The 115,343-nt window shown below is 64.4% G+C and carries 88 protein-coding genes, 5 tRNA genes, 3 rRNA genes, 1 pseudogene and 1 riboswitch (2 of these 98 cut by a window edge); of the genes and pseudogenes, 57 read left to right on the top strand and 40 right to left on the bottom strand.

Annotation, left to right across the window (positions count from 1 at the left end; all coding sequences use genetic code 11):
- Positions 1–961 carry the 3' portion of a glycosyltransferase family 4 protein gene (locus tag QFZ30_RS17095; RefSeq protein ID WP_307078231.1) on the top strand. It extends 158 nt beyond the left edge of the window, so 961 of the gene's 1,119 nt are visible here — the last part of the coding sequence; its start codon lies beyond the left edge, outside the window; the stop codon is at positions 959–961.
- The gene (locus QFZ30_RS17090; protein WP_307078229.1) at positions 958–2,181 is read left to right on the top strand and encodes a DNA glycosylase AlkZ-like family protein; all 1,224 of its coding nucleotides are present in this window, start codon (positions 958–960) and stop codon (positions 2,179–2,181) included. Before QFZ30_RS17095 ends, QFZ30_RS17090 begins: the two co-directional genes overlap by 4 nt.
- 6 nt (positions 2,182–2,187) lie before the next feature.
- Here the strand turns inward: QFZ30_RS17090 and tadA are convergent, their stop codons facing one another.
- Entirely contained in the window at positions 2,188–2,694 is a 507-nt protein-coding gene (gene tadA / locus QFZ30_RS17085) for a tRNA adenosine(34) deaminase TadA (protein ID WP_307078227.1), read from the bottom strand.
- Positions 2,695–2,754: 60 nt separating this feature from the next.
- Between tadA and QFZ30_RS17080 the strand changes: the two genes are divergently transcribed.
- The 3 genes from QFZ30_RS17080 (at position 2,755) to QFZ30_RS17070 (ending at position 4,984) form a co-directional block, all read left to right on the top strand.
- Positions 2,755–3,585, top strand: coding sequence for a phosphatase PAP2 family protein (locus QFZ30_RS17080; RefSeq protein ID WP_307078226.1), 831 nt, complete (start codon positions 2,755–2,757; stop codon positions 3,583–3,585).
- A 13-nt stretch (positions 3,586–3,598) separates the two neighbouring features.
- Complete coding sequence (gene upp, locus QFZ30_RS17075) at positions 3,599–4,234, top strand: uracil phosphoribosyltransferase (protein WP_307078224.1); 636 nt, start codon at positions 3,599–3,601, stop codon at positions 4,232–4,234.
- 63 nt (positions 4,235–4,297) lie between these two features.
- A complete protein-coding gene (locus tag QFZ30_RS17070; RefSeq protein WP_307078222.1) occupies positions 4,298–4,984 on the top strand; it encodes an HAD-IA family hydrolase in 687 nt (228 codons plus the stop codon).
- Here QFZ30_RS17070 and QFZ30_RS17065 read toward each other — a convergent pair.
- From QFZ30_RS17065 to QFZ30_RS17050, 4 genes are all read right to left on the bottom strand, one after another.
- Positions 4,965–5,408 (bottom strand): YdeI/OmpD-associated family protein, encoded by a 444-nt coding sequence (locus QFZ30_RS17065; protein WP_307078220.1) that lies wholly within the window; start codon positions 5,406–5,408, stop codon positions 4,965–4,967. The genes QFZ30_RS17070 and QFZ30_RS17065 overlap by 20 nt on opposite strands.
- Positions 5,409–5,588: 180 nt before the next feature.
- Complete coding sequence (locus tag QFZ30_RS17060; RefSeq protein WP_307078218.1) at positions 5,589–6,344, bottom strand: hypothetical protein; 756 nt, start codon at positions 6,342–6,344, stop codon at positions 5,589–5,591.
- A 5-nt stretch (positions 6,345–6,349) separates the two neighbouring features.
- A riboswitch (cyclic di-AMP (ydaO/yuaA leader) is annotated at positions 6,350–6,508 on the bottom strand.
- Positions 6,509–6,602: 94 nt separating this feature from the next.
- Entirely contained in the window at positions 6,603–8,138 is a 1,536-nt protein-coding gene (locus tag QFZ30_RS17055) for a sensor histidine kinase (protein ID WP_307078216.1), read from the bottom strand.
- Between the two features lie 3 nt (positions 8,139–8,141).
- Positions 8,142–8,882 carry a response regulator transcription factor gene (locus QFZ30_RS17050; RefSeq protein WP_307078214.1) on the bottom strand — a complete coding sequence of 247 codons (741 nt, stop codon included), beginning with the start codon at positions 8,880–8,882 and terminating at the stop codon, positions 8,142–8,144.
- A 695-nt stretch (positions 8,883–9,577) separates the two neighbouring features.
- On the opposite strand from QFZ30_RS17050, the gene QFZ30_RS17045 reads away from it, so the two are divergent.
- Positions 9,578–10,441 carry a winged helix-turn-helix domain-containing protein gene (locus QFZ30_RS17045; RefSeq protein ID WP_307078212.1) on the top strand — a complete coding sequence of 288 codons (864 nt, stop codon included), beginning with the start codon at positions 9,578–9,580 and terminating at the stop codon, positions 10,439–10,441.
- A 301-nt stretch (positions 10,442–10,742) separates the two neighbouring features.
- Positions 10,743–11,270: a SixA phosphatase family protein gene (locus tag QFZ30_RS17040; protein WP_307078210.1), complete on the top strand. Its 528-nt coding sequence runs from the start codon at positions 10,743–10,745 to the stop codon at positions 11,268–11,270.
- Here QFZ30_RS17040 and QFZ30_RS17035 read toward each other — a convergent pair.
- Positions 11,248–12,177, bottom strand: coding sequence for a LysR family transcriptional regulator (locus QFZ30_RS17035; protein WP_307078208.1), 930 nt, complete (start codon positions 12,175–12,177; stop codon positions 11,248–11,250). The two genes, QFZ30_RS17040 and QFZ30_RS17035, sit on opposite strands and share 23 nt — an antisense overlap.
- Before the next feature lie 73 nt (positions 12,178–12,250).
- Here QFZ30_RS17035 and QFZ30_RS17030 point away from each other — a divergent pair, with 73 nt between their 5' ends.
- The gene (locus tag QFZ30_RS17030) at positions 12,251–13,294 is read left to right on the top strand and encodes an EamA family transporter (RefSeq protein ID WP_307078206.1); all 1,044 of its coding nucleotides are present in this window, start codon (positions 12,251–12,253) and stop codon (positions 13,292–13,294) included.
- 562 nt (positions 13,295–13,856) lie between these two features.
- Here the strand turns inward: QFZ30_RS17030 and QFZ30_RS17025 are convergent.
- From QFZ30_RS17025 to QFZ30_RS17015, 3 genes are read right to left on the bottom strand one after another with little or no spacing between them, the layout of a single operon-like run.
- Complete coding sequence (locus QFZ30_RS17025) at positions 13,857–14,576, bottom strand: TetR/AcrR family transcriptional regulator (RefSeq protein WP_307078204.1); 720 nt, start codon at positions 14,574–14,576, stop codon at positions 13,857–13,859.
- Positions 14,573–16,609, bottom strand: a complete 2,037-nt coding sequence (locus QFZ30_RS17020; protein WP_307078202.1) for a YhgE/Pip domain-containing protein — start codon at positions 16,607–16,609, stop codon at positions 14,573–14,575. The genes QFZ30_RS17025 and QFZ30_RS17020 overlap by 4 nt, the downstream gene beginning before the upstream one ends.
- Positions 16,606–17,298, bottom strand: coding sequence for an ABC transporter ATP-binding protein (locus QFZ30_RS17015; RefSeq protein WP_307078200.1), 693 nt, complete (start codon positions 17,296–17,298; stop codon positions 16,606–16,608). The genes QFZ30_RS17020 and QFZ30_RS17015 overlap by 4 nt, the downstream gene beginning before the upstream one ends.
- Positions 17,299–17,411: 113 nt before the next feature.
- Between QFZ30_RS17015 and QFZ30_RS22080 the strand changes: the two genes are divergently transcribed.
- Complete coding sequence (locus QFZ30_RS22080) at positions 17,412–18,077, top strand: alpha/beta hydrolase (RefSeq protein WP_373462856.1); 666 nt, start codon at positions 17,412–17,414, stop codon at positions 18,075–18,077.
- A 230-nt stretch (positions 18,078–18,307) separates the two neighbouring features.
- Here the strand turns inward: QFZ30_RS22080 and QFZ30_RS17010 are convergent, their stop codons facing one another.
- Positions 18,308–19,171: a helix-turn-helix transcriptional regulator gene (locus QFZ30_RS17010; RefSeq protein WP_307080330.1), complete on the bottom strand. Its 864-nt coding sequence runs from the start codon at positions 19,169–19,171 to the stop codon at positions 18,308–18,310.
- A 147-nt stretch (positions 19,172–19,318) separates the two neighbouring features.
- Here QFZ30_RS17010 and QFZ30_RS17005 point away from each other — a divergent pair, with 147 nt between their 5' ends.
- Positions 19,319–20,473: an epoxide hydrolase family protein gene (locus QFZ30_RS17005; RefSeq protein ID WP_307078198.1), complete on the top strand. Its 1,155-nt coding sequence runs from the start codon at positions 19,319–19,321 to the stop codon at positions 20,471–20,473.
- A 145-nt stretch (positions 20,474–20,618) separates the two neighbouring features.
- Here QFZ30_RS17005 and QFZ30_RS17000 read toward each other — a convergent pair.
- Positions 20,619–20,692 (bottom strand) — tRNA-Arg (locus QFZ30_RS17000).
- Positions 20,693–20,966: 274 nt separating this feature from the next.
- On the opposite strand from QFZ30_RS17000, the gene QFZ30_RS16995 reads away from it, so the two are divergent.
- Positions 20,967–22,793, top strand: coding sequence for a phosphoenolpyruvate carboxykinase (GTP) (locus QFZ30_RS16995; RefSeq protein WP_307080328.1), 1,827 nt, complete (start codon positions 20,967–20,969; stop codon positions 22,791–22,793).
- 249 nt (positions 22,794–23,042) lie between these two features.
- On the opposite strand, the gene QFZ30_RS16990 is transcribed toward QFZ30_RS16995, so the two are convergent.
- From QFZ30_RS16990 to QFZ30_RS16975, 4 genes are all read right to left on the bottom strand, one after another.
- Entirely contained in the window at positions 23,043–24,203 is a 1,161-nt protein-coding gene (locus QFZ30_RS16990) for a globin domain-containing protein (protein WP_307078196.1), read from the bottom strand.
- A gap of 123 nt (positions 24,204–24,326) precedes the next feature.
- Positions 24,327–24,776 (bottom strand): RrF2 family transcriptional regulator, encoded by a 450-nt coding sequence (locus QFZ30_RS16985; protein WP_307078194.1) that lies wholly within the window; start codon positions 24,774–24,776, stop codon positions 24,327–24,329.
- Positions 24,777–24,789: 13 nt separating this feature from the next.
- Positions 24,790–25,284, bottom strand: coding sequence for a hypothetical protein (locus tag QFZ30_RS16980; protein ID WP_307078192.1), 495 nt, complete (start codon positions 25,282–25,284; stop codon positions 24,790–24,792).
- Positions 25,285–25,291: 7 nt separating this feature from the next.
- Positions 25,292–26,710: a phosphomannomutase/phosphoglucomutase gene (locus tag QFZ30_RS16975; protein WP_307078191.1), complete on the bottom strand. Its 1,419-nt coding sequence runs from the start codon at positions 26,708–26,710 to the stop codon at positions 25,292–25,294.
- Positions 26,711–26,869: 159 nt separating this feature from the next.
- Between QFZ30_RS16975 and QFZ30_RS16970 the strand changes: the two genes are divergently transcribed.
- Positions 26,870–29,068: a RecQ family ATP-dependent DNA helicase gene (locus tag QFZ30_RS16970; protein ID WP_307078189.1), complete on the top strand. Its 2,199-nt coding sequence runs from the start codon at positions 26,870–26,872 to the stop codon at positions 29,066–29,068.
- On the opposite strand, the gene QFZ30_RS16965 is transcribed toward QFZ30_RS16970, so the two are convergent.
- The 3 genes from QFZ30_RS16965 to QFZ30_RS16955 form a co-directional block, all read right to left on the bottom strand.
- The gene (locus QFZ30_RS16965) at positions 28,992–30,473 is read right to left on the bottom strand and encodes an MFS transporter (RefSeq protein ID WP_307078187.1); all 1,482 of its coding nucleotides are present in this window, start codon (positions 30,471–30,473) and stop codon (positions 28,992–28,994) included. The two genes, QFZ30_RS16970 and QFZ30_RS16965, sit on opposite strands and share 77 nt — an antisense overlap.
- A gap of 177 nt (positions 30,474–30,650) precedes the next feature.
- A tRNA-Ser gene (locus tag QFZ30_RS16960) sits at positions 30,651–30,738 on the bottom strand.
- A 102-nt stretch (positions 30,739–30,840) separates the two neighbouring features.
- Positions 30,841–31,953 carry a LacI family DNA-binding transcriptional regulator gene (locus tag QFZ30_RS16955; RefSeq protein WP_307078185.1) on the bottom strand — a complete coding sequence of 371 codons (1,113 nt, stop codon included), beginning with the start codon at positions 31,951–31,953 and terminating at the stop codon, positions 30,841–30,843.
- Positions 31,954–32,125: 172 nt separating this feature from the next.
- Here QFZ30_RS16955 and QFZ30_RS16950 point away from each other — a divergent pair, with 172 nt between their 5' ends.
- The 5 genes from QFZ30_RS16950 to QFZ30_RS16930 all read left to right on the top strand — a co-directional run bounded on the left by QFZ30_RS16950 (position 32,126) and on the right by QFZ30_RS16930 (position 36,877).
- Positions 32,126–32,992 (top strand): ABC transporter substrate-binding protein, encoded by an 867-nt coding sequence (locus tag QFZ30_RS16950; protein ID WP_307078183.1) that lies wholly within the window; start codon positions 32,126–32,128, stop codon positions 32,990–32,992.
- 91 nt (positions 32,993–33,083) lie between these two features.
- Positions 33,084–33,872, top strand: coding sequence for an amino acid ABC transporter permease (locus QFZ30_RS16945; protein WP_307078181.1), 789 nt, complete (start codon positions 33,084–33,086; stop codon positions 33,870–33,872).
- Positions 33,869–34,636, top strand: coding sequence for an amino acid ABC transporter ATP-binding protein (locus QFZ30_RS16940; protein WP_307078179.1), 768 nt, complete (start codon positions 33,869–33,871; stop codon positions 34,634–34,636). The genes QFZ30_RS16945 and QFZ30_RS16940 overlap by 4 nt, the downstream gene beginning before the upstream one ends.
- Positions 34,636–35,679, top strand: a complete 1,044-nt coding sequence (locus QFZ30_RS16935; RefSeq protein ID WP_307078177.1) for a Gfo/Idh/MocA family protein — start codon at positions 34,636–34,638, stop codon at positions 35,677–35,679. The genes QFZ30_RS16940 and QFZ30_RS16935 overlap by 1 nt, the downstream gene beginning before the upstream one ends.
- A gap of 76 nt (positions 35,680–35,755) precedes the next feature.
- On the top strand, positions 35,756–36,877 hold the full coding sequence (locus tag QFZ30_RS16930; protein ID WP_307078175.1) for an NAD(P)/FAD-dependent oxidoreductase: 1,122 nt from the start codon (positions 35,756–35,758) through the stop codon (positions 36,875–36,877).
- Between the two features lie 13 nt (positions 36,878–36,890).
- Here QFZ30_RS16930 and QFZ30_RS16925 read toward each other — a convergent pair whose 3' ends face one another.
- A complete protein-coding gene (locus tag QFZ30_RS16925) occupies positions 36,891–39,143 on the bottom strand; it encodes a prolyl oligopeptidase family serine peptidase (RefSeq protein ID WP_307078173.1) in 2,253 nt (750 codons plus the stop codon).
- A 75-nt stretch (positions 39,144–39,218) separates the two neighbouring features.
- On the opposite strand from QFZ30_RS16925, the gene QFZ30_RS16920 reads away from it, so the two are divergent.
- The 6 genes from QFZ30_RS16920 (at position 39,219) to QFZ30_RS16895 (ending at position 46,758) form a co-directional block, all read left to right on the top strand.
- Positions 39,219–41,144 (top strand): FAD/NAD(P)-binding protein, encoded by a 1,926-nt coding sequence (locus tag QFZ30_RS16920; RefSeq protein WP_307078171.1) that lies wholly within the window; start codon positions 39,219–39,221, stop codon positions 41,142–41,144.
- Positions 41,145–41,539: 395 nt separating this feature from the next.
- Positions 41,540–42,643, top strand: a complete 1,104-nt coding sequence (locus QFZ30_RS16915; RefSeq protein ID WP_307078169.1) for an ABC transporter substrate-binding protein — start codon at positions 41,540–41,542, stop codon at positions 42,641–42,643.
- Positions 42,640–43,518: an ABC transporter ATP-binding protein gene (locus QFZ30_RS16910; protein WP_307078168.1), complete on the top strand. Its 879-nt coding sequence runs from the start codon at positions 42,640–42,642 to the stop codon at positions 43,516–43,518. The genes QFZ30_RS16915 and QFZ30_RS16910 overlap by 4 nt, the downstream gene beginning before the upstream one ends.
- Complete coding sequence (locus QFZ30_RS16905) at positions 43,518–44,438, top strand: ABC transporter permease (protein WP_307078166.1); 921 nt, start codon at positions 43,518–43,520, stop codon at positions 44,436–44,438. Before QFZ30_RS16910 ends, QFZ30_RS16905 begins: the two co-directional genes overlap by 1 nt.
- 32 nt (positions 44,439–44,470) lie before the next feature.
- Positions 44,471–45,421 carry a TauD/TfdA dioxygenase family protein gene (locus tag QFZ30_RS16900; RefSeq protein WP_307078164.1) on the top strand — a complete coding sequence of 317 codons (951 nt, stop codon included), beginning with the start codon at positions 44,471–44,473 and terminating at the stop codon, positions 45,419–45,421.
- Positions 45,418–46,758 carry an LLM class flavin-dependent oxidoreductase gene (locus QFZ30_RS16895; RefSeq protein ID WP_307078162.1) on the top strand — a complete coding sequence of 447 codons (1,341 nt, stop codon included), beginning with the start codon at positions 45,418–45,420 and terminating at the stop codon, positions 46,756–46,758. Before QFZ30_RS16900 ends, QFZ30_RS16895 begins: the two co-directional genes overlap by 4 nt.
- Before the next feature lie 157 nt (positions 46,759–46,915).
- Here QFZ30_RS16895 and QFZ30_RS16890 read toward each other — a convergent pair whose 3' ends face one another.
- The 3 genes from QFZ30_RS16890 to QFZ30_RS16880 all read right to left on the bottom strand — a co-directional run bounded on the left by QFZ30_RS16890 (position 46,916) and on the right by QFZ30_RS16880 (position 52,921).
- Positions 46,916–51,475 (bottom strand): ExeM/NucH family extracellular endonuclease, encoded by a 4,560-nt coding sequence (locus tag QFZ30_RS16890; protein ID WP_307078160.1) that lies wholly within the window; start codon positions 51,473–51,475, stop codon positions 46,916–46,918.
- 370 nt (positions 51,476–51,845) lie between these two features.
- Positions 51,846–52,655, bottom strand: coding sequence for a VOC family protein (locus tag QFZ30_RS16885; protein ID WP_307078158.1), 810 nt, complete (start codon positions 52,653–52,655; stop codon positions 51,846–51,848).
- Positions 52,656–52,833: 178 nt separating this feature from the next.
- Positions 52,834–52,921 (bottom strand) — tRNA-Ser (locus QFZ30_RS16880).
- A gap of 105 nt (positions 52,922–53,026) precedes the next feature.
- On the opposite strand from QFZ30_RS16880, the gene QFZ30_RS16875 reads away from it, so the two are divergent.
- The 9 genes and pseudogenes from QFZ30_RS16875 (at position 53,027) to QFZ30_RS16835 (ending at position 63,254) form a co-directional block, all read left to right on the top strand.
- A complete protein-coding gene (locus QFZ30_RS16875) occupies positions 53,027–54,010 on the top strand; it encodes an NAD(P)H-quinone oxidoreductase (protein WP_307078155.1) in 984 nt (327 codons plus the stop codon).
- Between the two features lie 125 nt (positions 54,011–54,135).
- Positions 54,136–54,747, top strand: a complete 612-nt coding sequence (locus QFZ30_RS16870) for a PadR family transcriptional regulator (protein ID WP_307078153.1) — start codon at positions 54,136–54,138, stop codon at positions 54,745–54,747.
- Complete coding sequence (locus QFZ30_RS16865) at positions 54,744–55,481, top strand: ABC transporter ATP-binding protein (protein WP_307078151.1); 738 nt, start codon at positions 54,744–54,746, stop codon at positions 55,479–55,481. Before QFZ30_RS16870 ends, QFZ30_RS16865 begins: the two co-directional genes overlap by 4 nt.
- 1 nt (position 55,482) lies before the next feature.
- Positions 55,483–58,362, top strand: a complete 2,880-nt coding sequence (locus QFZ30_RS16860; protein ID WP_307078149.1) for a hypothetical protein — start codon at positions 55,483–55,485, stop codon at positions 58,360–58,362.
- 259 nt (positions 58,363–58,621) lie between these two features.
- Positions 58,622–60,922 (top strand): carbon starvation CstA family protein, encoded by a 2,301-nt coding sequence (locus tag QFZ30_RS16855; RefSeq protein WP_307078148.1) that lies wholly within the window; start codon positions 58,622–58,624, stop codon positions 60,920–60,922.
- Positions 60,922–61,126: pseudogene (locus QFZ30_RS16850) on the top strand (YbdD/YjiX family protein). Before QFZ30_RS16855 ends, QFZ30_RS16850 begins: the two are co-directional and overlap by 1 nt.
- A gap of 98 nt (positions 61,127–61,224) precedes the next feature.
- Positions 61,225–61,860 (top strand): bacterial proteasome activator family protein, encoded by a 636-nt coding sequence (locus QFZ30_RS16845; RefSeq protein ID WP_307078146.1) that lies wholly within the window; start codon positions 61,225–61,227, stop codon positions 61,858–61,860.
- 7 nt (positions 61,861–61,867) lie between these two features.
- A complete protein-coding gene (locus QFZ30_RS16840) occupies positions 61,868–62,323 on the top strand; it encodes a hypothetical protein (RefSeq protein WP_307078144.1) in 456 nt (151 codons plus the stop codon).
- 85 nt (positions 62,324–62,408) lie between these two features.
- Positions 62,409–63,254, top strand: a complete 846-nt coding sequence (locus tag QFZ30_RS16835) for an aldo/keto reductase (RefSeq protein ID WP_307078143.1) — start codon at positions 62,409–62,411, stop codon at positions 63,252–63,254.
- Between the two features lie 88 nt (positions 63,255–63,342).
- On the opposite strand, the gene QFZ30_RS16830 is transcribed toward QFZ30_RS16835, so the two are convergent.
- The 3 genes from QFZ30_RS16830 to QFZ30_RS22075 all read right to left on the bottom strand — a co-directional run bounded on the left by QFZ30_RS16830 (position 63,343) and on the right by QFZ30_RS22075 (position 64,760).
- On the bottom strand, positions 63,343–63,522 hold the full coding sequence (locus tag QFZ30_RS16830) for a hypothetical protein (protein WP_307078141.1): 180 nt from the start codon (positions 63,520–63,522) through the stop codon (positions 63,343–63,345).
- A 39-nt stretch (positions 63,523–63,561) separates the two neighbouring features.
- Positions 63,562–64,533, bottom strand: a complete 972-nt coding sequence (locus tag QFZ30_RS16825; RefSeq protein WP_307078139.1) for a hypothetical protein — start codon at positions 64,531–64,533, stop codon at positions 63,562–63,564.
- A gap of 77 nt (positions 64,534–64,610) precedes the next feature.
- A complete protein-coding gene (locus QFZ30_RS22075) occupies positions 64,611–64,760 on the bottom strand; it encodes a MepB family protein (RefSeq protein ID WP_373462855.1) in 150 nt (49 codons plus the stop codon).
- Between the two features lie 228 nt (positions 64,761–64,988).
- Here QFZ30_RS22075 and QFZ30_RS16820 point away from each other — a divergent pair, with 228 nt between their 5' ends.
- Complete coding sequence (locus QFZ30_RS16820; protein WP_307078137.1) at positions 64,989–65,489, top strand: DUF805 domain-containing protein; 501 nt, start codon at positions 64,989–64,991, stop codon at positions 65,487–65,489.
- Between the two features lie 293 nt (positions 65,490–65,782).
- On the opposite strand, the gene QFZ30_RS16815 is transcribed toward QFZ30_RS16820, so the two are convergent.
- The 4 genes from QFZ30_RS16815 to tmk all read right to left on the bottom strand — a co-directional run bounded on the left by QFZ30_RS16815 (position 65,783) and on the right by tmk (position 69,347).
- Positions 65,783–65,855, bottom strand: a tRNA-Thr gene (locus tag QFZ30_RS16815).
- Between the two features lie 108 nt (positions 65,856–65,963).
- Positions 65,964–67,529 carry an alpha/beta hydrolase gene (locus tag QFZ30_RS16810; RefSeq protein WP_307078135.1) on the bottom strand — a complete coding sequence of 522 codons (1,566 nt, stop codon included), beginning with the start codon at positions 67,527–67,529 and terminating at the stop codon, positions 65,964–65,966.
- A 22-nt stretch (positions 67,530–67,551) separates the two neighbouring features.
- Entirely contained in the window at positions 67,552–68,694 is a 1,143-nt protein-coding gene (locus QFZ30_RS16805; protein WP_307078134.1) for a DNA polymerase III subunit delta', read from the bottom strand.
- A complete protein-coding gene (gene tmk, locus QFZ30_RS16800; protein WP_307078132.1) occupies positions 68,691–69,347 on the bottom strand; it encodes a dTMP kinase in 657 nt (218 codons plus the stop codon). The genes QFZ30_RS16805 and tmk overlap by 4 nt, the downstream gene beginning before the upstream one ends.
- Before the next feature lie 152 nt (positions 69,348–69,499).
- On the opposite strand from tmk, the gene QFZ30_RS16795 reads away from it, so the two are divergent.
- Together QFZ30_RS16795 and QFZ30_RS16790 are read left to right on the top strand one after the other, a co-directional pair.
- Positions 69,500–70,690: a trans-sulfuration enzyme family protein gene (locus QFZ30_RS16795; protein WP_307078130.1), complete on the top strand. Its 1,191-nt coding sequence runs from the start codon at positions 69,500–69,502 to the stop codon at positions 70,688–70,690.
- Positions 70,691–70,714: 24 nt separating this feature from the next.
- The gene (locus QFZ30_RS16790) at positions 70,715–71,053 is read left to right on the top strand and encodes a DUF2516 family protein (protein WP_373462854.1); all 339 of its coding nucleotides are present in this window, start codon (positions 70,715–70,717) and stop codon (positions 71,051–71,053) included.
- 7 nt (positions 71,054–71,060) lie between these two features.
- Here QFZ30_RS16790 and QFZ30_RS16785 read toward each other — a convergent pair whose 3' ends face one another.
- The gene (locus tag QFZ30_RS16785) at positions 71,061–71,903 is read right to left on the bottom strand and encodes a class I SAM-dependent methyltransferase (protein ID WP_307078128.1); all 843 of its coding nucleotides are present in this window, start codon (positions 71,901–71,903) and stop codon (positions 71,061–71,063) included.
- A 71-nt stretch (positions 71,904–71,974) separates the two neighbouring features.
- Between QFZ30_RS16785 and QFZ30_RS16780 the strand changes: the two genes are divergently transcribed.
- Positions 71,975–72,721: a phosphoglyceromutase gene (locus QFZ30_RS16780; protein ID WP_307078125.1), complete on the top strand. Its 747-nt coding sequence runs from the start codon at positions 71,975–71,977 to the stop codon at positions 72,719–72,721.
- A gap of 156 nt (positions 72,722–72,877) precedes the next feature.
- On the opposite strand, the gene phoU is transcribed toward QFZ30_RS16780, so the two are convergent.
- Positions 72,878–73,540, bottom strand: a complete 663-nt coding sequence (phoU, locus tag QFZ30_RS16775; protein ID WP_307078123.1) for a phosphate signaling complex protein PhoU — start codon at positions 73,538–73,540, stop codon at positions 72,878–72,880.
- 207 nt (positions 73,541–73,747) lie between these two features.
- Between phoU and QFZ30_RS16770 the strand changes: the two genes are divergently transcribed.
- Together QFZ30_RS16770 and QFZ30_RS16765 are read left to right on the top strand one after the other, a co-directional pair.
- Entirely contained in the window at positions 73,748–74,923 is a 1,176-nt protein-coding gene (locus tag QFZ30_RS16770) for a sensor histidine kinase (RefSeq protein ID WP_307080324.1), read from the top strand.
- The gene (locus QFZ30_RS16765) at positions 74,920–75,600 is read left to right on the top strand and encodes a response regulator transcription factor (RefSeq protein ID WP_307078121.1); all 681 of its coding nucleotides are present in this window, start codon (positions 74,920–74,922) and stop codon (positions 75,598–75,600) included. Before QFZ30_RS16770 ends, QFZ30_RS16765 begins: the two co-directional genes overlap by 4 nt.
- 105 nt (positions 75,601–75,705) lie before the next feature.
- Here QFZ30_RS16765 and QFZ30_RS16760 read toward each other — a convergent pair whose 3' ends face one another.
- Positions 75,706–76,251 (bottom strand): hypothetical protein, encoded by a 546-nt coding sequence (locus QFZ30_RS16760; RefSeq protein WP_307080322.1) that lies wholly within the window; start codon positions 76,249–76,251, stop codon positions 75,706–75,708.
- A 270-nt stretch (positions 76,252–76,521) separates the two neighbouring features.
- Here QFZ30_RS16760 and QFZ30_RS16755 point away from each other — a divergent pair, with 270 nt between their 5' ends.
- From QFZ30_RS16755 to rlmB, 5 genes are all read left to right on the top strand, one after another.
- Positions 76,522–77,004, top strand: a complete 483-nt coding sequence (locus QFZ30_RS16755) for a CarD family transcriptional regulator (RefSeq protein ID WP_026266570.1) — start codon at positions 76,522–76,524, stop codon at positions 77,002–77,004.
- A gap of 124 nt (positions 77,005–77,128) precedes the next feature.
- Positions 77,129–77,911 (top strand): 2-C-methyl-D-erythritol 4-phosphate cytidylyltransferase, encoded by a 783-nt coding sequence (gene ispD / locus QFZ30_RS16750; protein ID WP_307078119.1) that lies wholly within the window; start codon positions 77,129–77,131, stop codon positions 77,909–77,911.
- A gap of 2 nt (positions 77,912–77,913) precedes the next feature.
- A complete protein-coding gene (gene ispF, locus QFZ30_RS16745; RefSeq protein ID WP_307078116.1) occupies positions 77,914–78,411 on the top strand; it encodes a 2-C-methyl-D-erythritol 2,4-cyclodiphosphate synthase in 498 nt (165 codons plus the stop codon).
- A 75-nt stretch (positions 78,412–78,486) separates the two neighbouring features.
- Positions 78,487–79,953, top strand: a complete 1,467-nt coding sequence (gene cysS / locus QFZ30_RS16740; protein WP_307078114.1) for a cysteine--tRNA ligase — start codon at positions 78,487–78,489, stop codon at positions 79,951–79,953.
- A 67-nt stretch (positions 79,954–80,020) separates the two neighbouring features.
- The gene (gene rlmB, locus QFZ30_RS16735) at positions 80,021–81,010 is read left to right on the top strand and encodes a 23S rRNA (guanosine(2251)-2'-O)-methyltransferase RlmB (protein ID WP_307078112.1); all 990 of its coding nucleotides are present in this window, start codon (positions 80,021–80,023) and stop codon (positions 81,008–81,010) included.
- Positions 81,011–81,113: 103 nt separating this feature from the next.
- Here rlmB and QFZ30_RS16730 read toward each other — a convergent pair whose 3' ends face one another.
- Entirely contained in the window at positions 81,114–81,923 is an 810-nt protein-coding gene (locus QFZ30_RS16730) for a carbon-nitrogen hydrolase family protein (RefSeq protein WP_307080320.1), read from the bottom strand.
- A gap of 116 nt (positions 81,924–82,039) precedes the next feature.
- On the opposite strand from QFZ30_RS16730, the gene glgX reads away from it, so the two are divergent.
- Positions 82,040–84,154, top strand: a complete 2,115-nt coding sequence (gene glgX / locus QFZ30_RS16725) for a glycogen debranching protein GlgX (protein WP_307078110.1) — start codon at positions 82,040–82,042, stop codon at positions 84,152–84,154.
- A 158-nt stretch (positions 84,155–84,312) separates the two neighbouring features.
- On the opposite strand, the gene glgP is transcribed toward glgX, so the two are convergent.
- Complete coding sequence (glgP, locus tag QFZ30_RS16720) at positions 84,313–86,931, bottom strand: alpha-glucan family phosphorylase (RefSeq protein WP_307080318.1); 2,619 nt, start codon at positions 86,929–86,931, stop codon at positions 84,313–84,315.
- Positions 86,932–87,082: 151 nt separating this feature from the next.
- Here glgP and QFZ30_RS16715 point away from each other — a divergent pair, with 151 nt between their 5' ends.
- From QFZ30_RS16715 to QFZ30_RS16685, 7 genes are all read left to right on the top strand, one after another.
- Positions 87,083–89,164: an alpha-1,4-glucan--maltose-1-phosphate maltosyltransferase gene (locus tag QFZ30_RS16715; RefSeq protein ID WP_307078108.1), complete on the top strand. Its 2,082-nt coding sequence runs from the start codon at positions 87,083–87,085 to the stop codon at positions 89,162–89,164.
- Complete coding sequence (gene treS, locus QFZ30_RS16710) at positions 89,161–90,957, top strand: maltose alpha-D-glucosyltransferase (protein ID WP_307078106.1); 1,797 nt, start codon at positions 89,161–89,163, stop codon at positions 90,955–90,957. Before QFZ30_RS16715 ends, treS begins: the two co-directional genes overlap by 4 nt.
- A gap of 1 nt (position 90,958) precedes the next feature.
- Positions 90,959–94,660 (top strand): 1,4-alpha-glucan branching enzyme, encoded by a 3,702-nt coding sequence (locus QFZ30_RS16705; protein ID WP_307078104.1) that lies wholly within the window; start codon positions 90,959–90,961, stop codon positions 94,658–94,660.
- Positions 94,661–95,153: 493 nt separating this feature from the next.
- Positions 95,154–96,677 (top strand): 16S ribosomal RNA (locus QFZ30_RS16700).
- Between the two features lie 558 nt (positions 96,678–97,235).
- Positions 97,236–100,361 (top strand): 23S ribosomal RNA (locus tag QFZ30_RS16695).
- Positions 100,362–100,585: 224 nt separating this feature from the next.
- Positions 100,586–100,702 (top strand): 5S ribosomal RNA (rrf, locus tag QFZ30_RS16690).
- The 16S, 23S and 5S rRNA genes sit together here, the layout of an rRNA operon.
- 356 nt (positions 100,703–101,058) lie before the next feature.
- Entirely contained in the window at positions 101,059–101,559 is a 501-nt protein-coding gene (locus tag QFZ30_RS16685) for a hypothetical protein (RefSeq protein WP_307080317.1), read from the top strand.
- Between the two features lie 28 nt (positions 101,560–101,587).
- Here QFZ30_RS16685 and QFZ30_RS16680 read toward each other — a convergent pair whose 3' ends face one another.
- Complete coding sequence (locus QFZ30_RS16680) at positions 101,588–102,634, bottom strand: LacI family DNA-binding transcriptional regulator (protein WP_307078102.1); 1,047 nt, start codon at positions 102,632–102,634, stop codon at positions 101,588–101,590.
- Complete coding sequence (locus QFZ30_RS16675; RefSeq protein WP_307078101.1) at positions 102,634–104,364, bottom strand: glycoside hydrolase family 13 protein; 1,731 nt, start codon at positions 104,362–104,364, stop codon at positions 102,634–102,636. The genes QFZ30_RS16680 and QFZ30_RS16675 overlap by 1 nt, the downstream gene beginning before the upstream one ends.
- Before the next feature lie 201 nt (positions 104,365–104,565).
- On the opposite strand from QFZ30_RS16675, the gene QFZ30_RS16670 reads away from it, so the two are divergent.
- A complete protein-coding gene (locus tag QFZ30_RS16670; RefSeq protein ID WP_307078099.1) occupies positions 104,566–105,936 on the top strand; it encodes an FAD-binding oxidoreductase in 1,371 nt (456 codons plus the stop codon).
- 63 nt (positions 105,937–105,999) lie between these two features.
- Here the strand turns inward: QFZ30_RS16670 and QFZ30_RS16665 are convergent, their stop codons facing one another.
- From QFZ30_RS16665 to otsA, 4 genes are all read right to left on the bottom strand, one after another.
- Positions 106,000–107,418, bottom strand: coding sequence for a DUF4032 domain-containing protein (locus QFZ30_RS16665; protein WP_307078097.1), 1,419 nt, complete (start codon positions 107,416–107,418; stop codon positions 106,000–106,002).
- Positions 107,419–107,533: 115 nt separating this feature from the next.
- Complete coding sequence (locus QFZ30_RS16660) at positions 107,534–108,616, bottom strand: ABC transporter ATP-binding protein (protein WP_307078095.1); 1,083 nt, start codon at positions 108,614–108,616, stop codon at positions 107,534–107,536.
- A gap of 218 nt (positions 108,617–108,834) precedes the next feature.
- A complete protein-coding gene (gene otsB / locus QFZ30_RS16655; RefSeq protein ID WP_307078093.1) occupies positions 108,835–109,671 on the bottom strand; it encodes a trehalose-phosphatase in 837 nt (278 codons plus the stop codon).
- Positions 109,661–111,163 (bottom strand): alpha,alpha-trehalose-phosphate synthase (UDP-forming), encoded by a 1,503-nt coding sequence (gene otsA, locus QFZ30_RS16650; RefSeq protein WP_307078091.1) that lies wholly within the window; start codon positions 111,161–111,163, stop codon positions 109,661–109,663. The genes otsB and otsA overlap by 11 nt, the downstream gene beginning before the upstream one ends.
- Before the next feature lie 179 nt (positions 111,164–111,342).
- On the opposite strand from otsA, the gene QFZ30_RS16645 reads away from it, so the two are divergent.
- The 5 genes from QFZ30_RS16645 to QFZ30_RS16625 form a co-directional block, all read left to right on the top strand.
- Positions 111,343–112,233, top strand: coding sequence for a DsbA family protein (locus tag QFZ30_RS16645; RefSeq protein ID WP_307078089.1), 891 nt, complete (start codon positions 111,343–111,345; stop codon positions 112,231–112,233).
- A gap of 152 nt (positions 112,234–112,385) precedes the next feature.
- Positions 112,386–112,462 (top strand) — tRNA-Thr (locus tag QFZ30_RS16640).
- A gap of 134 nt (positions 112,463–112,596) precedes the next feature.
- Positions 112,597–113,622, top strand: a complete 1,026-nt coding sequence (locus QFZ30_RS16635) for an AraC family transcriptional regulator (protein ID WP_307078088.1) — start codon at positions 112,597–112,599, stop codon at positions 113,620–113,622.
- 129 nt (positions 113,623–113,751) lie between these two features.
- Complete coding sequence (locus QFZ30_RS16630) at positions 113,752–115,239, top strand: aldehyde dehydrogenase family protein (RefSeq protein WP_307078086.1); 1,488 nt, start codon at positions 113,752–113,754, stop codon at positions 115,237–115,239.
- 9 nt (positions 115,240–115,248) lie between these two features.
- Positions 115,249–115,343, top strand: partial view of an NAD(P)-dependent alcohol dehydrogenase gene (locus QFZ30_RS16625; protein ID WP_307078084.1) — the beginning only. The gene runs 1,012 nt beyond the window's last position; the window shows 95 of its 1,107 coding nt (coding positions 1–95); it begins with the start codon at positions 115,249–115,251; its stop codon lies beyond the right edge, outside the window.

Here is a 115,343-nt window from a genome sequence, read left to right as displayed (position 1 = left end):
ACGGCGGCTGGGCGGCCTGCTCGGCGCGTGGGGACCTCAGGCGGAAATCACCGCGGGCACAGTCACCCTCGTGGACGGTCTGATCGCCTGCGGCGCCCCTGACGAGCTGGAGTACGCAGCGGCCGCGCGGCGGCAGACCTGGGTGCTGCTGCACATGCCGTCCGCCAGCCACCCCGGGAACGAGGCCCGGTCGCTGAGTGCGGCCACCGGCGTCATCTGTACCAGTACCTCCGCCGCGGCAGGCATCACGTCGCTGCACGGCCTGACCGACAGCCACGTTGCACTGCCCGGAACGGACCCCGCCCCCGTGGCCGAAGGCTCGGACCCGCCGCACATCATTGCCGTAGCGGCGCTCCTGCCCAACAAGGACCAACTGCTGACCGTGGAGGCGCTGGCCCGCCTCCAGGACCATGCCTGGACGGCGTCCTTGGTGGGATCCGACCACGCCGACCCGGAGTACGCGGAACTCGTCCGTGCCGCGGTTGCCGGCCACGGACTGGAAGACCGGATACGGCTGATGGGCCAGCTGACGGGGGCGCCGCTCGATGCCGAATGGAACCGCGCCGACCTGAGCCTTCTGGTATCCAAGGCAGAAGCGTTCGGGCTGGTGGTCACGGAATCGCTCGCCCGCGGGATCCCGGTGATCATCCGGGACGGCACGGGAGCCGTGGAGGCGCTGGCGTTCGGAAGCCTGGCTGCCGGGGAGACGGATGTTCGGGACGGCATGCTGCCCGGTGCCGCCGTCGACCTGTCCAGCAATCCTGCGGAGGGGCTGGCGGGGGCGATCCGGCAATGGCTGGAGGAAGCCGGCCTCCACACCGGCTGGCGGGCGGCGGCGCTCGCTGCGCGGGAAAACCTGCCCGGATGGGAAACCACGGCACGGACTGTCATGGACATCGTGGGGGCCCCGCCAAAGGAACGGCTACCGCAGCCGGGACCGCCGGTGGACAATGAGGCATGACCACGCACGCACCTCCCGCCACAAGTCTGGATCCTCAGCTCCTCACCCCCGAACTGCTGCGGGCCTGGGCCTGGCATAAGCAGGGCCTGGACGGCGCCCTGCAGGGTGCCAGCGCTGCCGAAGTCTTCACACAGGCCGGCTGGGCCCGCTCGGTTGGCGGCGCCAATCCATACCTGACCCTTTTTGCCCGCGCTGGCATCAGCCGCCCACAGGCGGACGCCGATGTCCTCTCGCTGAAGATCCACGAACTCCCCACCGCGCGCGGCTGCACCTACGTCGTGGGCCAGGCCGACTTCGCCTGGGGACTCCAGGTAGGCCGCGGCGCAGCGGTGGCGCCGTTCCGGGTACTGGCCAGGATGGGAGTGGAACGCGGTGAAATAACTCTCCTGGAAGAGCAGATCCTCCACGCCCTGGCCGAGGCCGGTGGCCCCCTGGACCCCAGGCAGCTCAAGGACGAGCTGGGCGATTCGGTCCGCAGCCTCGGTGAGGAAGGAAAGAAAAAGGGTGCCGCCACCACGTTGCCCACAGCCTTGGGCCTCCTGCAGGCGGACGGCAGGATACGGCGAGTGCCCGTCAATGGCAGGCTGGACCAGCAGCGTTACGCCTACACACTGTGGGGACTGCCGCCCACCACCATGGAGGAATCTGACGTCCGCTGCCTCCTCCTGGAGCGCTATCTCGGCTGGACCGGCGGCGCCACCTTCAAACAGTCGCAATGGTTCACCGGGTTCACGGTGGCGGACACCAAGGCGGCTTTCGCCGCCGTTGGGGCCGTGGAAGTGCCCACCGCAGGGGGTGACGTGCTGTGGATGCTGCCCGACGACGTCGACCGGCTCGCCCTGTTTGAGGCACCGGCGGAGCAGCAGATCCAGCTGCTGGCCGGGACCGACTCCCTTGTCCTGCTCCGCCGGAACTCGGGGGACATGTTCGCCGAGCAGGACAGGGGCAAGAAAGTGTTGGATTCAACGCTGGCGCTGCAGGCCGACCTCCCGGACCATCCCATTCTGGACCGCGGCCGGATTATCGGGCTCTGGCAATACGATCCTGGGAAAGAGCGGATCGCGCACTGGCTCTTCGACGGGCCCGACCCGGCAGCCATGCAGCGGATCGCCGAGGTGGAAGCCTGGATCCGGGATGAGCTGGGGGACTTCCGCTCCTTCAGCCTGGACTCCCCGGCGTCGCGGAAGAACCGGATCGATGCGCTGGACGCGGCAGGCTGAGCCGGGCTACAGCTGGCTGCGGTGTCCGGCGAAGAATTCCCTGAGCAACGCGCTGCATTCCTCTTCCCGGACGCCGGCATAGACTTCCACCCAATGGTTGAGGCGGCGCTCGCGGAGCACGTCAAACACGGAGCCTGCGGCGCCTGCCTTCTCGTCCCACGCACCGAAAACAACGCGGGGAATCCGTGCCAGCACCACTGCGCCGGCGCACATGGCGCAGGGCTCCAGGGTGACGACGAGCGTGCAGTCCGCCAGCCTCCAGCCGTCACCGGTGCCGCCGCCCTGCACGGACAGTCCCCGCAAGCGGTCCGCCGCCTGGCGGATGGCCACCACCTCCGCATGGGCGGTGGGGTCTCCAAGCGCCTCCCGCTGGTTCCGTCCGGAACCCAGCACGGCGCCGTCGGGCCCTATCACCACGGCGCCGATCGGCACGTCGTCCGTATCAAGAGCGCGCTTGGCCTCGGCCAGGGCAAGGCCCATCCACTCGCGGTGTTTCTTTTCTGCGGGGACCATGGCTCAATGATAGTTTCGAAGGATATCCAGCCGTGCATGCACTGACGCCGGGAGGCCGCCATGGACACCCTCAGAGACCGCCTAGTCCAATGGTTCAAGCCGTACGCCGCCCTGTGGATCACGCTCATGGTCGGTGGCGCCCTGGTGGTCACGATGGCCCTGTTGGGTGCTGAAGTCTACGCAAACGTGGTGGACGACGAGGGGCTGGCGTCCCTGGACATTCCGGCTCTGCAGCTGTCCCAGGACTTGCGGACTCCTGAGCTGGATGTCGGAGTGACGGCCTTCACCAACGTCGGCGGGGGCATCGGCATGCCCATCCTGGCCAGTATCCTGACGGCCTGGCTGACGTTCCTGAGCCGGACCTGGCGGCCCATCATCCTGGTGGGTGGCGCTGCAACGGTTTCCATACTGGCCACGACCGTGGGCAAACGGCTGGTGGGCAGGACCCGCCCGGACCACTCAGAGGCCGTGCCGCCCTATGAGTCGTCGCCTTCCTTTCCCAGCGGGCACACGCTCAACACCACCGTAGTGATCAGCGTCCTGGTGTACATCATGTGCCTCCAGTTCGATCTGCTGTGGGTGCGTATCACTGCCATCACCGCCGGGACCATCTTTATCATTGCCATGGGCCTGAGCCGGGTGTTCCTTGGCCACCATTGGATGACCGATGTGCTGGCCGCCTGGTTCCTTGGGCTTGCCTGGACGGGGCTGGTCATCCTCGCGCACCGGCTGTTCCATCTGACACGGAAGCGCGAGCATGCCGGGCCGGCGCCAACCTTCGACCACCCTGTGCTCCGCGAGGACCACACGGGCGCCGGACCAGCCAGGGACGGCTCAGCGGAGAGCGGCGCAGGCGGCAGTTCCACGGGCAAGGGCTCCACCCCCGGGTGATATGTTTTGACCCATGCGCACTCTCGTTGTGGACCACCCGCTGGTCGCCCATAAGCTCACTGTCCTGCGGGACAAAAACACCCCGTCCCCGGTCTTCCGGCAGCTGACGGAAGAGTTGGTTACGCTCCTCGCCTACGAGGCCACCCGCGAAGTCCGCACCCAGCCCGTGACCATCCAGACGCCGATCAGCACCACTGTTGGCACGGCGTTCACCAAGCCCACGCCCTTGGTGGTCCCCATCCTGCGCGCGGGCCTGGGCATGCTGGAGGGCATGACCAAGCTGGTCCCCACCGCAGAGGTGGGCTTCCTGGGCATGGCCCGGGACGAGGAAACCCTGGACATCATCACCTACGCGGAGCGGCTCCCGGAGAACCTCACGGACCGGCAGATCTTTGTGCTGGATCCCATGCTGGCCACCGGAGGCACCCTGCGCGAGGCCATCAAGTTCCTGTTCAAGCGCGGCGCGTCGGATGTGACCTGCATCTGCCTCCTCGCCGCGCCGGAGGGCCTTGCCAGGCTGGAGGAGGAACTCTCCGGCGCCAACGTGACAATCGTGCTGGCCTCCATTGACGAGAAGCTCAACGAGAAGTCCTACATCGTCCCCGGACTTGGCGACGCCGGCGACCGCCTCTACGGCATCGCAGGCTAGCTTCTGTACCGCTCGCCTGCGTCACCAAACGTGCCGCAGGAGAGGGTAGGGCAAGATTGAACGATGAACATCCCCACGTCTGCCTCCGCCGATACCCGCACTATCACCTGCCGCGCTGTCCTCTTTGACATGGACGGCACACTGGTGGACTCCACCGCAGTAGTGGAACAGGTGTGGAGCGAGTTCGCGGTCCGCTACGGCCTGGACTTCGCCGAGATCCTGCGCACCTCCCACGGCGTCCAGGCAGGGGACACGGTGCGGCGTTTCGCTCCGGCGGGTGCCGACGTTGTGGCGCTCACCGCTGAGCTTGGTGCAATGGAGCGTGTCCGGACAGAAGGCATCGTCCCGTTGCCCGGGGCTGCGGAGCTGCTGCGCAACCTCCCCGGGGATGCCGTGGCCCTGGTGACCTCGGCAGACCGGATCCTGGCCGAAATCCGCATGGGCGCCGCGGGCCTGGCCATGCCGGCTGCTGCCATTACGGCCGAGCTGGTGTCCCGCGGCAAGCCGCATCCTGAAGGCTACCTGAGGGCGGCCGAACTGCTGGGGGTGGAACCTGCAGACGCCGTGGTGTTCGAGGACGCACCCGCCGGAATCGCAGCCGGTTTGGCCGCGGGCATCCGCACGGTAGCTGTGGGCCCAAATACGGGTCCACTCCCGGACAGCGTGCTGCACATCCCGGACTACAGTTCAGTTTCCGCCGCGGTGGAAACGGACGCCGCCGGCTCCAGGGTCATTTCTTTCCGGCTTTGAGATCAGCCACCACTTTGGCGATCCGGCGGGCCCTGGTTTCGTCCGTTTTGGCCTCACCGAGGGGCTCCACATACCGCCGCTGAGCACTGTAGTTCAGCGTGGCGTAGAACGACTGGGCCTGCGGCTCGGCAGCCAAGGCGGCGGCAAGATCGTCAGGCACCTCGACAATGCGGGGCTGGGTGTCCACCTCCACGTCCACCTCCACCGTGTCACCGGCGGACACTCCGGTGAATTCCCGGTTTGCTGTGCTTACCCCGATGAGGTTCTGGCCGCCCATCACGGCGATGCTGCTCCGGTAGCTCTTGCCGTTGATGGTCACCACCACCGGCGGGCGCTTGCCTGCCCCTAGCGCCGCGACGACGTCCTCCGGAACCTCAATGCCGGCCTTGTTGCCGTTGCCCAGAATGGCGGTGGTGAATTTCATGGTCCCAGTATGCCGCTGACGCTTGCCCTCCAACAGGTGCAGCTATAGGTGCAAGGCGACGCCGGAACAGTAGGGCAGCGGGCACAGTAAAGCAGCAGGTCCTGAACCAGGGGGGATTCAGGACCTGCTGCTTGGCTATGGAACCTTGGCTAGGGGAACGCTGTCCTCAGGGCCTTTGGCTTAGTACCAGTTGTGCGACAGGTGGAAGTTCAGCGCACCGCACGGTGACTGGTAGCGCTCCTGGATGTAGTTCAGGCCCCAGTTGATCTGCGTGCGGTAGTTGGTGAGGTAGTCCGCACCGGAGCTCGCCATTTTCTCGGCAGGCAGCGACTGGACAATTCCGTAGGCGCCGCTGCTCGCGTTGGTGGCTGTGGTGCTCCACTCCGATTCTTTGGTCCAAAGCGTCTTCAGGCATTGCATCTGGTCCGCGCTCCAGCCGTAGTTTGCCAGCTGGCCGGCGGCGTATGCCTGGGCTCCGGCGGGATCGTTGACGGCTACAACCGGAGCAGGCTCAGGAACGGCCACGGGCTCAGGAGCGGGCGCGGGAGCTGGCTCGGGCTCCGGTGCGGGCGCCGGCTCAGCTGCCTGCGGTGCAACCGTGACCTCGGCCGGTGCGGGCGCTGGCGCCGACGGGGCCTGGATCTCGGTCTTCTCGAGGCTCAGGTTGGACTCGATGCCGGCCGAGGTGTTCACCTGCTGTGATTCGTTGGCCGCCACCGGGGTCATGGCTTCGGACGCATGGCTTGCGGCAGCCACCCCCGCCAGCAAGGCACAGGCTGTGGTGAACACGGCGGCGCGCTGGCCAAAGGAGGGAATCTTTGCCACCCTGGACAAGGCGGCGGCCGGTGCAGCTGCCCCGGTGCGGGAGAGCTTGCGGCGGCCGTGGGACTTTTCTGGCCCGTCCTGCGGGCGTGGTTCTACCTGGAATTCAGACATGATGGATCGCCTCTCAACACCTGCGGAGTTAGCTGTCGGGTTCGGATGAGGGCATCCGGCCACACGGAAAATCACATGCTGGCTTAACCCCAAGGGCAATCAATGCCCGGGACTCTGGGTCCCCCGCCTCTGCCTGGTCAAGAAGAATCCGGGAAGCGGCAGAGCTTGGCGTCCATCCGGATATGCGGTCCCAACGGGAACCGCACCTTATCGACGGTACAGGAGCCTGCCGCTAAAGTCACATTTTGGTAACAGAGATCACGACGCCGGTGCGTTGCCTTGCGTTGTGTCCGTCTTGATGGGCAGCCGCAGCGCGAACTCGGTTCGGCCGGGCCGCGACGTCACCTCCACGCTGCCGCCGTGGGCTTCCACGATGGACTGGACAATGGACAGGCCAAGGCCGCTGGTGCCCTCAGAGGCGGCAGGACCGGACGCGGGAGCCGTGCCCGTACGGGCCGCGTCTGCGCGGGCAAACCGCGAGAAAACGTGGTCCACGAATTCCGGCGGAATGCCCCCGCCGTCGTCGGTTACGGTTATCACTGCGCTGCTGTCGGCGGACTTCAGGACTCCGGTGACCACAGTGGTCCCCGGCGCCGTATGTTTGCGTGCGTTGGAGAGCAGGTTCACCAGCACCTGGCGGAGCTGCGATGCATCACCGTTCACCACCAGTGGCTCGTCCGGGAGCTCGAGATGCCAATGGTGATCCGGGGCAATGACCTTCTCGTCGCTGACAGTCTCGATCACAAGCTGCGTGAGGTCCACCTCGCTGAGCTTCAGCGGCTGGCCCTCATCAAGCCTGGCGAGCAGGAGCAGGTCCTCCACCAGGGTGGTCATGCGCTCGGACTGACTCTGGACCCTTGCCAAGGACTTCCGGCCGTCCGGAGTGAAGTTCTCGGTCATCCGCATCAGCTCGGTGTAGCCGCGGATGGCGGTCAGCGGAGTGCGCAGTTCATGGGACGCATCGGCAACGAACTGCCGGACTTTGGTCTCGCTCTGCTGCCTCGCCTCCAGCGCGCGCGCAACGTTGTCCAGCATGAGGTTGAGGGCGTGGCCCACGCTGCCCACTTCGGTCCCTGGGTTGGCGTTCGACGGCGGAACGCGCACCGCGAGTGCCACCTCACCCGCATCCAGCGGGAGCCGCGAAACGCGGGTGGCGACCTCGGAGAGCTGCTCCAAAGGCTTCATGGTGCGCCGGATCAGTACGGTCCCTGCCAGACCGATCAGAACAAGCCCGCCCAGCGAAACAGACACAAAGGTCCACACCAGCGATGTCAGGGTGCTCTCCTTGGCCGCGAGCGGGAGCCCGGTCACCAGAACGTCTCCATATGTGGTTGCGACGGCCACCAGCCTGTAGTCGCCGTTGGACAGAGTGCGCTCCACCGGGGTGGTGTTGCGCTGCAGGGACAGCAGGATTTCCTTGTCCCCGCTCGAGAGCGGAGAGCGGGTGGTGTCCGAGGCCAGGAAGCCCGCACTGTTCACCTGTCCGTTCAGGATCCGCGCATTAAGCGTGCCCACGCTCTGACCCCGGGCATCAAGCGGGTCCCGCCCGCTGTTGAAGCCGCCCAACGGAGGCCGGCCGGGATCATTCGAGCGGGACGCTGCCTGTTTCAGCTGGTCGTCAAGCTGTCTTGTGAGAAAGGAATCCATGGACGCATAGCTGAACAGCCCCACGGCACCGCAGATGGCCACCAGCAGGGCCATGGCCACCAGGACCAGGCGGGTACGCAGGTGCCAGGTGGCAGGCTTCAGCCAGCTTCGGCCAGGCATGCGCGCCACGCCGGACAGCGATGGCATGGCCTAGTCCGCCGGCTTGATGACATATCCGGCCCCGCGCACGGTGTGGATCATTGGCGGATGCACGGCGTCCACTTTCTTGCGCAGGTAGGAGATGTAGAGCTCCACAATGTTGGCCTGCCCGCCGAAGTCATAGTCCCAGACGCGGTCCAGGATCTGGGCCTTGCTGATCACACGCTTGGGATTCTCCATGAGGTACCGGAGCAGTTCAAACTGCGTGGCCGTGAGCTGGAGTTCATCGCCGGCACGGGTCACCTCGCGGGTGTCGATGTTGAGGACAAGATCGCCCACAACCAGCTCCGAGGTGTCCATCGCGGCCACGCCGGACCGCTGCACCAGCCGGTGCAGCCGGAGCAGGACCTCCTCCATGCTGAAGGGCTTGGTCACGTAGTCGTCCCCGCCTGCCGCCAGTCCCAGGATCCTGTCCTGGACTGCATCCTTGGCGGTCAGGAAGAGCGCGGGAACCTCCGGCGCAAAGGTGCGGATCCTGCTCAGCAGCTCAACGCCGTCGAACCCTGGCAGCATCACGTCAAGCACCAGGACGTCTGGACGGAACTCCTTGGCGAGCTTCACGGCTTCGGGGCCATCCGCGGCCACGGCCACAGACCAGCCGGCCATGCGCAGCCCCATGCTCATGAGTTCCGAGAGACTTGGTTCATCGTCAACCACCAAGGCACGGATGGGGGAGCCGTCAGGGTGGATGAGCTGGGGGAGGTTGCTTGTCATGGAGTGCGAAGTGGCCATGGGACAACTCTCCGATCTCTTGGTTAGCCCGCGCTTTGGGGTTCCTGTGCGCAGGCTGTGAATCCCAGCCTAGCGAGCTGGGAGGGCCGCGGAGGCGCTTCTCCAACAGCAAACATCGGAGCCGCAGCCTTGATGGACTGCGCTCAGCCCAGCACTTCTGGCTGCTCTGGAGCGTTGCTCCGGACATTTTTCTGTCCAGATTCCGGCACGGCTGGACACAGCAGCCAAACGCGGCGCCCAATTCCAGCAAATCCATGTGCAATGAATTGAATCGGCAACTAGGGACTAATGATCGAAGAAAATTCGCCATAACGAGGTTTTCGACCATTCGTTCGGGATAGCATCTGTTATTTTATCGACGCGCCAGAATCGTGATCTAAGACACATTCGCGGATTTCGTCTCACTATGCGGAACGATCCGTGCTTTGTTACTTGCAAGTTCGCATTGTTACGTTGCACACTTTCAAATGTGAACAAGTACTCAACAGCACCTGCAGCCGCAGAATATTGGCCCAGCACACCCGCTGCTGTCGACATGCGCTGTTGTCGAATGCACGCCTGACCTTCATACCCAAGGAAGTTCTTCTTAGGCATTCGCCCCCAAGCCCAGCGTCGGGCGCCCCTCCCCAAGGTCCATTGCGGGGATCCAGCATTCGAGCCGCGATGACGGCCATTCACATTGAGGTAAGCATTCCATGTCAGTTGCATCCGGATACGTCCACATCTCTGTCCGTAACGCCAGCAAGCCCGGCCAGCAGTCCGGTCTCCGCCAAGGATTCGGCGCCCGTCCGGCGTTCGCCCCGGCAGCCCCCGGCACCAGCTTCCCGGCTCCTGGCTACGCACCCCAGGGCTACAACCCCAACTCCTACGGACAGCTCCGCGCCGTACAGCCAGCGGAGGCGGCACCCATGACCGCGCCAACTCCTGTGGTGGCAGGGCCAAACACCGTCAGGCCGGTGGCCAACGACAACGTGGCCAGGGGCTTTGTCCTGTACATGGGCATCGACGAGGAAACCGCAGCCGCCGCCGGAACCTCCATTGCAAAGCTTGCCCAGGAAATCCGTGCCTACGCACAGTCCCTGGTATCCGGTGCCGAGAGCTATGCCGCTGTTGCCGTGGCGCCGGCCAGCACCCCTGGTTCCGCACTCGACGTCGTCCGTTCCACATTCGGTGACCCCACCGTGAACGCACGCCAGCGCACCGAAACCACCCGGCTGCAGCCGCAGGACCCGCGTCCGTCCGGCGTCCTGATCGACCTCGCCCGCCGCGAGGTACACCTGGACGGTGAATCCCTGAACCTGACGTTCAAGGAGTTCGAACTGCTGAACTACCTCGTGGAGAACGGCACCCGCACCGTGGGCCGCGACGAACTCCTCGAAGGCCTGTGGCGCAACGCCGAAGAGGTCCCCAACGAGCGGACCATCGACGTCCACATCCGCCGCCTCCGCTCCAAGCTGGGCCGCCTCGCGAACACCGTGCGCACCGTCCGCGGCCAGGGCTACCGATTCTACGAGCACCCCGAAGTTGTGGTCTGGGCCGCTCCGGAATACTCGATCTAGCCTTAACGGCGCACGAAAGCGGCCTTCCTCGAATGGGGACGGCCGCTTTCGCTTTCGCGGCACGATCCCTCTGCGCCTGCGCTCGTACCTCCCCACCGTCCCCCTAGCCTCGCAAGCTCGGCCAGGGAACCCTGACGGCGTGGCCCCGCGCAACAACGGCGCTATCGGGATGTCCCGCTTCGCTGCAGCGTCCTCACTACGCGAAATGCCGCTTTCGCGCGTCCGGGCTCGTGAGTGTTTGGCCTCCGCGGCTTTGGTTCGACGGCTCCGCGGCTAATTGACTGGCGATAGGCTTGGGAGCATGAGCGACCACCACATCAAACGCCTGGTGATCATGCGGCACGCCAAGGCCGACTGGCCGGGCGGTGTGGCGGATCACGAACGGCCGTTGGAGGAGCGCGGGCACCGCGAAGCGCCGCTGGCCGGGAGGTGGCTGGTCAAGCACGGCATCGTCCCCGACTTCATCCTGTGTTCCAGTGCCCTGCGGACCCGCCAGACCTGCACCTGGGTGTGCTCCGAGCTGGGGGACAAGGCCCCGACGCCGAAACTTGAGGAGGGCCTATACGCCGCCTCTGCGCTGCGCATGCTCACGGTGGTCAACCATGTGCCGGACACCGTCACCACCTTGATGCTCATCTCGCACATGCCTGGAGTCCAGGACCTCGCCATGCACCTGGCATCGCGGGACTCCAACCACGACGCCTACATGGACGCCGCCACCAGGTATCCCACCAGCGCGCTCACCGTCCTGGAAACACAAAAATCCTGGGCGGAGCTGGACGGTCAGGACGCCCGGCTGACCAGGTTCAAGGTTCCGCGCGCCCACTAGCTGCACCTCCGCGGGCGGCGATCTCCCGCAGCAGCCCTGCGACGTGCCGGATCCCCGGGCTTGCCGTCATGGTCCTGCGGTGCACCATGCCCACCTGGCGCGCCTGCACCGGGTTGACCACGGGTACGGAGACCACGTCCACTGGAAGGGCTGGCCTGCCGAGCCGGGGGACCAGCGCCACCACCGCCGCCTGTTCCACCAGGGCGAGGTGGGTGGCGAAGTCCGGATCGTAGACCCTGATGTCCGGCACGCGGCCCAGGTCGGCAAAGATCCGGAGCAGCGCCTCGTTGCAGATGGCCCCGTGCGGGGTGCTGATCCAGCGCTCGTCAACCAGGTCGGCCGGTTCCACCGCGTCCCGCCCGGCCAGTGGGTGGCTGCTGTGCACCAGCAGGTCCGCGATGTCCTCACAGAGCCATTCCAGGCTCAGGTGTTCAGGGATCACCAATGGGACGGAGTTCCAGTTGTGCACCACGCCCAGATCGGCCTCGCCGTTGGCCACCCGGGCCACCGCTTCGCGCGGGTCCTCAGCCAGCACACTGACATCCAGCTCGGTTCCGGAGGAGGCCAGCCTCCCCAGCACCGGCCCCACCAAGCCGCGGCAGGCGGTGGAGAAGGACACAATCTTCAGGTGGCCACTTGGCTTGGCAGGATCGGCCAGCAGTGTTGACTGCAGCTCTTCCAGCTCGGCGAGAATCCTCCGGCCGTAGGCAGCCAGGGCCTGCCCGCGCTCGGTCAGCAGGACTCCGCGGCCACGCCGCTCCAGGACCGCGAAGCCTGTCTGCTTCTCCAGCTTCTTCACCTGCTGGGAGACGGCGGACGGGCTGAAGCCCATGACGTCCGATGCTGCGATGACGGAACCGTGCTGCTCAATCGCCGCCAGCGCGCGGAGAGATCCGATGTCAATCATGAAGCAAAGGTACATGGTAGACGGAAGAATTCAATGCTGGTGCTTCATTTTCTCCTCTGCGAAAGTTGGGAGCGTGAACCTTCGCCATTCCTGCCTCGCTGCTTTGGTCGCCGTCCTGTGGGGCCTGAATTTCGTCGCTATCGACGTCGGCCTGCACGCCAACGGCCGCGACGTTCCTCCGTTGCTGTTCGTCGCCATGCGTTTCGTCCTGGTTGTCTTCCCGTGGATCCTTTTTGTGCGGAAGCCGGACGTGAGCTGGAAGGCGATTATCGGCGTCGGCCTCTTTATGAGTGCAGGTCAGTTCGGCCTCCTCTACCTGGCCATGGCGCTTGGCATGCCGGCGGGCCTCGCCTCGCTGGTACTCCAGGCGCAAGTGCTGCTCACAGTCCTGCTTGCGGCCGGTTTCCTCGGCGAGCGCCCCAGCGGGCGCCAGTTGGCCGGCGTCGTACTTGGTGTGGCTGGACTGGCTGTCGTGGCCGCGGGCCGCAGCGCCGTGGCGCCAGTGCTTCCGCTGATCATCGTGCTGGGCGCTGCGCTGTCCTGGGCTGCCGGGAACGTCATCGCCCGCAAGGCCAGAGCCGCCTCAGGGCTGGGACTGGTGGTCTGGTCCGGTGCTGTGGTGCCGCTGCCCCTCGCCGGACTTTCGCTGATCATCGACGGCCCGGCCGCCGTCATAGGAACGCTGGCTGACCTGCAGCCGGCCACCATCGGGAGCGCCCTGTATACAGCAGTCTTCGCGTCGCTGGTGGGTTACGGAATCTGGAACCGGCTGCTGGCCAGCTATCCGTCGTCGGCCGTGGTGCCTTTCACCCTCCTGGTGCCGGTGGTGGGGATGAGCGCCGCGTGGCTGGCTCTGGGGGAGGTGCCGACGCCTGCAGAACTGGCTGGCGGTTTGCTCCTCCTGGGCGGGGTGGCGACGGCGGTGCTCACCGGAGCGGGCACAAGGCCTCAGCGCCGGGAAGCTGCCTTGGCGCCCGGTTTGGACGCCGCCTTGGGTGTGGGCTTGGACGTGGTGGCCGGCGCCGGTTTGCGGACCGGGGACGCCGACGACGACGGCCGCTTGGCTTCCACAGGCGGCACCCGTGCCGCCGGCGTGCGTGAACCTGAGGTGCGTTGAGCGGAAGCCCGCTGGGCCGACGTGCGCTGGCCTGTACTGCGCTGGGCGCCGCTGGCGGCCTTGGTGCCGGTGCGCGCCGGGCGCCGGGACGGAGAGCTGGGCCGCCGCCTCGCGGGCACCTTCCGCCGGGACGCGGACGGGCGGCGTTTCCCTGCGGGCCAGACCACTCCTGCGAACAGGACCAACAGGGTGGCCGCCGCGGAGGTGGCAGCCAGATAGAAGTAGATATCGGAGTCCTTGGTGGTTACCGCCGTGCCCACAGCGGCCGGGTCCTGGTTGAAGGCCAGCCCCCACATCCGCAGGAAGGCTATGGAGAATCCGATGGTCAGGCTGGTGCCCACGCCGCCGGCCAGCACGGCAACGTGGCGGCCCAGCGCAAAAACCTCCGAAACCGCCGCAACATAAGCGACCGCCACCAGACCCAGGAAAGTGAACATCACGGATTCTTCCAGCGTGAGGGCTGTCAGCACCAGCATGCCAAGGGCGGCAAGGGCCGCTGCGATGGCAATTTTTCCGCTGTTCCCCATGTGGCGCATGTGGCTAATCATCCCGGAGGGGAAAGCTACTTCAGCACGTAGCCGCGCATGATTGCCATGATTGCTGCAACACTTTGGTCACGGGTGCGCTCCGGGTTGTAGGTCTGACGGTCGAGCCCCACCACAAAGCAGGCACCGAAGATCGCTGTTTCCAGGCTTCCGCGCGAAATGGACTCATCCACCGGATAGACAGCAGCCACGCTCCCGACGGCAGCGCCGATGACCTCCAGCAGCTCGCCCCTGAGTGTGGCAAAGGTGTCTTGCCATTCACTGGGCGTGCGCCAGTTTTCACTCACCCACAACCGGGCGAACGACGGGTACTCGGCCATAAAATCCATGGCCTGGCCGATCATGGCCTCCATGGCCTGCAGAGGATCCGGCAGGGGTTCTGCTCCCGGATCAGCGTCCGTCGCGTCGGCCGGCACGCCCGCGCTGGGCCCCACGCCGGGGCCTACGCCGGGGTCCACACTCGGGTGCGCGCCGGGGCCCACGCTCAGCAGGCGCGCTTTAAGGATGTCCACGCCATGCCGTAGCAGCTGCGCGATGAGATCGGATTTGCTGCCGAAATTGTAGTAGACCGTGCCCTTGGATACTCCGGCGGCGGCCGCGATCTCGTCCACCGTCACTCCGGCGGCACCGCGCTGACCGATCAGTTCCATCGACGCCTCAAAGAGCCTCTGCCGAGTGGCGTTGGTCCGCGCGGGACGGAGCTTCTTCCCCGCCGGACCGTGCGCCGGTTGGTTCATACCGCGATCTCGGGCTTTAGCGTCTTCAGTGTCCAGAACTTACGTTTCCGTACCGCCAGCGTTGACATGGCGGCGCCCAGCACGGTGTAGCCCAGCAGGCCCAGGACCGTGGGCGCGATCATGGACAGGTCGGCACCATAGATGAGGTGCCGCATGCCCGTGACCACGTAGCCCATGGGCAGGACCTCATGAACCACGTGCAGGGGCGCAGGAGTGGTCTGCCAGGGGAACGTGCCGCCGGAGGAGACCAGCTGCAGCACCAGCAGGATGAGCACCACGAGTTTTCCGGGGGACCCCAGCAGGGCGACGATCCCCTGGATGATGGCACTGAAGGCCATCGCCGCGGCCAGCATAAAGAGCCACATCAGCACAGGATGGGCGGGATTGAGCCCCAGCCCCAGGTTCACCACCAGCGTGAGCAGGCTGGCCTGCACCACTGACACCGCAAAGAATGGAAGCCAACCCCCGACGGCGATTTTCCACGCCGGTGCGTTCGACGCCAGCGCCCGCTGGGTGATGGGGCGCATGGCCTGGATCAGCATGAAAATACCGATCCACAGCGCGAGGGTCAGGAAGAACGGCGCCAGCCCTGCGCCGTAGGAGTCTGCCTTGGCCTGCGAAACATTGCTGACGGCCACCGGATCGGCGATCACCTCGGAGAGGCTGCTTTTCTGCGAGTCGTCCGGGTTGGGCACCTGGCCGGCACCCTTGGCGATTTCGTTGGCGAGGGTACGCGAGCCGTCCGCAGCGGTGCCGGCGCCGGCCTCCAGCCGCCCCGCACCGGCGTCGAGCTTCTGAGCCCCTTCCGCCAGCTGCCCGGCACCGTCCAGGGCAGCCTGCTGCCCCGTGGCGAGGGTGGCCGACCCCGTGTGGAGCTGGTCAGCGCCACTGGAAGCCTGGGCGATGGCGTCCTTCAGAGCCGGTGTGGACGCGGCGAGCTGGGCCGCGCCCACACTCACGGCCTCGGAACCGTCCGCGAGCTGCTGGATCTGCGCGGCATCGGTCTGGATTCTGGTCTTAGCAGCCGTCACCGGGCTGGAGGCGGCAACTGAGTCAAAATCAGCCAGGACTTTCTCAGCCTGCTCCTGGGTGAGGACGCCCGAGGCGATCAGCCGGGTGTTCGATTCGATCACGCGGGTCCGGAGCCCCTGGTCGGCGGCGTCGAGCTGTGCCACGACGTCCTGGACCTTGGTGTTCAGCTGCGCGTTCCCTGTAGCCACCTGGGCCGCCCCGTGGGCGAGCGTCTGCGAATCGGTGGGCAGGGTGGCGGTCTTGTCCTTCAGTACCGAGAGCCCGCTGCTCAACTGGTTGGCCCCGCCGGTAAGCTCACTGGCGCCGTCGCGCAGTTTCAGCTGCCCTGCGTACAGCCCGCCCGCGCCGCTGCTGAGTTCGGTGGTGCCTTGATGCAGGGTGACGGTTCCGTCCCGGACCGTGGCCACGCCGTCGGCGAGTTGTCCGGCGCCGTCGGCGGCCTTGAGCATCTGCGCATGGATCGTTCCGAAGCCTGTGAGCAGCCGGTTGGCCGTCTCTTCGCCCACGTCCTTGGCCACGGTGGTGTGCACCGCGGTTGTCAGTTTGTCCACGATGGTGCTCAGCAGGTAGTTGTTGGCATCGTTGGTGGTGACGTTCAGCATGGCCTGGGTGGCTGAATCGAAGCTGCCGGGCGAGACCAGGTTGGTGGAAAAGTCCTGCGGGATCTTCAGGGCGAAGGCGTACTTGCCGCTGCTGACCCCCTGGTCGGCTTCTTCCGCACTGGGGACCGATTTCCAGTTGAAGACGTTGCCCTCCACCAGGCTGTCCGCCACCTTCGTGCCCGCCTGAAGTTCGGTGCCGTCGCTGGACGTGGCTCCCGTGTCCTCGACCACCAGGGCGGCGTCGACCCGGTCCAGGTTGTCGTACGGATCCCAGTTGGCGTAGAGGTATACGGCACCGTAGAGCAGCGGCACCATGACCAGGGCCAGGATGGTCAGCTTGGGCAGCAGCCCGCCGGTCATGCGCTTGAGTTCGGAGCGGGCCAGCCGCAGAACAGTCACTTGGCGTCCTCGGTTTCGAGTCGGAGTTCATTATCTGAGGCAAGCGCCGGCGCGCCGTTGGGGCTGTGGACGGAGTTGCCAATGACCGCCGCCGGTCCCCTCCACGACGGCGGGAGGGCAGCGACGGTGGCCACGACGGCGAGCGGCCGGCCGCCGTCGTCCGCCAACTGCTCAAGGCGGGGGAGCCAGTCCGAAGGCTGGGCGCTGTGCCGGTCCGGGGAGTCCACCACCAGGAGGTCGGTGTGCGGGTTGGCCAGGGCCAGGGCTGTGAGGAGTTTCATGCGACGGTCCGGCGGAAGCTGTTCAGTCCAGAGATCCGCGATATCCTCGAAGCTGTTGACTTTGAGCCACGGCTCGCTGAGCAGTGCTCCCCGGTAGCGGCGGGGTATCAGGGCGAGGTCCTCTGTGACAAGGTCGCGAACGCTCAGATGCTGTTCGGGTTCATTCACGCCTGGGGAATCAACCAGGGCGCTTGCAAGGCGGAGGAATTTCGTCCGTGGGCTGGTGTCCCAGCCCACGTGGCCGCCGGCAGGTTTCATGCGGCCGCTGAGCGTGAGGGCAAGTGCTGTCCGATGGTCCTGCCGGTTGCCGGCAACCAGGAGCAGTTCCCCTCTTTTGGCTTGCAGTGAGGTGGGCGGAAGAAGATCGTCCCGCCGTCCTTTCACGTGGAGCTGCTGTACGGAGAGCAAAGATAGCCTTTCGCCGGGAATGTCTCTTTCCAGCGTAACTGAACTGACTGGTCAGTTCAAATAGAAGTCAAACCAACAAGAATGTCACACTGCCGCGCCTCGCGGTTGACGATATGGTCGATTGCATGGCGGCGTCCTTCATTGGTGTGAATGAACTAACGGTTCTCGATACAACAGCGGCCGGGCCGCACGGTCTGGTCCCGATCCGTTGGTATCAACCGGTATTCGAGAGCGAAGCGACAGCACCAGCCCCGACGATGGTCTGGGCGCATGGCGGAGGCTTCTTTGCCGGCGGCCTTGACCAGCCTGAAGCTCACGACGTCGCCCGCGCACTTGGTCAACGAGGGATCCCTGTTGTCACGGTGGACTACCGCCTCGCGCCACTTCCCGGGCTACGTTGGGCTGGCAGGCGAGGAAGGCGGCCCCGGGTGCTGTTTCCTCTTCCGGTAGAAGACTTGCTGACCGCCCTTCGAAGTGTGAGCAGTCAGTCCCCTGGAGGGGTGATCCTCGGTGGGGCAAGCGCCGGGGCGTGCCTGGCCTCCGCAGCGACGCTCCGTGCCCTGGACGCGGAGCCAAACCCGCGGGGCATTGTTCTTGCGTACGGCTTCTTCCACTCGTCGCACCCCCGGTCGCGCGAGATCCAACGGCGAGTGCGTGGCCACCGCCGGCTGACACATTCCCGATGGCTTCTGGACGCTGTGAACCTCAACTATGCGGGCTCACGGCCCGCGCTTGCTGACCGTTTCGCCTTCCCCGGAGGTCAGGCGGGCATCTGGTGACCAGTTCGCGACCGAGCTCCTGGTTACAGGAGTCGACGTCGATCATCATGTTCTGCCTGAGTCCCGTCACTCGTTCCTGAACCGTCCGCGCCTCGACGCCTTCGCAACCGCGATTGACCTAATAGCTTCGTGGGTCTCGGAACTGGCCCGCACCTGGACAAACCCCAAGGCCCGCACCCGTGGTTCGCCCACACGGAGCATCGGCGTATCTCTCGCCGACCACGGTCCTATTAATCCGTCGCGCTCGTGAGCCGGGCTGCCAGCGTCCTGATGTGCTCGACAAGTTCCGGGGGTTCGTGCACCTGGAAGTCGAACCCTTTGGTTGTCACGTAGATGGCCAACTCGTCCAGCGAGTTGGACCCGGCCCGCAGGGTGCAGCGGTGCTCGTCGATCGGCTCCAGCACTCCGGTGGTGGGCGCGATCCGCTCCGCCGCGGTCTCGGCGCTGACGTGCAGTGTGAACCGGGCCTGGTAGCGGTAGGCCGACGTGGAGATCGCCCGCGAGGTGTAGCCGCCGATATCGGGGGCTGGCGGGGTGCACGGCGTGAACCGGGGGCCCGTGGGTGTGCGCGGGTCGAGACGATCCACGCGGTAGGTACGCCAGTCCGCGCGGTCGACGTCCCAGCCGATGAGGTACCAGCGCCGGCCGGCGTGCACCAGCCGGTGCGGCTCGGTGGTGCGGATGCTGCTGGTTCCGTCATGGGTGCGGTAGTCGAAGCGAAGGCGCAGCGAGTCGCGGCACGCTCCGGCGATGGCGGTGAGGGTGCTCGGGTCGACCGTGGGGCCGGTGTTGGCCATCGGCACAACCACTGACTGCAGGGCGTTGATCCGGTGGCGCAGCCGGGACGGCAGTACTTGTTCGAGCTTGGCCAGGGCCCGCACTGAGGTCTCCTCGATGCCGGTGATCGAACCGCCGGCGGCCGTGCGCAGCCCAACGGCGACGGCCACGGCTTCGTCGTCGTCGAGCAGCAGCGGCGGCAGGTCCGCGCCTGCGCCAAGCCGGTAGCCGGCGGTGCCCGCCGTGGCCAGCACGGGATAACCGAGGCCGCGCAGGCGGTCGATATCGCGCCGCACGGTGCGAGGCGTGATGTCCAGTCGCTCGGCCAGTTCGGAGCCGGTCCATTCGCGTCGCGACTGCAGGAGAGAGTAGTCGCAGCAGCCGTGTAGAGGTTTCCCACATGGTTTGATTCTGCCATTGGCCTAGGACCGAAGGTGACCTAACCGGCTCCTAGAGTTGACGGTATGGAGAACAACAGTGAAATCCGGCCCTTCACCATCGACATTCCCCAGGGTGAGCTGGATGACCTTCGGAACCGGCTCGCCAGGACCCGGTGGGGCGCGGACCTGCCCGATGTCGGCTGGAGCCGCGGGGTGCCGGTGAGCTACCTCAAGGGGCTGGCCGAGTACTGGCGCGATGGCTACGACTGGCGCGTCTATGAGCGGGAGCTGAACAAGTACCCGCAGTTCACCACCGAGATCGATGGACAGAACCTCCACTTCCTGCACGTACGCTCGCCGGAGCAGGACGCGCTGCCGCTGATCATGACCCACGGCTGGCCCGGCTCGATTGTGGAGTTCCTGAACGTCATCGGCCCGCTGACAGACCCCAGGGCACACGGCGGAGACCCGGCGGACGCCTTCCACCTGGTGATCCCGTCGATCCCCGGCAGCGGCTTCTCCGGACCAACCGTCGACGCCGGCTGGGACACCAACCGGGTGACCAGGGCGTTCGCTGAGCTGATGAAACGGCTTGGCTACGACCGCTACGGCGCGCAGGGCGGGGACACCGGCGCGGTCATCTCCCCGGGGCTCGGCCGGCTCAACCCCGACAAGGTCGTCGGCGTCCACGCGAACGGGCTCTCCGCGTTCACGGAGGTCAACCCCGGCGAGGTGGGGGAGCTGACCGAGGCCGAGCGGGCGCGGCTGGAGCACCTGCAGTACCTACACACCGAGCAGTCCGGCTACGCGATGATCCAGATCACCCGGCCACAGACCCTGGCGCACGGGCTGCACGACTCCCCGATCGGGCAGTTGGCCTGGATCGTGGAGAAGTTCAAGGAGTGGACCGATCCGGCCGCCGAACTGCCCGAGGACGCGGTGGACCTGGACCTGTTGCTCTCCAACGTGATGCTGTATTGGCTGACCGGCACCGCCGGGTCCTCGGCCAACAGCTACTACGAGACCGCACATGCCGGAGCTTGGGGCGCGAGTGAGCGTTCCGCGGTGCCGACCGGGGTTGCGGTGTTTCCCATGGATGTGTCGATCCGGCGGACTGTCGAGCTCGAACACACGGTGGTGCACTGGTCCGAATTCGGCCGCGGCGGCCACTTCGCCGCCATGGAGGCCCCAGACCTGCTCGTCGGTGACGTCCGGGAGTTTTTCAGCAAGTTACGCTGAACCACCGCGGGCGGCCTCGATTAGGTCGGCGCCGCGCTGGTGTTCGGTGCTCGGGCTCAGCGGCCGGCGCCGCCGGGGTAAACACCAGGCGCTGCGGGGTAAAGCAAAAGGCCCGCAGCGGGGAACCGTTGCGGGCCTTTCTCTGTGCGCCCAAAGGGATTCGAACCCCTGACCTTCTGTTCCGTAGACAGACGCTCTATCCAGCTGAGCTATGGGCGCATCGTGTGTTTCTTGGAGAATCGCTCTCCCTGAACCTCGAATTACTTTACGCGAGGGTGGCCCGGAGTGCCAAATCGAACCGTATGTAATCTAGCCGACTAGACCGGTCTAGGTGAGCTTCGTCACTTATTTGGCTAAGTTTTCCCTCCGATTTGTTGAATCTACGCGGATTCCGCAGCAAACGCTCATCAAAGTGCAGCGCGGGCCCAGAAATTGGGCCCTCCCGCCAAATAACATTTAGGACACACCGATGAACCCGAGGAAGGGAACCGCAATGGGCGATCTGGCGCAGAAGCCGCTGCTTGAGAAAGCACCCACCACACATGCTGCCTTGCTGGCATGGGTCGAAGAGGTTGCTGAGCTTACGCAGCCGGACCGTATCCACTGGGTCGACGGATCCGAAGAAGAAGATACACGCCTCACCAGCGAACTCGTTGAAGCGGGAACGCTGACCCGGCTGAACCAGGAGCTCTTCCCCAACTCCTTCGCCGCATTCTCCGATCCCGCTGACGTTGCGCGTGTTGAGGAACAAACCTTCATCTGCTCCGAGAAGGAGCACGACGCCGGCTTCACCAACAACTGGATGGCCCCGGCGGCAATGAAGGAGAAGCTGCGCGGACTGTTCGCAGGCTCCATGCGCGGCCGCACCATGTATGTCATCCCGTTCGTCATGGGCCACCTCGACGCCGAGGATCCCAAGTTCGGCGTGGAGATCACGGACAGTGCCTACGTTGTTGCCTCCATGCGCATCATGGCCCGCATCGGCACCGATGTCCTGAACCGCATCACCGAAACCAACGCCTTCTTTGTCCCCGCCCTGCACTCTCTGGGCGCACCGCTCGAAGCGGGCCAGCCGGACGTGCCGTGGCCGTGCAACCCGGACAAGTGGATTGTCCACTTCCCCGAAGAGCGCTCCATCTGGTCCTACGGCTCCGGCTACGGCGGAAACGCGCTGCTGGGCAAGAAATGCTACGCCCTGCGTATCGCCTCTGTCATGGCCCGCGACGAAGGCTGGCTGGCCGAGCACATGCTCATCCTGAAGCTCACGTCCCCTGAGCAGAAGACGTACTACGTCTCGGCTGCTTTCCCATCGGCCTGCGGCAAGACCAACCTCGCGCTGCTCGATCCCACCATCGAGGGCTGGAAGGTGGAGACCCTGGGTGACGACATCACCTGGATGCGCTTCGGCAAGGAAGGCGAACTCCGCGCCGTCAACCCCGAAGCCGGCCTCTTTGGCGTGGCACCGGGCACCGGCTGGGGCACCAACCCCAACGCGATGCGCGCCATCGCCAAGGGCCACAGCATCTTCACCAACGTGGCGCTGACCGACGACGGCGGTGTCTGGTGGGAGGGCATGACAGAGGAAGTGCCCGCGCACCTCACTGACTGGCAGGGCAACTCCTGGACCCCTGATTCGGACCAGCCGGCCGCGCACCCCAACTCCCGCTTCTGCACGCCGATCGACCAGATCGACATGCTGGCTGAGGAGTACAACAACCCCGACGGCGTGGAACTCTCGGCGATCCTGTTCGGCGGCCGCCGCAAGACCACCATCCCGCTGGTCACCGAAGCACGCAGCTGGTCCAACGGCATCTTCATGGGTTCCACGCTGTCTTCCGAAACCACTGCCGCCGCAGCCGGCGCCGTGGGCGTGGTCCGCCGCGACCCGATGGCCATGCTGCCCTTCATCGGCTACGACGCAGGCGATTACCTGAACCACTGGGTCAACCTGTCCGCCAAAGCCAACCCGGAGCGCCTGCCCAAGATCTTCCTGGTCAACTGGTTCCGCCGGAATTCCGAGGGCGGCTTCGCATGGCCCGGATTCGGCGACAACGCCCGCGTCCTGAAGTGGGCCATCGAACGGCTCGAGGGCAAGGCTGACGCCGTGGAGACACCCATCGGGTTCGTCCCAACCGGTGATTCCATCGACCTCAAGGGCCTGGACATGACCCCCGCCCAGGTTGAGGAAGCTGTCCGGGTTGACCCGGCCGAGTGGGCCACCGAACTCGCGTCCATCGAGGAGTGGTTCGGTAACTTCGGCGGCTCCCTGCCTGACGCCCTGCAGTCCGAGCTTGCCAGCCTGAAGTCACGCCTGGGCTAGTCCCCACGGCCCTGTTTACGACGACGGCGGCCCCGCACCTTTTGCAAGAAAGGTGCGGGGCCGCCGTCGTACTTTCATCGATTGTCCCCATCGGCTCCCTAGCCTCACAAGTTCGGCCAGGGAACCCTCCCCGCTACCTCCCCAATCTCGCAAGCTCGATTGGGGCCCCTCGGTAGCGTGGGCCCAGGCGTGGGCCCCCGGCCCTTTTCACTTGTCAGGAGGGCTCGTACGGAGCAATCGATTGCTAATTCAGCTGGCCAGCCAGATGTCCGGGCCGAAGACCTCGTAATGGATCCGCGTGGCCGGGATGCCGGCATTGATGGCTTCGTTGCGGATGCTCTTCATGAACGGCAGCGGCCCGCACAGGTAGAGCGACGCATCGGCCGGCAGGTCCACCTCGCGCAGGGACATGAATCCTTCGAGGGAACCGACACGCGGCTCTTCGAGCCAGAGCTTGAGTTCGGCACCGCCGAGGCGCTCGACGTCGTCCGTCATCTGGCCTCGCAACGCCCAGCTGTCCAGCGTCCTTTCCGCGTGAAGCACCAGCACCTGGCGCCCGGAACCTGACTCGGCGAGCGACCGGAGGATGGACGCCGTGGGTGTGCAGCCGATTCCGGCGGATGCCAGAACCACCGGGCCGTCGCCGTCCTTGAGGGTGATCTCGCCGTAGGGGTTGGAGAGTTCCAGGATGTCACCGACTCCGACGCCGCGGTGCAGCACTGGGGAGACCTCGCCGTCGTCGTCCAGCTTGGTGGTGAAGGTGCGGCCGGTGCCTGCGTCATCGGACAGTGAGTACTGGCGGACCTGGCGCAGCCCGTCCGCGAGTTGCACCTTGACGCTGACGTACTGGCCGGGCAGCGCGGTGGTGATGGGGGTGTCGTCCGCGGGTTCAAGGGTGAAGGTCATGGCGCCGGTGCCCGCAAAAGTCTTGGAAGCGACCCGCCACGGGGTCCACATTTTGTCGTTCGCCTGAATGGCGTAGAGGCCCTTTTCGATCTTGATGAGGGCATCAGCCATAAGCCAGTAGACCTCGGTCCAGGCTTCGGCGATTTCCGGTGTGATGACGTCGGCGAGGTCCTCGGCGATGGCCGCGAAGAGGTGCTCATAGACCACCTGGTACTGGGGCTCCGTAATGCCCAGCGAAGCATGCTTGTGGGCGATCCGGGACAGGACCAGCTCCGGAAGAGTACCGGGATTGTTCACCAGATGCGTGGCGAAGGCGGCGATGCTTCCGGCCAGTGCCTGCTGCTGGTTGCCGGACCGCTGGTTGGAACGGCTGAACAGTCCGTCCAACAGCTCCGGGTGCGCGGCGAACAGCCGGGAGTAGAACTTGGGGGTGATGGCGCCGATCCGTGAACCGACGAGCGGCAGGGTTGCCTCAATAACAGGGCGGGATTTGTCCGAGAGCATAAGTACTCCTGAGATAAGGGGCCAGGGCTTTCGTCCGGACCAGTGAGAATACCGGTATTTGGAATACAAGTATTCATACATCAAGTTCTACACCGTGTAGAACTTATAACCTAATCCGCGACCCTAAAGCCCCGCGCGCAGCCCGATCATTTGGAAAACGGGAGTCATTTGCCGGGAGCCCGGCAGGTCGGCCACCACCACTGTATCGAGTTCCCGGTAAAACGCCTCGCGGGCGCGGGCCAGGGCAACCCGGAGCCTGCATTCGTTGATCAGCGGACAGTTGCCGCTGGGCGCTACACAATCGGCCGCGTCGGTGCGGGTGTCCAGCTGCCTGAGGACCTGGCCCACCGTCACCCGTCGCCCGCTTGGGCTCAGGCGGGAGCCACCCGTCCGGCCGCGTTCCACTTCGATCAGGCCCAGGCCACGCAGCTTGGCCATCGCCTTGCTGACGTGGTTATACGGGGTGCCCACGGCATCGGCGATGCTCTGGGTGGTGAGGAGGCTGCCTTCAGAGGCTGCCGCCAGCACCATGAGGGCCCGGAGGCTCACGTCTGCAAACGCATTGATTTTCATGCAGCCAGCCGGTCTAGTCCACCCAGATGGAGGGTTCATTGCTGTCAGCGGCGAGCTGGCCGAATTCCCACTCGTGGGTCGCAGTGTTGGCCGCGTAGGGGAGTACGGCAGCAAAGACGGACCCATCACGGTGCTCGGCAGCGACGTGGATGGCATCTGAGCCTTCCTCCACCAGAAGGATGTCGCAGACGACTGCCGTAGCCCTGAAATCGCCCCTGTTCTGCCGGAGCAGTTCGGTAAGGTCCCCGATCATGGAGTCGGCATCGAAGTCGCCGTCCGAACCCTCTGCGGCATCGGCCGGTGAGACGGCTACCAGGCGGACCTCGCCGTCGTTCTCCACCACCAGGGCGAAGGGCAGGAAACCGCCGTTCCGCTGGAGTTGTTCCTGCGCTGCCCCGACGCCGGTCCCTAGCAGGTTCTCCAGGTCCGTGGCCGTGGCCTCGGGGACGGACTCCCGCCAGTTGGCCCCTGTCCCTGCCGCAGGGCCGCTTGAGGCTTGATCAGTCACGGCGGACCTAGCCCCGGACAAGCGACAGGACCCGGTCCCGCACGCGTTCCATCGTTGCCCGGTTGGTGGCCTCGGCATTCAGGCGCAGGAACGGTTCGGTGTTGGACGGGCGAAGGTTGAACCAGAAGCTGCCGTCATTTGCCGTGAAAGTGCTGCCGTCCATGGTGTCAACGGTGATGTCTTCACCGGCGAAGTCTGCGCGGACGCGCTCAACTGCTCCGGCCTTGTCATCGATTTCGGAGTTGATTTCACCCGAGGAAACGTAGGGCTCGTACTCACGGCCGAGCTCGGAGAGCGGGCCATCCTGCTCACCGAGGGCAGCGAGCACGTGCATGGCCGCGAGCATTCCCGTGTCTGCGTTCCAGAAGTCGCGGAAGTAGAAGTGTGCCGAGTGCTCGCCGCCGAACACCGCGCCTTCCTCGGCCATGACTGCTTTGATGAACGAGTGGCCAACGCGGGTGCGGACGGCTCGTCCGCCGTCGTGTTCTACAAGCTCCGGTACCGCGCGGGAGGTGAGGAGGTTATGGATGATGGTGGGGTTCGACTCGCCTTGCGCCTGGGCGCGGGCGATTTCGCGGCGTGCCACCATGCCGGTGATGGCCGACGGCGACACGGGCTCACCCTTTTCGTCGATGACAAAGCAGCGGTCGGCGTCGCCGTCGAACGCCAGGCCGATGTCCGCACCGTGCTCGATGACGGCGGCCTGCAGATCGCGGAGGTTCGCGGGTTCCAGCGGGTTGGCGGGGTGGTTGGGGAACGAGCCGTCCAACTCGAAGTACAGGGGGATGATCTCGAACGGCAGCTTTGGCAGCAGTGCGTCGCCCAGGACCGCGGGTGTGGTGAGGCCGGCCATGCCGTTGCCGGCGTCCACCACTACCTTGAGCGGCCGAGATCCGGAGAGGTCCACCAGCTGGCGCAGGTACTCGGCGTAGTCCTTGAGGACATCGCGGACGCCGATCAGGCCGCGGGTTGCGGCGGCAGGAATATTTCCGGCGTTCAGGTACTGCTCGGCGAGGGCCTGGATTTCCTTGAGGCCGGATTCGGACGAGATGGGCTGGGCGCCGGCCTTGGACATTTTGATGCCGTTGTACTCGGCCGGGTTGTGGCTCGCGGTGAAGGTGGCACCGGCCGCATTGAGTGAACCGCAGGCGAAGTAGAGCTCGTCGGTGGAGATCAGGTCAAGGAGCTGGACGTTGGCTCCGCGGGTGGCTGCACCGTCTGCGAAGGCCTTGCTGAATTCCGGCGACGAAGGGCGCATGTCGCCGCCAACCAGGACCGTCTGGCCTTCCAGCTGCAGGATGTCAACGAACGCGGCGCCCACGGCTTCGACGATTTCGGCCGTGATGGAATCACCCACGATGCCCCGGACGTCGTAGGCCTTGAAGGATGCCGAGAGGTCAAAAGTCTTTGTCTGTTCGCTAGTCACGGGTCCTATCTTACGTGGAACCGCGGGGATGCCTGTTGAGGGAAACTGGCGCCGGGATTGCGAGCCATGGCCCATCCTTCCGGCCGCCCGTGCGGCTGCATATCCACATAGCGGGCCGGCCGGCTTCTGGGTGTCAGTGGTGGCTGGGATACTGAATCAATGGTCGATAACCAGAACGCCGCCCTTCTTTCCGCCGCACTTCCTTCGCTGAGCCCAGCTGACTCCGCTTCCCCCACCCGCCTCCAGGCCCTTGAGGTTCTCCGTGAGCTGGTGGGGCATCCTGCAGCGGAATTCCATGATGGACAGTTTGAGGCGATTGAGGCGCTGGTCGACGGCGGCCGGCGGGCTTTGGTGGTACAGCGCACCGGCTGGGGCAAGTCGGCCGTCTACTTCGTCGCGTCCCTGCTGCTCAGACGCCGGGGCGCGGGCCCCACGCTGATCGTCTCGCCGTTGCTCGCACTGATGCGGGACCAGGTGGCTGCGGCCGCCCGCGCAGGGGTGCGGGCAGTGGCTATCAACTCGGCCAATCAGCTGGAGTGGGACACCGTCCGTGCACAGCTGGCGGCCGATGAAGTTGACGTGCTGCTGGTATCTCCGGAGCGACTCACCAACCCCTCGTTCCGGGAGAACCAGTTGCCGGAGCTCATCCGGCGAACAGGTCTGCTGGTTATTGACGAGGCCCACTGCATCTCCGACTGGGGCCATGATTTCCGGCCGGACTACCGCAGGATTGCAGACCTGATCACCCAGCTGCCGGAGACCGTTCCGGTCCTGGCCACCACGGCCACGGCGAACTCCCGCGTAGTCCACGACATCGAGGAACAGCTGGGCGTCGGAGTCCTGACCATCCGCGGTGCACTGGGCCGCGACTCGCTGCGCCTCGGCGTGCTTGCGCTGCCTGATTCACGCGAACGGCTGGGTTGGCTCCTGACGCACCTCGCCGATCTCCCCGGCAGCGGCATCATCTACACGCTCACGGTGTCCGCTGCTGAGGACACTGCCCGGCTTCTCGCGGAAGCCGGGCACAAGGTTCTGGCGTATACCGGCAGGACCGATCCCGCGGACCGGGAACGGGCGGAGCAGCTGCTGAAGGACAATGAAGTCAAGGCGCTGGTGGCCACGTCGGCGCTGGGGATGGGCTTCGACAAGCCCGACCTGGGCTTTGTGGTCCACCTTGGTGCACCTTCCTCCCCGGTGGCTTACTACCAACAGGTGGGCCGTGCGGGGCGTGGTGCGGCCAATGCGGATGTCCTGCTGCTGCCGGGCTCGGAGGACCGCGATATCTGGCAGTATTTTGCCACCGCCTCGATGCCGTCCGAAGAAAAAGCCAATGCAGTGCTGGCGGCGCTGGCCGACGCCGGCGCGGCGGTTTCAACTGTTGCCCTGGAGGCGCGGGTTGACCTCCGCCGCACTCCTCTGGAGCTGCTGCTGAAGGTCCTGGCAGTGGACGGTGCCGTGGAGCGCGTGGGCGGGGGATGGCGGTCCACCGGCCAGCCTTGGATCTACGACGCCGAGCGTTACCGCCGGATTGCCGAGGCCCGGGTGGACGAGCAGGATTCAATGGTGATCTACCAGGACACCGCCGGATGCCGGATGGAGTACATCACCTCGGTCCTGGACGACGAGACAGCACATGCTTGTGGCCGTTGTGATAACTGCGCGGGCCAGTGGTTCCCGGCGGACATCGCGGCGAATGCCACGGAAGCGGCCGGCCAGACGCTCAGCCGGGCCGGCGGAGTACTGGAGGCACGCCTGCAGTGGCCCAGCGGCATGGACCGTCTGGGTGTCCCGGTCAAAGGCAAGATCAAGCCGGCTGAAGGTCTTGCGGACGGCCGTATCCTGGCCCGGCTCACTGATCTCGGCTGGGGCGGTGCCCTGCGCGAACTGTTCGCGGCCGGCGCCACGGACCGGCAGGTTGACCCGGGCATGCTCCAGGCGTGCGTGCAGGTGCTGCGTGAATGGGGGACAGGTGACCCGCGCAATCCGGGCTGGAGCGGTGCGGGCCGGCCTGCAGCCATCGTCAGCATCCCGTCGCGGGGGAGGCCTGAACTGGTCCGGTCCCTGGCGCAAGGGATTTCGGAGATTGGCCGGATGCCCTATCTCGGCGAGCTTCAGCTGGGCCATGGCGGACCCACGGGAGGCCGTGGTGGCAACAGCGCGTACCGGCTGGCTGGAGTGTGGGACAGACTGGTGGTGGGCCCGGAGCTGGAGGCCTCCCTCGCGTCCATCCACGGCCAGAGCGTGATGCTGATTGATGATCTGGTGGACAGCCGCTGGACTGTCACCGTCGCGGGACGCGCCTTGCGGCAGGCGGGGGCGGGGGCTGTCCTTCCCCTGGTGCTTGGCCAGGCCGGCTGACCTCCGCGCCGGCATGCCGGTGCAGCGTCATGCTGTCTGCGGTGCTGAACAGCATAAGAACGGCCATGGCCATGAAAGCCCCTCGGAACGGACCGGCGGGGTCCTGGGGGAGCAAGGCCAGGCCGTCGAAAACACGGATCAGCAGCGCAGCCACCGCGATGCCCGTACCTGTGGCGAGCTGGACCAGCGTTGCGGAGACGGTGTTGGCCGACGTGAGCTGGGCTGGGACGATGTCCGCGTACTGCACGGAGGCGTAGGAAGAAAAGCCGATGGACCGGAAGGCTCCGCTGCACACCAGCAGGGCAAATGTGACGGGCTGTGGAGTATCGGCGGTCAGCAGGGCGCACAGCACGAAGGTCGCCGCTGAGGCCAGGGAAGCGAACACGAGCATCGCCTTGAATCCGAAGCGCCTGATCAGCGGTGTGGTGGCCGGCTTGATGCCGATGTTCCCGATGAAGACCGCCGCCACCATGATTCCCGCGTGCAGCGGAGTCCAGCCGAAACCGGCCTGGAACATCAGGGGCAGGAGGAAGGGCACCGAGCTGATGGTCAGCCGATAGACGAAGCCGCCGGTGGCCATGGCCCGGAAAGTCCGGGTGGAAAAGACACTCAGATCAAAGAGCGGGTTCCTGGCTCGCGTCATCCACACCGCTGCCCCTGCGAGGGAGGCTACGCCTGCGGCTGCACACAGTGCCGCCCACGGACCGTCGTGGTGGCCGGTAGCCAATTCCAGGCCCACCACCAGGGCGCCCACTCCGGTGGTGGTCAGGACCAGGCCCAGCCAGTCCAGCCTGCGCTGACGGTCACCTGCAGCGGTGGGCACCAGCCGCAACGCCGCGATGAACGCTGCGAGGCCCAGCGGCAGGTTGATGAGGAAGATCCAATGCCACGACAGATACGTGGTCAGCGCGCCCCCCACCAGGGGAGCCAGAACGGGAGCCAGCAGCCCCGGCCAGACAAGGAATGCGGTGGCGCGCAAAAGCTCCGATTTTGGAGTTCCGCGCAGCACTACCAGCGTGCCGACCGGAACCATCATTGCCCCGCCCGCTCCCTGCAGGATCCGGCTGAGCGTCAGCGTGGTGAGGTCCTGGCTCAGGGCGCAGCCCAGCGAAGCGGCGGTAAAGATCGCTATGGCAAGGCAGAACACACGCCGGGCCCCCAGCCGCTCGGCGAGCCAGCCGCTGAGGGGAATGCCCATGGCCACGGTCATGAGGTACGCCGTCATGGTGATGTTGACGTCGGCGGCAGGCACGCCGAAGTCGCCGGCGATGCTTGGGATGGCGGTGGTGAGGACGGTGCCGTCGAGGAATTCCATAAAGAACGTGGCGGCCACCAGCAGCGCCAGTCGGGGGTTCCACACCTGGCTGTCGCTGGGGTTCGTGTCCACCGGGTTGCCTGCTGCCATCCGTTTATCCTGCCATCGTGGCCGTGCGGGGGTCGTGCCGTGTCCGCACCGCGGATATGTCCCGCCCCAACTAGGTCGCATTTAACGTCGTTATGAGCGCTCATGACGACGTTAAATGCGACCTACTTGGGCTTGCCGCAAACGCAAAAGGCCCCGGTCCAGGACCGGGGCCAAACGCGGAGACGGGGGGATTTGAACCCCCGGTGGAGTTGTGCCCCACACTTCATTAGCAGTGAAGCCCATTCGGCCGCTCTGGCACGTCTCCAATTGCTATTCCTAGCCCACCAAGGATACGCAGAACGGGGCATGCAGCGCAAAACGGCTCGATACCAGGGGGCTGAGGGGGCTTGCGGGGGCGGCAGGGACATCAGGAAGCCGTGAACTGATGTGATGAGGGCGGGTTGTAGGTTTCTGCGGCCCGTGGCACGCCGACGGATCCTCTACGGACCAGCCTGGCCTTGAGGGTCTCCGCTGCGGTGGGTGCCTTCCGGCCTTCGATCTGCCGAATCAGGGCGTTTGCGGCTGCCATCCCCATCTCGTAGACGGGTTGTGCGATGACGGTGAGGGGCGGCGTGGTGAGGCGCGTCCATGCGAAGTCGTCGTACATCAGGAAGGAGACATCGCCTGGGATGGACAGGCCCAGTTCCTGGATACCTTCCACAACGCTTAAGGCGATGAGGCCGTCAGAGGCGATGATGGCTGTGGCCGCATCGGGGCCCTGCAGCAGCTCCCGGGTGATCTTCCGAATGGATTCCGCATCGCCCGCGTTGAGCCGGACCAGGCCCGCGGGGTGACGGAGGCCGTGATCCTCGAAGGCTTTAAGCATTCCGTCAACGCGCTCGGAGATCTGGGACGAGGCGAGCTCCATGCCATCGTTGTAGGGCTGGGCTGCTTTGAGGGTTGAGACGAAGGCGATCCGCCGGTGTCCGGCCTCCAGGAGATAACGTGTGGACTCGTAGGAGATATCGCCCGTGTCCACGGCGAAAGTCTCGACGTCCAGTCCTCCGGCCTTGCGATCCAGCAGGACAAGCGGGCGTCCGGACTCGCGAACCTGTTGCAGGTGTCGGATCTCCACTGACGACGCCGGTGCAACGATGAGGCCGTCCACCCGCTTGTCCAGAAGCACACGGACCGCCTCGACTTCCGCAGCCGTTTCTTCGTCCGTATTGATCAGGATGACGTGGAACCCGCTCTTCTTCGCGACGTCCGTGATGCCCCTGGTGGCAAGGCCGAAGTGCGGGTTTTCGATGTCACCCACGACCACCCCTATGGTGTGGGATTTGCCGGTGTTCATGCTGCGGGCGAGTTCGTTCGGGCGGTAGTCGAGTTCTTCCGCTGCCGCCAGTACACGCTCCCGGACATCCTGGCTGACGGCGCCGTAGTTACCCAAGGCCCGTGCGGCTTGGGCTTTTGACACCTGGGCGGCCTTTGCGACGTCCGCGACCGTGATGTCGCGGCGCCTTGAACCATTACTGCTCATGTCGGCCTTCCGAGAGGGGCCTTGACGGCCGATGTGGCTTGGGTTACATTTTTAGCAACCCCATGTGAGTCCGGTCTCAATCGTACGGGCTGAGACCGGACTCAGCAAGGGATTCTGAAAATCCGTTCGACCGGCCCAAGGCCGCCCTGCTTCCCATGATTGGAAAAACGCTGTGACTAATCGATTGAAATTCCGCCCCGGGGCAATTGTTGCGGCCGCGGTTGCAACCGTCCTGGCACTTTCGGCCTGCGGGGGATCCAGCCCCGCCTCGTCCTCCTCGACCGCCGATAACCCCTACGGACTGATCCAGCCGGGCACCATCAGGGTGGCCAGCCTCGGTGATTCGAAGCCTTACACCTTCGCCGATGCCCAGGGTAACTTCACCGGTTTCGACGTTGAGCTCTTCAAGGACGTCGCCCACCGCGCCGGAGTGGACAACGTCGTCTTCACCGGTCAGGACTTCTCCGGCTTGCTCGCAGCAGTGGCCAACGGCCAATTCGACGCAGGAGTCGCCGCCATCGGCATCACCGACAAGCGCAAGCAGACCGTCGACTTCTCCGACGGCTACCTGGCCGGCTACCTGACCGTCATCACCACGGAGACCTCAGGGATCAACAACGCGGACGGTCTCGCTGGAAAGCGCCTCGGCGTGGTGCAGGGGACCCTGCAGGAATCCTACGCCGTCAAGAACTTCACATCGGCGAACCTGGTGCGCTTCCCGGACAACAACACCGCGATTTCCGCTGTCAACAGCGGTGCCGTGGATGCGCACTTCCTGGATTATGAGGCTGCTAAGGCCTACCAGGAGCAGTTCGGCCTGGTGAGCGCCGCCGATATCCCGTCCTTCGATGCTCCCGCCGGCTTCGCGGTGGCGAAGGACAAGACCGCCTTCAAGGAAGCCTTGAACAAGGGCCTGGCCGCGGCGATGGAGGACGGCACCTGGAAGAAGCTGTACCAAAAGTGGTTCCCAGGCTCCCCGATGCCCGAGCAGTACCTGCCCAAGGCCGAGCAGACAGCCACTCCCACCCCCAGCAAATAGGCCGCCGGCTCTGCCTGCTGGCAACTGAACGGGCGGGCCGCCCCAAGCGGTCCGCCCGGCACTCAAAAGCTAACTACGTCTGAGAGTAACCATGGACTGGTTCAATACCATCATCCGCACCTTCTTCGACTTCGGCGCAATGGCCGAAGTCCTGCCCCAACTCCTCGGAGTAGGGCTCCTGAACACGCTGATCATCTCTGTCGCTGCCACGGTCATCGGTCTCGCCCTGGGCATGATTGTGGCCATCATGGGCATCTCGCCGTCCAGATGGCTGCGTGTTCCGGCCCGGATCTATACAGACCTCTTCCGCGGCCTTCCGGCCATTCTCACCATCCTGCTGATCGGCCAAGGCTTTGCCCGGCTGAGCCAGTCCATTTTCGGCCCGTCCCCCTATCCCCTGGGAATCATCGCGCTGAGCCTGATCGCGAGCGCGTACATCGGCGAAATCTTCCGCGCCGGGATCCAGAGCGTGGACAAGGGTCAAGGGGAGGCTTGCCGTGCATTGGGCATGAGCTACGCCAAGTCCATGGCCCTGGTGGTGGTGCCGCAGGGCATCCGACGGGTCCTGCCCGCCCTCGTCAACCAGTTCATCGCCATCGTCAAGGACTCCTCCCTCGTCTACTTCCTGGGCCTGCTGGTCAGCGAGCGCGAGCTCTTCCGGGTCGGCCAGGATGCCGCCGTGCTCTCCGGAAACCTCTCGCCACTGGTGATGGCAGGGATCTTCTACCTGGTGATCACGGTCCCACTGACCCACCTGGTCAATTATTTCGACAACCGCTTCCGCGCCGGAAAGCGGCGTCCCTCGGCACCAACCAGCGGCCTGAACGAAGTCAAAGAACTCGACGCGGCCTCGCCGCTGATCACCGGGAGCAACACATGAGCCTCGCAAGCAGCACCGCCCCAGACATCGAAACCTTCCACGGCTCCAGCCTGGAGCTGAAGAACCTGACCATGGCCTACGGCGACATCGAAGTGCTCCGCAACGTCAGCCTCACCGTCGCCCCGGGGACCACCACCTGCATCATCGGCCCTTCCGGTTCGGGGAAATCCACCCTCCTCCGCGGCGTCAACCGGCTGCACGAACCCAAGAGCGGGGACGTGCTGCTCGCCGGCGAAAGCGCACTGGAGGTCAAGCCGGACATCCTCCGGAGCCGAATCGGCATGGTGTTTCAGCACTTCAATCTCTTCCCGGACCACACAGCACTCGAGAACGTGGCGCTGGCTCTCTGGAGCGTCAAGGGAATGCCCAAGGCTGAGGCACGCGAACGTGCCCGCCGCCGGCTCGCCGAGGTCGGACTCGCGGAACGGGCCGACCACCGGCCGCGGGACCTCTCCGGGGGCCAGCAGCAGCGGGTCGCCATCGCACGCGCCCTGGCCATGGAGCCCGAGGTCATGCTCTTCGACGAAGCCACCAGTGCCCTGGATCCAGAGCTGGTCAAGGGAGTACTGAGCCTCATGGCAGGCCTCGGCAAGCGCGGCATGACCATGCTCGTCGTCACGCATGAGATGGGCTTCGCCCGCAAGGTCGCCGATCAGGTGGTCTTCATGGACGAGGGCGAAGTCATCGAGTCCGGCACCCCCGCCGAACTGTTCGACAACCCGAAAAGCGAACGGCTCCAGCGGTTCCTGTCGGAGGTGCTGTGATGAACCGGACGACCCGCCGTCCTATCCGCACCGGCGTCGTCGGGTTCGGGATCTCTGGCAGCGTGTTCCACGCCCCGCTCGTCGAAGCTGATCCGGACTACTCGCTGGATGTCATCGTGACGTCGGATCCGGAACGTGCGGCCGAAGCTGCCCGGCGATACCCGAAGGCCCGGGTCGTCCCGACTGCCGAAGCGCTGTTCACCCTTGTAGGGGATCTTGATCTCGTCATCCTCGGTACGCCTCCGCTCACCCACTTCGATCTCGCCGCCACGGCCATCTCCCATGGGTTGCACGTCGTGGTCGACAAGCCGTTTGTCACGACGTCGGCCGACGGCGAAGAGCTAGTCACCCGAGCAGCCGACGCCGGTGTGCACCTGAGCGTATTCCAGAACCGCCGGTGGGACGCCGACTTCCTGACCCTCCACAGGCTGGTGCGGGAGGGTGCACTCGGCGAAATCCGCACCTTCGAATCACGGTTCGAATGGTGGCGTCCCGAGGGATTCGGCAACTGGCGGGACACGGCAACCCTGGCCGAAGGCGGTGGGATCCTTCACGACCTCGGCGCACACCTGATCGACCAGGCCATCCGGCTGTTCGGAGCAGTGGAGGAAAGCTACGGCGAAACGGCGAACCACGGGCCCGCTCCGGACGGCGCCGAAACCGAGGCCTTCGTCTCCCTGCTCCATGAATCCGGGGTGCGGTCCAGACTGTGGATGAACAGCATGGCAGCCCAGGTTGGCCCGCGGTTTCACGTCCTCGGTTCCAAGGCGGGGTATACAAAGTGGGGCCTCGACAGCCAGGAGCCGGCCCTCGCAGCTGGCCTGCCGCCGTCGGACCCCGCCTACGGAGTCGATCCCCAGGACTCTTGGGGGGTCTTGGGAATCGACGGAGCCACAGAACCGGTTCCGGCCGAAAAGGGGGCGTACCCAAGGTTCTACACGGACCTTGCCACGGCCCTGCGGGGGACTGGGCCGCTGCCGGTTGCACCGGCCGAGTCCCTCGAAGTCCTCAAGGTCATCGAAAAAATCCACGCCTTCGCTTAGCCGTACCAGCCGTAGCCGTCAATGGCATCCCATATCCCGCGCCCAAAGCGCCCAAGTATCAATGAAGGGGAGAACCATGTCCTCCATCGCTCCAAGCAAACGCGTCGCCATCATCGGAGGCGGCATCCTGGGGGTTTCCACCGCCGTCCATCTGCTCCGGGGGGGCGCATCCGTGACCCTGCTGACCGAAAGGGGCCTCGCAAGTGAGGCGTCCGGGCGCTCCTTGTCCTGGCTCAATTCTGCAGGAGAGAGGTCCACTCCTTATCACCAGCTTCGCCTCGCCGGTGTGGATCGCTACCGCACGCTCTTCGCAAAAGACCCTACCCGGGACTGGCTGCAGTTCGGCGGTGGGCTCATGTGGAACGCCGCCGGTCAGCAGGACGTCACTGCGGCCCGGCACGCCTACGAGGAGTCTGTCGGCTATGATTCCCAGCTGCTGGGCCCGGCCGAAATCGCAGCTGTCACCCCGGGGATCGATGCAACGGCAGTCCCGGAAAACGCCATCTTCAACCCTGGCGAAGGCTGGGTCAGCCTGCCGGACCTGGTGGATTTCCTGATGGAGGAATTCCACCTGCTCGGCGGCCAGCTCGTGCTGAATGCCGGCAAGGCCTCCGTCGTGGTCGACGGCGGCCGCGCCGCCGGTGTCGAGACGGCTGCGGGCGACACGTACGAAGCCGACGCGGTGGTGGTCGCCTGCGGGGCCGCAACCCCTGCCGTCGTGGCGCCGCTCGGCGTCGAGATCCCCAACGGATCCCCACTCTCCATGCTGGTGGTCACGAAACCGGTCGAGCACGAGGTCAAGGCTGTGCTGAACACGCCGCGCGCAGCCGTCCGGCCCAATCCGGGAAAAACCCTTGCCCTGGACCATGACTGGTATGAAGAGCACATCACCGAGCATGCCGACGGCTCCTTCGATATCCCGGACGCCGTCATCCAGGAACTGGCCGACGAAGCGTCCAAGCTCATCGCCGGCAATCCTGACCTCAAGCCGGCGTCCTGGAAGATCGGCTACAAGCCCATCCCCGGCGACGGCGAACCGGTCTTCGGGGAAACAGGCCAGGTGCCCGGCTGCTTCGTGGCCTTCACCCACTCCGGGGCCACACTCGGACTTATCGCCGGCGAACTGCTCAGTGATGAGATCCTGACCGGAAGGAAGCACCCGATGTTGGCCACGTTCCGGCCAGGGCGTTTCTCCTAGGAGCCGGCCAGCGCTAAGCAGCCCCGCCGGCCAGCGTCCGCCACAGGAAGTGCTGGCTGCGGGCCTGCAGCGCGGCCGCCTGCCGGTTGTCCGAGGCACCCGCGTGACCGCCCTCAAGGGCTTCGTGGTACCAGACGTTCGGAATGCCCATGGCCTGCATCCGGGCTGCCATCTTTCGGGCCTGGACCGGACCCACCCTGTCGTCGGAGGTGGCGGTCCAGATGAACGTTTCCGGGTATTCCACGCCGTCCTTGAGCAAGTGGTAGGGCGAGAACGTCCTGATGAAGTCCCACTGTTCAGGCACATCCGGATCACCGTATTCGGCTATCCAGGAGTGACCGGCGGACAGCTTGGTGTACCGCCGCATGTCCAGCAGCGGGACGCCGCAGGAGACGGCGCCGAAGAGTTCGGGGTACTGCGTGAGCATGTTTCCTACCAGCAGCCCGCCGTTGGACCCTCCCACGCAGCCGAGGCGCTCACGCGACGTGACCCCGCGGGAGATGAGGTGCCGGGCCACGGCCGCGAAATCCTCGTACGCGCGGTGCCGGTTTTCCTTCAGGGCCGCGCGGTGCCAGGCCGGCCCGTATTCGCCGCCGCCGCGGATGTTGGCCACCACATAGACGCCACCGCGGGAGTGCGGGCCCTCGCCAGGGGTGCCGGCTGCGTCCGCTGTGCGCCGTTCCAGCCATGCCCGGCCCACTGTCCCGCTGTAGGCCGGGGTCCGCGAGACCTCGAAGCCGCCGTAGCCCGAGAGCTGGGTGGGGTTTTGGCCGTCCAGGACAAGGTCGCGGGAGGCCACCTGGAAGTAGGGTATCCGGGTGCCGTCGGCGGAAACGGCGAAGTGCTGCTGCACCTCGTACTGCCCGTCATTAAAGAACGACGGCGACGCCTTGACTTCCGCATGGCTGCTCACCACGCCCGCGGTCCCGGCACTGCCCTCGTGGGCGGGCACGCGCCCGAGGCTTCCCCGCATCAGGGTGCTGGGAGTGGTGAACCCGGTGGCGACGAGCCAGAAATCATCCCCGGCGCCGCCGTCGGCCGAGGTTTCATCTTCATCGTCCACCGCGTAGGCGGTCACGTCATGCAGCGGCGGGCAGGCGTCCAGGAGCGAGGACGCCCAGGCGCCGGACGCATCGCCCGGCCTGGACGGGTCGAGCACGCGGATCTCAGAGGAGACATCCCGCAGGAGGTTGAGCAGCAGGAAATTCCGGGTCCAGCTCCAGGACTGCAGCGATGTGTTGGTGTGCGGCGTAAACAGTACGGAGAAGTCCCGTGCTCCGGTGAGGTACTCCTCAAACCCGGCCGCCAGCAGGGATCCTGCCGGGTACGTGGTTCCGTTGACTGCCCAATCGCGCTGGGGCCGGAACAGGAGCCATTCGCGGTGGGCGCTCAGGTTCACGTCTGTCGGGGCGTCGATTTCAACCCAGGAGCCGTCCTGCAGAAAGAAGGTGCTGCGGTTGAAGAAGTCGATGTAGTCCACGGCGAACGTCCGCTCGAAACCAGGAGTGGAGTCGTGAGCCACCACGGCCATCATGTGGTCCTCGGCCACGTCAAACAGCCGCGGCGCGTGGCTCAGGGACTCACCGCGCCGCAGGGTCACGGCCGTGCGGGCATAGGAAGACGCAGTCCGCGGCAGGCCCGCGGCTGTGGAAGCGACCAGCAGCGTGTCCGCGTCCAGCCACGAAACGTTGCCCTTCGCCGTCGGAAGGTCAAAGCCGCCGTCAGAGGCGTCAACGAAGGTCCGGGTCTCGACGTCGAACTCGCGGTACCGGTTGGCGTCGCCGCCGTCGGGGGAGAGGGCCAGGAGCGCCAACCGGTGCGGCTCGCCGGCCGGCGGGCGGAGGAAATCGGCACCGTGGAACACCCACTCCACACCCTCGGCGGCCGCGAGCGCATCCACGTCCAGCAGGACATCCCATTCGGGCGCGTCTGAGCGGTAGCTTTCCCAGGTGGTGCGGCGCCACAGGCCCTTGGGATTCTGCTGGTCCTTCCAGAAGTTGTAGTACCAGTCGCCGCGCTTGGCCACCATGGCAATCCTGTCAGTGGAGTCCAGCACCTCCAGGATGCTTCCCTCCAGGCCTGCATAGTCGGCGTCCTCCAGCAGGTCTTCAGTACGGGCGTTCTGTTCCCGGACCCAGGCCAGCTGCTGCTCACCGTGGATTTCCTCAAGCCAGACGTTCTCATCGGTCGGTTCGGGGGCGGTTGCCGGGGAGGCGGGGGAACCGGAACCGGGTGCGGGCGTTGGATCAGCTGCAGTGGTGGTCATGCGCCCCATCCAAACAACATCCGCGCGCAGCTAGCAAGTCAAGCGCCCAAGTCACATGCCGATACTCTGGATGCCGTGGGTAAATCGCAGAGAATCCGGACAGCCATCATCGGCGCCGGCCCCCGGGGTACCAGCGTTCTGGAGCGCCTGCTCGCCCACTGCGCCGTCCGCACCGGATCCATTCTCCACATCGACGTGATTGATCCCTACCCGGCCGGCCCGGGGCATGTGTGGCAGCCGGACCAGTCACGGCTGTACCTGATGAACACGCAGTCCTTCTATCCCACGGTCATTCCGGAGGATCCACTGCTGGCACCTCCGGTGGCCGGCACCACGTTTGACCTGTGGCGGGCCCGGCAGCAGCGCGATCCGCTGCCGACGCTCACCGCCGACGAACGGTCCGAGCTCGCCGCACTGGGTTCCGGGGACTTTCCCAGCCGTGCCATCTACGGCCGGTACCTCCGCTGCACCCTTGAGGAGCTGACGGGTCAGGTGCCCGACGGCGTCACGATCGTGTTCCACGAAACGTCCGCCCTGTCGGTGCGCCCGTCCGCCAACGGAACGTTCGACGTCGGACTCGCTAACGGCGCCTCCCTCACGGTGGACTCCGTGGTCCTTGCCCTCGGCCACGTTCCCTCCCGGCTCAACCCCGAGCAGCGGGAGCTGCAATCCTCCGCCGGGCAGCTGGGCCTGCGGTACCTGCCGCCTTCCATCCCGGCGGACGTGGACTGGTCCGAGGTCCCGGCAGGCGAACCGGTGCTCGTCAGGGGCATGGGGTTGAATTTTTTCGACGCCATGGGCCAGCTCACCGAGGGCCGGGGCGGCAAGTTCATCGACTCCGGGCCCCTTCTTGAGTATGTTCCGTCCGGCCAGGAGCCGCTGCTCATCGCTGCGTCCCGCCGAGGCACCCCATACCGCACCAAGGCGGCCTTGAACGGGTACTACCCGGCGTCGGTGAACCTGCGCTACCTCACCGGCGCGGCGCTGAAGCGGTTTGCTGCCGCCGGTGTCCGCCCCGGGTTCGACCATGACCTCTGGCCTTTGCTCCACCGCGACACACTGTGGGCCTACTATTCAACGCTGGTGCGCTCGCAGCCCGGGGCGGTTCCTGATCCGTCCGCGTTCCTGGCGGACCTTGAGGAAGCGCTCCGCCCGCATGCCCACAGCGCGGCCAACTGGGAGAAAGCTGTGGAGAGCGTCCTTGCCGTCCATGTGGGGCCGCGGCACCGGCTGGACCTGCTGGGGCTCGCATCGCCCCTGGCGGGCCGGACGTTCGCCTCCCACGCCGAACTCGATGCCGCCGTCGTGGATTACCTCCTCGATGACGCGCGCCGGTCCGCCCTGGGGGAGCAGGACCCGCTCAAGATGGCCATCGGCGCCCTCCATCACGGCCGCGCAGTCCTGAAAACAGCAGTGGCCGACGGCGGCATCACCGATGAGTCGTGGGTCGCCGGGCTCCGGGGCTGGTTTGAGTCGTATGTGGAAGGCCTGGCAAGCGGGCCGCCCGCCCTGCGCGCAGAGCAGCTGGCCGCCCTGGCCCGCGCCGGTGTGGTCAGCTTTGTGGGGCCAGACCCCAAGTTCGGAATCGACCGTCGGATGGGAGTGTTCACAGCGGCTTCCCCGTGGGTGAAGAGTCCGCCCAGGATGGCGAAGACCATGGTTGAGGCCCTCGCGCCGACCAACCGCGTATCCGCCAGTGCCTCGCCGCTCCTGGGACAGCTCCTGGCGGACGGGCTGGTGCGGTCGCGGCTGATGATGACGGCGGAGGGTGCTCCTGTCCAGGCCACGGGCCTGGACGTCAGGCCTCATCCTTACCGCCCGGTTGCTTCCAATGGCTCCGTCGTAGCGGGCTTGTATGTGCTGGGCCTGCAGCTCTCGGCGGCCCAGTGGGGCACAGCCATCGCCGCGGAGGCAGTCCAGCCGGGCGGCCCTGCCTACCGAAGCGGCCAGCGCACCCTCCGCGACGCGGACGAAATCGCCCGCGCCATCCTGGGGCGCTGACCGGATCAGGTAATACTGCGGGTGGCGGCGAGAAATATTTGCCGCCCGGCCACGGCTGCGGCCAGTTCCGGCTGCGTCACAGGCAGTAGCCGGACGCAGTCTTAGCTTCATAACCCTCCCGGCGGCGGGCCGGAATGTTTCCTTGGACTGAGCGGCGGGTCCTGGTTGGCGGAAAATCATGGCGGCGCATTGCGCTGCGTTTCTTTGTATTCCGCGTCGTTTCCTTATGCGTCCGGAATACTCCGTGCGACGCCCCGCGGAGCCCGATTACTCCCGGTTTCTTGCGGTTTCCCCCCGTTAACGTGGCTCTTCTGGCTGAGATTCATCTCTGCTCTGATGGTGGACACGAGCCAGACCGGCCCGGTCCACCGCACGAAATTCAGAGAGAATCCGCCATGAAGAACCGACTCTTACCCGCAGGAATCATCTCCGCCGCAGGCAGGGCAGCTGCCGTGGCAACCGCCGTGGCTGCTGCCACCGCGGTCTCGCTGGTGGTGTCCGGTTGTGGCGGCCCGGCAACAGCCCAGTCTGGCGTGGCGGGTGCCGCGGGAGAGGAAGTGAAAACCGTCCGCTACCAGGGCTCACCCAACAACGTGTCCCTCCTGGAACTCGCGGAGGATCTTGGTTACCTGGGCGACGTCAAGCTCGAGTGGGTCAGCAACACCACCAGCGGACCGCAGAGCATCCAGTCCGTCGCCACCAACCAGACAGACATCGGCGGAGCGTTCACCGGGGCCGTGATCAAGCTGATCGAAGCAGGCGCACCCGTCCAGGCCGTCATTAACTACTACGGCGAGGACGCACAGACCTTCACCGGCTATTACGTGGAGGAGGGCAGCCCCGTCAGGACCGCCAGGGACCTGATCGGCAAGAAGGTAGCCGTGAACACCCTCGGTGCCCACCATGAGGCTGTGATCACCACGCACCTGAAGAACAGCGGCTTGACTCCCGACGAGATCAAGCAGGTGCAACTGGTGGTGGTTCCGCCCAACGAAACCGAGGTGGCCCTCCGCAAGAAACAGGTGGACGTGGGGACTCTTGGCGGTGTTCTCCAGGACCGGGCGCTCGCCGAAGGCGGCGTACGGGCCTTGTTCACCGACATTGGTGTCCTGGGCGGTCCCTTCGACGCCGGACAATACGTCCTCCGCAAAGACTTCATTGCACAGAACCCGGAAACCAGCCGGACGGTGGTGACAGGAGTCGCCAAGGCCATCGAATGGGAGCGCACCACCGACCGGGAGGAGGTCATCGCAAAGTTCGAGGAAATCCTTGCCAAGCGCGGCCGCAATGAGAGTCCTGAAGCACTCAAGTACTGGAAGAGCGTTGGCGTGGCTTCCACCGGCGGCCGGATCCAGGACAACGACTTCACCCGCTGGGCCGACTACCTGAAATCAGCCGGCATCATCACCGGCGATCTCGACACCAACAAGCTCTACACCAACAAGTTCAACGACTTGGCTGACGCGGCCCCGGCCACAACATCGAAAGGACAGCCATGACCCCCAAAATCAGCCTCCGGAATGTCACCAAGGAGTTCGTCGTCCGCCAGGGCAAGGGCCCTCGCCGGAACAGCGAACCGTCTGTCCTCACGGCGCTCGATGACCTCAGCCTGGACGTGGCCGACGGCGAGTTCCTCACCCTTGTAGGTCCCAGCGGCTCCGGCAAGACCACCCTCCTGGACCTGCTGGCCGGGTTGTCCCGCCCCACCGCAGGGAAGGTCCTGGTGGACGGGAAGGAAGTGACGGGACCCGGACAGGACCGGGCGGTGGTGTTTCAGCAGTACGCCCTGTTCCCATGGCGCACCGCATCCGCCAATGTCTCCATTGGCCTGGAGAACAAAGGCCTGTCCCGGAAACAGCGTGCCCAGACGGCCAGCCGGTTCCTTGACCTTGTGGGCTTGGCCGGCTTTGAGGACCGCTACCCGCATGAATTGTCCGGCGGCATGAAGCAGCGCGTGGCCATCGCTCGAAGCCTGGCCTATGAGCCGGACGTTTTGCTGATGGATGAGCCGTTCGCCGCGCTGGACGCGCAGACCCGCGAACAGCTCCAGGACGAGCTTCTGCGGATCTGGAAAGCAACGGGCAAGACGATTGTTTTCATCACCCACGGGATCGATGAGGCCGTCTACCTGGGCCAGCGGGTGGCCGTGCTCAGCGCCCGCCCCGGCAGGCTCAAGGAAATCGTGGACATTAACATCCCGGACCGCGACGGCGACGCGGACATCCGCTCGCATCCCGCCTTTGTGGAGCACCGTCACCAGGTCTGGTCCCTGCTCCACGACGAGGTCCGCCTGGCCCAGGACTCCGGCCACAGGAAGATCCTCCCGGACGGCACCGCCCCCGACGAACAGCCACATGAAAGGAGCGCCGCCTGATGACCGCAGTGCTGACCAAATCAACTGCATTGAAATCACCGGACACCGCATCTGCCCAGGCGGGTGCCGCCGTCGGACACTCCGCTCCGGAGCGGCCTCCCGAGGGGGACCGGCAGAAGGTCGCGGGAGGGCTTTCCGCCCTCGCCGGCCGCGCAGGCCGCGCAGGATGGAAATCGCTCGCCGTCCTGCTGTTCCTCGCGCTCTGGGAGGTGGGTCCGCTGTACCTGGCAGGTCCGTCCACCCGCGTATTCCTGCCTCCGCTGCACGAGGTACTGTCCGCCGGAGCCAAACTCGTCGAATCCGGCCAGTTGCAGAACCACCTTCAGGCAAGCCTCTCCCGCTCGGTGTCCGGCTTCAGTATCGCCGTCGTCTCGGCTGTGGTGCTGGGGCTCCTGATCGCCTGGTACGGCTGGCTGAATTCGTTCCTGAACCCGTTGCTGGAGCTCTTCCGGAACACGGCCACCCTGGCGCTCCTCCCGGTGTTCACCCTGCTGCTGGGAATCGGCGAGGAATCCAAAATCACCATCGTCGCCTATGCCGCGTTCTTCCCGGTCCTGCTGAACACCATTGCCGGCGTCCGAACCGTGGACCCCCTGCTGATCAGGGCTGCCAAGTCCCTGGGCCTGAACAGCTTCCGGCTCTTCCAGAAAGTGATCCTGCCGTCCGCGGTGCCCACCATCTTCACCGGAATCAGGATGGCCGGCACGTCGTCCATCCTGGTGCTGATTGCGGCCGAGATGGTGGGCGCGAAGGCCGGGCTGGGCTACCTGATCGTCAATTCACAGATGAGCTTCCTCATCCCGGACATGTACGCCGGCATCCTGACAGTCTCCGTGCTGGGCCTGCTGGTGAACCTGCTCCTCGTGTCACTGGAACGTCACTTCTCCCGCTGGCGCACCGCCGTCGGCTCCACCTCCTGAATCCGTCCCTTCTGAACTGCAAAGGAAACACCATGACCGTCATCACTGAAACCAAGCTCCAATTCACCAAACTGGGATCCCGCATCGGCGCAGAAATCCGCGGACTGGACCTGAGCGCTGATCTCAGCGACGCCACCATCGCCCAGATCCGGGAAGCCCTGAACGTCCACAAGGCCCTTGTCTTCCGGGAAGCAAACGTGCTCGACGACGACGCCCAGGTCCGCTTCGCCAGCCGCTTCGGCCCACTCACCAACGCCCACCCCACAGTGGCTTCCGTGGACGGCAAGCCCGCGGTGCTTCCGGTGGACAGCGAAAACGGCAGTGCCAACAACTGGCACACGGACGTGACGTTTGTGGTGAACCCGCCCCAGGCGTCCACCCTCCGCAGCATCACCCTTCCCAGTTACGGCGGTGAAACCCTGATCGCCTCCTCGGCCGGTGCCTACCAGGACCTGCCGGACGAGCTGCGCAACTTCGCGGACACCCTGTGGGCCATCCACACCAACGACTATGACTACTCGGTGCCCAAAAACCTGGAACACGCCAACGCCGAGGAACGCCGCAAAGAGTTCACCCGCATCCACTTCGAAACGGCCCATCCCGTGGTCCGCGTGCATCCCCTCACAGGTGAAAAGGGACTGTTCATCGGCGGATTCGCCCAGCGGCTGAGGATCGTCGGCCTGTCCAACACGGAGTCCAAGGACATTCTCCGGCTCCTGCAGGCCTACATCACCCGTCCGGAGAATGTGGTCCGGGTGAACTGGGAACCGAACCAGCTGGTCCTCTTCGACAACCGCATTACCCAGCACTACGCGCCGGACAACTACGACAGCCAGGCCCGCCAGCTCAACCGGGTGACGGTCGCCGGCGATATCCCCCGGGGAGTGGACGGCCGCAGCAGCACCTCCCTCAAGGGTGATTCGTCCGCCTACTCTGAGACGGTCGTCCTTGACGATGCTGTGTCCGCCGGGGTTCAGCGATGACCCCGCCGAGGCAGCTTCACCTCAATGCCTTCCTGATGAGCACCGGCCATCACGAGGCATCGTGGCGGCTGCCGGAGAGCAACAGTCACGCCGGTACGGATGTGGCGCATTTCCAGCGGCTGGCGCAGACAGCCGAGCGCGGGAAGCTGGACTCCATCTTCTTCGCCGACTCGCCGGTCCTGCACGGAAACGTGGCCCAGCGGCCATACGGGGGCCTGGAACCCACGGTGCTGCTTGCGGCGATAGCGGCCGTCACAGAGCGGATAGGGCTCATTGCCACAGCATCAACCACGTACAACGAACCGTATAACCTGGCGCGGCGCTTCGCTTCCGTGGACCAGATCAGCGGCGGCAGGGCCGGTTGGAATGTCGTGACTACTGCGGGGGATGCGGCGGCAAAGAACTTCTCCTTGGCCGGTCAGCCTGCGCACTCCCAGCGGTATGAGCGTGCCGCGGAGTTCCTGGACGTGGCCAAGAAGCTCTGGAACAGTTGGGAGGACGACGCTATTGTGGCCGACAAGGCGGCGGGCGTCTGGGCGGACAGTTCCCGCGTGCATCCGGCCAATCACAGGGGCACGCACTTCCAGGTGGAGGGCGCCTTGGACGTCCCGAGATCCGCTCAAGGACACCCCGTGATTGTGCAGGCAGGCTCTTCGGAAAACGGGAAGGATTTTGCCGCCCGGTATGCTGAGGCCGTCTTCACAGCGCACCAGACCTTGGCGGATGCCCAGGCTTTTTATTCAGACCTGTTGCAGCGGACAGCAGCGGCCGGCCGGGATCCGGATTCGATCAAGATCCTGCCCGGCATCGTTCCAGTCATAGGCAGCACGGAGGAGGAGTCGCTGCGGCTCGAGCGGGAGCTCGATGAGCTCATCCTGCCGGAGCACGCACGGAACCAACTCGCCGGGTTATTGCGGGTTTCACCGGAGTCCCTGCAGCTGGACGCCCAACTCCCGGACGGCCTCCTGTCCGAGGATGAAATCGAAGGTGCCAAAAGCAGGTACACGCTGATTGTGAACCTGGCTCGGCGGGAACGCCTCACCGTGCGGCAGCTCATCGGCCGGCTCGGCGGCGGCCGCGGGCACCGGACGTTCTCCGGCACGCCGGAGCAGGTGGCAGACGCCATCCAGGGCTGGTTCCAGGCCGGGGCGGCGGATGGCTTCAACATCATGCCGCCCGTGCTGCCCTCCGGACTGGAAACCTTCGTGGACCAGGTGGTTCCCATCCTGCAGGACCGCGGACTCTTCCGTCGGGAGTACACGGGGCAGACCCTGCGGGAGCACTTTGGACTGGCCAAGCCGGCCAACTCCTTTGAGCGGGTGCCGCAGCCGGCCTGACCGGGCCCCGGTCCCAAAAGCCCGGGTTTTGTCCAGGTACTGGCAGGTAAAGGCCTCAAAAGGGCGATTATGTGGACAGAAACTCGGATGAAAGAGGTGCCCCTCCCCACTGATTCAGTCGGGAGGGGCACCTCTTGTTGCCTAAAACGGGCGGGAGCTACCCGCGAAGGCACTGCTGGTACTGGATCCAGGCAATGGCGTAGCGGATCCAGCCCAGGGCGTCGTACCACTTTGCAGGCGGAACGGGAGCCTTGCAGACAGGCGGAACGGGTCCGCTGGCTGCCACCTTCACGTCGGCCTTGACCACCGTCCCGGACTCGGCCGCTGTGAGGGTCAGCGTGCCTGTCCCTTCGGCTGCGCCTGAGGGAACGGCGAGGCTCACCGTCGCCGCACCGGCCGAAACCGGCACCGTCCCGAGAGCTGTGGCAGCACCGGCAGCGTCGGTGAACACCGCGGCAAGCGAGGTGTTGACGGGGCTGCCCAGGGACGTGAGGTCCAGCTTGGAGATGCCCAGCGTGATGGCTTCTCCGGACTTCACCTCGGCGGCCGTCGTGTTGGTGACGGCAACGGTCCGGCGGGCGAAGTCCGGCGAAACCGGCTTGTGCTCCTGGAGGAACCGGATCCAGGCGTCGCGGTCCACCAGGCCGGAGTCCTTGGTGCCGGCTCCTTCCTTGAAGACCCGGAAGTTGTCACCGCCGGTAGCCAGGAAGCTGAACGTGCCCACCCGGTAGGACTTCGCCGGATCGATGAGGGCACCGCCCACCCGGATCGAGGTGATCCGGTCACCCGCGGCGCGGCCGGCGTCGTAGGTGTAGTTGATGTTCTTGGACAGGCCCAGCTGCTGGTAGGCGCGGCTGGGAACCGTGCCGTCCGGGTTGGTCTGCCACTGCTGCTCCAGGAGCGTTTTGAACTGCGCCCCGGTCAGGGACGTGGTCCAGAGGTTGTTCACGAACGGCAAAACCGAGTTGGCCTCCGCGTACGTGATGGTGCCGTCGGGCGCGTAGTAGAGCTCGTTGCGGAGGCCGCCAGGGTTGACCACGCCGATCTCGGCGCCGCCAAGCTCAGCGGACTGAAGCGAATCCAGCAGGGAGTCCGCCACCAGGTTTCCCAGCGTGGACTCGCTGGCACGGTCATCGCGCTTGGCCGGTCCGCCTGCGGGGTCCGGGGTGAACGCGGTGGTGATGTCGGCAGTCACCGCGCCCACCGGCTGGTTGCCGATCACGGCTGCGTCCGCCAGGGCTTTCTTCACAATGGCGTCAACGGTTGCGACGCGCGGGTAGGCGGCCACCAGGCCGGCGGCGGCATCCGTGGTCCGCTTGACGTTCCCGGCCTGGTAGCCAGTCACTTCCTTGGTGCCGGTGTCCACCGCGAGCCGGATCTGGCCGATGTTTTCGCCATAGTTGCCGGTCTGGACAATCGGACGGGTCTTGCCCTCCACGCCCGGAACAGGTGCGTCCCAGGCATATTCCTTGTGCGTATGGCCGTTGAAGATGGCGTCCACGTCTGCTGAGGTCTCGGTGACCAGCTTGGCGAAGGGGCCGCCTGCTGCGAGTTCCTCGTCAAGGGTGGCGCCGTCCGGCGTCCCGGACCCGGCGCCGTCGTGGTTCTCGACGATGATCACGTCAGCGAGGTTCTCCGCCGTGATCCGGGCCGCCACGCGGTTGATCGCGTCCACCGGATCGCCAAACTCAAGGTCCGCGATTCCCGCAGGCGTGACCAGGGAGGGTACTTCCTGGGTGACCGTGCCGATGACCGCCACCTTGACGCCGTCCATGTCCAGCACGGTGTACTCGGGCAGGACCGGTTCCGTGGTGCCCTTCCTGTAGACGTTGGCACCGAGCATCGGGAATTTGGCGTTGCTTCCGCCCGCGATGACACGGTCGCGCAGGTCTGCCCAGCCGCCGTCGAACTCGTGGTTGCCCACCGCGGAAGCCTTCAACTCCAAGGCATTCAGGACATCGATCGTTGACTGGTCCTTGGCCACGGCGGAGGCGAACAGCGAGGCTCCGATGTTGTCGCCGGCCGACAGGAACGCGGTGGGCCCGGATGCGGCTGCGCGCAGCTTTTCGATGGTCCCGGCGAACAGGACGGTGTTGGTGTCGATGCGGCCGTGGAAATCGTTGATGCCCAGGAAGTTCAGCTCCACGCTTGCCGGCGACGTGGGCAGGTCCAGGCCCACCACCACGGGATCGTGGTCACTGGCGCGGTACTGGTCCGGGGCGTAATAGTCGGTCGCATTGTTGTTATACCTGCTGTACTCCAGAGCCACGGACTCCACGGAGTTGATGTTCCAGATGTCGGCACCGGTAACAACAGCGTCCGCACCGGGTGAAGCCAGGATGTGGTCCAGGGAGCCCACCAGGCCGCCGAAGAGGTAGGAGTGCTTGGCCGATCCGTCGCTGTTTTTGGCCTTCCCGTCCTGGTTGACGTAGCCAGCGTCGGTCAGGACATTGAGCGGGTCCTCCTCGGCGTAGGAGTTGAAGTCGCCGATCAGGAACACCTTGTCCGTGCCCTTGTCTGCCTGCAGATGCGTTGCGAAGTCCAGGAGGGACTTCGCCTGCGCTGTGCGTGCGAGGTTGGACGCGCCCTGGCCCTTGTCCGTGTCCGTAGGGTCAGTCGGCGGCGGGGAACCCTTGGACTTGAAGTGGTTGGCGATGGCGATGAACTTCTTGTCGTCCGGCGCGCCCACCGGCTTGAACACCTGGGCCAGCGGTTTGCGGGCACTGGCAAAGGCCACTGTGTCGTTGAGGATGATGGACTCGCCCACGGGCTCAGCGGCGGCTTTCTTGAAGATGAACGCGGTGCGGATCATGTCCTCGTTTGCCAGCGGGGGAGCGTTCGCTGGCGTGCGGACGTAGTCCCAGATGCCGGGGGTGGCGATATTGAGTGCCTCCACGAGCCTGGCCAGGGCGTCGTCCCGGTCCTTGCCGAACTGGGCTGAGTTCTCGATCTCCATCAGGGAGACGACGTCGGCACCGGTCTTAGTGATGGCGCTGACGAGCTTGTCCTGCTGGCGTTTGAAGTTCTCTGCGTTGGCGGCGCCGCGGGCGTCACAGCCGCCCCGGACGGTGATGGGGTTGCCATCCCGGTCCTCGTAGTACGTGCAGCCGGTGAGCTGGTCACCCGTGGTGGGGAAGTAGTTCAGCACGTTGAAGGAGGCGATCTTCAGGTTTCCGCCCACTGCTGCCGGAGCGTCAGAGCGGGTGGCGCCGAAGTAGGCCGGCTGGACGGTGCCCTTATTAGCGTCCGTGAGGTGGGTCAGCGGCTGGAACTTCCAGGCGTTGTTGGCGTAGCTGAGCACCACGTTGGTCTTGAACGTCACCGGAGAGCCCACCCGGACAGGATCGCTGGTTGTCAAGTACGGAAGCACCTGGGCTTTTGTGGCGGCATCCTTGAGGAAGTTGGTGGTGGAGCCGTCGTCCAGCTTGATGCCGCGGGCGGCGTTGTCCGCCACGGCTGCGCTGTATTCAGCGGAACCGTAGCGGGCGACGGCGGTGGGCTGGACCAGCGGGCCCGTGCCGCCGGCCAGTCCGATTTCGCCGTACTGGTTCAGCGAGTAGTTGTCCGTGACAGTGACCGGCCCCTGCGGGGCGAGCAGCATGCCTTCGAGGGCCTCGCGGAAGCCTTCAACGGCGGGGAGCGAGAAGTTGGTGGCCTTGACCTCAGGGGCAGCTTCAGTGAGCTTTGCCAGGCCGGCGGCGTCCGCCACGCTGACCTGGGTCATCCCGTAGTGTTCCGAGACGGCGCCGGTGACTTCCACGAAGTCGCCGATCTGCACTGAACCTGCCGTAGCGGGGGAGTAGACAAAAACAGCGTCCGACGCCGCGTGGTTGGCGGGCGTGAGGTCGCCGCCGGTTCCGGGGGTCTGGACATAGTAGCCAGCGAAACCGCCAGTGGGGAACGCCGCGGTAACCTTGCCACGTGTGGCCACTGTAGCGCCTACGAGGGGGCTGGCAGCGCCGGTGCCCTGGATTTCAGCGATGGTCCGGGCCGTGGGGGCGGGAACCGGGTCAGGCGTGGGGTCGGGATCCGGGTCGGGGTTGACCGTGCCGCCGGACGCCGTCGGGGTGATGCTGGCGTTCATTGCGAAGTCTGCGAGGTTGCTGTTGCTGTCCGCCCCGGCGGCGCGGTTCAGGCTCCTGACGTCGGTGTTGACGGTGGGAGCCTTCGCGGCCTGGGTTTCGAACGTGTTGGAGGTGCCGTAGCCCAGCAGGTCGGCCACGTTGGCCGGCTCAATGACGGAGCCGGTTGCGAGCGGGACAGCAGTGGCCTGCCTGGCCAGCACAATCGTTCCGCTTGAGCCTTGGAAGTTCAGGTTCGTGGCAACAACGTCCGCAGTCGGGAGGTCGACTCCGTTGGTTCCGTTGCTGCTGCCCTGCACCAGGTAGTGCCCCTTGGCCGGAATGGATCCGGTCAGGGCGGCCACGCTGCCTGGCGCTCCGGTTCCGGTGGCCGAACGGTACTGGAGGGACCAGCCGTCCAGGGAAACCGGCGCATCGGAGGCATTGTAGAGCTCGACGAATTTGCTCTTGTAGGCCGCCCCGGCGCTTCCGCCGCTCAGGTAGGCCTCGTTGATGACAACGGGCGAGGTTCCTGCCGCGGCTGAGACCTCCGCTGCTGAGACCTCCGCTGCCGCCGGTATGGCTGCCAGCGGAGCCGCGATGAGCCCCGCGGACAACGCTGTGCCCAGCGCTACTTTCCAAGATGTATGGTGCATCCGCTCCGACTTTCGTGAGGGTGTCCCGGCTAGGGGACGCGATGGAATGTGTCCGGCGTGTACCAACGGACAGGGGCCCGGACCCTGCTCCTGGTCAAGCGGTGTCCGGCACATCAAAACAGCGCTGAATGAACGCAGGATTGATTGCGCGTGCATTCGGCGGAACATCCCAGCGAAACGTGCCGCCACCTGGCCGGAGCCCCAGCGGCGCCGGTCCCGATGATGCTGTCAGCAGTGCGTTGTGATGGCCCGCACACCCCACGCGCCGGCCATCACAAAGAATACCCGCCGGTAGCTTTTTTGAAAGCTGCCGGCCGGGATTTCCTCGAAAGTTTTTACTTATGTGTAACAGACCGTGGTTGCGCCAGTCTCAGGCTCCGGCGGACTGTGATTCCGTGCTGCCGGGGGCGTTGTCCGCCACAATCTTGAACATTGCCCCCGTGGGGTCCGCCAGTGTGGCCAGGCGTCCGAAGGACGAGTCGTCTGGCCCGTCGATGACCGAGGCCCCCAGGCCAACGGCCTTATCGATCGAAGCATCGGCATCATCCACCGCAAAGTAGATCTGCCACGTGGAGGGCACCTCCTCAGGCAGGTACGCGGAGGCGTCCATGATGCCGGCCTTGGCGGAGTCGCCGGCGCCCAGGGTGGTGTACCTGAACTCCGGGGTATCGCTCATGACGTCCGTGTCCCAGCCGAACACGTCCTGGTAGAACTTCACGGCGGCGTCGTAGTCCTTGGCGTGGAGTTCGTGCCAGGCGGCCGCGCCGGTCTCGGCAACCAGCTCGTAGCCCTTCATTTCGCGGGGTTGCCAGACGCCGATTGCTGCTCCTGTGGCGTCGCCGAAGAAGGCCATGTGGCCCTGTTCCGGAACATCCATGGGCTCCACGTACACTTGCCCGCCGTGGGTGCTGACTGCGGATGCCGTAGCGGCAGCGTCGTCGGAGCGGAGGTAGGTGGCCCAGACGTCCGGCATGCCCGCCTGGTCCGCTTCCTTCTGCATGATTCCGGCAACGGTCTTGCCGTTCTTGCGGGCCGTGATGTAGCCGCCGTACTTTTCCTGGTCACCGGCTTCGAATTCCCAGCCGAACAGCTCTCCGTAGAAATGCCGGGCTTTTTCAGTGTCAGATGTCATGAGGTCGATCCAGCAGGGTGCGCCGGGCGTAATCTCTGGTGAAGGCATGGTGGACTCCTGGTTCTCTGGGCGGACCGATGTCCGCTGTACTTGAGTGGGTGGTGGAGACAGGAATGACCCTATGCCGGGGCACTGACAGTTTCAACGGAACAGCAGGTTAACCGGGGAAAACTAAAACGAAGAACCCCGGTATGCCAGCCATGCTGGCGTACCGGGGTTCCATTCGCGGAAGGTAAGAGATTCGAACTCTTGGTACGGGGTTACCGCACACTAGTTTTCAAGACTAGCTCCTTCGGCCGCTCGGACAACCTTCCCTAACGAGTAGTGTTTCATAGGCAGTTGGCTGCAACAAAACAGAGTCTGGGCGCGTCCGGTGCACACTGGTTCTGGAACACGAGTCAGCAAGAAACGGGAGTTCGATGAAAGCCGTCTACATTTCAGAACCTGGCGGGCCGGAGGTGCTGGAGGTCCGCGACGTGGACGCCCCGGTTCCGGGGCAGGGCGAGGTGCTGATCGACGTCGTCGCCGCGGGCCTGAACCGGGCGGACGTTCAGCAGCGCAGGGGTTTCTACCCGCCGCCGCCGGGCGTCTCTGAGGTCCCGGGACTGGAGGTGTCCGGCAGGATCGCCGGCTTCGGCCCCGGCGTCACCAAGCCCTTCTCGGTGGGGGACAAGGTGGTGGCGCTGCTTGCCGGCGGGGGCTATTCCCAGCAGGTTGCCGTTCCGGCGGAGCAGGTCCTGAGGATTCCCGACGGCGTTGACGTGGTCACTGCCGCGTCCCTGCCTGAAGTGGCGGCCACGGTGTACTCGAACCTGATCATGACGGCACAGCTGCAGGCCGGGGAAACCGTGCTGATCCACGGAGCCACGGGCGGTATTGGCACCATGGCCATCCAGCTCGCCAAGGCCTTTGGCGCCAGAGTGGCCACCACTGCAGGAACGGATGAGAAGGTCGGTACCGCCAAGGCCTTCCTTGGCGCGGACATCGCCATCAACTACTCCGAGGAGGACTTTCCGGAGAGCCTGCGGCGGCAGAACGGCGGTAAAGGCGCCGACGTGATCCTGGATGTGGTGGGCGCCAAATACCTCCAGCAGAATGTCGACGCGCTGGCTGACTATGGACGGCTTATCGTGATCGGACTGCAGGGCGGCGCGAAGGGGGAGCTGGACCTGGGCCAGCTGCTCAGGAAGCGGGCAGCGGTGGTGGCCACGGCGCTGCGTCCCCGGCCTGTGGCGGAAAAGGGTGCCATCCTGAACGCGGTGCGGGAGTCGGTGTGGCCCCTCATCAGCGACGGACGGATCCGCCCGCTGGTAGCCAAGACCTTTCCGCTCGACCAGGTCAGGGCTGCGCACAAGTACTTTGACGGCGGGGACCACGTCGGCAAGGTCCTGCTGGTCATGTAGTCCGCCTGGTAAATACTCAGTATTGCTTCATCGGCAGAAGTCGGCTAGTCTCACTCTATACGCGGTATGCATGGGTCTTGGGGGTCCTTGCATACCGCGCAGCAGACGCTACCGCTAGGAGCACCATGTCCATACGTCACAGCCTCCTCGCCTTGCTGCAGGACCAGCCGCGCTACGGCTACCAGCTCAGGGTTGAGTTCGAGAACCGCACCGGGGCCACCTGGCCGTTGAACATCGGTCAGGTCTACACCACCCTGGACCGGCTGGAACGTGACGGCCTGGTCAGCAATGACGGCGGTGACGGCGAGGGCCACGTGGTCTACAGCATCACCGATGCAGGCAAGGCAGAAGTCCAGGGCTGGTTCGCCGCCCCCGTGGAGCGGATCAATCCGCCGCGGAACGAGCTCGCCATCAAACTGGCGCTCGCCGTGACGTTGCCGGGGGTGGATGTGCAGGCCATCATCCAGGCCCAGCGGGTGGCTTCCATCCGGGCGCTCCAGGATTACACCAAGTCCCGCCGGGACACCGCCGCCAACCAGCGTTCGGCAGATACCGCGTGGCTGCTGGTACTGGACTCGCTGATTTTCCAGACGGAAGCGGAGGTCCGCTGGCTGGACCTCTGCGAGGCCCGGATGGTGCAGCAGGCGCAGTCCGCCGGCCAGGGTGCAACACGTAAAACGTCCAACGGGGTCACTGTGGAAGAGGCTGCCCCGCTCATCGCTGACAGCCGCCGGTGAGCGTCCAGGGGCCGCAGCAGGTCCTGGAACTGGCCAAGGTCTGCAGGACTTTCGGTGACGGCGCGACGGCGGTTGCGGCACTCCGCGATGTTGACCTCACCATCAGCGCGGGCGAGTTTGTGGCGGTCATGGGGCCGTCCGGGTCCGGGAAATCCTCCCTGCTGGCGCTTGCCGGCGGACTGGACCGGCCGACGTCGGGCGCTGTCTTTGTGGAATCGACGCCCTTGGCGGGGCTGGGACTGAACGAGCTGGCGCGGCTGCGCCGCCGAGCCGTCGGCTACGTTTTTCAGGACTTCAACCTGGTTCCTACACTGACTGCCGCCGAAAATGTGGCCTTGCCACTGGAACTGGACGGTACGGGGGCGAAGAAGGCCCACCGGCAGTCGCTGGATGCCCTGAGGCAAGTGGGGATACCGGAACTCGCTTACCGTTTTATGGACCAGATGTCCGGCGGCCAGCAGCAGCGGGTAGCCATTGCCAGGGCCATTGTGGGGGAGCGCCGGCTGATCCTGGCCGATGAACCCACGGGGGCATTGGACTCCACCACCGGACAGGGTGTTATGGAAGTGCTGCGGGGGCGGGCAGACGCCGGCGCCGCCGTCATGCTGGTGACCCACGAGGCCAGGCATGCCGCCTGGGCGGACCGGGTGGTGTTCTTGCGGGACGGCCGCATCGTGGACCAGGCAGCCGCCATGCATGATCCCGCCATGCTCCTGGCCCAGGCCGGACTCTGAGGTGGCCCTCGATCTCACCCCGGTGCCCGGCGGGCGCCGGCACTCCTTCCGCGTCGCCATGCGGATGGCGCGGCGCGATATCCGCCGCCACAAGGGCCGATCGCTGCTCATCATCCTGCTGATCATGCTGCCCGTGGCCGCGATGACCGGTGCGGCCACGCTCGTCCAGAGCATGGAGGAGACTCCTGCGGAACGGGTCCAATACCAGCTGGGCAACACCCAGGCGCGGTTCCAGTCGCTCAACGCCGTGAACAGCGTGATGATCCAGGACCCCGTCAGGGAGACGATTGTGGCGTCGAATTCCCAGGACATTGATCCCGACTTTGTAGCGGCGGATCCCAAGGATGTCCTGCCTGCCGGATACACCGTGCTGACCGAATTACCGATTGCGCTCACTGCCAAGGTGGGGAACGCGGACGTGTCGCTGGAGGGTAAGGCGGTGGATGCGCTTAACCCCGCCTTCGAGGGAAAATTCAAGCTTCTGGACGGTAGGGCGCCGCAATCTGCCGCAGAGGCTCTCGTTTCACCCGGCATTCTGGACCGTTTCGGTATGGAACTGGGGGAGAACCTGACGACGTCGGCCGGCACGTTTACCGCCGTCGGCACCTTGCGCGACTTCGGTTTCTCGGACCGGAACGAAGTTCTCTTCCTCAAACCTGGCCAGGCGCAGGAGGTGGTCGCTCCCATTCCGTCATACCGGGAAGGTGACCAGGCCCAGTACTACCTTGTGGGTCCTGAGCCTGTTACCTGGGCCCAGGTGAGGGAAGCCAACACCGTTGGTGTGGCTGTGCTCTCGCGGTCTGTAGCCCTTAATCCGCCGCCCATGGATCAGCGAACCATTGACGGTTCACCTCCGGCCTACCAGCCCGCGCCGCCCTATGCCGCCTATCTCACAGGCGGCTTCATCGGTGCCCTGGCGTTGCTGGAGGTCGGACTGCTGGCCGGCGCAGCCTTCTCCGTGGGAGCAAAACGACAGATACGCGAGTTGGCGCTGTTGGCTGCCTCCGGCGCGGAGGCTCCCACCGTCCGGGCGGTAGTCACGGCGGCCGGCGTGTGGCTGGGGACCATAGCCATCGCTGCGGGTGCGGCGCTGGGCCTCGCCGGCGCCGCCGGCGCAGTGCTCTGGGTGCGTCATCTGGGCTCCGTGCGGTTGGCAGGTTTCCATCCCGACATCCTCCTGACCGCCATCGCGATGCTCATGGGACTGGGTGCGTGTGTTCTCGCTGCCTTGGCACCGGCCCGGCAGGTATCGAAACAGGCGGTCCTGGGTGCCTTGAAGTCGGGGCGGGCGCCGGTAGCTACAGGCAAATGGCCGCAGCGTATCGGTGCCGGGATGCTGCTGCTGTCCGCCGTGCTGTTGTTCTCCGGCAACGCCCTCTCCGACGTCCCTGACGACCCTGACCTGCTCAACGACAGAATGCCCTTGATCTCATCGCTGGTAATCGCCGGGGCCGTGCTGGCCGTGACCGGGCTCGTGCTTGTCACGGGATCCGTCGTGGCGCTCATGACGCGCCGGACCGGAAGCCTGCCGCTCCCGCTGCGAATGGCCGCCCGGGATTCCGCCAGAAACCGCAGCCGTACTGTTCCCGCCGTCGCGGCAGTGCTGGCGGCGGCCACCCTGGCCAGTGCCGCCATGGTCCTGGCGGCCAGCCAAGAGGCAGGTATGCGGGAAAACCACTACTGGCAGGCGTTGCCAAACCAGGCATCGGTGCCCTTGACCATGCAAGGACCGCTCCTGGCAGACGGCACCAGTCCGGAACCCCTGGCCGTCGACCCCCTCAAACTCACGAATGCCCTGAAGAACGCCGTTGACACCGTGTCATGGACGCACGTGCTGGAGTCGCCAGGGGTTGCAAACTGCAACATGGGACCCACCGCCGACCTCTCAGCTCCGCCCGTTACTCCCACCTCAAACTGCCTCCTCTACTCCCTCAATGTGCCGGCAGGCAACGAGTGCGCCGTCACAGAGGGCCAAAGGGTCAAGGATCCCCAGGATTGGCGCTGCCAGGGCTCGATGCGTCCCAACAACAGTGGTTCGCCGAGGTCCCTCGTTGTGGGCGGGGAAGCCGAGATCCGGGCCATGCTGGGGACGGCGCCTTCCGAGGAGGCAGTGGAGGTACTCAACAACGGCGGACTGGTGGTGACCAACCCGGTATTTGTGCAGGATGGAATGGCAGTCCTGGAAGGTGCCGACTTGCGCAGGAGCAAGGTGTCCACTTCCCAGGCCCACGCTGGCTATGAGGTGGTCACGTCAACAGAGCTGCCCGCCATCGTGGTGGTCCCTGAGGTCCCGGTTCCCTACTTCGGTGTCATCTCGCCCGCCGCAGCGGAATCCGCTGGCATACAGGTGACGGAGTCTTCGCTGTTGGTGCAGTTCAGCTCCTATCCCAGTGCTGCGGAGCGGGATCTGATGGCGGCAACCGTGGCAGGCTTCTTCGGAAGTTTCCCCGTCGGCATTTACGCCGAGCCAGGCGTGGATCGGGATTCTTCGTGGGTCATCTGGTCCATTGTGGGAATCAGCGCGCTGATCACCCTGAGCGCGGCGGGCATCACCACCGGGTTGTCACTTGCGGACTCACGCAGCGACCATATGACCCTGGCAGGAGTAGGCGCGGCGCCCAGGCTGCGCAAGGCCCTGGCGGGAGCCCAGGCGCTCATGACGGGCGGACTGGGATCCATCCTGGGCTGTCTCGCAGGAGTGGCCCCTGCGATCATCATCGTCCATGCCTCGGGACGGGCCACGGGAGTGGCGTCAGACGCCGTCGTACCGTGGGTGCAACTGCTGGCGCTCCTGGTAGTGGTGCCGCTCACCGGCGCCGCGCTGGCCTGGATGTTCACCCGGGCACGCCTCCCGATGTCCCGCCGCGCCGCGGGAACGTGAGAAGGCCTCCGTCGGGGAAATCCTGGACGGAGGCATTCTTGGTACACCGGCCTGCCGTTCGCGTCACCGCATGGTTGCTCGCGGTGCCGCTTACCGCCGTCGGCCTGCCGCTCATCGCGAGGTGTGGCGCTCACCGCCGTCGGCCTGCCGCTCACCGCGAGGTATGGCGCCGCGGCATGAAGGCATTACCCGCGGTGGCTCCTGATTGGTAGGGTGCCTTTGAGCAGATCGCTGGAGCATGAAATCTCAAGGAGGAGACATGGCTGGAATGCCTGATGAACTGGCAGGTTCAAAGCGTCGGGGTGGGCAACTTACCACGGACCCGGAGCTTCCCCCGACCGCCGTGGACGAGGCCGTCCGCGAGGCTGAAGAGAAGAAATGGACCCCCGCCAAGATCGCGATCTGGGCGGCCATCGCGTTGCTGGGCGGCGTGGCCTGGTTCATGCTGGCAATCGTCCGCGGAGAAACAGTCAACGCCATCTGGTTTGTCTTCGCCTCTGTCTGCACGTACCTCATCGGCTACCGGTTCTACTCCAAGGTCATCGAAAGGCTCCTCCTCAAGCCGAACGACCGCCGCGCCACTCCCGCAGAGTACAAGGCGGACGGCAAGGACTATGTCCGTACGGACCGTAACGTCCTGTTCGGCCACCACTTCGCCGCCATTGCCGGCGCGGGACCCCTGGTTGGGCCGGTCATCGCAGCCCAGATGGGCTATCTCCCCGGCACTATCTGGATCATCATCGGCGTCGTTCTGGCCGGCGCGGTCCAGGACTACCTGGTGATGTTTTTCTCCATGCGCCGCGGCGGACGCTCCCTGGGCCAGATGGCCCGCGAGGAACTGGGCGTGATCGGCGGCACCGCAGCCCTCATCGCCACGCTGCTCATCATGGTGATCATCGTTGCGATCCTGGCCCTGGTCGTCGTGAACGCCCTGGGCGAAAGCCCGTGGGGTGTCTTCTCCGTTGGCATGACCATCCCCATCGCCCTGTTCATGGGGATCTACCTCCGGTTCCTCCGTCCCGGCAAGGTCCTGGAAGTCTCCCTCATCGGTTTTGTGCTGCTCATGGCGGCCATCATCGGCGGCGGTGCTGTTGCCGGTACCGAGTGGGGAGCGGCGTTCTTCCATCTGGACAAGGTCACCATCGCATGGGGCCTCATCGTCTACGGCTTCATCGCCGCCATCCTTCCCGTCTGGCTGCTGCTGGCTCCCCGCGACTACCTTTCCACCTTCATGAAGATCGGCGTGATCGTGATGCTGGCCCTGGCCATTGTGGTGGTCCGTCCCGAAATCACCGTCCCCGCTTTCAGCGAGTTCGCCAGCCGCGACAACGGACCTGTATTCTCGGGGGCGCTGTTCCCGTTCCTGTTCGTCACCATTGCGTGCGGCGCATTGTCCGGCTTCCATGCCCTGATTTCCTCAGGTACCACGCCGAAACTCATTGAGAAGGAACGCCAGACCCGTTTCATCGGCTACGGCGGCATGCTGATGGAATCCTTCGTGGCCATCATGGCCCTGGTGGCGGCCATCTCCATCGACCGCGGCATCTACTTCGCCATGAACGCGCCACTCGCGCTCACCGGCGGCACCGTGGAATCCGCCGCCACCTGGGTCAACAGCCTGGGACTTGCCGGCGTCAACATCACCCCGGACGTGCTGGCCCAGACAGCCTCAAACGTGGGGGAGGAGAGCATCATCTCCCGGTCCGGCGGCGCACCCACCCTGGCCGTGGGACTGGCCCACATCATGCAGCAGTTCATCGGCGGCACGGCCATGATGGCTTTCTGGTACCACTTCGCCATCATGTTCGAGGCCTTGTTCATCCTCACAGCTGTGGACGCCGGTACCCGCGTTGCACGGTTCATGCTGCAGGACTCCATCGGCAACTTCGTCCCCAAGTTCAAAGAGCACTCGTGGCGGCCGGGAGCGTGGCTCTGCACCGCGGTGATGGTGGGTGCCTGGGGTGCCGTGCTGCTGATGGGTGTCACTGATCCCCTGGGCGGAATCAACACACTGTTCCCGCTGTTTGGCATCGCCAACCAGTTGCTGGCCGCCATCGCCCTGGCTGTCTGCATGGCCATTGCAGCGAAACGCGGCGCCTTCAAGTACCTGTGGATCGTTGCCCTCCCGCTGGCCTTCGCCGCAGTGGTCACCATCACGGCCAGCTTCCACAAGATCTTTTCGCCGGTTCCGGCCGTCGGCTACTTCGCCAACAACGCTGCCTTCTCAAAGGCCCTGGCGGACGGCAAGACAGAATTCGGGACGGCCAAGACAGTACTCGCCATGGAGGCAGTGGTCCGCAACACCATGATCCAGGGCTGGCTGTCCATCATCTTTGTGGTGCTGAGCATCATCGTTATTGCCACGGCGATCGTGGCAACCATCAAAGCCTTCCGCCACAACGCCGCAGGAATCGCCAACGTGGACCACGAGGATGAGGCACGTCCCTCCCGCGTGTTCGCACCGGCGGGGCTCATCCCCAGCCCGGCGGAGCGGGAGCTCCTGGCTGAGTGGGACAAGCTGCCCGCGGAGCTCCGGTTCGAAAGGGCAGGCCACCAATGATGGGTTCGGGACTGGCTGCGGCCGCCACGGGATTCCCGGGGGTTCGCCCGGTACCTCAACGGCGTCCTGGGTGCGGATGCGTATGCAAAGTACTTGGAGCACCACCGCGGGGCCGGGCATGTGACGCCGCCGCTGAGTGAGCGCGAGTTCTGGCGGGACAGGACGGACCGCCAGGACACCAACCCGCAAGGCAGGTGCTGCTGATTTGCTCGAGGTGCTGTTGATGCGCGGTCAGGTGATTTGCGGGCAACGGAGCGTCATTGACTGGCCTGCGTGCCGCCGGCTCGTGAGAGTATGAACGCATGAGCGATCCGGAAGACACTCAGCCTGACGACGTCCCGGTAGAGGGCACCACCCTCGACAATGGGCAACGGCCCGTGCCCGTGCCCGCTGACGCCAATGCGGCGCCCGGCATCAAGTCCAAGGGCAGCAGCCTGCAGGACCTGGTGGACGAACCGGCCAAAGTCATGCGGATAGGGACCATGATCCGGCAGCTGTTGGAGGAGGTGAAGGCCGCACCGCTGGACGACGCCGCGCGCGGCCGCCTCGCCGAGATCCACGAGCGTTCGATCAAGGAGTTGGAAGACGGGCTGGCGCCGGAGCTTGTTGAAGAACTTGACCGGATCAGCCTGCCCTTCCCGGACAACGCCACTCCTTCCGATGCCGAGCTCCGTATTGCCCAGGCCCAGCTGGTGGGCTGGCTGGAAGGGCTGTTCCATGGCATCCAGACGGCCATCGCCGCCCAGCACGCGGCACGGGAGCATGCCGCTGCGCAGTTGCAGCTAAGGCAGCTCCCTCCGGGAACCGTGATTGCTCCCGGTGTGGTGATCGGGGAGAACGGCGAGCCGCAGCGGGCCACGGCCGGCCAGCAGCGCCCCGGTCCTGCGGGTCCCGCCAGGCCCGAGGACCCGGACCACGGGCCCGGGCAGTATCTGTAGGTTCCGCTTGGGATTCCTTACCGCCGCCCGCCAAGGGCGCCAAGACGACGCTGAACTGGGCAAGGGTCTGTGGCGCCGTGCCCACGACCGGTTCCACCGCGGCCTCGACCGGTATCACCAGGTGCTTGAAGGCGTGGAAGACGACCAGCTCTACGGCGAACTGGTTGAGGTGGCAAATGAGCTGGCCGGGCTATTGGAAAGGGTCCGGGCGGTCTGCGTGGAGGCCCAGCGACGCTCACCAAGCGATGGCCTGGATGTTCCGGGCCCTCTCGCCGGCGTGCACCGTTCCCTGTCCAAGGCCGGAAATTCACTGGCCACCACAGCCGAGGCAGCGGCCATGCTGCGGCTCGCCGTGGGGCCGGTGCCCGTGGGTGCCGCTTCCGTGCACCGGCGTGCAGAGTCGGTGTTTGAACAGGTGGCCGACGCCGAACGCCGCCTCGCCGAGGACGCAGCCGGGCAGTAAGGCGCCGCGTATTCCCGGTTAAGCGTGTGGCTTAGCGGGTGCTGTTTCGCTTCAGGCCTGGCAGGTCCTTTGGCAGGATGAACGGATGACACTTTCACCTTCACTGACCCTTAATGACGGACGAACCATTCCGCAGCTCGGCTATGGTGTGTGGCAGGTTGAGGACGGCGTCGCGGAGAAGGTTGTCCGGCAGGCGTTCGAAGCCGGCTTCCGCCACGTCGACACCGCCAGGATCTACGGCAACGAGGCTGGAGTGGGCCGGGCGATCGCCAGCTCCGGACTCCGGCCCGAGGAAATCTTCATCACCACCAAGCTGTGGAATGCCGATCAGGGCTACGAGCCCACGCTGGCGGCGTTTGAGGAGTCGCTGGACCGGCTGGGGCTCGAATCCCTGGACCTGTACCTGATCCACTGGATGCAGCCCAAGCAGGAGAAGTACGTTGATACCTGGAAGGCGCTGATCGAACTCCAGAAGCGCGGCCGCGTCAGGTCCATCGGGGTTTCAAACTTCACGGCCGAGGGGCTGCAGCGCCTCATCGACGAAACCGGCGTGGTTCCGGCCATCCACCAGATCGAACTGCACCCGTACTTCAGCCAGCGTGAACTGCGCGAATTCGGTGCCTCCAAGGGCATCCTGACTCAGGCGTGGTCCCCGCTTGGCCAGGGCGGTGAGCTTCTCGAAGACGACACCGTGGCTGCCATCGCGGCCAAGCACCGGGCCACGCCGGCGCAGGTGGTCATTGCCTGGCACCTGGCCATAGGCAACGTGGTGATTCCCAAGTCAGTCACGGAGTCACGCATCCAGGAGAACTACGCGGCACTGGACGTCGTGCTGGACGCCGATGACATTGAGGCAATCAACAGCCTGGACCGCACGGCTGCCGGCGAAGGCCGCATCGGCCCGGATCCCGCGGTTTCCGACTTCGCTTAATCCGGCAAGGCTTAATCCCTGCAAGCCAACCCGCGCGCCTTGGCCTACACCAGGACGTGCGGGTTGTTGGTATAAGCCCCCGGTGCCCTTAGGCTGCAATCCGCACTTGCTCAATGGCCACGGCGTCAACAACGGCCCAGGAATCCTCGCCGGTGCAGTTCCGGCTCGCGAAGCGCTCGGCCTCTTCCTTGGTGTCGAAGCTTTCCGCCCGGATCCGGCCGCAGTCGGCATCGAAGTACGTGACGTGAAATTCCTGTTGTTTTTCCATAAATCCAGTGTGCAACCGGGGTCTGACAATAACGGTGCATCAGTTCCGCGTGTTGCCCAACCGGAGTACGCGCTCGTGCGCCAGGGTGGCTGAGCGCCGCGCTTTGTCTGCGGTCCGTGCTGCCTGCTTGGCCTCAGCGGCAGCGGTTTCCCGCAGCTTCCGGGCCTCGTCCAGTTGCTCCTCCGAGGACTTGAGCAGGGCACGGAGGTCCCGCGTCTGGGCCGTCAGCCGTGAAAATTCCGTCTCCGCCTCCTCCAGCTGTGCGGTCCGCTCCTGTGCCTCCTGAACCGCGGCGTCAGCATCTGCTTTGGCCTCGGCGTCGGCAGTTTGGGCTTTTTCAAGGGCCGACGGCGACGCTGGCCGCGGAGTCTGCCGGACGGCCTGCAGCCGTGGCTTGTCCGCCGGACGGCGGGCTGTGCCCTCCGCCGTCGTACGTGGTTTCTTTCCTGACGCGCCCACTCCCGCAAGAGGTGGCGGCACAGACCGGTGAGCGGGCACGGCCTCCGGTACGGCCACAGCGCCCTCAAGGTCAACGGTGTCCACGCCGTCGGCGGACAGTGCCTGCAGTAGCCGCCCGCTCTGGACTGCTGCTGCAGCGCCTGCATCTGCTGTCAGTGCCCGCAAGGTCCGCTCGACGTCGGCGGCGATGGTAGCGCTGATGCCGCGCCCCTGCTCTTTGGTCACCGAGTGGGCGGCGTCGACGGCGGCGGCCAGGAGGGTGCGGCGCTCCCGTCCCAGTTCCCGGAGGCCCACCGCGTCCAGTGATGACTGGGCGGCGCGCATCCGCCCGCCAAGGTCGGCGAGCTGCACCAGGATGTCCGGATGGTGCACGGCCAGCATGTTGATGGCCCAGGCAGCTACCGACGGCTTGGGCAAGGCACGAACGGCGGCTGGCAGTCCGGGTCCCGAATCGGCAGCAGCCTTGGCGGCGGCAGTCCGGGCCGCCATAAATTCGTCGAACGGCAAGGCGTACAGCCCGTTTGCGATATCCGCCAGCGCCGAATCATCCATGCACGCCATCATAGGGGTAGCCTTTTGTCCCTCGTCCGTCCAGCTCATCTAGATGTGGACTGACCGCCAATGTGGGTCTAGAGGAGTGTGGGCGGTATTGCGGGATGCAGGAGAGGATCGGGGCGGCCTGGCAGCAAGGACGCACGAGTAAAGTACGCCACCTGCCACCGTTGGGTGGCTTGCGCTGTGTAGTTTCCAGGTTCGGACCATGGCGGATAGACACGCATGGCGCTTCCTGCTGGAGCCAGGGGCGATGCTCCGGTTCCGACGGGTCCTGAGACTCGTCAAATAGCCTCCAAAAGAGTGGCGGCGCTGTTGGTGCTGCCCCTCCTACCAGTCCGGACTGCCGCCGTTAGGGAAATGCGACGCAAATTTCCCAACAATCGAACGTTTTCGTCACCAAGGAGCCGTAGGATGAGCGCGTCTCATAACTTTTGAAACCAATGGGGGAAACCTTGAGCCAGCCGCAATACCCGTCCCAGCAGCCGTATCCGCCGCAGCAGCTATCCTGGCAGGGCGAACCGCCGCTCTGGGCGCCCTACTACGGGGCATCGTTCCCGGTTGCCGTCAAACGGTTCTTCAAGAAGTACGCTACGTTCACCGGGCGGGCCAGCCGGAGTGAGTACTGGTGGTGGACCCTCGTCTCCGTGGGCATCAGCATCATCCTGAACATCATCATCAGCGCCGGCACCACAACGTCGACGTCGTCGTTCAGTAGCACACCCCAGTACGGCCCAGGCGCCATGTTCGGGCTGATCCTGCTCGTCATCTTTGGTTTGGCTACAATCGTGCCGTCCCTGGCGCTGTCGGTCCGTCGCCTGCACGACAGCAACAAGAGTGGATGGATGCTTCTGCTCGGCCTGATTCCTTTCGTGGGCGGTATCATCCTGATCGTGTTCATGGTCTTGGGACCGGACCCGGCCGGTCAGCGGTTCGACCAGCCCAGCAGCGACTAACCCGGATCATCTGAATCCTGGAAAGCCCCGCCGTCAGTGACTGCGGGGCTTTCTGCTTGTCCAAGACCTAACCCACGAACGGCTCCCACATGGTGCAGAAATCTCACGGCGGGTCGACTCCCCGGGCGTGCATCACTGAGCGGTTGCTGGGTCCACACCATAACGTCGTGCTGAGACACTGGGAGGCGTCTAGGGCCGGGCTACACTCGCTTCATGTCCGGGAGTGAATACAGCTTAACCAGCGAAAAACCCCGGAAGCCCCTAAATTTAGGGGCTGTCCGGGGTTTATCCCGAGCTTCCTATCAGAATCGAACTGATGACCTTTTCATTACGAGTGAAACGCTCTACCAACTGAGCTAAGGAAGCACCGCATGACAGCAGCCGGAAGAACCGGCCGGATCATGCAAGAGTCAACTGTAATAGAGTCCCCGCGCCCGGGTCAAAATGGGTACACGATGGAGCCTGCCAGGTGGCTCAGCAGACCGTATTGTCGGCGGGTACCTTGCCGCTTACGAGGTAACTGTCCACGGCGTCCTCGATGCAGCTGTTGGACCTGCCGTAGGCGGTGTGGCCTTCTCCCTGCCAGGTCAGCAGCGTGGCGTTCTCCAGCTGCTTCCGCAGGGACCCTGCCCATTCCACAGGGGTGGCGGGGTCTCCGGTGGTGCCGACAACCACGATGGTGGATTCGCCGGTGTACTCCACGGGGGCAGGGGTCCGGACGTTCTTGTACGGCCAGTCAACACAATTGGTGCCGCCGTACGCAAAGAAGTACCCCAGGGTGGGGGAGTCCTCCAACAGCCGCTGCTCTTCGGCGCGCATGTCTGCGGTGTCGGAGACCATGGGGTAATCCAGGCAGTTGATGGCGTTGAAAGCGAAGGTTGAGTTGGAGGTGTACGTTCCATTGGAGGCGCGGTCCGCACCGAGGTCTGCCAGGCGGAGCATAAGTGTCACATCGCCGGTCATTGCGGCTTCAAGCGCCTGGGTGAGGGCCTGCCAGCTCTCGTTGTTGTACAGCGGCGTGATGAGCCCGCTGACAAACATGGTTCCGTTCACCACACGTCCGTCCTTGGCGGTACGCGGAGTGTCCTGGACAGCATTGATGAGGTCGCGGACCTGCTGGACCCCGCTGTCAACGTCCCCGCTGAGGGGGCAGCCGTCTCCCTGCAGGCAGTGGGCGACGTAGGACCTGAGGGCCTTTTCGAAGGCGCGCGCCTGTCCGCTGGTCAGGTCCTCATTGCTGATGGACGGATCAAGGGCCCCGTCCAGGACCATACGGCCCACGTTGTCCGGAAAAAGCGAAGCGTACGTGGACCCAAGGAACGTGCCGTAGGAGTAGCCCAGATAGTTGAGCTTGTCGTCGTTGACCACGGCACGCAGGACGTCCAGGTCCTTCGCCGAGCTCACGGTATCGATGTGACCCAGCGAAGGCCCCGTCTGTTCGGCGCACTGGGCCCCGATGGCTTTGTTGTCCGCCACGGCAGCCGCCAGGCCGGCGTCGGTATCCAGGGCGTAGACCTTGGCCCGGGCCGCATCCCGCTCGGCGTCTGTCATGCACTTGACCGGTGAGGAACGCTTGACGCCGCGGGGGTCGAAACCCACGAGGTCGTAGTTTTCCCGGACGGGCTGCGAGAAGTGCGTTCCGGCGCCGTCCTTAACGAAGTCGTAGCCGGACGCGCCAGGCCCGCCGGGGTTGACCAGCAGGCTCCCGGTTTTTTTGCCGGTGCTCGAAGCCTTCAGTGCGGCAATCTGGATGGTTTCGCCGTCTGGCTTGTCATAGTCCATTGGCACGGTGACCTTGGCGCACTGGTAGTCGTTCTCACAGGGCTCCCAGACGACCTCCTGGGAATAGAACTTCTCAAGCTTTTCGGGCGCCGCGGCCACAATCGAGGGGTCCGCCTTGGCTGTCGCGGTGCCTTGCTCCTGTTTGCCGCCACCAATGAGGCTGCACGAGGCCAGCACCATGGCCAGAACTAGGGCGCCGGCGGCCCGCACTCCAGTCACCCGGGATCGGGTTCGTGCGGACAGGGGTCGAGCAGTCATCGTGAGGTCTCCTTGGAAGGGGCTAGATCAGGCTGGCTGCCATGGACTCAATGGTCAACAGCGGGGCAACATTGGTGGTGGTGATGCGTTCGCGGGCTTTGTTGATGGCATCCATCCGGGCGAGGGTTGTTTCCGGCGTGGACCGTCCGGCGAAATCCTCCAGCTCACCCCTAAGCTCAACGTTCACCAGCTCCACAGCATTCCCGAGCTGGATAATCAGCACGTCCCGGTAAAAAGAAAGCAGGTCCGTCAGGGTCCGGTCAAGTGAATCCGTGACGGAACGTTTTGCCCGCCGCTTCTGGTCGTCCTCCAGCTGCCTGACCTGGCTCCGCATGGCCGGCGGAAGCGTCCCGGATTCAGGCGCGCCCAGCGTAGCCAAAAGTGCAGCCTTCTCGGCGGCGTCGCGCTCCTCATTGGAACTGTTGGCCTCGGCCGTGGCGATCTTCACCAGCTTTTCCGCCATCATGACAGCGGCTGTCACGCCCCGCAGTCCCAAGGGGAACCTCACTGTTTCCATCCGGCGCTCACGGGCCTCGGGGTCCCGGGCCAGGCGGCGGGCGATCCCCACATGGCTTTGGGCTGCGCGCGCGGCCCGTTCCGCGAGGTCCGGGGCCACGCCGTCGCGCTTGACCAGCAAAGCGGCAACATCGGCGGCCGGCGGCAGCCGCAGCGCCACAGCGCGGCAACGCGAACGGATGGTCACCAGGACATCCGCGGGGGACGGCGCGCACAGCATCCAGATGGTGCGCGGCGTTGGTTCCTCAATGGCCTTAAGCAGCACGTTGGTGGTGCGTTCAGCCATCCGGTCGGCGTCTTCCACCACGATGATCCGCCACCGGCCTGACGACGGCCTGTTCCCCGCCGTGGACACAAGTTCCCTGGCTTCATCAATCGTGATGGTGACTTTCTCGGTCCGGACAAACGTGACGTCGGAATGCGTCTCACCGAGGATGGTGAGGCACGCGGCGCACGCCCCGCAGCCCCGGAGACTGATGTCTTCCTGGTCGCAGTTCAGCGCGGCAGCAAACGCCTTGGCAGCATTGGACCGTCCGGACCCGGGCGGCCCCGTGAACAGCCAGGCATGGGTCAGCCCTTCACCCAGCGACGCCTGGCGGAGCTGTTCGACGACGGCGGGCTGGCCCTGGAGGTCGTCCCAGACGGTCATGCGGCACCGCGGCCCGCGGATGCCAGGAGCGCATCCACCCGGTCCAGGATCCGCGCCGCGAGTTCGCTGATTGGTGAATGCGCGGGCAACACAAGATACTCTTCCGGGCGGCTGGCTGCGAGTTCCAGGAAGGCTCCGCGGATGCGGGTGTGGAATTCGTCGGCCTCCGATTCGAGCCGGTCTTCAGCAGCATCGCCTGCCGTGCGCCGGCGGCGGCCATCAGCAGGATCCACGTCCAGCAGCACGGTGAGGTCAGGCAGCAGCCCCGCGGTGGCCCATTCATTGAGCGAACGCACGGCGTCGGTGCCGAGATCACGCCCGGCACCCTGGTACGCCACCGACGAGTCGATGTAGCGGTCTGTGAGGACAATCTCGCCCCGCGCCAAGGCGGGCCGGATGACCTGGCCGGCATGGGCCGCACGCGAGGCTGCGAAAATGAGGGCCTCGGTGTGGGCGTCGATGTGGCCATGGCCGTGATCCAGTACCAGGGAGCGCAGCTTTTCACCGATGGGAGTTCCGCCCGGCTCACGCGTGCGCAGGACTTTCAGCCCTCGGGATTCCAGGGCCTCAGCGAGCAGGCCGGCCTGGGTGGACTTCCCGGCGCCGTCGCCGCCTTCAAACGCGATAAAAAGTCCCGGGCTTTGGTTAGTCACTGAACAAGCCTACCGACCGCCGCTGACATTCACCCATTGGACTGTGCCCCAGGGGTTGACGTCCCAGCGGCAGACGTCGTCGGGAGGACCGCCCCATCGCGGCCGCGCAACGCCGCTCAGGCTGTCCCGGCTCTGCAAAGTACGCTTTCTGCATGAGTCTTTCAGAACGCTACGCCGCCTCCCTGTCGGCCGAGACGGTGGTTGTTGCCGCAGGCCGGCCGCCACGTAAACGGGACGAGCCAGTCAACCCGCCCATCGTGCTGTCCTCCACCTACTTTGGCAGCGGTCCGCTGGCTGACGGGGACCGCGGATACGGCCGGTACTCCAACCCCACCTGGGATCCCTTCGAAGAGGCCCTGGGCCAGCTCGAGGGATCCACGCTGCCGGCCCTGCTCTACGCGTCCGGGCTGGCAGCGGTGAGCTCTGCCCTGTCCCTCGTGCCGGCGGGGGGCGTCCTGGTGATGCCCTCGCACAGCTACTCCGGGTCACTGGTGATGGCCGCCGAACTCGCCCAGAAGGGCTTCCTGGAACTCCGGACAGTGGACATCGCGGATACTGACGCCGTCAAGGAACAGCTGGCACCCCGCGGCGCGGACACCCGCACCGCCAGCATGCTGTGGCTCGAAAGCCCGACCAACCCCATGCTGGGCATTGCAGACATCCGCGAACTCACCGGCGCTGCCCACCGGGCCGGAGCCATCGTTGTCACGGACAACACTTTCTCCACCCCGCTGGTGCAGCAGCCGCTGGGGCTGGGTTCCGGCGTCGTGCTTCACTCGGTGACCAAATATCTGTCGGGGCATTCCGACGTGGTGCTGGGCGCCCTGGTGACGTCGAACCCGGACATCCGGGCTGCGCTGTTGCACCACCGCATCATCCACGGCGGAATTGCCGGCCCCTTTGAAGCCTGGCTTGCGCTGCGCGGTCTCCGGACCCTGGCGTTGCGCGTGGAACGCTCGCAGGCGTCAGCAGCCGTACTCGCCGAGCGACTGAGCGCCCATCCGGGGATTGAGGGCATCAGGTTCCCCGGGCTGCCCCAGGATCCCGGGCACGAACGGGCTAAGAACCAAATGACAGGCTTCGGGTCCATTGTCTGCGTCCAGATAGCCCCGGTGGCTGGCCTCGACGGGGCCGACGCAGCAGACAAACTGGTCCGGTCACTGGAGCTCTGGCTGCCGGCCACGTCCCTGGGCGGCGTGGAATCGCTGATCGAACGTCGACGCCGGCACAGCGCCGAGCCCCTCAGCGTGCCGGAGAACCTGGTGCGCCTGAGCGTCGGGATCGAGAATGTTGACGACCTTTGGGCCGACTTGAAGCAGGCGCTGGACTCCTTGGACGGTTAGGCTGGGATGGTGGACGGTCAAGTGATGATTTTTTATGTCGAGCGCGCAGTGTTTTTCGTTCTGGCCCTCGTGGCCTTGGGACTTGAGCTGTGGGCTCTGTTTGACTGTGTCCGGCACAAAGCCAGTGCCTTTGAAGCTACCGGCAAAAGGACGAAGACCTTCTGGCTGGCGCTTACCGGCGGCGCCACGTTTGTGGGCGTCATCTCGCTCTTGGGCAGCGGTGGCGGTCTGTTCGGGACGATTGGCCTGTTCGGGCTGGCTGCCGTGGTGGCAGCTTCCGTCTACCTCGCCGATGTCCGGCCTGCTGTCAAGGATGCCGGGCGCGGAGGCAGCCGCAACACGGGCCCCTACGGCCCTTGGTGACGCTGCGCTAAGGCCTGCCCGACGGCGCAACGGCTTCCCAGCCCACCGTAAGTTCCCCCAGCCGCCAACGCGACGGCCCGTCCTGAACCGGCCACCCGGCGTCGAGCAGTGTTCTGCACATGGCGTGCCAGCGCTGGCGGTTTCCAAACGAGGCCAGCGGCGCTGATTCCAGCCACGCCCGGTCCATCGCCTGCATCAGGCTATGGATCCGCTCGCCCGGGACGTTTCGGTGGATCAGCGCCTTGGGGAGCCGCTCGGCAATCTCGGAGGGCAGACCGAAGCTGCCGAACCGCACGGACATACTCAGCGACAGCGGCCGCTCCGCGTCGAGGGCTATCCACGTCACCCGCCGGCCGATCTCGTCGCAGGTGCCGTCAATAAACAATCCGCCGGTGGAGAGCCGGCCCTGGACCAGCCGCCAGATCCCATCGACGTCGGCCTCCTCGTACTGCCGCAGCACGTTGAAGGCGCGGACCAGCACGGGCCTGCCTGGCACGGGCAATTCGAAGCCGCCGATCATGAAGCTCAGCCCCGGCCTCTCCAACGCCTTGGCCGCGCGGACACGCTCCGGTTCAATCTCGATCCCGCAGACGCGGACGTCCGGACGGATGGTGGCCAGCCGCTCGAAGAGTTCGACGGCGGTGGCTGGCGTCGCGCCGTAGCCCAGGTCGATGACAAGCGGGTCGTCTGCCGTTCGGAGGCGCCAGGCCTGGGGTCCGGTGAGCCACCGGTCCACCCGCCGCATGCGGTTGGGGTTGGTGGTGCCGCGGGTGATGTTACCGACCGGCCTGCCGGGCCTGGTCTTGCCGGACATCTGCGGGGCCGCTACCCGTTCAGCTTTTTGGACCACGGCCCAACCCTATACTTCAACCCGGTGTAACGCTGGGCGGGCCGCAGTGCGCCTCGGCTAGGATGAAAATCATGACTTACAAGCTGATTCTGCTGCGCCACGGCCACAGCGAATGGAACGCCAAGAACCTGTTCACCGGCTGGGTGGACGTTGACCTCAACGACCAGGGCCGAACGGAAGCCGTCCGCGGCGGTGAGCTTCTGGTCGAGCACGACGTGCTCCCGGACATCCTCTACACCTCGCTTCTGAAGCGCGCCATCAACACGGCCAACATCTCCCTGGATAAAGCTGACCGGGGCTGGATCCCGGTCAAGCGCGACTGGCGCCTGAACGAACGCCACTACGGTGCGCTGCAGGGCAAGGACAAGGCCCAGACTCTCGCCGAGTATGGCGAGGAGCAGTTCATGGAATGGCGCCGTTCTTACGACACCCCGCCGCCGCCCCTGGCGGATGACTCCAAGTTCTCCCAGGTGGGCGATCCCCGCTACGCGGACATCGGCGACGCCGTGCCCCGGACCGAGTGCCTCAAGGATGTCCTGGTCCGCCTGCTTCCGTACTGGGAATCGGATATCAAGGAAGACCTCAAGGCAGGCAAGACCGTCCTGGTCACGGCCCACGGCAATTCGCTGCGTGCGCTGGTCAAGCACCTTGATGGCATCAGCGACGACGCCATCGCCAGCCTGAACATCCCCACGGGCATTCCGCTGGTCTACGACCTCGACGAGGACTTCCAGCCGATCACTCCCGGCGGCACCTACCTGGACCCGGACGCCGCCGCTGACGCCATCCTGGCGGTCGCCAACCAGGGTAAGAAGTAGGGCTTCCCCGGGAAAACTGCATCAACACAAGTACGACGGCGGACGGTCACCTGGGAATCCCGGGTGACCGTCCGCCGTCGTACTGGAGTTTTTGTCCAGATAAGGCGACCTAATCGCCTCGAAAGGGGCCGTATCTGGGCAAAAAACTCTGCAGGGTTAACCGTGTTCGGAGCTGTTCGGCTGCCAGGCGCCGGTGACCAGGTACGTAACCTTTTGCGCCACGGAGACGCCGTGGTCGGCAAAGCGCTCGAAGTAGCGGCTGGCCAGCGCCACATCCACGGTGGTGGCGGGGGATTCCTGCCAGTCGCTGCGGGCGATCGCCTTGAACACGCTCAAGTGAAGATCGTTGATAGCGCTGTTCGCCTTGAGGATGTCGCGGGCAACTTCAAGGTCCCGGGTCTCCAGCAACACAGTCAGCTTGTCGGCGATCAGCTGGTCCAGTTCGGCCAGCTCCTTAAAGGTTTCCGTCATGGACGCGGGGATCACGGTTGAGGGAAAGCGGAGACGCGCCAGTTGGGCGATGTGGCGGGCGAGGTCACCCATGCGCTCCAGAGAGGCGCTCATGCGCAGCGAGCCGACGATCATGCGGAGGTCACTGGCGACAGGCCCCTGCAGCGCCAGGATGTCGATGGCGCGCTCATCCAGGCTGTTCTGCAGGAAATCGATGCGGGCGTCCGCCGCAATGACATCCTGGGCGAGATCCACATCAGCCACCTGGAAGGAAGTCGTGGCCTTCCCGATTGCCTCGCTGACCAGCCGCGAGATTTCCACGAGCTGGTCGCCCACCTGGGTCAGCTCCTCCTGAAAAACCTTACGCACGTAGGCGTCCTTTCTTTGGAACCCCTGCCAGCCATCCATTTGGCAGCAGGACTTCATGTCGCCGTTCGGCACTCCAACGGGTCACTCTGCCACTGTACGGTGAACGGTTAGGCATCTGAAGATGAACGTTAGTTGAATCGTCCACCCATCTGCCTTGTACGCACCAGACCAGCATTTTACAGAGCATAAGCTGGAGCTGTGGATCCTATGCTCATCGGTGTCATCGCCGGCCTCATCGGCCTGTCGTTCGGCACCTTCGGCGTGCTCGCCTTCAGGGTAAGCGAAAAGCAGCGGCAGCTGGTGGACATCGACGTCGATGAACTCACGTTGCCGGCGGGCGCCGCCGAGGTGCTTGCGGTCGTCGGGCGGGCGTTTGTGGTGGTGGACGCGGTTGACGGCGTGGTCCGTGCCAGCCCGGCGGCCTATGCCTACGGACTGGTCCGGGGCCACACGGTGGTACACAAGCAGTTGCTGGACATGACCGCCGGAGTCCGCCGCGACGGCGTGATCCTGGAGAAGCGGCTGGAGCTTCCCCGCGGTCCTCTGGGCCAGGGGACCATCATTGTGCAAGTTCGGGCAGCCATGCTCGGTGAGGAATACATCCTCCTGCTGGCGGACGACCGGACGGAGATCACCCGGACCGAGGAGATCCGCAATGACTTTGTGGCCAACGTGTCCCATGAGCTGAAGACGCCCGTGGGCGCAATTTCCCTCCTTGCCGAGGCGCTGGAGTCTTCGGCCGATGATGAAGAGGCCGTCCGCCGGTTCGCCAAGCGTATGCACAAGGAGTCCGGGCGGCTGGCGGCCCTGGTCCAGGACATCATTGAGCTCTCGCGTCTGCAGGGCGCCAGTGTGTCCCAGCAGGGCAGGCCAGTGGACATCAACGCAGTGATCACGGAGGCGGTGGACCGTTCCCAGCTTCCCGCGGAGAGCAAGAACATCCAGATAGTGGTTGGCCAGCGGGTGGACGGGATAGTCTTCGGCGACCAGGACCTGCTGGTCACTGCACTGCGAAACCTGATTGACAACGCCATCCGCTACTCCCCGGAAAACACACAGGTTGGCATCGGTGTCCGCGCCAAGGATGGCCTGATCGCCCTATCAGTCACAGACCAGGGAGAAGGACTCGCGCCGGAGGACCAGGACCGCGTGTTTGAGCGCTTCTACCGGGTGGACTCCGCGCGGTCTCGCCACACGGGCGGAACCGGCCTGGGGCTGAGCATCGTCAAGCATGTTGCCTCCAACCATGGCGGCGAGGTGACCTTGTGGTCGCAGCCCGGCCAAGGCTCCACTTTCACCCTCCGGCTTCCGGAGATGGAAAGCGAAGAAGAACATGCCGGCATCAACAGACCAGCCGTCAACGAACAAGGAGCAAGCGCTTGAGCAGGATTTTGATTGTCGAGGACGAAGAGTCGTTCAGCGACCCCTTGTCCTATTTGCTGGGCAAAGAGGGTTTTGAGGTAGAGGTGGTGGACAACGGCCTGGCCGCCATCACGGAGTTTGACCGCAACGGGGCGGACCTGGTGCTACTCGACCTGCAGCTGCCGGGGCTGTCCGGCACCGAGGTATGCCGCCAGCTGCGTCAGCGTTCCAGCGTCCCGGTGATCATGCTGACCGCCAAGGACGCCGAAATCGACAAGGTAGTGGGCCTGGAACTGGGCGCTGACGACTACGTCACAAAGCCGTATTCCTCGCGCGAACTTGTGGCCCGGGTCCGGGCTGTGCTCCGCCGGCAAGGCGAGCCCGAGGAGCTGATTTCTTCCACCGTGCAGGCAGGCCCGGTCCGGATGGACATCGAACGGCATGTCGTGAGTGTGAGCGGGGAGCAGGTGCTGCTCCCGTTGAAGGAATTCGAACTGCTGGAGATGCTGCTGCGCAACTCCGGGCGTGTGCTGACCCGCGGCCAGCTGATCGACCGTGTCTGGGGTTCCGACTACGTGGGCGATACCAAGACGCTGGACGTTCACGTCAAGCGGCTGCGAAGCAAAATTGAACCTGATCCGTCGGCGCCCCGGTTCCTGGTGACAGTGCGCGGGCTCGGCTACAAGTTCGAGCCCTAAGTCTTCCCAGCCCTAGGTCTTCCCGCAGACATCAAGGCAGACATCAAAGGAGGGGCTCCCAATGGGAGCCCCTCCTTTGTGTCGGAACTTAGCCCGCCGGGGCGCCTAGTGCCCTGTGCCCGCGGTCGAAGCCGACGGAGACGGAGTGGGTGAGGTGGTTCCTGTGGGTTCGCTGCCGGCCGGCATGTACTCCTTGTACTCCGCCAGCGTGGCGTCCAGGACGGGAACCTTGATGGTCTGGTCCAGGTTGGTGCCGTCTTCGCTGATTTTGACGTCCACCAGGGAACCGGGCTTGCCGCCGCTGGTGCTCAGGATGGCTTCGTCTGTGGAGTCGTTCAGCAGGGTGTAGGCGTTGGCCTTCACGGTCACCTGCGTCTGTGAGCCTTCTGCACCGTTGACGGTGAGTTTGACGTCCTTCGACGAGGAGTTGTACACAGCGCCGAGCAGACGGCCGGGCTTGTCTTCGCCTGCGGAGACAATCAGCATGTTGCGCAACTCTAGGGGACCCAGATCGGCGCGGATGCCGTCTGAGGCGGCGTACTGGTGAGTGGTCTGCTGGGGGGTGATGTAGCCGCAGCCCGTCACTGTCAGCAGGCCAAGGCCCAGGGCTGCTGCCGCCAGTGCCAGTTTGCCCCGCTGGGCCCGGTTCATCGCAGTGAAACGCACGTCACGTACTCCTCAAGAGTCTTGGAACATTAATCAGGCATAGCCTATCCGCAAACCCGCCCAAACGAGGATTCCGGGGGGTCATATTGCCCTTGGCAGTACCCTCCCGATGCACTATTATCTGCATCCGTCAAGGGGTTCAAGGGGGTCGATTCCGCCCGTTTTCCGCGTATTCATGCGGTTCCGGGGCCTGTTCTAGGCCAGTCATATGCCCGAATCGTGATAAACTGGTCTGCGGGAAAGGGGAATGTCCACATGGTATTTGAGGTCGGCGAGACAGTAGTTTACCCTCACCACGGTGCAGCAAAAATTGAAGAAATCAAGATGCGCACTGTCAAGGGCGAAGAGAAAATGTATCTCAAGCTCAAGGTGGCTCAGGGTGATCTGACCATTGAAGTTCCAGCAGAAAACGTTGACCTTGTTGGGGTTCGTGACGTAGTGGGCAAAGAAGGCTTGGAGCACGTATTTGATGTGCTGCGCGCCGAGTTCACTGAAGAACCCACCAACTGGTCACGCAGGTACAAGGCAAATCTGGAGAAGCTTGCTTCCGGTGACGTCATCAAGGTAGCAGAGGTTGTACGTGACCTCTGGCGCCGTGATCACGATCGGGGCCTTTCCGCAGGTGAGAAGCGAATGCTGGCCAAGGCCCGGCAGATTCTGATTTCAGAACTGGCGCTGGCTGAAAAGACCGACGAAGAGAAGGCTGCCAGCGTTCTCGACGAGGTCCTGGCTTCCTAAGAATTGAACCCCGGGGGCACGCAAGTGCCGCCGGGGTTTCTTTTTGCCCGGATTCGGGCAACAGGATCCCGTTCTCCGCCCGCGGGTGGGCGAAGGGGCGGGCCGGGGACGTAGGCTAGACCGCATGACTAACGGACTGCCCCGCCCCGTCACCGCCGTCGTTCTGGTGGCCGCTGGCTCCGGTGAGCGGCTGGGCTATGGGATCCCCAAGGCAGCCGTCCCGCTCGGCGGCGAACCCATCCTCCTTCACGCCCTGCGGGGCATCGTCGCGGCCGGGGTCGGAAGCCAGGTATGCGTGGCGTTGCCGGCGGGAGATGACGGGTTGCGGCAGCTGGTGGAAGATTTCCGGCTGGAGCTCGCCGACGGCGGCCCGCTCCTGACAACGGTCGACGGCGGAGCCACCAGGGCGGACTCAGTCAGGTCCGCGCTGGGCTCGTTGGTTGAGGGCACCGAAGCGGTTCTGGTGCACGACGCTGCACGGGCGCTGACGCCAGAGTACGTATTCCATCGCGTGGTGGATTCCCTGGCGGCCGGTGCTGTCGCAGTGATCCCGGCCGTACCGGTGGTGGACACGGTCAAAACTGTGGTCCCGACCACGGGGGAGGATGGCCGGATGGCCCCGGAAATCGTGACGGGAACCGCTCCGCGGGAGGAACTGCGCGCTGTCCAGACTCCCCAGGGTTTCCACCTTCCCACTCTCCTGAGAGCCCACGAGGCGGCACTGAAATTTGACGAGCGGCAGACTGCCGCGGTCACCGATGACGCCATGCTGGTGGAATTGCTGGGCGTTCCTGTTCATGTGGTCCACGGCTCCACCCAGTCACTGAAAATCACCACGCCCCTGGACCTGATTATTGCCGAGGGGCTGTTGGAAGGCCCGCTCGGCGTCCGCTGGGTGGAAGGCTAGAAATGAGCCCAGACAAAATGATCCTTCCGCGCACTGGCATCGGTTTGGACGTGCACGCCTACGCATCCGATGAGCTGCCCCGTCCGCTGTGGCTCGGGGGGCTCTTGTGGGAGGGTGAGCGCGGGCTGGCCGGACACTCGGACGGGGACCCAGTGGCCCACGCCGCTGCGGACGCCCTTTTTTCGGCCGCCGGTATCGGAGACCTCGGGACTCACTTCGGTACCGACCGTCCCGAATTCGCCGGTGCCTCCGGCGCAACGCTACTGGCGGAGGCCGCAAGGATCGTCCGGGCCGCCGGATTTGAGATCGGCAACGTCGCCGTACAGTTCGTGGCCAACCGGCCAAAGTTCGGACCCCGCCGCCAGGAGTCCCAGCGTGTCTTGAGCGAGGCCGCCGGGGCGCCGGTCAGCGTCACTGCCACCACCAGTGACGGGCTGGGGTTTGCAGGCCGCGGCGAGGGAATTTCGGCCGTGGCCACCGCTTTGGTGTTTCCGAGGTAGCTCCGCACTGCACTGGAGCTGGCTTGGTAACGTGCCGGGGCAGGCGGCCGTCGGCCTTTCAGCTAATCTGGAGCGGTGACCCTGCGCTTTTACGACACAGCATCCGCCGAAGTCCGTGACTTCGTCCCCCTCGTATCGGGCAAGGCGAGCCTGTACTACTGCGGCGCCACCGTGCAGGGCATGCCGCACGTGGGCCATATCCGTTCCGCCATTGCCTTTGACCAGCTCACGCGCTGGCTTCAGTACCGGGGGTACCGCGTCACCGTGGTCCGGAACGTCACGGACATCGATGACAAAATCCTGACTAAGTCCGAAGCGTCCTTTGCCCCCGATTTTGTCCCTGAACCGGGAGATGTCCGCGAGGAAGAGTGGTGGGCCCTGGCCTACCGCTACGAACAGGAGTTCCTCAAGGCCTACGACACGCTGGGCGTTTCCCGGCCAACCTACGAACCGCGGGCCACCGGCCATATCCCGGAAATGCATGCGCTGATCCAGCAGTTGATCGAGCGCGGGCACGCCTACCCGGCCCTGGACGACTCCGGCGATGTCTACTTCGACGTGCGGTCCTGGGACAGGTACGGCTCGCTGACGCGGCAGAACATTGATGACATGCAAGGCGCCCCTGACGCCGACCCGCGGGGCAAGAAGGATCCCCGCGACTTCGCACTCTGGAAGGGCTATAAGGACGGCGAGCCGACGACGGCAAGCTGGGTCTCGCCGTGGGGGACCGGCCGGCCGGGCTGGCACCTCGAATGCTCCGCCATGGTCACCAAATACCTGGGCACCGAATTCGATATCCACGGCGGCGGCCTGGATCTCCGCTTCCCCCACCACGAAAACGAAATGGCACAGTCCCAGGCAGCGGGCCACGCCTTCGCCAACTTCTGGATGCACAACGGCATGGTCACCTACCGGGGCGAAAAGATGTCCAAGTCCATCGGCAACACCATCAGTCCGGCCGAGATGCTGGAGCACGCTTCGCCACGCGTCGTCCGCTATTACCTTGGCCAGGCCCATTACCGCTCTGTGCTGGACTACCGCCCCACCTCGCTTCAGGAGGCGGCAGCCGCGGTTGAGCGCATCGACGGATTCCTCAATAAGGCGACGGAACGGTTCGGTTCGAGCTTCGGCTTCGTGGCAGGAACCTTTGGCACGTACACGGAGACCATGGACGCGTTTACGGCCGCGATGGATGACGACCTGAATGTTCCGCGGGCCCTCGCTGCCCTCCACGACACTGTCCGGGCCGGAAACAGCGCGCTTGCCGCCGGTGACGACGACGCCGCCCGGAACGCCAGGCACGTGGTCATTCTGATGACCCAGGTCCTGGGGCTTAACGCCGCCACCGAGCCGGCTGCGGGGAACGGCAAGGAGCGCCAGGCCCTCGAGGTCCTGGTGGAAGCGCAGCTCGCCGCCCGCGCGCAAGCCCGCGCCAGCAAGGACTGGGCCGCCTCGGATGCCATCCGGGACACGCTGAAGGCTGCCGGAGTCGTCGTCGAGGACGGTCCTGACGGCGCCACCTGGAGCCTGCAGCGGGACTGAATGCCGATTTAACTTGATTCAGTAGACTGGTAGGCAGACTCAGTCAAACAATCAAGGGTGGAACACAATGGCCAACAATGGTCGCCGATCGGTTAAAGCGAAGAAGGGCCCAACCATCGGAACCGGTGGTCATGGCCGCAAGGCCCTGGAAGGCAAAGGCCCCACGCCCAAGGCGGAGGACCGCCCGTACCACAAGGCCCACAAGAGCAAGCAGCTGGCGGAACGGTCGGCCGCCAAGCGTGGGACCGGCGCCCGCAGCGCCGGTGCCGCCCGTACAGGACCCAAGGGTCGCGCCACCGAGGAAGTCGTCACCGGCCGCAACTCGGTAGTTGAAGCCCTCCGCGCCGGCATCCCCGCCAAGGCCCTGCATATCGCCATCCGGATCGAGATGGATGACCGCGTCAAGGAGTCCCTCAAGATCGCGGCCGAACGCGGCATCCCTCTGCTTGAGACCGGCAAGCCCGAACTCGACCGGATGACTGATGACGCCGTCCACCAAGGCCTGGTCCTCCAGATCCCGCCTTACGAGTACCAGGACGCCTACGACCTGGCCGAGGAAACAGTGGCCAGCTGGAAGAAGGGCCACGTAGCCAACGCCCCGCTGTTCGTTGCCCTGGACGGCATCACGGATCCTCGCAACCTCGGCGCCATCATCCGCTCCGTCTCCGCCTTCAGCGGTCATGGCGTCATTGTGCCCGAACGCCGTTCCGTTGGCGTCACGGCCTCCGCCTGGAAGACGAGTGCAGGCGCTGCCGTCCGCGTTCCGGTAGCCCGTGCCGCCAACCTGAACAGCGCCCTGAAGCAGTTCAAGAACATGGGCATCTTTGTCCTGGGACTGGACGGCGACGGCGACGTCTCGCTGCCGGACCTGACCCTCGCCACCGAACCGGTGTGCATCGTGGTCGGATCCGAGGGCAAGGGGCTAAGCCGACTGGTCCGCGAAAACTGCGACCAGATCGTCTCCATCCCGATCGACTCCGCCATGGAATCGCTGAACGCCTCCATGGCAGTAGGCATCTCCCTCTACGAAGTCTCCAGGCAGCGCGCCGCCAAATAGGCCCCAACGCTCTCGCAGTTCCTGCAGCTTAAACAGCGACGCTCTCTCACCCGGTGAGAGAGCGAAGCTGTTTAAGCGGTGAAAAGTGGGGAGCGTTGTGGATCTACAAGTCCCGGCGGTTGGCCAGGACCGGAAGCTTTTGGCGGGCTTCCTTGACCACAGCGGCGTCCAGGTCGGCAAAAAGCAGGCCGGGGGCGCCGTCGAGCTCGCCAAGCACCTCGCCGAAAGGGGAGACGACGGCGGAGTGGCCCACCCCGGTGGGGGCGCCGTCTTTGTTTTCGATTCCCTGGGTGGTGGGGTCACCCTGGCCACAGGCCAGGACGTACGTGGTGGAGTCAAGTGCGCGGGCGCGGGAAAGCAGCTCCCACTGGTCCACCTTGCCCGGACCTGGCGCCCAGGAAGCGCAGATGATGTTCGCCACGGCGCCGCGCTGTGCGTTGGCGGTGAAAAGGGCGGGGAAGCGGATGTCGTAGCAGGTGGCCAGGCCAAAGGTGAGGCCGCCGGCATCGAACGTCACCGGTTCCCTTCCGGGGTCCACGGTGTCCGATTCAAGGAAGCCAAACGCGTCAAAGAGGTGGATCTTGTCGTAGCTAGTATCCACGCCGGGGCCCGTAGCCAGAAGGGTGTTGCGCACTTTCCGGCGGCCGCCGTCGGAAAGTGAGCCCGGGGTGAACATGCCTGCCACGACCACCATGCCCAGCGATTCGGATAGGGCCCGCACCCGCGAAGCCCACGGCCCGTCCAAAGGTTCTGCGATGTCGCTCAGCGAGTTTCCGAACGCCCGCATGGTGGCCTCCGGGAACACCACCATGTCCGCTCCGCCGGCTTTCGCCTTCTGCCCGTACCCTTCCAAGAGGGCCAAATTGTCGCCAGGGTCCCGGCCTGCGATGATCTGAGCAAGCGCAATCCGCACAACTACCTCCATTAAGACGCGTCCTTCCAGTATGCAACCCCGCGGCGGCCTCGGGGTGGCGTCACAATGAATAGCGTAAAACCGGGCATTTGCCGCTGGCGGCTAATATTTATGTGATGGCCATGCCGCTTTTTGACACTGCTTCCACCATGGACGCCTCCACGGCTCTTCCACTCGGTGTCAGCGTTCCACGCCCGGATTCCCCTGGCGCGGAAAACGCTGCGCAGTCCCGGGCCAACGTGGCTGTCTACGCACCTGGTGTCGCAAGTCTGGAGATCGCGTACAAGGCGCCCGGCGGCGAATGGCGCCTGAAGTCGCTGCCCAACGTCACTCACGGCGTGCATCATGGGATTGTTGAGGGCTTCCCCCACGGATCGCGTTACGGTTTCCGGGCCACCTCCAAGGAGGAGTCGCTGCCGCTGTCAGTGCCCACTCTGGACCTTGATGACCACGGAAGCCAACCACTTCTGCTCGATCCTTACGGCCGTGCGGTGGATCAGCGCGAGGGGTTCCTGACGAGTGTGCGGATGGCCAGTGATTTTGACTGGGGATCCGACCAACGGCCTCGGTTGCACTGGCGGAACACCATCATCTATGAGGCCCATGTCCGCGGCCAGAGCATGCTGCATCCGGATGTGCCCGAAGAATTGCGCGGCACTTATGCAGGCATGGCACATCCAGCGATCATTGAGCACCTCAAGAGCTTGGGCATCACCTCCGTCCAGTTGCTCCCCATCCATTTCCACCTGGATGAACAGCACCTGCAGAATCTGGGCCTGACAAACTACTGGGGCTACAACACCGCCGCCTTTTTTGCGCCCCATCCCGGCTACGCCACCCCGGCCGCGCAGGAAGCCGGCCCGCAGGCCGTCCAGGACGAGTTCAAGCAAATGGTCAAGCTGCTCCACGCTGCCGGGCTGGAAGTGATCCTTGACGTTGTTTACAACCACACCGCGGAAGGCGGCCCTGACGGCCCGACGCTGAGCTTCCGCGGACTGGGCGAGGAGTACTATTACCGCACGGACGGCCACGGCAGGTATGTGGACACCACAGGCTGCGGCAACAGCCTGAACTTCGGGGAACCCCGGGTTGTGCAGCTGGTCCTGGATTCACTGAGGTACTGGGTGGATGAGTTCCACATCGACGGCTTCCGTTTTGACCTCGCCGTAACGCTCTGCCGGAACGCAGCGAATGAGTTCGATCCGCGGCACCCCTTCCTTGTGGCCATCGCCGCAGACCCCGTCCTGTCCGACGTTAAACTCATTGCCGAACCGTGGGACGTCGGCTACGGCGGCTGGCAGACCGGACGTTTCCCCGGCGGCTGGGTGGACTGGAACGACCACTTCCGGGACGCCGTCCGATCGTTCTGGGTTGCGGACCGCGCTGCGATTGAAGCCGGCGGCCAGGGCGGGTCGGTGGCGAAACTGGCGGACGCACTCTCCGGCTCCGCGCGGCTCTTCGAAGGATCCGGCCGCTCCCGCCTGGCCTCAGTCAACCTCATCACCGCACACGACGGGTTCACGCTCAGTGACCTGGTTTCCTATGACCGCAAGCACAACGAGGCCAACGGTGAGCAGAACCGGGACGGCCACGGGGACAACCGCAGCTACAACCACGGCTTCGAAGGCCGGACCGAGGACGAGGGCATCCTGGCGCAGCGAGCCCAGTCCCGGCGCAACCTGATGGTCACGCTGATGATTTCCCTGGGCGTACCGATGATCACCGCGGGGGATGAACTGGCGCGCAGCCAGCAAGGAAACAATAACGCCTACTGCCAGGACAATCCCCTCGCCTGGCTGGACTGGACCCGGACGCCGGAATCCCATGAAATGCTGCGCAGCACCAAGCGCTATATCCGGCTGCGCAAGGAGTTCCTGGCCACCCAGCCCCACGACTTTCCGGTCAGGGAAGACCAGTCCTACCTCCACTGGTTCGATGAATCGGGACAACCAATGTCCATGGAGCGCTGGAACGATCCGCAGCACCGGGTCCTGCAACATCTGCTGGGATCAGATGAGGGCACGCTGACAGGGCTGCTCGTGGTCAATGGCAGCAACTCCGACGTAAAGATCACCTTGCCGCAGATCACCAGTGAAGAGGGCCCGCAGCACAGGATGTTCGAGCTCAGGCTGACCACGTCGCCGCTGCACGAACTCCGCCAGGGAACTCGGGTGGCCTCCGGGGAGTCAGATCTGATCCAGGCCAACTCGATCAACATCTACCGCACTTAGGCAGCCAAGCACACCGCGGTGTTGTTCGTGGCAGGATCACTCCCCGCACGATCACTCCCCGCGCGTTCCCTACTCCGTGCGAACCGGCAGCTAATGACCTCAGTTTGGCTCTGGACGGTCATTAGCTGCCAGTTCGCGCTCCTGCCTAGGCGCTGACCCTAGGCGTTGACGATCAGCCCGAGCTCAGCTTTGGAAGCCAACGCTTCATGCCGGGGCAGGACACGCACGGTATAGCCGAAGGAACCGGAGCGGTCGATAACCAAGGAGCCGCTGAACAGGTGGCGCCCGTTCCCAAGGTCTTCCTGCGCCTTCAGCTCCATCATGGTGACATCCGCCAAGGTGTCGCTTTCTTCGGCTCGGCCATAGGCAACCTCCACGGCCACGTCGTCGGGCGACAGGCTGTACAGCGCCACATAGGCGTTTACCTGCAGGGTGTCACCGATCTGCGGGTCCTCGGAAACACCGACCGAGTCCACGTGCTCCACATGCACCAGCGGCCAGGCGGAACGCACCTTGGCGGTCCACGCGGCCAGGATCCGAGCCTGTGCGAAGGAGTCAGCCACTGCACGCCGGCCGGCGTCCGCCGCCGGACGGTAGAGGATATTGACGTAGTCGCGCAGCATCCGCTCCGCTGAAACAGCTGGGCCCAGGTGAGACAACGTGTGCTTGATCATGGAGACCCAGTGCGTGGGTATCTTTTCTCTCCCCGAAGTGGAGGGGCCTGCGGCGCCGGCGGCTTCGGACACGGTGCTGCCGTAAAAGCGCGGCGCCACCTGCGTTTCCAGGAGCTCGTAGAGCGCCGCCGCCTCGATGTCGTCCCGTTCCTCGGGGGAGGCGTCGTTGTTGGCGGTGGGGATCGCCCAGCCGTTCTCGCCGTCGTACATTTCGTCCCACCAGCCGTCCATGACGGAAAGGTTGAGCGAGCCGTTGATGGCCGCCTTCATCCCGGAAGTGCCGCAGGCCTCAAGTGGACGGAGGGGATTGTTGAGCCAGACGTCGCAGCCGGGGAAGAGTGTCCTGGCCATCGCAATGTCGTAATTGGGCAGGAATGCGATCCGGTGCCGGACCTTGGGGTCGTCCGTGAAACGGACCAGGTCCTGGATCATCTTCTTGCCCGCGTCGTCAGCGGGGTGGGACTTTCCGGCAATGACCAGCTGGATGGGGTGCTCCTTGTGCAGGAGGAGGGCCTTCAGCCGATCGGGCTCACGCAGCATCAGGGTCAGGCGCTTGTAAGTGGGGACGCGGCGGGCGAACCCGATGGTCAGCACATCGGGGTCCAGCACGTTGTCGGTCCAGCCGAGTTCGGCGTCTGCGGCACCCCGCTTCTTCCAAGCGGCCCGGAGCCGGCGGCGCACGTCTTCCACGAGGGCGACGCGCATTTCACGGCGCAGCGCCCACACATCGGCGTCGCTGACGTTGTAGGCAAGGTCCCAGCGCCCCATCGCTTCCGCCTCTGAGCCAAATTGCTCCCTGGCGAGCTTGGAAATGCGCCCGTCCACCCAGGTGGGCACATGCACGCCGTTGGTCACGGACGTGATGGGCACCTCGGAGTGGTCGAAGCCCGGCCATAGTGCCGAGAACATCCCGCGGGACACCTCGCCATGGAGCTTGGCAACACCGTTGGCCCGCTGTGCCAGCCGGAGGCCCATCACCGCCATGTTGAAGACCGACGGGTTCCCGTCCGCATAGTTTTCCCGGCCAAGTTCCAGGATCCTGTCCACAGGCACCGCCGGCGCCAGCCCAGCCTGGAAGAAGTGCTGGATCTGGGAAATTTCAAACCGGTCGATGCCGGCCGCCACCGGAGTGTGCGTGGTGAAGACGGTGGAGGCCCTGCCTGCAGCCAGTGCCTCGTCGAAGCTGAGAGCTTCCTCGCCGGACATCAGTTCCTGGATGCGTTCAATCCCCAGGAAACCGGCGTGGCCCTCGTTGGTATGGAACACTTCCGGAGCATCTCTTCCGGTCAGCTGCTGGTAGACGCGCAAAGCCTTCACGCCGCCCATACCCAGGAGGAGTTCCTGCTGCAGCCGGTGGTCCCCGCCGCCGCCGTAAAGGCGGTCGGTGATCCCGCGGGCGGCGTCATCGTTGCCTGGGACGTTGGAGTCAAGGAGCAGCAGCGGAACACGTCCGACGTCGGCACGCCAGATGTGTGCCAGCAGCCGGCGTCCGTTGGGCAACGGCAGCGAAATCTGAAGGGGCCGGCCGTTGCCGTCCCTTGACGGTTCGCGGAGCAGGGTCAGGGGGAGTCCGTCCGGGTCAAGGACGGGATATGTCTCCTGCTGCCAGGCGTCCCTGGAGAGCGACTGCTTGAAATAGCCGGCCTGGTACAGCAGCCCCACACCGATCAGCGGCACGCCGAGGTCGGAGGCAGCCTTGAGGTGGTCGCCGGCCAGGATGCCCAGGCCTCCTGAGTACTGCGGAAGCACTTCGGTGATACCGAACTCGGGCGAGAAGTACGCGATGGAGGACGGGGCGTCGTCGCCCAGCGTCTGGTACCAGCGCGGCTCCTCAAGGTACCGGTCAAGGTCATCCTCGGCAGCCCGGACCCGCTCCACCACTGACTGGTCGGCCGCGAGGGTTTGGAACTCTTCGCGGCTCACCAGCCCGAGGAAGCTCACGGGATCCTGCCCGCTTTCCTCCCAGACGCGTTGGTTCAATCCCGCGAACAGCTCACGTGTTGGCCGGTGCCAGGACCAGCGAAGATTGGTCGCCAACCGGGCCAGCGGCCTGATCGGTTCCGGGAGAACAGTACGAACGGTAAATCTGCGGATTGCCTTCACCTGCGCCACACTAACGGACAACATGGGCGGCCGGAACTGCTTCGGCTTTCTTTTAGGTAAATGACAGATAACGTTCCGGGAAAGTCGATTCGCCCGGGGAAAACGTGAGCAGGCTTAGCAATCTTGGTGATTTCTCGCTAACGTCGAGCCTGTGACGACTAAATCAGGAACCAGTGCCGCATCCAAGCAAAAGCCGAAAGGCAGAATCACTGACGGTCTGCTGTTTGGCCGTTTTCCCATCACAGCTGTGCAGCCTGTGGTGGAGGGTGGGAAGTATCCCGCCAAGGCTTTGCCGGGCGAGGGAATCGTAGTGGGTGCCACCGCTTTCCGCGAGGGACACGATCAGCTCGGCGTGAGCGCCGTCCTTCTGGACCCCAAGGGCAAGGAACGTCAACGGATCAGGCTGGCACCGCCCAGGGGAGAGCGGGGCCTGGGGACCGACCGCTGGGAAGGTATCCTCACGCCGTCGGACACCGGGAACTGGTCGTTTGTCATTGAGGCCTGGCACGACCGCTATGGGACGTGGCACCACAATGCCGAGGTAAAGGTGGAGGCCGGCATCGACGTCGAGCTGATGCTCACCGAAGGTGCGGCCCTCCTGTCGGACGCGGGCGACGACGCGTCCCGGAGTTCCGCCGACAGGCGCACCCTGCGCGAGGCTGCTGCCGCGCTGGCCGATTCCTCCCTGACCGCTGAGGAACGCCTCGCCGCTGGCTTCGGTCCGGAGGTCGCCGCCATTGTGGACCGTCAGCCCATCCGCGAATTGGTCACCGTCTCCGAGAAGTTCCCACTCCTGGTTGAGCGCGACCTCGCCGGACGCGGCGCCTGGTACGAGTTCTTTCCCCGTTCCGAAGGTGCCGTGAAGGACCATGCCACGGGCACGTGGACTTCGGGTAATTTCCACACTGCGGCCAAGCGCCTGGATGCCGTGGCTGCCATGGGCTTCGACGTGATCTACATGCCTCCGATCCATCCCATCGGCGTGCAGCACCGGAAGGGCCCCAACAACACGTTGATCGCCGGCCCCAACGACCCCGGTTCTCCGTGGGCCATCGGTGCCAAGGAAGGCGGCCACGACGCCATCCACCCCGATCTGGGAACATTTGAGGACTTCGACGCCTTTGTGGCCCGGGCCAACGAACTCGGACTGGAAGTGGCCCTGGACCTGGCACTTCAGGCTGCGCCGGACCATCCGTGGGTGGAATCCAACCCCGAATGGTTTACCACCCGGGTTGACGGCAGCATTGCCTACGCGGAAAACCCGCCTAAAAAATACCAGGATATTTACCCCCTCAATTTCGACAACGACCCCGAAGGGCTGTCCAAGGAAATTCTGAGGATTGTGCTCCTGTGGGTCAGCCACGGCGTGAAGATTTTCCGCGTGGATAATCCACATACCAAGCCCGTGTGGTTCTGGGAGTGGCTCATTGCGAAGGTCAACAAGAAGGCCCCGGGCGTTGTGTTCCTCGCCGAAGCCTTCACCCGGCCGGCCATGATGCACGCGCTGGGCCGGGCGGGATTCCAGCAGTCATACACGTACTTCACCTGGCGGAACACCAAGAAGGAGCTGGAGGCGTACTTCACGGAGGTCAGCCACGAATCCCCGGCCTATTTCCGGCCCAACTTCTTCGTCAACACCCCCGACATCCTCACCCAATACCTACAGTTCGGCGGGCCGGCCGCATTCAAGATCCGCGCGGCCCTCGCGGCAACCGCCAGTCCGCTGTGGGGTGTCTACGCCGGCTTCGAACTGTACGAGCACGTGGCCCGGCCCGGTGCGGAAGAGTACATCGACAACGAAAAGTTTGAGTACAAGGCCAGGGACTGGGACGCCGCTGCAGAGTCCGGCCGAACCCTGGCGCCGTACCTGACCAGGCTGAATGCGATCAGGCACGACCACCCTGCGCTGCAGGACCTGCAGAACCTGACGGTGCACCACAGCACGGATGACGCTACGATCGTCTACTCCAAGCACAAGACCCTCCCCGACGGCACCAAGGACACCATGATCGTGGTGGTCAATGTTGATCCTCACGGGACCAGGGAGAGCACCGTATCGCTGGACCTGGCCGCGCTTGAACTCGACCAGGAGGACCTGTCACCCAACGGCGGCTTCCGGGTGGAGGACCTGATTTCCGGTGAAACCTGGGAATGGGGCGAATACAACTACGTCCGCCTTGACCCGCATGTCGAACCCGCACACATCCTGAGCGTGAGGAGATTGGATCAGTGAGTTTTAACCCGCAGAGCTCCGGTCAGCATTTCACCCCCAGGAGCACGTTTGAGCTAAACGCGCCGGGCCTTCAACATGATCCGCTGTGGTATCGGAAGGCAGTGTTCTACGAGGTGCTCGTGAGGGCTTTTGCGGACGCGAACGGGGACGGTTCCGGCGACTTCCATGGCCTCATCGACAGGCTGGACTACCTGCAGTGGCTTGGAGTGGACTGCCTGTGGCTGCCGCCGTTCTTCCAGTCGCCGCTGCGTGACGGCGGGTATGACATCTCTGATTACAACTCCGTGCTGGACGAGTTCGGCACTATCAGCGATTTCAAGCGCCTGGTGGCGGAAGCCCACGCCCGTGGTGTCCGAGTCATCATCGACCTCCCGCTGAACCACACTTCGGACCAGCACCCCTGGTTCCAGGAATCGCGCAAGGACCCCGACGGCCCCTTCGGTGACTTCTATGTGTGGAGCGATACGGACGAGAAATACCAGGACGCCCGCATCATCTTCGTGGACACCGAGGAATCCAACTGGACCTTCGATCCCATCCGCCGGCAGTTCTTCTGGCACCGGTTCTTCAGCCACCAGCCCGACCTGAACTTCGAGAACCCGAAGGTCATCGACGCACTTTTTGACGTTGTCCGGTTTTGGCTGGACCAGGGCATCGACGGGTTCCGCGCCGACGCCATTCCGTACCTCTTCGAGGAGGAGGGCACCAACTGCGAAAACCTCCCAGCCACGCACGATTTCCTCCGCAAGCTGCGGACCATGGTGGACGAGAGCTACCCGGGACGCGTCATCATCGCCGAGGCCAACCAGCCGCCCAATGAGGTCGTGGAGTACTTCGGGACCCAAGAAGAGCCGGAATGCCACATGGCCTTCCACTTTCCCATCATGCCGCGCCTTTACTACGCCCTGCGCGACCAGAAGGCCGCGCCCATCATCGAAACCATGCATGACACCCCCGAGATCCCCGACGGGGCACAGTGGGGGACCTTCCTGCGGAACCACGATGAGTTGACGCTCGAAATGGTCACCGCGGATGAACGCGCCGCCATGCTGGGCTGGTACGCGCCGGACCCCCGGATGCGTGCAAACATTGGTATCCGGCGCCGGCTGGCGCCGCTGTTGGACAATTCCAGGGCCGAAATCGAACTCATCAACGCCCTGCTGCTGTCGCTGCCGGGCAGCCCGTTCCTGTACTACGGGGACGAGATCGGCATGGGGGATAACATCTGGCTCGAAGACCGTGATGCCGTGCGTACACCCATGCAGTGGAACCCGGACCGGAACGCCGGCTTCTCCAACGCCGATCCCGGCAAGCTGTACCTTCCGGTCATCCAATCACTTGTGTACAACTACAGCATGGCCAATGTGGAGGCGGAGGCAGCCCATTCGGGTTCCCTGCTCCGCTGGACCCGGCAGATCCTGAGCGTCCGAAAGAACCATCCCGCATTCGGACTGGGTGCCTTCAAGCATGTGGACGCCGATCACGACGCCATCGTGGCGTATCTCCGCGAGCTTTCCGATGACAACACAGCGGGAGAGGACAGTGAATCCATCCTGTGCGCCTTCAACCTTTCCCAGCATCCGGTGGCGGCAAGACTGCGCATCCCGCAGTACGCCGGGCGCGGGCTGCGTGACGTGTTCGGCGGGCAGCCCTTCCCCGGCATTGACGATGACGGCACGCTCACCCTGACCTTGGGAAGCCACGATTTCTTCTGGCTGCGGATCCGCTCTGCGGCCTCCAATCCGGCTTCGCCTTACACCCAGGCGATGCCTATCCTGTCCATCGAGAACTGATATGAGCCAACCCATCCTCACCCCCTCCCTGAACGCACTCCTTCGGGAATGGCTGCCTCGTCAGCGCTGGTTCCCGGTGAAGTCAGCTGATTTCGCGCTTGAACCGGCCGGTAGCCTGAGCCTCGAGGATCCGGCCGGGCAGGCCAAACTTGAGGTTTTCCTGCTGGCGGTGACGTCCCGCTCGGCGGACGGCCGAGAGCGCACCGACGTCGTCCAGGTCCCGTTGAGCTACCGTGCGGCGTCGCTTGCCGGAAAGGAGCGGGCACTGGTCGGCGAGGACGGAACCAGCGACGCTGGGTCGCCGTGGATTTACGACGGCGTCCACGATCCTGCCTTCGTCTCTGCATGGCTGGAGCTGATCCGGACCGAAGCCGACTCCGCTACGGGCGGAGCTACCGGCCATCGGGCGCCGTCGAACCACCGCCTGCCCACGGCGCACGGAGTGGTCAAGGTCTTGGCGGGCGAGCAGTCCAACAGTTCAGTAATTGTTGACGACGGCGAGTCGGCCGCGATCGTGAAATTCTTCCGGGTGCTTTCGGAAGGGACGAATCCCGAGGTGGAAGTAGGTGCCGCGCTGACTGCCGCCGGCACCGCAGAAGTGCCCGCCACGCTTGGCTGGGTCCGCGGCGAGTGGCAGCAGGGGAACGGCTCTCAGGAGCCCGATGGGGTGCCGGCCCTTGCCCGCCCAGTCGAGGGTGAGCTTGCCGTGGCCCACGAGTTCTTGGCCGGAGGCCGCGACGCCTGGCGCCTGGCAGTCGATGCAGCCCGCACCGGAGCTGACTTCACAGCCGAAGCCCGCGCCCTTGGTGCGGCCACGGCCACCGTCCATCGAAGGCTCGCGGAGGCCCTTGGCTCGTCCGAAGAGACGGTCCCCGGTCAGGTTATCGCCCCCGGAGTAGCCCAGCGTGTCCGGCAGGCATGGACGGAGGCCGGCGCCGCCGTCGGGCCTTACGACCAAGCCCTCAGCGCGCTGCTGGGCGAACTCGACGGCGTGGCCGCCGGACCGCTGCAGCGGATCCACGGCGACCTGCACCTCGGGCAGATCCTGCAGGTTCCAGAGCACGGCGGGGAGCCCGAACGCTGGGCCATCCTGGATTTTGAAGGTGAGCCGCTCCGGCCAATCGCCGAACGAAATTTCCCCGACGTCCCGCTTCGCGATGTGGTGGGGATGCTACGTTCCTTCGACTACGCCGCGGGTGCCGCCGAACGCGAGTATCAAGGTGCCCGTGTTCCGGCGTCGTGGGTGGATGATTGCGCCGACGCGTTCCTTGCAGGCTATGCCGGCGTCACACCTGGCACCATCGACCGCCGTTCGCCACTCTTTATGGCATTGTGGCTGGACAAGGCGCTCTACGAAGTTGTTTATGAATTGCGGAACCGACCTGACTGGCTGGCGATTCCATTGAACGCGTCCAGACGGCTCCTCAGCGCTAAAGGCTCCGGCGATACGGCCGGGGCGGCATCGGAAGGTAACAAAATGACAGGCTCAGCACGTACTGATCGGCCCCACGTGCCGCTTCACGTGGATTCAGAAACCTTGGCCCGGGTGGCGAACGGGGAGCACCACGCCCCGCACTCGGTTTTGGGCGCCCACCTGGATGACCATGGCCACGTGACCATCCGGACGGTCAAGCACCTTGCTGCATCCGTGTCCGTGGTAACCGCCGCCGGTTCGGTGCCCATGGTTCACGAGGCCAACGGGGTGTGGGCGGCCGTGCTTGATCCGCTGCAGCCGGGCCACGTGCCCGATTACCGGTTGGAAGTAACCTATCCCGGTGCCGAGCCCGTTACGGTGGACGAACCGTACCGCTATCTGCCCACGGTTGGTGAAGTGGATCTGCACCTTATCGGGGAGGGCCGTCACGAGAAGCTGTGGGAAGTGTTGGGCGCCCACGTCCAGCACTACAAATCGTCACTCGGCGACGTTGATGGCGTGTCGTTTGCCGTCTGGGCGCCGAATGCGCAGGCAGTCCGGATCAAGGGTGACTTCAACTCATGGGACGGCCGCGAACATTCCCTCCGTTCACTGGGCTCGTCAGGCGTGTGGGAAGTCTTCCTGCCAGGCGTTTTAGCGGGGGCGTGCTACAAATTCGAGATCAGGACCAAGGCCGGCTACTGGGTTGAAAAGGCCGATCCCCTCGCCTTCGGCACCGAGGTCCCACCACTGACGGCTTCCAAGGTGGTGGAGCCGTCCTACGTCTTCAAGGACACCGAGTGGATGGAAGCCCGTGCCCAGCGGGACCCGCACAACTCGCCCATGAGCGTGTACGAAGTCCACCTGGGCTCCTGGCGCCTTGGACTCGGCTACCGCGAGCTGGCCAAAGAGTTGGTGGAGTACGTCAAGTGGCTGGGATTCACCCACGTTGAGTTCATGCCGGTGGCCGAGCACCCGTTCGGTGGGTCCTGGGGCTACCAGGTCACGTCCTACTTCGCCCCCACCTCGCGGTTCGGGCACCCCGACGAATTCCGCTTCCTCGTGGACGCCCTGCACCAGGCTGGAATCGGCGTGCTCCTGGACTGGGTCCCCGCACACTTCCCCAAGGACGCATGGGCACTTGCACAGTTCGACGGCGAGCCGCTGTACGAGCATGCCGATCCCAACATGGGTGAGCACCCCGACTGGGGGACACTCATTTTCGACTTCGGCCGGACCGAGGTCCGGAACTTCCTGGTGGCCAACGCGCTCTACTGGCTCGACGAATTCCACATCGACGGGCTCCGAGTGGACGCCGTCGCATCGATGCTGTACCTCGACTACTCCAGGGAAGACGGGCAATGGTCTCCGAACCGCTTCGGCGGAAATGAAAACCTGGAAGCCATGTCATTCCTCCAGGAAGTCAACGCCACGGTATACAAGACCCACCCCGGTGCAGTGATGATTGCCGAGGAGTCCACTGCCTTCCCCGGAGTGACAGCACCCACCAGCCACGGCGGCCTGGGCTTTGGCCTTAAGTGGAACATGGGCTGGATGCACGACTCCCTCAAGTACGCCTCCGAGGACCCGGTCAACCGCAAATGGCACCACGGCACCGTGACGTTCTCCATGGTCTACGCCTTCACAGAGAACTTCCTGTTGCCCATCAGCCACGATGAAGTAGTCCACGGCAAGGGCTCCATGTTGCGGAAGATGCCAGGCGACCGCTGGCAGCAACTCGCCAACCTGCGTGCCTTCCTCGCATACCAGTGGGCGCACCCCGGCAAACAGCTCATCTTCATGGGTACAGAGTTCGGACAGGAATCGGAATGGTCCGAACAGCACGGGCTGGACTGGTGGCTCGCCGACATTCCCGCGCACCGTGGCGTTCAGCTGTTGACCAAGGACCTGAACGCGCTTTACAGCTCAACGCCGGCCCTCTACTCCCGGGACAACGAACCGGGCGGCTTCCAGTGGATCAACGGTGGCGATGCGGACCGCAACGCACTGACCTTTGTCCGCTGGGACACGGAAGGTAACCCGCTGGTCTGCGCCGTGAACTTCTCGGGCGGGCCGCACGTCGGTTATGAGCTGGGAGTACCTGCTGTCGGCACCTGGACGGAAGTGCTCAACACCGACTCGTCCGCCTATGGCGGCTCGGGCGTACTGAACAGCGGCGAGCTGACAGCCAGTGCCGAAGGCCTGCATGGGCAGCCCGCGACACTGACTGTCACGTTGCCTCCGCTGGGCGTTGCTTTCTTCAAGCCCGGAGCCGCGACGGCGGGTTAACTCCGGTCAACGCGTCCTGCCCTAGTGGTACGGAAGAAGCCCGGAATCCTTGAGATTCCGGGCTTTTTCCGTACCTGCTGGACTGTCCGGAGGACCCCATCCGGGAGCGGTTGGTCATCCATGCAAAGTGGTGGTAGAGTTTATTTCCGCGCTGCTCCCCGGAGTCAGTCGGTGAAGACGAGCCAGATGCCCACGGCAAAATGGATTCAGGACCGCCGATTTGACTAGGGTGAAGCTAGCGGGTAAGTTTGAAAAGTTGCTCCGGAGCGATCTTGGACCGTTTGGTTTGGGTGGTGTCGGGTGTGTCTGTTGTTTGAGAACTCAATAGTGTGCCAAGTTTGTTGATACCGGTTTATTTTATATGAATTGGTTGAATTTGCCGGGTCATGCCGCCCCTGTGGTGTGGTCTGGTTTTTACAGCTGGTTTCAAATTTTGCTGCCTGGTTTCCGCGTTTTCCCGTGGTTTCTGGGTGGTGTTCGTTTTTGTTTTACTTCAACGGAGAGTTTGATCCTGGCTCAGGATGAACGCTGGCGGCGTGCTTAACACATGCAAGTCGAACGATGAACCTCACTTGTGGGGGGATTAGTGGCGAACGGGTGAGTAACACGTGAGTAACCTGCCCTTAACTCTGGGATAAGCCTGGGAAACTGGGTCTAATACCGGATATGACTCCTCATCGCATGGTGGGGGGTGGAAAGCTTTTTGTGGTTTTGGATGGACTCGCGGCCTATCAGCTTGTTGGTGAGGTAATGGCTCACCAAGGCGACGACGGGTAGCCGGCCTGAGAGGGTGACCGGCCACACTGGGACTGAGACACGGCCCAGACTCCTACGGGAGGCAGCAGTGGGGAATATTGCACAATGGGCGCAAGCCTGATGCAGCGACGCCGCGTGAGGGATGACGGCCTTCGGGTTGTAAACCTCTTTCAGTAGGGAAGAAGCGAAAGTGACGGTACCTGCAGAAGAAGCGCCGGCTAACTACGTGCCAGCAGCCGCGGTAATACGTAGGGCGCAAGCGTTATCCGGAATTATTGGGCGTAAAGAGCTCGTAGGCGGTTTGTCGCGTCTGCCGTGAAAGTCCGGGGCTCAACTCCGGATCTGCGGTGGGTACGGGCAGACTAGAGTGATGTAGGGGAGACTGGAATTCCTGGTGTAGCGGTGAAATGCGCAGATATCAGGAGGAACACCGATGGCGAAGGCAGGTCTCTGGGCATTAACTGACGCTGAGGAGCGAAAGCATGGGGAGCGAACAGGATTAGATACCCTGGTAGTCCATGCCGTAAACGTTGGGCACTAGGTGTGGGGGACATTCCACGTTTTCCGCGCCGTAGCTAACGCATTAAGTGCCCCGCCTGGGGAGTACGGCCGCAAGGCTAAAACTCAAAGGAATTGACGGGGGCCCGCACAAGCGGCGGAGCATGCGGATTAATTCGATGCAACGCGAAGAACCTTACCAAGGCTTGACATGGACCGGACTGCTGCAGAGATGTGGTTTCCCCTTTGGGGCCGGTTCACAGGTGGTGCATGGTTGTCGTCAGCTCGTGTCGTGAGATGTTGGGTTAAGTCCCGCAACGAGCGCAACCCTCGTTCTATGTTGCCAGCGCGTGATGGCGGGGACTCATAGGAGACTGCCGGGGTCAACTCGGAGGAAGGTGGGGACGACGTCAAATCATCATGCCCCTTATGTCTTGGGCTTCACGCATGCTACAATGGCCGGTACAAAGGGTTGCGATACTGTGAGGTGGAGCTAATCCCAAAAAGCCGGTCTCAGTTCGGATTGGGGTCTGCAACTCGACCCCATGAAGTCGGAGTCGCTAGTAATCGCAGATCAGCAACGCTGCGGTGAATACGTTCCCGGGCCTTGTACACACCGCCCGTCAAGTCACGAAAGTTGGTAACACCCGAAGCCGGTGGCCTAACCCCTTGTGGGAGGGAGCTGTCGAAGGTGGGACTGGCGATTGGGACTAAGTCGTAACAAGGTAGCCGTACCGGAAGGTGCGGCTGGATCACCTCCTTTCTAAGGAGCACCTACAGATGTCTGCCGCGTGTATGCGTTGGTGGGGGTTTGTCAGGAGTATATGCCCGTTGCGCAGGCGATTGTTCTGCGGCGGGTGCTCATGGGTGGAATATCAACAAATAGGTGCCTGGTGGCACGGACCGGTTGTTAGTACGGACGCTTTCTTCCCTTTGGGGTTGGGGGTGTCTTGGAACGGAGCTGGTACGGATTGCTGGGTAGTGTTTGGCACACTGTTGGGTCCTGAGGCAACAGGGCCGGGAGGGGTTCGCAGCTTACGGGTTGTGGGCTGTTTTTCCTGGTGTTTGTTTGTTTCTGGTTTCCTGGCTGCACCGATCATACGGTTTGTCCCCTGTTGTGGGGGTTCGTGTGGGGTGTGTGGTTTGGGGTTGTTGTTTGAGAACTACATAGTGGACGCGAGCATCTTTTATAAGAAGCAATTTCCAAGAATATGAACCTGGATCTGGCTGCGCGTGATGGTGTCGCCCCCTTGGGGGTGGTGTTGTTGGGTGTGGTTGGTTTTCGTGGTTCTCTCGAAAATTAGCGTAATTGATCTTTTGTGGTCAAGTTTTTAAGAGCACACGGTGGATGCCTTGGCATTAGGAGCCGAAGAAGGACGTAGGAATCTGCGATAAGCCTGGGGGAGTCGATAACCGGACTGTGATCCCAGGGTGTCCGAATGGGGAAACCCCGCCAGGGGCGCGAGCTGCCTGGTGACCCGCATCTGAACACATAGGGTGCGTGGAGGGAACGCGGGGAAGTGAAACATCTCAGTACCCGCAGGAAGAGAAAACAATAGTGATTCCGTCAGTAGTGGCGAGCGAACGCGGATCAGGCTAAACCGTTCCATGTGTGATAGCCGGCGGGCGTTGCATGGTCGGGGTTGTGGGACTTTCCGTACTGTCTCTGCCGGGACAGTGAGGTGTGATGTGCAGGCATAGGTGAACGGTCTTGAAAGGCCGGCCAGAGAGGGTGTGAGCCCCGTAACCGAAATGTTGTGTACCGCCTGGGAAGTATCCCAAGTAGCACGGGGCCCGAGAAATCCCGTGCGAATCTGTCAGGACCACCTGATAAGCCTAAATACTCCCTAATGACCGATAGCGGACCAGTACCGTGAGGGAAAGGTGAAAAGTACCCCGGGAGGGGAGTGAAACAGTACCTGAAACCGTGTGCTTACAATCCGTCGGAGCCAGTCTGATTCTGGTGACGGCGTGCCTTTTGAAGAATGAGCCTGCGAGTTAGTGTTACGTCGCGAGGTTAACCCGTGTGGGGAAGCCGTAGCGAAAGCGAGTCTGAATAGGGCGTTGCAGTGGCGTGATCTAGACCCGAAGCGAAGTGATCTACCCATGGCCAGGTTGAAGCGACGGTAAGACGTCGTGGAGGACCGAACCCACTTCAGTTGAAAATGGAGGGGATGAGCTGTGGGTAGGGGTGAAAGGCCAATCAAACTTCGTGATAGCTGGTTCTCCCCGAAATGCATTTAGGTGCAGCGTTGCGTGTTTCTTACCGGAGGTAGAGCTACTGGATGGCTAATGGGCCCTACAAGGTTACTGACGTCAGCCAAACTCCGAATGCCGGTAAGTGAGAGCGCAGCAGTGAGACTGTGGGGGATAAGCTTCATAGTCGAGAGGGAAACAGCCCAGACCACCAACTAAGGCCCCTAAGCGTGTGCTAAGTGGGAAAGGATGTGGAGTTGCGAAGACAACCAGGAGGTTGGCTTAGAAGCAGCCATCCTTAAAAGAGTGCGTAATAGCTCACTGGTCAAGTGATTCCGCGCCGACAATGTAGCGGGGCTCAAGTACACCGCCGAAGTTGTGGCATTCAGATATTTGCTAAGCCCTTGTGGTTCAGGCGTCTGGATGGGTAGGGGAGCGTCGTGTGGGCAGTGAAGTCGCGGTGTAAACCAGCGGTGGAGCCTACACGAGTGAGAATGCAGGCATGAGTAGCGAAAGACGGGTGAGAAACCCGTCCGCCGAATGATCAAGGGTTCCAGGGTCAAGCTAATCTGCCCTGGGTAAGTCGGGACCTAAGGCGAGGCCGACAGGCGTAGTCGATGGACAACGGGTTGATATTCCCGTACCGGCGAAAAACCGTCCATGCTGAACAGGGGATACTAACTGCCCGAGACCTGCCCGATCACCCTTGTGGTGTGAGGGTTTTGGTGGAGCGCGGGACCTGATCCTGGGAGGTAAGCGTATTAACAGGTGTGACGCAGGAAGGTAGCCAAGCCGGGCGATGGTTGTCCCGGTCTAAGGATGTAGGGCGAACGGTAGGCAAATCCGCTGTTCATGATGCCTGAGATCTGATGGGACCCCCTCACGGGGGGATTTGGTGATCCTATGCTGCCGAGAAAAGCATCGACGCGAGGTTTTAGCCGCCCGTACCCCAAACCGACACAGGTGATCAGGTAGAGAATACTAAGGCGATCGAGAGAATTATGGTTAAGGAACTCGGCAAAATGCCCCCGTAACTTCGGGAGAAGGGGGGCCCCAACCTTGAACGGTACTAGCGACCGGGAGGGGATCGGGGCCGCAGAGACCAGGGGGAAGCGACTGTTTACTAAAAACACAGGTCCGTGCGAAGTCGCAAGACGATGTATACGGACTGACTCCTGCCCGGTGCTGGAAGGTTAAGAGGACCGGTTAGCCTCACGGCGAAGCTGAGAATTCAAGCCCCAGTAAACGGCGGTGGTAACTATAACCATCCTAAGGTAGCGAAATTCCTTGTCGGGTAAGTTCCGACCTGCACGAATGGAGTAACGACTTCCCCGCTGTCTCAACCATAAACTCGGCGAAATTGCAGTACGAGTAAAGATGCTCGTTACGCGCAGCAGGACGGAAAGACCCCGAGACCTTTACTATAGTTTGGTATTGGTGTTCGGAGTGGCTTGTGTAGGATAGGTGGGAGACGTTGAAGCCCGGACGCCAGTTCGGGTGGAGTCATCGTTGAAATACCACTCTGGTCACTTTGGACATCTAACTTCGGCCCGTAATCCGGGTCAGGGACAGTGCCTGATGGGTAGTTTAACTGGGGCGGTTGCCTCCTAAAAAGTAACGGAGGCGCCCAAAGGTTCCCTCAGCCTGGTTGGCAATCAGGTGTCGAGTGTAAGTGCACAAGGGAGCTTGACTGTGAGAGAGACATCTCGAGCAGGGACGAAAGTCGGGACTAGTGATCCGGCGGTACATTGTGGAATGGCCGTCGCTCAACGGATAAAAGGTACCTCGGGGATAACAGGCTGATCTTGCCCAAGAGTCCATATCGACGGCATGGTTTGGCACCTCGATGTCGGCTCGTCGCATCCTGGGGCTGGAGTAGGTCCCAAGGGTTGGGCTGTTCGCCCATTAAAGCGGTACGCGAGCTGGGTTTAGAACGTCGTGAGACAGTTCGGTCCCTATCCGCTGCGCGCGCAGGAAATTTGAGAAGGGCTGTCCTTAGTACGAGAGGACCGGGACGGACGAACCTCTGGTGTGTCAGTTGTACTGCCAAGTGCACCGCTGATTAGCTACGTTCGGATGGGATAACCGCTGAAAGCATCTAAGCGGGAAGCTCGCTTCGAGATGAGATTTCCATACACCTTGTGTGTGAGAGGCCCCCAGCCAGACCACTGGGTTGATAGGCCGGATGTGGAAGCGAGGACTAACGACTCGTGAAGCTGACCGGTACTAATAGGCCGATAACTTACACCACACACCACCCCTGTAAACCCATTCAAAAGGGGTTTACACCCAGGGGCGGTAAAAAGATAACAAGACTGCTTGCGTCCACTATGTGGTTCCCAACCAACAAACCCGTTGCTTGAGAACACAACTGAATAAACAACACCACACCCGCACCACACAAGCTGCGGGGACAGGTTGTAACCAGACTTCCCACACCACCCCCACACCGGGGCGCGTGCCGGGTACAAGGGTTACGGCGGTCATAGCGTGGGGGAAACGCCCGGTCCCATTCCGAACCCGGAAGCTAAGACCCACAGCGCCGATGGTACTGCACCCGGGAGGGTGTGGGAGAGTAGGTCACCGCCGGACACACATTAAGGCTCAGGCCCCAACCACAGGTTGGGGCCTGACCCATTTAAAAAACCCCAAACCCCCTCTCACCTCCAGCAAAAGACCACGCACCCCTCTCTCAGTTCCTGCAGAAGACCACGCAACGCTCTCTCAGTTCCTGCAGAAGAACAGGCAACCCTCCCCCAGACCCCGGCACCGCCGTCGCACCCCGGTGAGAGAGCGTCACCCAAAACCCCGCAGCAACTGCGAGAGCGTCACCCAAAACCCCGCAGCAGTAAGAGAGCGTCACCCCAAACCGCGCAGGAAGTGAGAGAGCGTCGAAGAAGGCGCCGAGAATGAGCGGGCTGCTGGCTCCGCCGGTAGAGTTGACGTCCATGGATAACCTCTTCAGCCACGCGGATGATGCCATCCCGGACCCTGCCGAGCCAGGGGATGCCCTGGACCCCGTCATCTGGACGGTGACTGTTCCGGGACCTGTTGCCCAGGCCTTCGTCGGCTTCACGGAGCATACTCATTTGTGGTGGCCCCTGGAAACGCATGGCGTATATGGGGCAGGGTCCTATGTCGAGTTCGAAGAGAACTTCATCCTGGAGACAGCTGACGATGGCAGGACCGCTATCTGGGGCACTATCGATGACTGGCAGCCGCCGTTGTCCTTCCACGCCATCTGGCACCCCGGAACCACAGCGCTCTGGTCCACAGAAGTGCGGGTCGCTTTCAGGTCCGTTGCAGCCGGGACGGAGGTCCGCCTGGTCCACGACGGCTGGGAGGGCGCGGAGGATCCATCAGCCACACGTGCATCCTATACGGCCGACTGGCCTGAGGTGTTAAACCGTTTCGTGCGCTTCATGGGCGGGACCGTTCCGGAAGGGTAAGAACCGGATGGGAAGCAGCTGGGCCAGCCTAGGCAGGCGGTACGGCGGTGCTTGTCCTGATCACAAACTCGGTTGGATATTCCTGGTCGTCTGTGGCCGGAATACCGGGGCCGTGCTTGGCGCTTTGCCCGGTTCCGGTGCCGAGCCTGTCCAGCAGCAGCTTGGCTGCCAGGGCTCCCTGGCCGCGGGCATCTTGGTTAATGGTGGTCAGCCCAAACACTTCGCCCAGTTCATGTCCGTCCATGCCTATGACGGAGAGGTCCTGTGGCACGCGCAGGCCAAAATCACGGGCAGCGAGAATGGTGCCGATTGCCATCTCGTCCGAGGCTGCGAAGACAGCCGTGGGCCGCTCTGAGGCGGTACCGAGGAGCCTGCGGGCGCTGGCGTATGCTCCCTGGATGGTGAAGTCCGCGGAGACTTGCCATTCGGGCCGGATGGAGAGGCCAGCGGCCTTCATGGCGGTTTCAAAACCCGCCTGGCGGAGGCCGGGCAGCTTGAAGTCCTGGTTAAGTTCGGCATAGCCGGTCATGTGCGCTACACGGGTGTGTCCCAATCGGATCAGGTGGTCGGCCGCCATCCTGGAAAGGCCGGCATCGTTGATCCTGATGGTGGAGGCCCCCGCCAGGGCACCGCCGATTCCCACAATCGGCCGGTGTATAGCCAGCAGTTGCTTGATTTCTGCTTCGCTGAGCACGAGCGCCACAGCGATCACCGCGTCCAGCCGTTTGCGGAGCAGGAAGTCGTTCAGGACACTTTGGCGGCGTTCCGGCTGGTGGCCCACGTTGTACAGCGTCAGGTCATAGCCGGCGTCCAGCAGCGTGGTGGACACGCCCTCCAGCACCGATGAGAAGTACCAGCGGTGGACAAACGGAACCACCAGCCCCACATTGTGGTTCCGGCCGGATGCCAGGCTGGAGGCATGGTAGGACGGGACAAAGCCAAGTTCTTTAGCGGCGGCCTGCGCGAGCTGACGGCTCTTGGGCGAGACATTCGCCTTGCCGCTGAGGGCCCGTGACACTGTGGCTACCGACAGGCCGGCCCGGTCCGCAACGTCCTTGATGCCCGCAAGTCCCACTACTCTGCGTTGCTCCCGTCAATCTGTAGCCAGGCAGTTGCGCCGGAGGCAAGGAATCGACCTGAGCCAGGCTCGGCGCTGCGCAGCAGGACGCGCCCCGCAGGCATCTCCAAGGGCTCGTGGTTGAGGTTCATGAGCACCAGCGTAGCGTTGTTTACGTAGGCCAGTGACGAGCCGGTGCACCATTCCTCCGCCCACGCCAAGGACCCGCGGCCCAGGTCCAGTTCCCGCCGGAGGGCCAGCATCTTCCGGTACAGAGACAAATGCGACGACGGCGAGGCGGCCTGGGCGTCCCGTGCCAGTGCGGTGAAGCTTGCAGGCAACGGCAGCCACGGGTCCTGGCCTGAACCGAAGCCATTGTGCGGCTCCGCTGCGCGCCAGGGGAGGGGAACCCGGCAGCCGTCGCGGCCCAGCCGTTCGCCGCCGGTGCGCGCAAACGTTGGGTCCTGCCGCAGACCCTCCGGGATGTCGACGCCATCCGGCAGACCCAGTTCTTCGCCCTGGTAGAGGTAGGCGGCGCCGGGGAGTCCCAGCATGAACATGGAGGCGGCCGCTGCCCGCCGGCGGCCAAGTGCCGTGTCCGGCTGAGGATCCGCCGGGCCGATGCCGTCCCCTTCACGGGGTCCGGAACCGTTGTAGCCGAAACGAGAGGCATGCCGGACCACGTCGTGATTGGACAGCACCCACGTGCTGGGCGCGCCCACCGCATCCAGGGCAAGCAACGAATCGGTGATGACGGACCGGAGCCGGTACACGTCCAGTCCGGCGTGCAAAAACGGGAAGTTGAAGGCCTGATGCATCTGGTCCTGCCTGACCCAGTTCGCGAGGCGCGGCAGCGGGTCCACATTGGCCTCCGCGCACAGGATGCGGTCAGGCCCGTACTGGTCAAGGATGGCGCGCCAGGCACGGTAGATGTCATGCACAGCGGGCTGGCCGAACATTGGAGCCTCGTGGCCCGGGAAGCCGTACGAGCTGCCGCCGTCGGCCCTTCCGCCCCACTCTGGGAGCCCGGGGGCCTTGACCAAAGCGTGGGCCACGTCCACCCGGAAGCCGGAAACGCCCCTGTCCAGCCAAAAACGGAGCACCCGCTCAAATTCGGCGTGGACTGACGGGTTGTCCCAGTTGAAGTCGGGCTGTGAGGAATCAAAGAGGTGCAGGTACCACTGCTCCGGCTGGCCGTCCGGTCCGAGGACACGCGTCCAGGCAGGGCCGCCGAAGTGGGACTCCCAGTTGTTGGGCGGCTCCTGTCCCTGAGGCCCGCTGCCGTCACGGAAGATGAACATGTCCCGTTCCGGGCTCCCTGCGGGTGCTGCCAGGGCCGCCTGGAAAGCCACGTGCTGGTCCGAGCAATGGTTGGGGACAAGGTCCACGATGACCCTCAGGCCCAGGCGGTTGGCCTCTGCCATCATGACGTCAAAGTCACCCAGGGTGCCGAAAATCGGGTCAACGTCGCAGTAGTCGCTGACGTCGTAACCAGCGTCCCGTTGCGGTGACCGATAGAAGGGGGACAGCCAGACAGCGTCCACATCCAGCTCGGCGAGTTGCGGGAGTTCCGCCGTGATTCCGGCGATGTCTCCGATGCCATCACCGTTAAGGTCCCGGAAGGACCGCGGGTACACCTGGTAGATGACGGCCGAACGCCACCAGCCGGGAGCCTTGTCGGCATCGTGGATGAGGGTCAGCGGACCTGTCAGCGGGGCTGTGGCGGAGATCACTGTATCAACAGACATGGGGAAAATTCTAGGTCGCAATACCAGAAAAATGAAAACGCTTCCAGTCATGTGACTACAAGGCTGCTTAGTGTCAAATGACTGGATGAACTGTTCATCTGGAAACGCTTGCATTCCAGTCGGACAGTCGGGGGCGAACGGCCCGGCCCGGCTGGTCCGCCCTAGACTTGGGTAGGGACGCGACGAAGGACTGGAGGCTGAGTGGGCAGCATAGTTGAAGAGCTGGAGAGCACTCTCGGGCGGGAAAAGGTCAGCACCGATGAGACCATGCTGGCGTGGTACGCCGTGGACCAGGCACCGGTGTTGGACTACCAGCTGCCTATTGCGGTGGTCTTCGCGGAGTCGGTCATGGACGTGCAGGCGGTGGTCCGGTGCTGCGCTGACATGGGCGTCTCCGTGGTGGCCCGCGGGGCAGGGACGGGCGTGTCGGGCGGGGCGCACGCCAGCAGGAACTCGGTGGTCCTGTCGCTGGAACGGATGAACCGCATCCTGGACCTGAACCCGGATGACGAGACCGCCGTCGTCGAGCCTGGCGTCATCAACGCCGTCCTGAACGAGGCGGCAGCGGCGCACGGTCTGATGTACGCGCCCGATCCGGCCAGCTTCCGTACCTCCACTATCGGTGGCAATGTTGCCACCAACGCCGGCGGCCTGCGCTGCGCCAAGTACGGCGTCACAAGGGACTCAGTGCTCGCGCTGGACGTGGTACTGGCGGACGGGTCCCTGATCCACACCGGCCACCAGACGTTCAAGGGCGTCGCGGGGTATGACCTGACCGGGCTGTTTGTCGGTTCCGAGGGGACGCTGGGGATTGTGGTGGGCGTGACGGTGCGCCTCAAGTACCTGCCCCGTGACGTGCACACCATCGCCGCGTTCTACCCAGATTTCAGGCTGGCCGCCTCAGGCGTCCTGGCAGTAGGCCGTGCCCGCGTGCAGCCGGCCATCATGGAACTGCTCGACGGCGGCACGCTGGCCCAGCTGGACGGCATCCACGGCTCCGACTTGAGCTCCCGGGGCCGCTCGCTGCTCCTTATCCAGACCGACGGATTCGGGGCCGCCGCCGAGGCCGACGTAGTGCGCACGGTCCTCGCCGCCGGTGGGGCCCTGGTCACCACGGAATCCAGCGCGGAGGCAGAACAACTGGTGGAGCTGCGCCGGAACAGCCGGGGTGTCGAGGTGGATGACGAATACAGAGTGGGCGAGGATGTGGCCGTTCCTCGCTCCCGCTTGGTGGACTATGTTTCGGCGCTGGAAGCGATGGCGGCCGCGCACGGTGTGAACCTTAAGGTCGTGGCGCACGCCGGGGACGGCAACCTGCACCCCACGTTCTGGGTTGACCGGCTGGACAACGCCGTCGATGAAGGTGCCATGAACCGGCTGAACCTGGCGCTGGATGCCTCTATCGCGGCGGCACTGGAGATGGGCGGCACCATCACCGGCGAACACGGGATCGGCCAGTACAAGCTGCGTTGGCTGGGCCTGGAACAGCCGGAGCCCGTCAGGGAGCTGCAGCGCCGGATCAAGGAACTGTTTGACCCTGCCGGCATCCTTAATCCGGGCAAGGCCATCTAGCCGCACGGTACCTCAGCGGCGTTTTAACCCAACCTTGCTGGAACACTGAGGGCCAGGCGGCCCTTAGTCGTCGACGTCCGGGTACTCGTCGATGGATTCCTCATCGCCGTACCTGGACTCTTCGGTTTCCACTTCGAGGATCTTGAGCAGCCCGGTATCAGGATTCAGCATGATCGCAGCCTCGTCCCGGCGGTGGCGCAGGATGGAGTCGATGTAGGTCATCACGGCTTCCGCGAGCGGAATGTGCCGCTCCTGCTTTTCGGACATGTACCAGCGGTGCTCCAGGACTTCATGCACGGCCTCCGCGGGTTCCAGCTTGCCGGACAGGTCCCTCGGGATGGAGCGGACGATCGGTTCGAAGACCTGGCTGACCCAAAGGTGCGCGCTGTACTCCTCGTCCATGTCCGGGTTGTTGTCCGCCCGGAAGGTGTCCATGTCGTTGAGCAGGCGGCGTGCCTGGTTCTCCTGGGCATCGAGCCCGGTAAGGCGCAGGAGGCGCCGCTGGTGGTGGCCCGCATCCACCACCTTGGGCTGGAGCTGGATGGTGGAGCCGTTTTGGGTGGTCTTGATCGCGTATTCCTCGACGTCGAACCCCAGTTCGTTGAGCCGCCGGATACGTGCTCCCACGCGCCAGCGTTCGCCGAGTTCGAAGGATTCCTTCTCCGTCAGTTCCGCCCACAGGCGGCGGTAGCTGTCCATGATGAGTTCGCTGGTGGCCACGGGGTCCACTTTTTCCTCGATGAGGCCGCCGTCCAGCAGGTCCATGAGTTCACCGGCGATGTTCACCCGCGCGATCTCGAGATCATATTCGCGCTGCCCGGTGGAAAGATCCGGGTACAGTTCACCGGTTTCGGCGTCTACAAGGTACGCCGCGAAGGCGCCGGCGTCGCGGCGGAACAGCGTGTTGGACAGCGAGACGTCGCCCCAGTAAAAGCCGATGAGGTGGAGCCGGACCATCAGGAGGGCCTGGGCGTCGATGAGGCGCGTCAGCGTGTCCTTGCGCAGCATCTGTGAGAACAGCGCGCGGTACGGCATGGAGAACTTCAGGTGCCGGGTGACCAGTACAGGGTTCAGGGGGCGTCCGTCGAGGGTGGTCCGGCCCGTGATGACGGCGACGGGTTCCACGCAGGGAACGTCCAGCCGCGCCAGCTTGCGCAGCATGTGGTATTCGTGGCGGGCCACGTGCTCGGATGTTTCCTTGATGGCGATGACTGAGTGGCCAAGGTGGGCAAAGCGGACGATATGACGCGAGATGCCGCGGGGGAGTGCTGCCAGGTTCTCCGCCGGCCAGTCTTCAAGGGCGATGTGCCAGGGGAGGTCCAGTAGCTCTGGATCGGCAGCGGCGGCAGTGATGTTCAGCGAGCTGGAGACTGCGGAGAGTTTGTCGTCATTGGCACTCGCCGCCTCAAACCGGGGCAGTTTGCCGATCTGCGCGTAATCGGTGGGTTCGTCGTGCCACTGGGCGCTGTATTCCTCGGTCATGGGTCAATTCTTCCGTACATAGGGCGGCCAGCCTAAACATCGCGCAGCCTTGGTTAACGCCGACGGCGGCCCGTCCAGTGAAGGAGGGCCGCCGGCGGTTGGTTAGTGCGGCAGGTCAGTCGCCCAGGCGCAGACCGGTTTTGGTGTCGAACAGGTGCACGTGGCCCGACTGCGGACGGACGTAGATGACCTCGCCCTTCATCGGAGGGCGGCGACCGTCGACGCGTGCCACGATGTCGTGGTCCTTGCCGTCGAGCGTGGTGTGGCCGTAGACGTAGGCGTCGGCGCCGAGTTCTTCGACAACGTCCACCTCAACCTTCAGGCCCTCGCCGGCCGGGGCCGTCTCGAGGTCTTCCGGACGGGAGCCCAGGGTGACGGTGCTGCCGTGTGCCTCTTCGAGGACGTTGCGCGGCACCGGGTAGACCGTTCCGCCGAACTGGACGCCGCCGTCGACGACCGGGAGTTCGAGGAGGTTCATGGCGGGGGAGCCGATGAAGCCTGCAACGAACACGTTCTTCGGCTTGTCGTAGAGGTTGCGCGGGGTGTCAACTTGCATGAGCAGGCCGTCCTTGAGGACTGCAACGCGGTCGCCCATGGTCATGGCTTCGACCTGGTCGTGGGTCACGTAGACGGTGGTGACGCCCAGGCGGCGGGTCAGGGATGCGATCTGGGTGCGGGTCTGGACACGGAGCTTGGCGTCCAGGTTGGAAAGCGGCTCATCCATGAGGAAGACCTGCGGGTTACGCACGATGGCGCGGCCCATGGCAACACGCTGGCGCTGGCCACCGGAGAGTGCTTTCGGCTTGCGGTCCAGGTAGGGCTCGAGGTCCAGAAGCTTCGCGGCTTCACGGACACGCTCTGCACGCTCTTCCTTGCTGACGCCGGCGATCTTCAGGGCGAAGCCCATGTTGTCGGCAACAGTCATGTGGGGGTACAGCGCGTAGTTCTGGAAAACCATGGCGATGTCGCGGTCCTTCGGAGGAACGTCGGTGACATCGCGGTCGCCAATAAGGATACGGCCGGCGTTGACATCCTCAAGGCCTGCGAGCATTCGCAGCGAGGTGGACTTACCGCAACCGGAGGGTCCAACGAGGACCAGGAATTCGCCATCGGCGATATCAATGTTGAGCTTGTCAACAGCGGGCTTCTCTGTGCCCGGGTACAGACGCGTAGCGTTATCAAAAGTAACTGTAGCCACAGTTATCAATCCCTTCACCGGCAGGTACGTGCCGGACGATCCGTTGTGAATGGTGAGTGTTCAGTTTTGTACTGCTTTATGTACTCCCCGGCCGAAGCCGAGGAGTATCGAGTGATGCCGCACGGTACTGTGCGCCACATCACAACCTAGAGTATGTCAGACGAATGGCCTATCGGCCTAAATGTTACAGATGTCACATGTGAGGTTGGACAACCCGGCTAGCTGCCGGACCGTCCCGGTTCTTCCTCCGCCACCACCAGGCTCCGCTCCTGCAGGAGCGCTTCCAGCAGCTCCGCGACGTGCACGGGGGCTTCCACCCGGAACTGTGCCTGGGTGAAATCCAGCCCCACCTTGATGCCCACATCGCCGGGTTCCAGGCGTGCCAGGGCGTCCTCATCCGTGGTGTCATCGCCGGCAAAGAGAACTGCCGTGGCGCCCGTGATCTGCCGCAGGAAGGTCACGCCCTCGCCCTTGGACGCATTCACCACAGAAGTTTCCAGCACACGCTTGCCGTTTTTCAGGAAAACGCCCTTGCGGTCCTGCAGCACGGCTCGGGCTGCCGCCACGGCATCCTCGGCAACGTCGTCCTCGGCCTGCCGGGTATGGAGGACCACCCCGGCCGGCTTCTCTTCCAGGAGCGTGCCAGGTGCCTGCTCAACAATGCCCTCCAGGATGCCGCGGACCTCCGCGAGCAGCTCGCGCTGGCCCTCATCCAGCGTCAGTTCCGTGGATCCGGGACCAAGCCAGGCTTCGGCGCCGTGACTGCCGATAAGCAGGGTGTCCACCGGCGGCGAAGCCACGGCGCGCAGACTGGCGAGGGCCCGCCCGGAGATGAGTGCCGTCGTCGTCCGCGGAAGGGCGGCAAGCCCTGCAAACGCGGTGGCGGAACGCGGAAGGGGCCTGGCGTCGCCGGCGCGGTCGACAATGGGGGAGATGGTGCCGTCGAAGTCCATGGCCACGAGCAGGTGTTCCGTCTGCGAGATGCGCCGGACGGCGTCCAGGAGTTCCGGGGAAAGGGTCAGGGGCCCCCTGGCGGGGCGGGCGTCAGGAGTCATCGCGGATCACTTTCTCGTTGAGGGCCTGCAGGAAGTCCGCGGACCAGTGGTCCACGTCGTGTTCAAGGATCTGCTTGCGCATGGACCGCATGCGCCGCGCTGCATCCTTGGGGGACATGTTGACGGCCCGCATGATGGTGTCCTTGAGGCCGTCGATGTCGTGCGGGTTCATCAGCAGCGCCTGCTTGAGCTGGTCCGAGGCGCCGGCGAACTCGCTCAGCACGAGGGCTCCGTCGTTTTCCTTGCGGGCCGTGACGTATTCCTTGGCTACGAGGTTCATGCCGTCCCGGAGTGCCGTCACCAGCATCACGTCGGCTGCCAGGTAAAGGGCCACCATTTCCTCCACCGGGTAGCTGTGGTGCAGGTAGCGGACAGCGGTGTTCTCAATGGTGTCGTAGGTGCCGTTGATATGACCCACCGTTCCCTCCACCTCCTCACGCAGCAGCCGGTACTGTTCAACGCGTTCGCGGCTGGGGCTGGCCACCTGGATCAGGGTGGTCTCGCCCACCGTGAGCTTTCCTTCGTTCAGGAGTTCCTCGTAGGCCTTAAGCCGGTGCCTGATTCCCTTGGTGTAGTCCAGCCGGTCGACGCCCAGCAGGATGGTCTTGGGGTTGCCGAGGTCCTGGCGGATCTGGCGGGCACGTTCGATGATCTCCGGCTTATTGGCCAGCTCGCTGATCTGGCGTACATCGATGGAGATCGGGAATGCCTGGGCGCGTGCGATGTGCGTGATCTCGCCGTCCTGGCCTTTCACATGCACTTGCTGCTGCTTCACGCTGGCGCCCAGGAAGCGCCGGGCCGAACGCATGAAGTTGCCGGCGTCGCTGGCGCGCTGGAAGCCCACCAGGTCAGCGCCCATGAGGCCGTCAATGATGGCCTGCCGCCAGGGCAGCTGGGCAAAGATCTCGGGCGGCGGGAACGGGATGTGGTTGAAGAATCCGATCCGCAGGTCCGGCCGCGCTTCGCGCAGCATCCGCGGCACCAGCTGCAGCTGGTAGTCCTGGATCCACACAGTGGCGCCCTGGTCCGCGTGGCGTACGACGGCGTCGGCGAACCTTCTGTTGACCCTGCGGTAGGCATCCCACCAGGTCCGGTGGAACTCCGGCGGGGCGATGACGTCGTGGTAAAGCGGCCACAGCGTGGCATTGGAGAAGCCCTCGTAATACAGCTCAACATCTTCGGTGCTCAGCTGGACTGGGACCAGATCCATCCCGCTGTGGCTGAAGGGCTTCACCGTCTCGTCCGGAGCGCCATGCCAGCCCACCCACGCGCCGTCGGTCTTGGTCATCATCGGGGCGAGGGCCGTCACCAGGCCGCCGGGGGAGCGGCGCCAGCTGGAGCCGTCATCCCCGTCTTCTCCCGCGGTGCAACGGTCCACAGGCAGCCTGTTGGACACCACCATGAAGTCGTATTTCGTCTCTGCGCTGTGGCCGTCCGCGGAAGGTCCGGATTCAGGTACAGCTGCGGGTTTTTCTTGGACAGGTGTTTGCATTGCGCCCCCTGGGGTTGCTAGTGCCTCTAAGCCCACCCTAACCGGACGGAATCTTCCGTGCTATTCGTCCGTTAGTCATTCCGGAGGAATGCTTGAAAGCGCAAGCTCCCGGGTTTCTCCCCTAAAATGATGGAGTTGCCACTGAGTGGTCCCCCCACGTCGATCGACCCAAGGAACACATGAGCCCCGCAAACGAAGTACGCAAGTCCAAGGCTGAGCGAACCGCGGAGGCGCGCGAGAAGGCGCGCCTGATCCGCGAGGCGCAGCTTAAAAAGGACAAACGCAACAAGCTGCTCATCGGCTGGGGCATTGTGGTGGCCGTGGTTGCCATCCTGGCGGTGGTGGCTCTGGTGGTGACCACCACGATGAGGCAGAACGCCCCCATTGCCGAGCAGGGGCCCACACCGGCCAACGGCAACATCAATGGCGGCGTCACATTGCTCGCGAACACTGAGGTGGCGAAGACGGAGCCTGCCACCGTGAACGCTGCAGATCTCCCAGAGGCACCAAAAACCCCTCCGGCGGAAGTGGTTGCTCCCGGCGCCGAGGCGGAAGCGGGCAAGCCCGTCAAGGTGGTCCTCTACATCGACTTCATCTGCCCCGCGTGCCAGAGCTTCGAAGCACAGAACAACGAGCAGCTGACCGCCCTTCGCAACGAGGGAAAGATTTCGGTGGAGTACCGGCCGCTGGGTTTCCTGGACACCAAGTCCACCACGAACTACTCCTCGCGAGCGGCCAATGCCGCAGCCTGTGTTGTGAACGAATCCCCGGAAAAGTATGCAGAGTTCGTGGACTCGCTGTTCGCTAAACAGCCTAAAGAAGGCGGTGCAGGTCTCTCGGACAACGAGCTGAAGGGGATGGCCACGGACATCGGCGCCAAGAACATCGACACCTGCGTGGATAACAAGACCTACCGCCCCTTCGTGGCTTACACCACCAAGCAGGCAGCCTCCATCGGCGTGACGGGCACGCCCACCGTGTTTGTGGACGGCAAGCAGTGGGGCAAGGGCGACAGCGCACAGACCCCGTTCCCTGACTTCCTCCAGACCGCGATCGCCGCTAAGGGTTAATTAGACAGCTTCAGCGAGATGGCCGGTCCCGGAGTTGCCTCCCGGGCCGGCCATTGCTGTGAACGGGTCAGCCATGGTGCCGCGTTTTTACCAGCGGCGGGACTTGGGCTAACCTTATCTAGCGTCGTTTCGGCGTACGCCCCTTGGGGCGCGCCTCCTTAGCTCAGTTGGCCAGAGCACCGCTCTTGTAAAGCGGGGGTCGTCGGTTCGAATCCGACAGGAGGCTCCATAGGGCGCTGACCTTTCGGTTTTGGTTCCAGCGGTCAGAGGCGTTGCACATTTTCCGCCGGGCTCACTTTTCCAACACAGGGACTCCATTAAGAACTGTTGTTGGCTATTCCTGCCTCGTGCTCTAGTTAACGGATGCGAAACAAGGCAGTTTCGGTAGCCGACGGCGGCTCAACCGATACGCAACGGCGCATTGCGGCGCGCAGCAGCTTCCCGGACGAAGCAATGGAAATCGGTGGACGGGTCTGGTATCCCCACCACCTGGCTTTCGGGGGACCGGCTGCCGATTTTCAATGGCGCGTCAAAGCGGTCAATCTGGAGGGGCTGACCGTAGGGATGCTCGAGTACGGCATGCCGGTGAAGATCACCACCGGCGAACTCGAGAACGCCTACCAGGTCAATTTTCCGCTGTTCGGCAGGGTGAGGTTTTCCCAGGGCAACCGGGTGGTACTCGGCAGCACGGCCACCGCGGCGATTCACGGCCCCGTACAGGCTACGAGCATCCAGGGGTGGGCTGAACCGACGCAGATGATCGGCCTGAAGATCCCAACGGCCCTGATGTACGAGGAACTCGAAGCACTGCTGGGACGCTCACCCGGACAGCCATTGGACTTCGAGGGTTCTTTTGACCTGACGTCCCACCGCGGCAAGGAATGGCGCTCGGCAGTTGAACTTCTTATCTCGAGCCTCCGCAGGCCGGACTCCCTGCTTTCCACGCCCCTTGTGGCCCGGGCCGCCGTCCAGTATGCCGTGCGGGGGCTGCTCCTGTCGGCACCGAACAACTTCAGCGAAGAATTAGCCGGCACCGTGGAAGCTGTCGGGTCTGCCGCCGTCCGCCGCGCCGTCGACTTTATGGAGTCGAATGCCCATCTTCCGCTCACAGTCGAAAGTGTGGCGGCAGATGCCTGCGTCAGCCCGCGGGCGCTTCAGCTGGGCTTCCGCAGGCACCTCGACTCGACGCCGATGGAGCACCTGCGCAGCATCCGCCTGCGCCGGGTCCGGAGCGAACTCATGTCCGGGACCGCAGCCACGCGGATCAGTGACGTTGCGGCACGCTGGGGATTCCCGCATGCTGGCAGGTTCGCTATCCACTATGCGAAGACTTTTGGCGAGCATCCGTCCCAGACGTTGAAAAAATCAACGGAACCAGGGCGGCTCTAGACGGGCCTATCCAGTTCGCGCAACGCCGCCATTGTCCCGCTGCTGTTCTTCGAGAATCATGATGCACATCACATCCAGACGCCCGGCGATGTACGCCGGATTCGGATGATCTCGTGAAGGAACAGAAAAATGACTATCCAGGAGCTACGGACGCCGACGTCCGAACTGCCGGACGCCGTCGTTAACGGCCGGTTGTATATCAACGGCGAATGGCGGCCGTCGTCCGACGGCGCCACGTCTGCGGTCATCAATCCCGCCACCGGCGAACAGGCAGCAACGGTGGCTGCCGCCACTACGGTGGATGTCAACGCGGCCGTCGCAGCCGCCAAGGCCGCGTTCGAGGACGGCCGCTGGTCCGGTCTCAGCGGACGGGAACGCTCACGCGTGCTGAACAAGGCCGCAGTTCTGATCCGTGAACGTGCTGAAGAACTGGCGCTCACCGAAAGCACCGACGTCGGCAAGCCCATCACCTTCGCCCGCGTCGTAGATGTGGCGACAGCGGCTGACCAGTACGAGTACGTCGCCGCGCTTGCACAGCAGCTGAACGGCTCCGTCCGGGAAACGCCGCTTGCTGCGCACGCGTTCACGAAACGGGAACCGTTGGGTGTCGTTGCGGCGATTACCCCCTTCAACTTCCCGCTGATCCTTTCAAGCACCAAGATTGCCGCCGCCCTTGCCGCCGGTAACTCGGTGGTCCACAAGCCGGCCAGTGACACGCCTTTGAGTGCACTGCTCATGGCCGAGATCCTCACCGAAGCAGGCGTTCCTGCCGGCGTCTTCAACGTCGTGACGGGCTCTGGAGGATCCCTCGGAGACCACCTCGTGGCCCACCCGGACGTCAACAAAGTGGCGTTCACCGGGTCAACGGAGATCGGCCGGAACGTGGCGGCACTGGCAGGCCGGAACCTCCGGCCCGTCACCGCCGAGCTGGGCGGCAACGCCGCCAACATCCTCTTTGCGGATGCCGATCTTGACAAGGCAATCGGCACCGTCATCGGGGCCTTCGTCTTCAATTCCGGTCAGTTCTGCATGGGCGGTCCACGGCTCCTGGTTGAACGGCCGATTTATGAAACGGTGCTGGGCACCCTGAAGGGTGCCGTGGCAGGCGTGCCGGTGGGCGATCCCACCAACCCGGAGACCGTGGTGGGCCCAATGGCCAGCCGCAAGCAGCTGGACAAAGTCATCTCCTACGTTGACGGCGCCAAGGCCGACGGCGGCGAAATCGTCGTGGGTGGCCAGCCGCTGGACCTGAACGGCGGCTTCTACTTCCAGCCCACGGTCATCGCCGGACTCGGCAATGAGTCCGCGGCCGTCCAGGAGGAAATCTTCGGTCCGGTCCTCACGGTCCAGCCGTTCGATACCGAAGAAGAGGCCATAGAACTGGCCAACAGCACCGAATACGGGCTCGCCTCAGGCATCCAGACTTCCAGCATCTCCCGCGCCCACCGGGTCTCCTCGAAACTCGACGCCGGCATTGTCTGGGTGAACTCCTGGGCCCTGCTGGATCCGGCCGTACCGTTCGGCGGGGTAAAGAACTCCGGCTGGGGGCGCGAGTATGGGCCCGAAGCCCTGGAGTCCTACACCCGCACGAAGTCCGTCGTGATCGCTACCGACTAGGAGCCAGACATGTCAATCACCACTGAAGCGGCGGTGGTCGAAACCGCCGGTGCCGAATTCGTCATCCAGCCTGTGCAGCTGGGTGCCCTGCAGCCCCACGAAGT

Source organism: Arthrobacter pascens, assembly GCF_030815585.1.
GTDB classification, from domain to species: Bacteria; Actinomycetota; Actinomycetes; order Actinomycetales; family Micrococcaceae; genus Arthrobacter; species Arthrobacter pascens_A.
Note: the sequence above shows the minus strand (reverse complement) of the source record. Positions and strands in the feature narration are given on the sequence as shown.

Coding starts and splice junctions, on each gene's coding strand:
- QFZ30_RS17090 (WP_307078229.1), top strand. CDS start 958: ATGACCACGCACGCACCTCCCGCCACAAGTCTGGATCCTCAGCTCCTC.
- tadA (WP_307078227.1), bottom strand. CDS start 2,694: ATGGTCCCCGCAGAAAAGAAACACCGCGAGTGGATGGGCCTTGCCCTG.
- QFZ30_RS17080 (WP_307078226.1), top strand. CDS start 2,755: ATGGACACCCTCAGAGACCGCCTAGTCCAATGGTTCAAGCCGTACGCC.
- upp (WP_307078224.1), top strand. CDS start 3,599: ATGCGCACTCTCGTTGTGGACCACCCGCTGGTCGCCCATAAGCTCACT.
- QFZ30_RS17070 (WP_307078222.1), top strand. CDS start 4,298: ATGAACATCCCCACGTCTGCCTCCGCCGATACCCGCACTATCACCTGC.
- QFZ30_RS17065 (WP_307078220.1), bottom strand. CDS start 5,408: ATGAAATTCACCACCGCCATTCTGGGCAACGGCAACAAGGCCGGCATT.
- QFZ30_RS17060 (WP_307078218.1), bottom strand. CDS start 6,344: ATGTCTGAATTCCAGGTAGAACCACGCCCGCAGGACGGGCCAGAAAAG.
- QFZ30_RS17055 (WP_307078216.1), bottom strand. CDS start 8,138: ATGCCATCGCTGTCCGGCGTGGCGCGCATGCCTGGCCGAAGCTGGCTG.
- QFZ30_RS17050 (WP_307078214.1), bottom strand. CDS start 8,882: ATGGCCACTTCGCACTCCATGACAAGCAACCTCCCCCAGCTCATCCAC.
- QFZ30_RS17045 (WP_307078212.1), top strand. CDS start 9,578: ATGTCAGTTGCATCCGGATACGTCCACATCTCTGTCCGTAACGCCAGC.
- QFZ30_RS17040 (WP_307078210.1), top strand. CDS start 10,743: ATGAGCGACCACCACATCAAACGCCTGGTGATCATGCGGCACGCCAAG.
- QFZ30_RS17035 (WP_307078208.1), bottom strand. CDS start 12,177: ATGATTGACATCGGATCTCTCCGCGCGCTGGCGGCGATTGAGCAGCAC.
- QFZ30_RS17025 (WP_307078204.1), bottom strand. CDS start 14,576: ATGAACCAACCGGCGCACGGTCCGGCGGGGAAGAAGCTCCGTCCCGCG.
- QFZ30_RS22080 (WP_373462856.1), top strand. CDS start 17,412: ATGGTCGATTGCATGGCGGCGTCCTTCATTGGTGTGAATGAACTAACG.
- QFZ30_RS17005 (WP_307078198.1), top strand. CDS start 19,319: ATGGAGAACAACAGTGAAATCCGGCCCTTCACCATCGACATTCCCCAG.
- QFZ30_RS16995 (WP_307080328.1), top strand. CDS start 20,967: ATGGGCGATCTGGCGCAGAAGCCGCTGCTTGAGAAAGCACCCACCACA.
- QFZ30_RS16990 (WP_307078196.1), bottom strand. CDS start 24,203: ATGCTCTCGGACAAATCCCGCCCTGTTATTGAGGCAACCCTGCCGCTC.
- QFZ30_RS16985 (WP_307078194.1), bottom strand. CDS start 24,776: ATGAAAATCAATGCGTTTGCAGACGTGAGCCTCCGGGCCCTCATGGTG.
- QFZ30_RS16970 (WP_307078189.1), top strand. CDS start 26,870: ATGGTCGATAACCAGAACGCCGCCCTTCTTTCCGCCGCACTTCCTTCG.
- QFZ30_RS16965 (WP_307078187.1), bottom strand. CDS start 30,473: ATGGCAGCAGGCAACCCGGTGGACACGAACCCCAGCGACAGCCAGGTG.
- QFZ30_RS16955 (WP_307078185.1), bottom strand. CDS start 31,953: ATGAGCAGTAATGGTTCAAGGCGCCGCGACATCACGGTCGCGGACGTC.
- QFZ30_RS16945 (WP_307078181.1), top strand. CDS start 33,084: ATGGACTGGTTCAATACCATCATCCGCACCTTCTTCGACTTCGGCGCA.
- QFZ30_RS16940 (WP_307078179.1), top strand. CDS start 33,869: ATGAGCCTCGCAAGCAGCACCGCCCCAGACATCGAAACCTTCCACGGC.
- QFZ30_RS16935 (WP_307078177.1), top strand. CDS start 34,636: ATGAACCGGACGACCCGCCGTCCTATCCGCACCGGCGTCGTCGGGTTC.
- QFZ30_RS16930 (WP_307078175.1), top strand. CDS start 35,756: ATGTCCTCCATCGCTCCAAGCAAACGCGTCGCCATCATCGGAGGCGGC.
- QFZ30_RS16925 (WP_307078173.1), bottom strand. CDS start 39,143: ATGACCACCACTGCAGCTGATCCAACGCCCGCACCCGGTTCCGGTTCC.
- QFZ30_RS16915 (WP_307078169.1), top strand. CDS start 41,540: ATGAAGAACCGACTCTTACCCGCAGGAATCATCTCCGCCGCAGGCAGG.
- QFZ30_RS16910 (WP_307078168.1), top strand. CDS start 42,640: ATGACCCCCAAAATCAGCCTCCGGAATGTCACCAAGGAGTTCGTCGTC.
- QFZ30_RS16905 (WP_307078166.1), top strand. CDS start 43,518: ATGACCGCAGTGCTGACCAAATCAACTGCATTGAAATCACCGGACACC.
- QFZ30_RS16900 (WP_307078164.1), top strand. CDS start 44,471: ATGACCGTCATCACTGAAACCAAGCTCCAATTCACCAAACTGGGATCC.
- QFZ30_RS16895 (WP_307078162.1), top strand. CDS start 45,418: ATGACCCCGCCGAGGCAGCTTCACCTCAATGCCTTCCTGATGAGCACC.
- QFZ30_RS16890 (WP_307078160.1), bottom strand. CDS start 51,475: ATGCACCATACATCTTGGAAAGTAGCGCTGGGCACAGCGTTGTCCGCG.
- QFZ30_RS16885 (WP_307078158.1), bottom strand. CDS start 52,655: ATGCCTTCACCAGAGATTACGCCCGGCGCACCCTGCTGGATCGACCTC.
- QFZ30_RS16875 (WP_307078155.1), top strand. CDS start 53,027: ATGAAAGCCGTCTACATTTCAGAACCTGGCGGGCCGGAGGTGCTGGAG.
- QFZ30_RS16870 (WP_307078153.1), top strand. CDS start 54,136: ATGTCCATACGTCACAGCCTCCTCGCCTTGCTGCAGGACCAGCCGCGC.
- QFZ30_RS16855 (WP_307078148.1), top strand. CDS start 58,622: ATGGCTGGAATGCCTGATGAACTGGCAGGTTCAAAGCGTCGGGGTGGG.
- QFZ30_RS16845 (WP_307078146.1), top strand. CDS start 61,225: ATGAGCGATCCGGAAGACACTCAGCCTGACGACGTCCCGGTAGAGGGC.
- QFZ30_RS16835 (WP_307078143.1), top strand. CDS start 62,409: ATGACACTTTCACCTTCACTGACCCTTAATGACGGACGAACCATTCCG.
- QFZ30_RS16830 (WP_307078141.1), bottom strand. CDS start 63,522: ATGGAAAAACAACAGGAATTTCACGTCACGTACTTCGATGCCGACTGC.
- QFZ30_RS16825 (WP_307078139.1), bottom strand. CDS start 64,533: ATGGATGATTCGGCGCTGGCGGATATCGCAAACGGGCTGTACGCCTTG.
- QFZ30_RS22075 (WP_373462855.1), bottom strand. CDS start 64,760: ATGCGTGTCTATCCGCCATGGTCCGAACCTGGAAACTACACAGCGCAA.
- QFZ30_RS16810 (WP_307078135.1), bottom strand. CDS start 67,529: ATGACTGCTCGACCCCTGTCCGCACGAACCCGATCCCGGGTGACTGGA.
- QFZ30_RS16805 (WP_307078134.1), bottom strand. CDS start 68,694: ATGACCGTCTGGGACGACCTCCAGGGCCAGCCCGCCGTCGTCGAACAG.
- QFZ30_RS16795 (WP_307078130.1), top strand. CDS start 69,500: ATGAGTCTTTCAGAACGCTACGCCGCCTCCCTGTCGGCCGAGACGGTG.
- QFZ30_RS16790 (WP_373462854.1), top strand. CDS start 70,715: ATGATTTTTTATGTCGAGCGCGCAGTGTTTTTCGTTCTGGCCCTCGTG.
- QFZ30_RS16780 (WP_307078125.1), top strand. CDS start 71,975: ATGACTTACAAGCTGATTCTGCTGCGCCACGGCCACAGCGAATGGAAC.
- QFZ30_RS16770 (WP_307080324.1), top strand. CDS start 73,748: ATGCTCATCGGTGTCATCGCCGGCCTCATCGGCCTGTCGTTCGGCACC.
- QFZ30_RS16760 (WP_307080322.1), bottom strand. CDS start 76,251: ATGAACCGGGCCCAGCGGGGCAAACTGGCACTGGCGGCAGCAGCCCTG.
- QFZ30_RS16755 (WP_026266570.1), top strand. CDS start 76,522: ATGGTATTTGAGGTCGGCGAGACAGTAGTTTACCCTCACCACGGTGCA.
- ispD (WP_307078119.1), top strand. CDS start 77,129: ATGACTAACGGACTGCCCCGCCCCGTCACCGCCGTCGTTCTGGTGGCC.
- ispF (WP_307078116.1), top strand. CDS start 77,914: ATGAGCCCAGACAAAATGATCCTTCCGCGCACTGGCATCGGTTTGGAC.
- rlmB (WP_307078112.1), top strand. CDS start 80,021: ATGGCCAACAATGGTCGCCGATCGGTTAAAGCGAAGAAGGGCCCAACC.
- glgX (WP_307078110.1), top strand. CDS start 82,040: ATGGCCATGCCGCTTTTTGACACTGCTTCCACCATGGACGCCTCCACG.
- QFZ30_RS16705 (WP_307078104.1), top strand. CDS start 90,959: ATGAGCCAACCCATCCTCACCCCCTCCCTGAACGCACTCCTTCGGGAA.
- QFZ30_RS16685 (WP_307080317.1), top strand. CDS start 101,059: ATGGATAACCTCTTCAGCCACGCGGATGATGCCATCCCGGACCCTGCC.
- QFZ30_RS16675 (WP_307078101.1), bottom strand. CDS start 104,364: ATGTCTGTTGATACAGTGATCTCCGCCACAGCCCCGCTGACAGGTCCG.
- QFZ30_RS16665 (WP_307078097.1), bottom strand. CDS start 107,418: ATGACCGAGGAATACAGCGCCCAGTGGCACGACGAACCCACCGATTAC.
- otsB (WP_307078093.1), bottom strand. CDS start 109,671: ATGACTCCTGACGCCCGCCCCGCCAGGGGGCCCCTGACCCTTTCCCCG.
- otsA (WP_307078091.1), bottom strand. CDS start 111,163: ATGCAAACACCTGTCCAAGAAAAACCCGCAGCTGTACCTGAATCCGGA.
- QFZ30_RS16645 (WP_307078089.1), top strand. CDS start 111,343: ATGAGCCCCGCAAACGAAGTACGCAAGTCCAAGGCTGAGCGAACCGCG.
- QFZ30_RS16635 (WP_307078088.1), top strand. CDS start 112,597: ATGCGAAACAAGGCAGTTTCGGTAGCCGACGGCGGCTCAACCGATACG.
- QFZ30_RS16630 (WP_307078086.1), top strand. CDS start 113,752: ATGACTATCCAGGAGCTACGGACGCCGACGTCCGAACTGCCGGACGCC.